Raw genomic sequence first — 110384 nt, forward strand, 5'->3', positions numbered from 1 at the left:
GCATCTGCATCGGCGTCAGCATCCGCATCCGCATCGGCGTCGGCGTCGGCGTCGGCGTCGGCGTCGGCGTCGGCATCACCGTCCGCATCCGCATCAGCGTCCGCATCGGCGTCGGCATCCGCATCGGAGTCGCCCACGCCCGAAAGGAGCAGCGGGACCGCGCTGTCGCTGCCGCCGCCACCGCCGCCGAGCGCGGCGCCGAGTGCGGCGGCGCCCAGGGCACCGAGTGCGAATTCACCCAGCCCGATGCCGCTGCCGGCTGCGAGCTTCTTGGTCACGGCCAGGGCAGCGGCATCCGCATCGCTGTCCGGCGGGGTCACTTGCAGGTCGCCCGAAGCGACGTCCACATTCACTTGTTCGAGGCCGCCCGGCAGCTTGGTCGAGCCGATGGTGGCATCGGTGCCGCCGGTGAACACGCCGGCCAGCGGAGCCTTGTTGGTCGCCGAGCCGGGAAAGAGAACGTTGGCGTGGCCGTCCTGCGGAACGATCACGCGGTCGCCGGCCACCAGTGTCTGATTGCCATCGACCGGAATGCGGACACCGTCGCGCATCACGGCGACACCCGGCGTGGCATTCGATAATGTGCCGATGCTGGACGGGCCAGCTGCAGCGGGCGCCGCCGAACTCGCCATGGCAGGAGCGCCTAGCGGAGTAACGGTGGCCTGGGCAATGACCACGGGAGCACCGCCTGCGGCGGCAAGTCCTTCGGTCGAATTCGTCGATGCTTGTTGAGCGGTCATGGCAGCCTCTGTGACAAAAGATGCCTACTCAGGGGCAACTAGCGTGCCGCTTTTTGCTCGCCCCTTGCCAAACCGCCTTCAGGCACCGCAACTTGTTGATTCGTATGGAAATTTTTCTTTGAACCGGCCTGCCGATGGAGTTCGGAATCAGCCCGCAGGAAGGTCATTCAGCGATTCGTTACGTAACGACGTAACCCCCTGTACCCGGAACGTCCGGCACATCCGAGGTCTTGCTCCGGGCTTGCGTACCGGCTCTTGCGCGGGACCCACTTCCTTCTATTTCTTTCTTCCTCTTCTATAGATATGTTCAATCCCTCCCAGGAAGACGTGCGCCGCTTCTTCTGCGACGTGTACGCCAAGCACCGGCAGGGCTTGCCGATGGAAGCGCTCGAGACCATCGCCGCCGGCTGGATCGACGAGCATCCCGAGTACCACGAGGATCTCGCCGATGCCGACGCGGCGGTGGCACGGGTCTACGACGGATCGAACGGGCGCGAAAACCCGTTCCTTCATCTGTCGATGCATTTGTCGATCAGCGAGCAGTGCTCCATCGACCAGCCGCGCGGCATCCGCCAGGCCGTCGAGCTGCTGGCTGCGCGCCGCGGCTCGCTGCTGCATGCGCATCACGAGGCAATGGACTGCCTGGGCCAGATGATGTGGGAGAGCCAGCGGGCGGGCAGGCCGCCGGACGGCGAGGGCTACGTCGCCTGCGTGCAGCGGCGAGCGACCAAGGACTAACCCCCAGGCTTCGCGCACTTCGTGTCGCTTCGCCCCCCTTGCAGGGGGCAACACCTGCGGCCCGGCAAAGCCGGTTCCGCGGCGTTCCTGGTGAAAGCCGGCTAACCGCCGCGCCTGCGCCGGGCCGCTGGGGGGACCGCCCCCTGCTCCTTGGCTGCCTCGCGCAACAGCGCGGCCATGGCGCCGCGCAGGGCCGAAGGCTCGGCATCGCTGCGCTGCAGCAGCCCGACCGGCTCCTCGGTGCCGGCGGTCTCGATGCGCAGCCGCACGAGGCGCCCGTCCGCCAGCTCGCCGCGCGCGGCACCCAGCGGCGTGATCCACACCGCATCGGACACCGCCACCAGCGCGCGCGCCACCGCCACGTCGAGCGTCTGCAATGCATTGGACGGCAGCACGAGGCCGCGCGCCGACAGAAAGCTCTCGGTGTTGTGGCGCGGGATCGTGCCCTCGCCGTACACCACCAGCGGATAGGCCAGCACCGCCTGCACCGACACCGCCTTCGATGCGAGCGGATGGCCGGCGCGCACGGCGAACACCAGCGGCTCGGTGTGCAGCAACTCGAAGCTCAGGCCGCCCATCAGGCGCGGATCGCTCATGCGGCCGACCACCAGGTCGAGCTCGCCGGCGCGCAGTTCGTCGAGCAGCACGGCGTTGGCGGCGCTCTTCACCACGATCTGCACCGATGGCCGGCTGTCGCGCAGCCGCGCCAGCGCGACTGGCAGCAGCGCCGGCGCCACGCTCGGCAGCGCGCCGATGCGCAGCCGCTCGATGCGCCCGCCCGACGCCGGCGCCACCGCCTGCGCGCTGGCGTCGAGCGCCTCCAGCACACGCAGGGCATGCGCCAGCAGTTGCTCGCCGGCCGCCGTGAGCCCCTGCACGCCGCGCCGGCCGGCCTTGCTGCGCTCGACCAGCCGCGTGCCGACGATCGCCTCCAGCTCCGACAGCGTCTTGGACACCGCCGGCTGGCTCAGCGCCAACCGCTCGGCCGCACGCGCGAGATGGCGCTCCTGCGCCACGGCCACGAGGCAGCGCAGGTGCCGCAGCTGCACGCTGCGCACGAAATCCTGTCGAAGATCGGCGGAGTCTTTCAATTCCTGTTGGTTATTGAGAACGGAGAATTCTTCAATTTACATCATCGGATGGCGCTTCTAAAGTGGCGGCTTCCCGATTCGTCCCACGACAGCAGGAGACAACGCACATGTCGACCAAGACCCAAGGGCCTCAGCCCACCCTCACCCCGCGCGACTGGAAAGCCCATCCCAGCTACGTCTATCCGGGCTACAAGTCCACCGTGAAGCGCGGCCCCCAGAAGCCGTTGATCCCGCTCAAGGCCTCGCTCGGCGAGCTGCAGCAGCCGGTGTACGGCCACGACAGCATCGGCGAGTTCGACCACGACCTCACGCGCAACGCGCGCCGCAACGGCGAGCCGCTGGGCGAACGCATGATCCTCACCGGCCAGGTGCTCGACGAGCGACGCCGCCCGGTGGCCAACACGCTGGTCGAGCTGTGGCAGGCCAACGCCGCCGGCCGCTACGTGCACAAGGTCGACCAGCACGACGCGCCGCTGGACCCCAACTTCCTCGGCGCGGGCCGCTGCCTGACCGACAGCGAAGGCCGCTATCGCTTCCTCACCATCAAGCCCGGCGCCTATCCCTGGGGCAACCACCCGAACGCCTGGCGTCCGCAGCACATCCACATGTCGCTGTTCGGCCAGAGCTTTGCGAGCCGCCTGGTCACGCAGATGTACTTCCCCGGCGACCCGCTGCTGCAGTACGACCCGATGATCACCGGCACGCCCGAGCGCTACCGCAACCGCCTCATTGCCGACTTCAGCCTCGACATCACCGAGGAAGGCTACGCACTGGGCTACCAGTTCGACATCGTGCTGCGCGGCGCCGACGAGACGCCCTTCGAGAACCGCTGAGCCAGGAGACACACACCATGCTGATGACCGCACAGGAAGCCGACTACGGCCAGACCCCCTCGCAAACCGTGGGCCCCTACTTCGCCTACGGCCTCACCGCCACGCAGTACGGCTACGACTTCGACCAGCCCTTTGACGCCGTGCTGGCGCTCGACGCCGCCGCCGGCCAGCGCATTCGCCTCGAGGGCCGCGTGATCGACGGCGACGGCAACCCGATCAACGACGCGCTGGTCGAGATCAGCCAGCCCGACGGCGAAGGCCGCTATCCGCAGACGCCCGAAGAAGCGCGCGCCATGGGCTTTCGCGCTTTCGGCCGTGTCGGCACCGGCACCGCCGAGGGCAACCGCTTCGTGTTCCACACCGTGAAGCCCGGCGCGCAGGCGCCCGGCGAAGCGCCGCACATCAACGTGATCGTGCTGATGCGCGGGCTGCTGCTGCACGCGTTCACGCGCGTGTACTTCAGCGACGAGGCCGAGGCCAACGCGAAGGACGCGGTGCTGCAGAGCGTGCCCGCCGAGCGCCGCCACACGCTGATCGCCGAGCGCGTGGAGCAAGGCGGCGCGGTGACGTACCGCTTCGACATCCGCATGCAGGGCACGGACGAGACGGCGTTCTTCGACGTCTGATCTCAGGGAAATCCCGAACACAAAAAAACCCGCTCGCAGCGGGTTTTTTTATTGCCGGCTTCGAAGCGCTTATTCGGCGCCGTGGTGAATGCGCGACTCGGGCACCGTCTTCAGTTCGCCGGGCAGCGAGCTGATGTAGCTGGCCAGCGTCTTGAGTTCGGCGTTGGTGAACTTCTTGGGTTCGACCTGCTGGCCCATCACTGCGTTGGAGCGGCCGAGGTGCGGGTTGTTCTTCACGCGGTAGGACTTGAGCGCGACGAACAGGTAGTCGGCATGCTGGCCGGCCAGCTTGGGCACGGTACCGTCGTTCGGCGTGTTGAAGTTGGCGCCGTGGCACTTGGTGCAGTTGTTGTCCTTGTCGCGAGAGATCAGCGCCTGGATGTTCTCGGGCGTGGCCTTGGCGAGCGTGGCCGGTGGTGCATCGTCCTGCTTCACGCCCAGCTGGCTGTAGTAGGCGGCGACGTCGGCGATGTCCTGCTCGGTGAGCGTGTCGGCGATGGCGCGCATGGTGGGATGCTTGCGGTCGCCGCCCTTGTACGCGGTGAGCGCTGCCGTGATGTACGTGGCGCTCTGGCCGGCGATCATTGGCACCTTGTGGATTTCAGGGAAGCTGGCCTGGTAGCCGATGATGCCGTGGCAGCCCACGCACATCGCAACCTTCTTTGCGCCGTCCTGGGCCTTGCCAGTGACTTGCTGGGCCTGTGCCGAGAGCGTCACGCAAGCGACAGCAAGGGCAAACATCGTGGTCAACAACTTGTTCATTTTGCGCGCACAATCTCGTGGAGAGTACAGTTTTTCGAATCAACATTCGATTATATGCAGGGGTCCCCCGGAACCCTGTGCAGGCCAACCCTGAGGCTGCACAACGCGTGTCGAGTGTGTTCTTTTCTCCACCCCAGCCTCCGCCTCACTCATCTCACTCATGAAATTCCAGGGCTCAGACAACTACGTCGCCACGCAAGACCTGATGCTCGCGGTCAACGCGGCCATCACCCTGAAGCGTCCGCTGCTCGTCAAGGGCGAGCCCGGCACCGGCAAGACCATGCTGGCCGAGGAAGTGGCCCAGTCGCTCGGCCTGCCGCTGCTGCAATGGCACATCAAGTCGACCACCAAGGCGCAGCAGGGCCTGTATGAATACGACGCCGTGAGCCGCCTGCGCGACTCGCAGCTCAAGGACCTCGACGGCGGCGAGCGCGTGAGCGACATCAACAACTACATCGTCAAGGGCGTGCTCTGGCAGGCCTTCACGGCCGACCAGCCGGTGGCATTGCTGATCGACGAGATCGACAAGGCCGACATCGAATTCCCGAACGACCTGCTGCGCGAAATCGACCGCATGGAGTTCTACTGCTACGAGACGCGCGAACTCATCCGCGCCAAGCACCGGCCGGTGGTGTTCATCACCTCGAACAACGAGAAGGAACTGCCCGACGCCTTCCTGCGCCGCTGCTTCTTCCACTACATCAAGTTCCCCGATGCCGAGACGATGAAACACATCGTCGCCGTGCACTTCCCCGGCCTCAAGCAGGAGCTGCTCACGTCCGCGATGAAGACCTTCTACGACGTGCGCAACCTGCCCGGCCTGAAGAAGAAGCCCTCGACCTCCGAGCTGCTCGACTGGCTCAAGCTGCTGGTGGCCGAGGACATTCCACTCGAAGCGCTGCAGAGCAAGGACGACAAGGTCGCCGTGCCGCCGCTGGTGGGCGCACTGCTCAAGAACGAGCAGGACGTGACGCTTTTCGAGAAGCTCGTCTTCATGCAGCGCAACAACAGATAACTGCACAGGCTTCGCCATGGCGTTCATCGAACCTGCCACGCTGAAGGCCCGCGGCATCGCGCTGGTGCCGTTGTCGCTGGCCCACGAAGAAGGCCTGCGCGCCGCAGCCGCGGACGGCGAGCTGTGGAAGCTGCGCGTCACCTCCGTGCCCGAGCCGCAGGACACGCGCGCCTACATCGAGACCGCGCTCAAGACCGCCGACCGCTTCGCCTTCGCCGTGACCGACGAGGCCACCGGCACCGTGCTCGGCACCACCAGCTTCCATGACATCCTGCCGGGCGTGAAGCGCGTGGAGATCGGCTACACGTGGTACGCCGCGCGCTGCCAACGCACGCACGTCAACACCACCTGCAAGCTGCTGATGCTCACGCATGCCTTCGACGCACTCGGCTGCAACGTGGTGGGCTGGCGCACCGACAATTTCAACTTCGCCTCGCAGCGCGCCATCGAGCGGCTCGGCGCGAAAAAAGACGGCGTGATCCGCGGCCATGCGATGCGCCGCGACGGCACCATCCGCGACACCGTCATGTACAGCCTGCGCGCGGGCGAATGGCCCGAGGTGAAGGCCCAGCTGCTGTACCTGCTCGACAAGCCACGCGGCTGACACACAAGGAGCGCCCCATGCTCATCGACTTCTTCTACACGCTGCGCTCAGCCAAGCTGCCAGTGTCGGTCAAGGAATACCTCACGCTGCTCGAAGCCCTGCAGGCCGACGTGGTGGGGCCCAACTCCGACGGCGCCTACGGCATCGACGACTTCTACTACCTCTCGCGCACCGCGCTCGTGAAGGACGAGAAGCACTACGACAAGTTCGACCGCGCCTTCGCCGCCTATTTCAAGGGCGTGGAGATGCTCACCGACTTCACCAAGGAAGTGCCGCTCGACTGGCTCAAGAAAACGCTCGAGCGCGAATTCACCGCCGAAGAAAAAGCCAAGATCGAGAAGATGGGCTGGGACGAGCTCATGGAAACGCTCAAGAAGCGCTTCGAGGAGCAGAAGGAACGCCACGAGGGCGGCAGCAAGTGGATCGGCACCGGTGGCACCTCGCCCTTCGGCCACGGCGGCTACAACCCGCAGGGCATCCGCATCGGCGGCGCGGGCAAGAACAAGAGCGCCGTGAAGGTGTGGGACCAGCGCGCCTACAAGGACTACGACGACACGCAGGAACTCGGCACGCGCAACATCAAGGTCGCGCTGCGGCGGCTGCGCAAGTTCGCGCGCGAGGGCCACGACGAAGAACTGGACCTCGACGACACCATCCACTCCACCGCGGCCAATGCGGGCTTCCTCGACATCAAGATGCGGCCGGAGCGCCACAACAACGTCAAGGTGCTGCTGCTGATGGACGTGGGCGGCACGATGGACGAGCACATCCAGCGCGTGGAAGAGCTGTTCTCGGCCGTGAAGACCGAGTTCAAGCACCTGGAGTTCTTCTACTTCCACAACTGCGTGTACGACTTCATGTGGAAGAACAACAAGCGCCGCTTCTCCGAGAAGTTCGCCACCTGGGACATCCTGCGCAAGTACAACAAGGACTACAAGCTCATCTTCGTCGGCGACGCGACCATGAGCCCCTACGAGATCCTGCAGCCCGGCGGCAGCGTCGAATACAACAACGAGGAGGCCGGCGCCGAGTGGATCCAGCGCCTCACGCACACCTTCCCGAAGTTCGCGTGGATCAACCCCGAGCCGCAGGGCGTGTGGCAGTACCGCCAGAGCATCGCGGTGATGCAGCAGCTGATGTCCAACCGCATGTACCCCCTGACCCTGCGCGGCCTTGAAGAGGCCATGCGCATGCTCTCGAAGTAGGACGAAACCGCCTGTCGCCGGGGCCCTCGGGAACCGGCAGAGCTTGCTGTCAGAATCCGCCCATGGTCAGGGTGGTTCCAGCTTCCTCGCCGGCGTGGTGGCCGGCTTTGCTTTTTTCCGGCGTCCTGCTTCTGCAAGGCTGCAGCCTGCTGCCGAAAAAGGAAAGCACCGAAAGCAAGCCTGCGGCCGGCCTCGTGCGCAGCGGCAGCGCCACTACACAAGAGGACAAGGAAAAAGACGACAAGGCCAAGGCCGACAAGCGCGACGCCTTCACCGTCGACGTGCGCGGTCCCGAGGCCGTGCGCGACTACCTCAGGCTCCACCTCGAGATCCAGCGCTACCGCGAGCTCGACGACCTCGGCGCGACCGAGATCTCGCGCCTCATGGTGGCCGCCGAGGCCAACGCCCGCGAACTGCTCGGCACCCTCGGCTACTTCACGCCCACGCTGACGCTCGAACTCAACGAGACGCCCGAGAGCACCAAGGCCCCGCGCGAGATCGTCATCACCGTGTCGCCGGGCGAGCCCACCAAGGTGAGCAACGTGCAGATCAGCTACGGCGGCCCGATCGCCGACGACGCGGCCGCCGAGCCGCAGCGCGACTCGATCCGCACCAACTGGGGTCTGCGCGCCGGCCAGCCCTTCACGCAGCAAGCCTGGGACAGCGCCAAGACCACCGCGCTGCGCAGCCTCACGGCCAGCCGCTTTCCCACCGGCAGCATCGAGATCAGCCGTGCCGAAGTGGACGCCGACCGCAGCGAGGCCCGCCTGAGCGTCACTTACCAGTCGGGTCCGGCCTACAAGTTCGGCCCGCTGGTGCTGAACGGCATCCAGCGCTACGACCCCGACGGCGCGCGCCGCATCGCGCGCCTGCCCAGCGGCACCGACTACGACCAGCAGAAGCTGCTCGATGCCCAGCAGCGCCTGGCCAGCAGCGGCTATTACGACTCGGTGTTCCTCACGCTCGACACCGAGAGCGGCAACCCGCTGGCCGCGCCCGTCATCGCGCAACTGCGCGAAGCGCCGCTGCAGAAGGTGGTACTCGGCGTGGGCTTCACCACCGACAACGGCCCGCGCCTGTCGATCGACCACATCCACAACCAGATCCCGCTGCTGGGCTGGCGCGCCGTCTCGCGGCTGTCGGTCGACCGCGACATCAAGTCGCTGGGCACCGAATGGAAGGCGATTCCCGACGACCGCGGCTGGCGCTGGTTCTCGGGCGCCGAGCTCAAGAGCGAGCAGTCGGGCAGCTACGTGGTCGACAGCGGCCGGCTGCGCGGCGGTCGCAGCAAGTCGGGCGACCACATCGACCGCAGCTACTTCCTGCAGTACGACTACGCGCAGAACCGCGGCACCAACGCACCGCCCTCGGCCTCGGCCGTGACGGCCAACTGGGGCTGGACGGGGCGCTACTTCGATGACAACGCAGCGCCTTCGCGCGGCTTCGGCCTCGCGCTCGAAGTGGCCGCGGGCTACACGCTCACCGGCGAGCAGATGCCCTTCACGCGCACCTACGCACGCTGGCTCGGCGTGCTGCCGCTGGGCGCGGCCGAGGACAAGGAAACGCGCGCGCGCCGCAGCCGGCTGCAGCTGCGCGTCGAGGCCGGCGCGGTGTCAGCCAAGGAGAACGCACAGATCCCGTCGACGCTGATGTTCCTGACCGGTGGCGACACCACCGTGCGCGGCTACAGCTACAAGCAGATCGGCACCGTGCGCGCCGACGGCCAGACCGTTGCGGGCCGCTACCTCGGCGTGGCCAGCGTGGAGTGGCAGCGTCCCTTCGTCTACAACGACAAGCTCACCGACTGGGAGAGCGTGGTGTTCGTCGATGCGGGCGCCGTGGCCGACAAGCCCGGCGAGCTCAAGCCCAAGGTGGGCGTGGGCGTGGGTGCGCGCTGGCGCAGCCCGGTCGGGCCGGTGCAGGCCGACCTGGCCTACGGCGTGGACTCGAAGAAGTTCCGCCTGCACTTTCGCCTCGGCTTCACCTTCTGATGCTTCCGATGCAGACCAACACCGAACCTACGCCGACGCCCATGCCTCCCGCCGTGCGGCGCGTGCCCTGGCCTGGACCGTGGCCGGCCTGGTGATGGTCGTGATGCTGCTTGCTGCCGGCACCTGGTGGTACATCGGCTCCGACAAGTCGCTCGCCTTCGCGCTCGCGCAGGCCGCGCAGCGGCTGCCGGCCGGACAGACCCTGGAGAGCCGCGACGTCACCGGTTCGCTGCGCACCGGCGGCCACATCGGCTGGCTCAAGTACCAGAGCGAGAGCATCGCCGTCGAGGTGAATGACGCCACCATCGGCTGGACACTGGCCCCGCTGTTCCAGCGCAAGGTGCACCTCGGCGAGGTGCACGCGAAGCGGGTGCTGATCGAAAAGCGCGGCCCGCCGAGCGAGGAGCCCACCAAGCCGCTCGAGCAGCTCGTGCTGCCGGTCGAGGTCGAACTGCCCTTTCGCATCGACGAAGTGCGCTGGGCCGGCCCACCCGTGCTGCGGGCGCTCAACCTGTCGGGCAGCTACAGCTACAACAAGGCCGCCGAGCACGCGCTGGAGATCAAGGGCGTGGACGTTGCCGACGGCCACTACGGCGCCCGCGTGAAACTGCAGGGCCCCGCGCCCATGGCCATCGACGCGGCGCTCGATGGCCGCGTGAAGGCGCCGCTGGCCGAAGACCGCGGCATCGACGTGCTGGCTGCCGCCACGGTGAAAGGCACGCTCGCCGGCACGGCCGCGCGGCTGCAGGTGGCTGCCGAACTGAAGCCCGCCGAAGAGAACGCCGATGCGCCGATGGAAGCCAAACTGCAGGCACAGATCGCGCCCTGGCTGCCCCAGCCGGTGATCGACGCGAAGGCCGACCTGCGCAACGTCGACACATCGAGCCTGTGGCCCGGTGCGCCCGAGACGCGGCTCACCGGCATGGTCGAACTGCAGCCCGACGCCGACACCGGCCCCGCCGCGTGGAAGGCCTCGGCCGACATCCGCAACGCCGTGCCCGGCCCGTGGGACAAAAAAAAGCTGCCGCTCGAACAGGTGCAGGCGCGCGTCGGCTTCGACGGCAACAACTGGTCCCTGCCCGAAGCCACCGTGCGCGCGGGCGGCGGCCGCATCGACGCGGCCGGCAAATGGAGCCCCGCTCCCTCGCCCTGGCAGGCCCAGGCCACCGTACGCGGCGTGCGGCCGGGCGCGCTGTACAGCGAGCTCTCGGGTGCGCCCGTGAGCGGCACGCTCAAGGCCGAGCAGAAGGAAAGCACCATCACCTTCGACGCAGCCCTGCGCGCCGAAGGCGGCGCGGGCAGCAAGGCCCTGCCCGGCTTCGCGCTCGACCGCGCGCTGGCCCAGGGCCAGTGGAAAGACCAGGTGCTCGACCTGCGCACGCTGCGCATCGAGGCCCAGCGTGCCAGCGTCAATGGCCGCTTGCAGGTGCGCGTGGCCGAGCAGGCCGCGAGCGGCAAGCTGGCCCTCGCGCTGCCCGGCGGCAGCGCGCAGGTCGAAGGCCGCATTGCGCCCGATTCGGGGGGCGGCGAGATCAGGGCCGCCATCGACGACGCCGACGCCGTGCAGCGCTGGGTGCAGAGCCTGCCGGGGCTCTCAGGCGTGTTCGCGAATGCGGGCGCCAAGGGCTCCGCGAAGCTCGATGCGAGCTGGCAGGGCGGCTGGCGAACGTTCCAGCGCCGGCTGCAGAGCCCCAACGCGCCTGCGCCGCGCGGCAGCATCGAACCCAGCATCAAGGCCGTGCTCGGCGTGCCGCGGCTCGACCTGAGCCTGCCCTCCGAGCAACCCGGCGGCGCCACCACCACCGTGCAGCTGCGCGACCTGCACGCCGACCTCGCCGGCAGCCTCGCGCAGGCCACGCTCACGCTGAAGGGCGAAGCCGCCACCGGCACGCAGAAGTTCGCCATCGACACCCGCGCCAGCGGCGGCATCGCAGGCGCCGGCCAATGGCGCGCGGCACTCGCCAGCCTGAAGCTGCAGGCGCAGGACAGCGCCCGCCCCGGTGCCCCCTGGGTGCTGGAACTGAGCCGCGAAGTGACCGCGACCATCCGCAGCAGCACCGGCAATGCATCACCCCGCCTCGACGTCGAAGCCTCCGCCGCCGCGGCCACGCTGCGCGGCCCCGTGCCCGGCACCGTGCGCATCGACTGGCAGCCGCTGCGCTTCAGCCAGAGCGGCGCCGCGCCCAACCGCGTGTTCCGCGTGCAGTCGAAGGGCCAGCTGCAGGGCCTGCCGATGGCCTGGGCCGGCGCGTTCGGCGCGAACGCCACGCTGGGCGAATACGGCATCAGCGGCGACCTGTTGTTCAACGGCGACTGGGACATCGACGCCGGCGACACGCTGCGCGCCAAGGCCCGCCTCGCGCGCCAGAGCGGCGACATCCGCGTGCAGGCCGGCGAGGCTGCGCTCGTCACGCGCATCACCAGCACCGGCACGGGCACCGCAAGCGAGCGCACGATGAACGCGGCTTCCGCGAGCGGCGACGCGCCCAGCACGCCGGCTGGCCTGCGCCAGGCCGAGCTGCGGCTCGATGCCGAAGGCGACGCCGTGCGCGCCGTCCTCGCTTGGGACAGCGAACGCGCCGGCAAGATCGACGCCGCCATCGACACCCGCGTGCAGCAGCGCGCCGGCGGCTGGCAGTGGGCCCCCGACGCACCGCTGGGCGGCACCATCAAGGCCGCGCTGCCCAACCTCGGCGTGTGGTCGATGCTCGCGCCGCCGGGCTGGCGCATCGCGGGCACGCTCGACGCCAGCGCCACGCTGTCGGGCAACCGCGCCGTGCCGCGCTGGAACGGCACGCTGGGCGCCGACAAGCTTGCGCTGCGCGCGCCGGTCGAAGGACTGGACCTGCACGACGGCCGCCTGCGCGCCACGCTCTCGGGCGAGCGCGTCGACATCACCGAATTCACGCTCAAGGGCGGCGCCGGCAGCTCCGTGCGCATCGGCGGCCAGAGCGGCAACCGCAGCACCGCCGCCAGCGAGGCCCGCACCGACGGCGGCACCCTCTCGGCCAGCGGCAACCTCGGCTGGGGCCCGGCGAGCGGCTCGGCCTCGGGCATCCGCATGGCCCTGCAGGGCCAGCTGCGCGCGCTGCGCGTGCTGGTGCGCACCGACCGGCAGGTCACGCTCTCGGGCAACCTGCAGGCGCAGCTCGACAACGGCCAGTTCAGCGTGCGCGGCAAGCTCAAGACCGACCGCGCCGTCATCATCCTGCCCGACGAGACCGCGCCCAGCCTGGGCAGCGACGTCGTCGTACGCTCCGCCGCCAAGGACCGCGAGGCCGCCGAGGCGGCGCAGCGCGAATCCGCCAGCGCCAACGCACAGGCTGCCAAGCCGCAGACCGCCAAGCCGCCGGACATCGCCGTCGACTTCGACCTGGGCGATGACTTCGCCGTGCAGGGCCGCGGCATCACCACGCGGCTCGAAGGCAACCTGGAGATCCGCAGCACCAGGCTCAATGCGCCGCCGCGCATCACGGGCGAGGTCAAGACGGTGAAGGGCCAATACCGCGCCTACGGCCAGCAGCTCGACGTGGAGACCGGCCTCGCGCGCTTCAATGGACCTTTCGACAATCCGGCGCTGGACATCCTGGCGATCCGCCCGAACCTGTCGCAGCGCGCGGGCGTGCAAATCACCGGCACCGCGCAATCGCCGCGCGTGAAGCTCTATTCGGAGCCCGCGCTGTCCGACGCCGAGACGCTGTCGTGGGTGATCCTGGGCCGGGCCTCGGCCACCAGCGGCGGCGAATCGGCGCTGCTGCAGCAGGCCGCGCTTTCGCTCATCGGCAAGATCGGCAGCAGCAGCAGCGGCGGCAGCCTGGCCAGCCGCTTCGGGCTGGACGAGCTCGGCTTCAAGGGACCGGGCAGCGGGGGCGACCTGCGCGAGTCGGCCGTGACGCTGGGCAAGCGGCTGTCGAAGGATTTCTACCTCACCTACGAACGCAGCATCGGCGGGACCTTCGGCACGCTCTTCATCTTCTACGACCTGACGACCCGGCTCACGCTGCGGGGCCAGGCGGGACAGACGAGCGGGCTGGACCTGATCTACACGGTGAAGTACGACTGAGGGCCGAGCCTGCCGCGAGCGGCCGGGCAAGGGACTTCGATCTTGACCCGGCCCCAACCGCGATCAAGAATCGCCGACGCCTTCACCGAGGAGCGACGATGAACAACGATGGAGACAAGGGCGACCACAGCCCGGCAGCGGACCGTCAGACATCCAGCCCGCCGGCGTCTGCGAGGATCACGCTCGTGCGCAGCGCGATGCATGCGGTGATCGCAGCCGTCGCCCTCGCGGCACTGGCCGCGTCGATCCCTCATTGGGGCGGCAACGAGTTCCCCGTGATGAGCCTGGTGATCTACGTCGCGGGCATGGTGTTCGTCGCCATGCCGCTGTGCCTGTGCTACGAGGCGCTGCTCAAGTCGCAGGCAGAACGCGAGGCCGGCCGCAGCTGGGGCGTCTAGGCCTCGCGCTCAACCCGCATCGCCGCCGCCCTGCGGAAACTGCTCCCTCGCCTCGCCGGCCTCTCGCGCCCCACCGGGCAGCAGATTCGCGCGGTGGCTGCGAACCGCGGACGCAACGATCGGCAGCAGTCCCGTGGCGGCGCCCGCTTCGAGCGCGCGGATCAGCTGCACGCGCATGCTCGGCGCCCAGAACGATTTCAGGTGCGCGGCGATCGCGTTCGTGGCCATGGTGGCGTCGCTCGGCGATTGCGCCTGGAAGAAGGTGCCGATCTGGTTGGCCATCTTGACCAGTTGCGCCGTCGGATCGTGATCGTGCATGCACTGCCTTTGATGAAATGAATGGGTGACTGCTTCAGTGCGCGCCGTACCCGGCCGCTGCCAGGCGCCCCGGGTGGCTGTAGACCGCCAGGTCGTCCTTGCGCGCGAAACCGACCAGCGTGAGCCGCGCGCGCTCGGCCGTGGCCACCGCGAACGAAGTCGGCGCGGACACCGCGGCCAGCAGCGGCACGCCTGCCATCGCCGTCTTCTGCACCATCTCGAAGCTGGCGCGGCTGGTCACGGCGATGAAGCCGCCGGATGCGTCGACATCGTTGTTCGCGAGCGCGCCGATCAGCTTGTCGAGTGCGTTGTGGCGGCCCACGTCCTCGCGCAGCCACTGCACCTCGCCATCGGCCGAGCACCAGGCCGCGGCGTGCACCGCTCCGGTGGCCTGCTGCAGCGTCTGCAGCGACTGGACCTGCAGCATCGCGCGCGCGATGGCCTGCCGTTCGAGCGGCCCTGCCGGATCGGCGAGCACCGGCAGCTCTCGCGAGACGTGCGCCAGGCTCTCGGTGCCGCACAGGCCGCAGCCGGTGCGGCCCGCGATCGTGCGGCGCCTCTGCTTCAGGCGCGCGAAGGCGACGCTCGCCACCTGCAGGCGCACCGTGATGCCGAGCTCCGATTCGCCCGTCTCCACCGCATAGAGTTCGTGCGCGTGGTCGAGGATGCCCTCGCTGAGCGAGAAGCCGAGCGCGAAGTCCTCGAGGTCCAGCGGCGTCGCGAGCATCACCGCATGCGAGATGCCGTTGAACTCCAGCGCCACCGGCACTTCCTCGGCCACCCAGTCCTGCACCGCATAGGCCTCGCCGCCGCGCACGCCGTGCACGGGCAGCAGGCGCGCGCCCTCGCAGAAGGTGTCGGCACCGTCCGCGGCCGGCAAGGTGGCGATGTCCATGGCCATTGCGCTACTTGGCGGGGATCGTCTCGTTGCGCGGAGCCTGCGCCGAACCGGCCGTCGCAAGGTCCAGCTGGACCTTGTTGAAGCGGCTGTACTCCTGCTGCCAGGCGGAGGGCTGCATCACCGGCGCCACCTGCACGGCCGTCACCTTGTACTCCGGGCAGTTGGTGGCCCAGTCGGAGTTGTCGGTGGTGATGACGTTGGCGCCCGATTCGGGGAAGTGGAAGGTGGTGTAGACCACGCCGGGCTGCATCCGCCCGGACACCGTGGCGCGCAGCACCGTCTCGCCTGCGCGGCTCTGGATGCCGACCCAGTCGCCGTCCTTCACGCCGCGCTCCTCGGCATCGTGCGGATGGATCTCCAGCCGGTCCTCGCTGTGCCACTGGTTGTTCTCGGTGCGCCGGGTCTGCGCGCCCACGTTGTACTGCGAGAGGATGCGCCCCGTGGTCAGCAGCAGCGGGAACTTGCGCGTGACCTTCTCGTCGGTCGCCACGTACTGCGTGACGATGAACTTGCCCTTGCCGCGCACGAAGCGGTCGATGTGCATGGTGGGCGTGCCCTCGGGCGCGGCGTCGTTGCAGGGCCACTGGATGCTGCCGAGCTCGTCGAGGCGCTGGTAGCTCACGCCGTGGAATGTCGGCGTCAGCGCGGCGATCTCGTCCATGATCTCTTCGGGGCTGCTGTAGTCCATCGGATAGCCGAGGGCCTGCGCAAGCTTCACGGTCACTTCCCAGTCGGCATAGCCGGCCTTCGGCGGCATCACCTTGCGCACGCGCGAGATGCGGCGCTCGGCATTGGTGAAGGTGCCGTCCTTCTCCAGGAACGAGGAGCCCGGCAGGAACACGTGTGCGTACTTGGCGGTTTCGTTGAGGAACATGTCCTGCACCACCACGCACTCCATGCCCATCATCGCGGCCGCCACGTGCTGCGTATTCGGGTCGGACTGAACGATGTCCTCGCCCTCGCAGTAAAGGCCCTTGAAGCTGCCGCCGATCGCGGCCTCGAACATGTTGGGAATGCGCAGGCCCGGCTCGGGGTCGATCTGCACGCCCCAGGCGGCCTCGAACGAGGCGCGCGTGGTGCTGTCGGACACATGCCGATAGCCCGGCAGCTCGTGCGGGAACGAGCCCATGTCGCAGGCGCCCTGCACGTTGTTCTGGCCGCGCAGCGGGTTCACGCCCACGCCTTCGCGGCCGACGTTGCCGGTGACCATCGCGAGGTTGGCGATGCCCATCACGGTGGTCGAACCCTGGCTGTGCTCGGTCACGCCCAGGCCGTAGTAGATGGCGCCGTTACCGGCCGTGGCGAACAGGCGCGCGGCGGCGCGCAGCTCGGCCGCGGGCACGCCCGTGGCCTGTTCGGTGGCTTCGGGCGATTGCTCCGGGCGCTCGACGTACGACTTCCACTCCTTGAACGAGGCCGTGTCGCAGCGCTCGGCCACGAAGTCGTCGGCCATCAGGCCTTCGGTGACGATGACGTGCGCCAGCGCCGTGACCACCGCCACGTTGGTGCCGGGCCGCAGCTGCAGGTGGTGCGCGGCCTTGACGTGCGGCGACTTCACGATGTCGATGCGGCGCGGATCGACCACGATCAGCTTCGCGCCCTGGCGCAGCCGCTTCTTCATGCGCGAGGCGAACACCGGGTGCCCGTCGGTCGGGTTCGCGCCGATCACCATGATGACGTCGGCCTTGTCGACCGAGGCGAAGGTCTGCGTGCCGGCCGATTCGCCCAGCGTCTGCTTCAGGCCGTAGCCCGTGGGCGAATGGCACACGCGCGCGCAGGTGTCGACGTTGTTGTTGCCGAAGGCGGCGCGCACCAGCTTCTGCACGAGGTAAGTCTCTTCGTTGGTGCAGCGCGAGGAGGTGATGCCGCCGATCGAGTCCTTGCCGTACTTGGCCTGCAGGCGCTTGAACTCGCCCGCGGCGTAGTTCAGCGCGGTGTCCCAGCTCACCTCCTGCCATGGGTCGCTGATGTTCTTGCGGATCATCGGCTTGAGCATGCGGTCCTGGTGCGTCGCATAGCCCCAGGCGAAGCGGCCCTTGACGCAGGAGTGGCCTTCGTTGGCCTTGCCGTCCTTCCAGGGCACCATGCGCACGACCTCGTTGCCCTTCATCTCGGCCTTGAAGGCGCAGCCCACGCCGCAGTAGGCGCAGGTGGTGATCACGCTGTGCTCGGGCTGGCCGAGCCAGATCACCGATTTTTCCTGCAGCGTGGCTGTGGGGCAGGCTTCGACGCAGGCGCCGCAGCTCACGCATTCCGAATCCATGAAGGCCTCGTCCTGGCCCGGCGACACGCGCGACTCGAAGCCGCGGCCGCTGATGGTCAGCGCGAAGGTGCCCTGCGTTTCCTCGCAGGCGCGCACGCAGCGGTTGCACACGATGCACTTCGAGGGGTCGTAGCTGAAGTACGGGTTGGACTCGTCCTTCTGGTCCTTCAGGTGGTTGGCGCCATCGAAGCCGTAGCGCACGTTGCGCAGGCCGGTGACGCCCGCCATGTCCTGCAGTTCGCAGTTGCCATTGGCCGAGCAGGTGAGGCAATCGAGCGGATGGTCGGAGATGTAGAGCTCCATCACGCCCTTGCGCAGATCCTGCAGCTTCGGCGTCTGGGTGCGCACCTTCATGCCGGCCTCGGCGGGCGTGGTGCACGAGGCCGGAAAACCCTTGCGGCCCTCGATCTCGACGAGGCACAGGCGGCATGAGCCGAAGGGCTCGAGGCTGTCGGTGGCGCAGAGCTTGGGCACGTTGATGCCGGCATCCACCGCGGCGCGCATCAGCGAGGTGCCGGCGGGCACGGTGACTTCGGTACCGTCGATTTCCAGCGTGACCTCGCGCGTGGATTCGCGCTTGGGGGTGCCGTAGTCGGTTTCTTTCAGATGGTCCAACATGTCTTTTGCTTTCTCTCTGTGCCTCGGTGGGCTTTTATTCAGTGGGCTGGCGTTCGGAGCATTTGCGTTCGGCGCGCGTGCACAGGCCACCGGGTACTCCCCTCCGCGAATGTCCCCCGCCTTCGGCTCCTCCTTTATTTCGCTGCGGGGAGCACCCGGCGCCGTGTGCACGATGAGCGCGGCGCTTGTGCTGGCTGATCAACAAGTGCTCTGATCGATCACGCTGGCGGGGTGCCTTGCGCAGCGAAATAAAGGAGGAGGCCGCAGGCCGGGGGACATTCGCGGAGCAAGGCACCCCGTCGGCGTGAGCGCGCCCCGAATAACCTTCACCGTGAAGAATCAGAAAGCAAGGCGTCATCTCAAGCAGCCTTGCGATCGGGGACCGCAAGACCGAAGTCCTGCGGAAAGTGGTCGAGCGCGGAAAGCACCGGGAACGGCGTCATGCCGCCCATGGCGCACAGCGATCCGTGGACCATGGTGTCGCACAGGTCGCGCAGCAGGATCACCTGCTGTGCGCGGTTCTGGTTCGCGCGGATCTTGTCGATCACCTCGACACCGCGCGTCGATCCGATGCGGCACGGCGTGCACTTGCCGCAGGATTCGAGCGCGCAGAACTCCATGGCATAACGCGCGAGCTTCGACAGGTCGGCCGTGTCGTCGTGCACCACGATGCCGCCGTGGCCCACCGTGCCGCCGACGGCCGCATAGGCCTCGTAGTCGAGCGGCAGGTCCCATTGCGACTCGGGCAGGTAGGCGCCCAGCGGCCCGCCCACCTGCACCGCCTTGATCGGCCGTCCCGACGCCGAGCCGCCACCGTAGTCGTACAGCAACTCGCGCAGCGTGACGCCGAAGGCCTTCTCGACCAGGCCGCCGTACTTGATGTTGCCGGCCAGCTGCATCGGCAGCGTGCCGCGCGAACGGCCCACGCCGTAGTCGCGGTAGAAAGCTGCGCCGCGCGCCAGGATCAGCGGCACGCTGGCCAGCGTGATCACGTTGTTGATCAGCGTGGGCTGGCCGAACAGCCCCTCGATGGCCGGCAGCGGTGGCTTGGCGCGCACGATGCCGCGCTTGCCTTCGAGGCTTTCGAGCAGCGCCGTTTCCTCGCCGCACACATACGAGCCCGCGCCCTTGCGCACCGCGAGCGAGAAGCGCTTGCCCGAACGCAGGATGTTGTCACCGAGGAAGCCCGCCGCCTCGGCGACGCGGATGGCCTCGTTCATGGCCGCGATCGCGTGCGGGTACTCGGAGCGCACGTAGATGTAGCCCTGCGTCGCGCCCGTGGCAAGGCCCGCGATGGTCATGCCCTCGATCAGCATGAAGGGGTCGCCCTCCATCGTCATGCGGTCGGAGTACGTGCCCGAGTCGCCTTCGTCCGCATTGCAGACGATGTACTTCTGCGCGGCGGCCGTGCCCAGCACCGTCTTCCACTTGATGCCGGCCGGAAAGGCTGCACCGCCGCGCCCGCGCAGGCCCGAGTCGAGCACCTGCTGCACGATCTCCTCGGGCGCGAGCGCCAGCGCACGGCGCAGGCCGGCGAAGCCTTCGTAGGCCTGGTAGTCGGTCAGCGACACCGGGTCGGTGATGCCCATGCGCGCGAAGGTCAGGCGCTCCTGCTTCTTGAGATAGGGAATGTCTTCGGTCGGGCCGAGCGCGAGCGGGTGCTTGCCGCCCGTGAGAAAGCCGGCGTCGAACAGGCCGGCCACGTCGTCGTGCGTCACGGGCCCATAGGCGATGCGGCCGGTCGGTGTGTTCACCTCGACCAGCGGTTCGAGCCAGAACATGCCGCGCGAACCGTTGCGCACGAGCTCGAGCATGATGCCGCGCGCCGTGGCTTCCTTCGCGATGCGCTGGGCCACGCGGTCGGCGCCGGCTGCGAGCGCAGCCGAGTCGCGCGGGACGTAGACGGTGATGGTGCTCATGGGTTGTTGTCCTGCGCGATCAGCGCGTCGAATGCCCTGGGTGTCATGCGTGCATGCGGCTGGTCGTCGAACGTCATCGCGGGCGACGAGGCGCACAGGCCGAGGCAGAACGCGGGCTCCAGCGTGAACGCGCCGTCCTTCGAGGTGCCGTGCGCGCTGCATCCGAGACGCAACTCCGCGTGGGCGAGCAGCGCATCGGCACCCATCGACTGGCAGGCCTCGGCGCGGCAGATCTGGATCACGTGGCGGCCAGCGGGCTCGGCACGGAAGTGGTGGTAGTAGGTGACGACGCCATGGACCTCCGCACGCGAGAGGTTCAGTGCGTCGGCAATCGCCGGCACGGTGTGCGCGGGGATGTAGCCCAGCGCGTCCTGCACGTCGTGCAGGATCGGCAGCAGCGCGCCGGGTTCGTCCGCATGCTGCAGCAGGCTGCGCTGCACGGCGGCGAGTTCCTTGTCCTTGTCGATGGGAGCTGAGGCCGGATGCGGTACCTCGTGTCCCTGCTGCACCTGTTGTAGTTTCATGATCCCGTCCGGTCTGGTCCGTTGCCGCCTGCGCCGCCGTTGTCTTGCTGCCGGCGGAGCTGTTTTCATCGTGGTTTCGTCACGGGCCGCCGTCATGAAATCCGACGTGAATCCCGCGCTCATCCGCTTGAGTATCAATGTCGATGAATCGAGCGACAGGGGCCTTGACGCAAGTCAATTTCCGCGGAAACAAGCGCGGTGCCAATGCGCACAAACCCTGCGGCCCCATCGGCAAAAAGCCCTGCCATCTTCATGGCAGGGCCGCGTGTATCGGAAGAGCCGACGGCTTACTCGATGGTGGTGGTGGCGCGGCTCGCCTCGATGTGCCTGCGGCGCATCGGCCGCAACACGAACCACGCCATCAGCGCCGCCAGCGCATTGACCACGCTGGCGGCGATGAAGACGGCCTGCCAGCTGCCGGTGGCGGCGGCGAGCACGCTCGACAGCGGCACCAGCAGCGAGGCGGTGCCCTTCGCGGTGTAGAGCATGCCGGCGTTCGATGCCGCATACCTCGAGCCGAAGGTATCGGCGCAGGTCGAGGGGAACAGGCTGTAGATCTCGCCCCAGGCGAAGAACACGATGCCGGTCAGGACGACGAAGAGGATCGGGTTCTGGCCGTAGTGGTAGAGCAGCAGGATGCCGACCGACTCCATCGCGAAGGCGATGAACATCGTCTGCTCGCGGCCGATCTTGTCGGACACCCAGCCGAAGAAGGGCCGCGTGAGGCCGTTGAGCACGCGATCGATGGCGAGCGCGAAGGTCAGCGCGGGCAGCACCAGGCCCATGATGTTGACCGGCACGTCGATGATCTTGAAGTCCTTGGCGATCGGCGCGAGCTGCGCCGTGGCCATCAGGCCGCCGGCGGCCACCATCACGAACATCGCGTACATCACCCAGAACACGGGCGAGCGCAGCACCTCGGCAGGTGCGTAGTCGCGGCCTGCCTGCTGCACGTTGCGGCTGTTCGACGCCTTGGCATGGTGGGGCGCACGGGTCAGCATCCATGCGAGCAGGAACACGATGAGTCCCTGCCCGATCCCAAAATACAGGAAGGCCGCTTCGTAGCCGCTCGACTTGATCATCGCGGAGATCGGGATGATCGTGAGCGCCGAGCCCGCGCCGAAGCCCGCGGCGGTCATGCCCGCGGCAAGCCCCCGGCGATCAGGGAACCACTTGAGCGCATTGCCCACACAGGTGCCGTAGACCGCGCCCGCGCCGATGCCGCCAACGGCCGCCGCGATGTAGAGCAACGTGAGCGAATCGGCCTCCGAGTTGAGCACCCAGCCGAGGCCGCACAGCAAGCCGCCCACCAGCACCACGGGACGCGGTCCGAAGCGGTCGACGAGGTAGCCTTCGATCGGCACTAGCCATGTCTCGGTGAGCACGAAGATGGTGAACGCTACCTGGATCGCGGCGCGGCTCCAGCCGTGCTTCTCGGCGATCGGATTGACGAAGAGCGTCCAGCCGTATTGCAGGTTGGCGATCATCGCCATGCAGACGATGCCGATCAGCAGCTGGCCCCATCGGTATGCCTCGGATCGGCTCGCGGTGGCGCCATGGGTTTCGGATGGAGGGAACATCGCGGGGGTGGAACCTGCGATCGTTGAGGTGGGCCGATTCATGGTGTTGTCCTTGGTTTTTCGGTGAGGTCCGACAGACTTCGAATGCAGATAAATCAATCGAGCGATCGGTGCAAACAGCGGAAATAAAACGGGGTGCTGCGCCATGCGCCACACACGCCACGCGATCGGTACGCATCGACAGGCAACGAGGCTTCCTTGACATCGATACACCGCATGAAGATCACCTGGTTTTGCGCGTGAATGACTGTCGGTCGGAGCGACTCAAAAACTCTTGACCTCAGTCAAGTTCACACGAATCGCGGACTCGCAAGACCCCCGTGATATCCCTAGCAGGAGGCCTCTTCGCACGCGCGCATTGCGCTGCATCCGACATGCATCTCGCGATGCCGCGGCATGGTGTGAATGGAAGAAAAATTGCCCAGCTGGATCGCAAAGGTCTTCGCGGAACTTCGACGGTTCGTGCAATGACTTTCGCGATGCGCGTTGCGCTGATGCAGGCCCGTTTTGCGAAGCGCTCGTATGGCCACGCTGCACGCTTGTGCAAGAACCCGCCTGTCGTCGAAAAAATTGACCCAGGTCAAGAAACGCGAAAATGGCGTTTGCTCTCGTCTAGGGTAAACCCTAAAATTCAGGGTAATCCCTTCGGTCTTTCAGTTTCAATCCTTTGGAGCCCTCAATGAGCCACACCACCCTGAATTCCAGCGCCCTGCGCACTCCCGCCTCTTCGTCCACCGCCAACGATGCGCTGCGCGACCTGATCGCCGCCATGCCCATCGTGATCTTCTACAAGGCCGCGCGTGCCGCGCTGATGCAGCGTTCGCCGGCTGCACGGCGTTGAGCTTCCACACCGAACCGATCCTCCCCGAAGAGCGCGCGCGAGTTACTCGCCGCGCTCTTTGCCTTTGGGGCTTTCGAATGGAACGATCTGCGCGATCAGCGACGGTCCGTCACTCAGCAGGAAGTCCTTGAAGGCCTGCGCCACCGGCGGCAGGCGCTTGCTGCGACGGTGCACCACGTACCAGTTGAGCATCAGCGGAAAGCCCTCGACATCGAGCACGCAAAGGCTGCCGGCGCGCAGCTCCTGGCTCACCGTGTGCGCCGACACGAAGCTCACGCCCATGCCTGCGATCACGGCCTGCTTGATGGTCTCGGTGCTGCGGATTTCCATCGCGATGTTGATGCCGCTGAGATCGCCGCCGAAGCCGTCTTCCATCGAATGCCAGGTGTCGGAGGCTTTCTCGCGCACCACGAAGGGCTCGCGCATCAGCCGCTGGAGCGGGATCTTCTTCACGCCCACCAGCGGATGGCCCGGCGCCGCGACGATCACGTAGGGGTGCGGAGCGAACGGCTGGTTGACGGTGTCGAGATCGGTCGGCGGACGCACCATGATCGCAAGGTCGGTGAGGTTCTCGGCGATGTGCGTCAGCAGCTGCGCGCGGTTGTGGACCGTGAAGTTCAGCGTCACGCCCTGGTGCCGGCTCGCGAACTCGACCAGCAGGCGCGGAAAGAAGTAGTCGCCCGCGCTGATCACGCCCACGTTGAGCTTGCCGCCGGAGACGCCCTTGAACTGCATCATCGCGTTCTCGGCCGCCTCGAACTGCTGGATGATGGCGCGGCTGATCTGCAGCAGCTCGGTGCCGGCGGGCGTGAGGTAGATCTTCTTGCCGAACTGCTCGAACAGCACGTTGCCGGCGTGTTCCTCGAGCTTGCGCACCTGCGTGGAGACGGCGGGCTGCGTGAGGTGGAGCTCCTCGGCCGCCCGCGAAAAACTCAGCAGCCGCGCCACGGCTTCGAAGACCTTCAACTGGCGCAGGGTCGCATGCTTCATCGGGTGAGAACAGGTGGCTGCGGTCGAGCGGCATCGTACAGCGCGCCTGCGCCGATGGCGCGCGCTCAGCCGGGTATCCGCGCGACGTGCAGCAGGTTCGTCGTGCCCGATTGACCGAAGGGCAGGCCCGCCACCACCACCACGTCGTCGCCCGCCTTCGCAAAACCCTCGGCGCGCGCCGTGCGGCAGGCGCACTCGATCATCTCGGCCACATCGTGCACGTCCTCGACGAGCACCGCATGCACGCCCCAGACCATCGCCATGCGGCGTGCTGCGGCGGTGTCGGGCGTGAGGCTCAGGATGGGCACCGCCGGACGCTCGCGCGCAGCGCGCAGGCTTGTGAAGCCCGAGGAGGTATACGTCACGGTGGCGGCCGGCGCGAGCAGCGCGGCCACCTGGCGCAGCGAGGCGCAGACCGCGTCGGCCGTGGTCGACAGCGCCGCGTCATGCGTGGCGTCGATGCCCGCACGGTACGAGGGATCGGCCTCGACGCGCGCGATGATGCGGTCCATCATCGCGACCGCTTCGAGCGGGTACCTGCCCGAGGCCGATTCGGCCGAGAGCATCACCGCATCGACGCCGTCGTAGATGGCCGTCGCGACGTCGGACACCTCGGCGCGCGTGGGCACCGGCGAGGCGATCATCGATTCGAGCATCTGCGTCGCCACCACCACCGGCTTGCCGCCCTTGCGGCAGGCGCGCACGATCAGGCGCTGCAGCTCGGGCACCTGCTCGGGCGGCAGCTCCACGCCGAGATCGCCGCGCGCCACCATGATGCCGTCGCACAGCGCGACGATGGCGTCGAGATGCTCGATGGCCGCGGGCTTCTCGAGCTTGGCCATGATCCAGGCGCGCGTGCCAATGATGGCGCGCGCCTCCTCGATGTCCTCGGGCCGCTGCACGAACGAGAGCGCAACCCAGTCGACACCGATCGACAGGCCGAAGGCCAGGTCGTCGCGGTCCTTCGGCGTCAGCGGCGAGATCGGCAGCAGCACGCTGGGCACGTTGACGCCCTTGCGGTCCGAGATCGGCCCGCCGACCAGCACCGTGGTCTCGGCAAAGTCGGCGCCGCGACTGTCCACGCGCAGCCGCAGCTTGCCGTCGTCGAGCAGCAGCTCGGTGCCTTCCTGCAGCGCGGCGAAGATTTCCGGATGCGGCAGCGGCGCGCGGCGTGCGCTGCCGCTGGTCTTGCTGTCCATGTCGAGCCGGAAGCGCGCGCCCGCCTCGAGCTGCGCGCGGCCGCCTTCGAAGGTGCCCAGCCGCAGCTTCGGCCCCTGCAGGTCCAGCAGGATGCCGATGGGCCGGCCGAATTCCTTCTCGAGGCGGCGAATGGTTTCGAGCCGCCGCGCATGGTCGTGCTGCGTGCCGTGGCTGAAGTTGAGCCGGAACACGTCCACGCCACGCTCGAACAGCGCACGGATGGCCGGCTCGCCGGTGGTGGCCGGGCCGAGCGTGGCGACGATCTTTGCGCTGCGTGTGCGTCTCATGCTGTCGTCATTTCATGGAGCTTGACGCGGCCGCGCTGGTCTTCCATGGTCCGCGCGAGCAGCTTGACCAGGCTGTAGACCGTGTCGATGTGCGGCGTCGGGGTCTCGGTGAGCCGGGCCAGCTCGACCACGGCACCCACCAGCGCGTCGATCTCCGGCGCGCGCCCGGCTTCCACGTCCTGCAGCATCGAGGTCTTGTGCTTGCCGACCTTCTCTGCGCCCGCGATGCGCTTTTCGAGCGTCACGCGAAACTCGATGCCGAGCTTGTGCGCGACGGCCTGCGCCTCACGCATCATCGCAGCGGCGAGATCGCGCGAGGGCGGGTACTGGCAGATGTCGACCAGCGTCGAGTGCGAGAGGCTGCTGATCGGGTTGAAGGTCAGGTTGCCCCAGAGCTTGAGCCAGATCTCGGCGCGGATGTTGTCGAGCACGGGCGCCTTGAAGCCGGCGCCGGTGAAGCAGGCGGCAACGCGGTTCACGCGTTCGCTCGCCGAGCCGTCGAGCTCGCCGACCGGGAAGCGGTCGCCTTCGATGTGCTTGACCACGCCGGGCGCGATCAGCTCCGAGGCCGGGTAGACCACGCAGCCGATCACGCGCTGCGCGGGGATCTTCGTGGCGACGAGCCCCGAGGGATCGACGCTGCGCACCGGCGTGCCTGCGAGCGCGCCGCCGTGCTGGTGGAAGTACCAATACGGGATGCCGTTCTGCATCGTCACGACCACCGTGTCGGGCCCGAACAGCTTGGGCACGTCGTTCGCCACCGCCTCGACCTGGTGGGCCTTCATGGCGAGCACGACGATGTCCTGCGGACCCGCCTCGTCGTAGCGGTCGGTGGCCTTGACGTTGCGCGCCACCTGTTCTTCGCCCTCGGCCGAGACCAGCTTGATGCCGTTCCTGCCGATGGCTTCGAGGTTGGCGCCGCGCACGATGAACGTCACGTCCTCGCCGGCCAGCGCGAGCTTCGCGCCGACCAGTCCGCCGATGGCGCCCGCGCCGATGATTGCAATCTTCATGTCGATCCCCAAGAGTTGATTTCCTTGCGCGGCCGCTTCGGCATGCGCGTTGTCAGCCGAAGCGGTTGCTGAGTTTTCCGATGCCGCCGATCTCGATCTCGACGAGGCTGCCAGGCTTCATCGAGCCGACGCCGACCGATGTGCCACAGAGGATCACGTCGCCGCGGTGCAGCGTCATGTCCTGCGAGATCAGGCTCACGAGTTGCTGCACCGAGAAGCGCATGTCGCTGATCGGATAGTTCTGGCGCACCTCGCCGTTGAGCAGCGTGGTCACGGTGAGCGTTGCGGCATCGAGGCCGGTGGCCACAACCGGGCCCATCGGGCAGAAGGTGTCGAAGCCCTTGGCGCGCACCCACTGCGCGAACGAGGCGTCGCGGTTCAGGATGTCGGCCACGGTCACGTCGTTGGCGCAGGTGTAGCCGAACACATGGTCGAGCGCATCGGCTTCGGAGACGGCGGCGGCGGTCTTGCCGATCACGATGCCGAGCTCGCCCTCGAACACCACCTTGCCGTCGCACAGCGGCTTGCGGATCGGTGCGCCGGGCGCGAGGTAGGAGTTGGGCGTCTTCAGCAGGTACAGCGGCTCCGCCGGCACCGGCAGGCCCAGCTTGGCGCCGAGCGCATGGAAGTTGTTCCACAGCGCGATCACCTTGGTCGGCTCGGTGGGCGTGAGCAGCTGGAGCCCCGCCAGCGCAAACACGCGGCCCGTGGGCTCGGAACTGCCGAACATGTCGCCCCGGCGCTCGTGCACCGCATCGCCTTCGAGCGTGCCGAAGCCGATGCCGCCGGCGTGTTCGAAGCGGGCCCATTTCGTCTGTTCTTGCTGCATGTTGTCGTCTGCTTTCTGGATGGAGGATTCGGGTCGGCCGTCAGTCAGTCAGTCGAACGGCAGGTAGTCGGGGATCACGAGCGAGGCGAGCAGCTTTCCCATCTCCGCCGGATTGCGCGTGACGTGGATGCCGCATTCCTTCATCACCGCGAGCTTTTCCTCGGCGGTGCCGCGGCCGCCGGAAACGATGGCGCCCGCATGGCCCATGCGCTTGCCGGGCGGCGCACTGGCGCCCGCGATGAAGCCGACGACGGGCTTGCGCATGTGGTCGCGGATCCAGTACGCGCATTGCTCCTCGGCATCGCCGCCGATTTCGCCGACCATGATCACGGCGTCGGTGCGCGGGTCGTCGTTGAACATCCGCAGCACGTCGATGTGCCGCAGCCCGCCGACCGGATCGCCGCCGATACCGACCACGGTCGACTGCCCGATGCCGAAGCTCGCGAGCTGGCTCGCGGCCTCGTAGGTGAGCGTGCCCGAGCGCGAGACCACGCCGATGCGGCCGCGCTGGTGAATGTGGCCCGGCATGATGCCGATCTTGATTTCGCCCGGCGTGATGAGGCCGGGACAGTTAGGGCCGAGCAGCAGCGTCTTGCGGCCCTGCATGCGATGGCGCGTGCGGATCATGTCGCGCACCGGAATGCCTTCGGTGATGCAGATGACGAGGTCGAGCTCGGCATCGACCGCTTCGTCGATGGCCGCTGCGGCGAAAGGTGGTGGCACGTAGATCACGGAGACGGTGGCGCCGGTGCAGGCCTTGGCCTCTTTCACGGTGCCGAAGATCGGAATGCCGGCCAGCGCATCGCCTGCCTTCAGCGGGTTCACGCCCGCGACGAAGCAGTGCCGGCCGTTGCCGTATTCGAGGCACTGGGCCGTGTGGAAGCTGCCGGTCTTGCCGGTGATGCCCTGCGTGATCACGCGGGTGTGCTTGTTGATCAGGATGGACATTTCAGGGGTTCCATCGTGCGTTTGCCTGCGTTCCTGTTTCGGGGTGCGTGCGCAGGCCATCGGGTAACTCCCTCCGCGAATGTCCCCCGGCCTGCGGCCTCCTCCTTTATTTCGCTGCGTGAGTCACCCGACGCCCTGCGCACGAGGACATGCTGCCGGTGCTCGCCGATCAACGACTGCCCTGAACAACGATCACGTCGATGGGGTGCCTTGCGCAGCGAAATAAAGGAGGAGCCCGAAGGGCGGGGGACATTCGCGGAGCAAGGCACCCCGTCGGCGTGATCGCACCCCGAAATGCATCGCATCAAGAGACAGGAGCTCATTTCCTAGCGCTCCCAGTTCCGAGCAGCCCCGATGGCCCGCTGCGCCGCCTCGGCCATGTCGTCGGTGTTGATGATCGACAGGCCCGATTGCGCGAGGATGGTCCGGCCCAGGTCCTCGTTGGTGCCCTTCATGCGCACGATCAGCGGCACGGTGAGCCCGGTTTCGCGCGCTGCGGCAACCACGCCGTGCGCAATGACATCGCATTTCATGATGCCGCCGAAGATGTTGACCAGCACGGCCTTGAGCTTCGGGTTGCGCAACATCAGCTTGAAGGCTTCGGTCACCTTTTCGGCTGTCGCACCACCGCCCACGTCGAGAAAATTGGCGGGCATTCCGCCGTAGAGCTTGATCGCGTCCATCGTCGCCATCGCAAGGCCGGCGCCATTGACGAGGCAGCCGATGTCGCCGTCGAGCGCGATGTACGAGAGGTCGAACTTCGAGGCTTCGACCTCCACCGGGTCTTCCTCGTCGAAGTCGCGCATCGCGGCGATCCCGGGCTGGCGGAACAGGGCGTTGGCGTCGAAGTCGAACTTCGCGTCGAGCGCCATCACGCGGCCGTCGCGGGTCAGCACCAGCGGGTTGATCTCGGCCAGCGACGCGTCGCTGGCATCGAAGGCCTGGTAGAGGTTCTGCATGAACACGCGCGCCTGCACCACCGAACGCTCGTCGATGCCGATGCGGCGCGCGATGCCGTCGGCCTCGGCAATGCGCAGGCCGGCGTCCGGATCTATGAAGAGCTTGTGGATCTTCCCGGGCGTGCGCGCGGCCACCTCCTCGATGTCCATGCCGCCTTCGCTCGAGGCCATCAATGCCACGCGCTGCGAATTGCGGTCGACCACGAAGCCGAGGTACAGCTCCTTGTCGATCTCGACGCTCTCCTCGACCAGCAGCTGCTTCACCACGCGGCCTTCGGGCCCGGTCTGGTGGGTCTTCAGCGTCATGCCGAGCATCTGGTCCGCATGCCGCCGCACTTCGGCGACGGACCATGCGGGCTTCACGCCGCCGCCCTTGCCCCGGCCGCCCGCATGAATCTGCGCCTTGACCACCCAGGCCCGGCCACCGAGCCGGGTAGCCGCATCCGCCGCCTCGTCGGGCGAGCGGCAGACGAATCCGCGGGGCGTTGCCACGCCGTAGTGGCGCAGGACGTCTTTACCCTGGTATTCGTGGATGTTCATGGCCGGGATCGACTGCTGGATTGAATTGATTTATTTCAGGCACCAAGCTCGACGCCGTGGCTTTCAGCCCAATTGAAATAACTCGACGAAGCCATTTCCCGCTTTCTGTGGATTTCCTTCTTCTGCTCGATGGCCACCGCCAAGAATTCGGCGTCGTACGCCCTCAGGAGGTGCGGCTGATGGGTCTTCAGGTAATGGCCGATCCGCTCGCTGGCGTTCTGGCTCAGGTCCATCAGGCGGCCGTAGGTTTCGCCGTCCCAATGCCAGCGCAGTCCCAATTCGAAAAATGCTGCGTTATAGGCATTGCGCTCGATTTCGTCGCGCCAGTCTTGAACGGGCAAATGCTTTTCCATGACCTTCTCCTTGAATTGATGCCGGACTCGGCGGATTCAAATTTAGGACCGGTGATGAATAAATAAAAATTAAACTAATTTATAGAAATCATTCATCAAGAGTTATAGATTGAGGCCAGGAATACACGCGCCCACGGGCCTTCCGCGCCCCCGCAGGCGGCGCTCTCGCAAATCAGGTTGGCGGGCCTGCGCCGCGCCTCAGATCACGCGTTCGGCCCGCAGGGTCGCCAGGTCGTCCGCGCCGTAGCCGAGCTGCCGCAGCACTTCTTCGGTGTGTTCGCCGAGCAGCGGCGAGCGCGTCACCACCGTCGGGCTGTCGGACATCTTGATGGGGTTGCCCACCGTCAGGTACTTGCCGCGCACCGGGTGGTCGACCTCGACGATGGTGCCGGTCTCGCGCAGGGACTCGTCCTCGGCGATTTCCTTCATCGAGAGGATCGGCCCGCAGGGAATGTCGTACTCGTTGAGGATCTCCATGGCCTCGAACTTGTCCTTGGTCATGGTCCACTTCTCGATGCGCGCGAAGATCGGCTTCAGGTGCAGCAGGCGCGCGGCCGGCGTGGCGTAGGCCTCGTCGGTGATCCAGCCCTCCTCGCCGATCACCTTGCACACCGCAGGCCACACGGCCGCCTGCGTGATGAAGTAGATGTATGCGTTGGGGTCGGTCTCCCAGCCCTTGCACTTGAGGATCGAGCCCGGCTGGCCGCCGCCCGAGGCATTGCCCGCGCGCGGCACGGCGTCGCCGAACTTGCCGTCGGGGTACTGCGGATATTCGTGCATGGTGCCGGTGCGCTCCAGCCGCTGCTGGTCGCGCATCTTCACGCGGCACAGGTTGAGCACGGCGTCCTGCATCGGTGCGAGCACCTGCTGGCCGCGGCCGGAAGAGTTGCGCTGGAACAGTGCGGCAAGGATGCCGAGCGCGAGGTGCAGGCCGGTGCCGCTGTCGCCGATCTGCGCGCCGGTCACCAGCGGCGGGCCGTCTTCGAAGCCGGTGGTCGAGGCTGCGCCGCCGGCGCACTGGGCCACGTTCTCATAGACCTTGCAGTGCTCGTACTTGCCGGGCCCGAAGCCCTTGACCGAAGCGACGATCATGCGCGGGTTGATCTTCTGGATGTGGGCCCAGGTGATGCCCATGCGGTCGAGCGCGCCGGGCGCGAAGTTCTCGACCAGCACGTCGCAGGTCTTGATCAGGCTGTCGAGAACCTCCTTGCCCTTGGGGTTCTTGGTGTCCAGCGTGATCGAGCGCTTGTTGTGGTTCAGCATCGTGAAGTACAAGCTGTCCGCGCCGGGAATGTCGCGCAGCTGGCCGCGCGTGGCATCGCCTTCGCCTGCCCGCTCGACCTTGATCACGTCGGCGCCGAACCACGCCAGCAGCTGGGTGCAGGTGGGGCCCGACTGCACGTGGGTGAAGTCGAGGATCCGAACGCCTTCGAGTGCCTTGCTCATTGACTGTCTCCTTCTTTGACCATCGCGGCTTCGACTTCTACCAGACGGGCGCGCAATTTGCGCTCCTCCGCAAAGCGGACGGATTCATCCCGCACGATGGCGACGATCCCCGTGACCTCGTGATCGGCGGAGAACAGCATCGACACCGTGAAGGCGATCGACAGCGTGTGCCCGTCCTTGTGCAGCGCCGGCACGCGCAGCAGGTCGGCACCGTACTTGGTGATGCCGGTGTCCATCGTCTTGTGGTAGCCGTCCCAGTGCCGCTGGCGCTGCCGCTGGGGAATGATCAGGTCGAGCGACTGGCCGAGCGCCTCGGCCTCGGTGAACCCGAAGATGCGCTCGGCAGCACGGTTCCACAGCGTGATCGCGCCCTGTGCGTCGCACACCATGATGGCATCGCCAGCGCCTTCGACGAGCTGCTTGAAATCGATGTTCGCTTGCATGTTTACCCCTGGCGCTTCATTTCGATCAGACCCCAGACCTCTGCGATGCCGCCTCCCTTCCAGAGACACCGCGGAACCGGCTCCGCCGGGCCGCAGGTGTCGCCCCCTCGAAGGGGGTGGGCGCTGCCACACGAAGTGGGCAAGCCTGGGGGTGAGCCAACTACACGGCTTTTGATTCCTTCAGGTTGTCGATCTGCTGCTGGGTGTAGCCCAGCTCCGCCAGCACCTGGTCGGTGTGCTCGCCCAGCAAGGGCGAGGCGGTGACTTCGGGCTTGAGGTCCGAGAACTTGATCGGGCTGCCGATGGTCCAGTAGCTGCCGCGCTCCTTGTGCGGAACTTCGACGATCGAGCCGCTCTTGCGCAGCGATTCGTCATGCAGCAGTTCCTTCATCGACAGCACCGGGGCGCAGGGAATGTCGTACTTGCGGAAGATGTCCACGGCCTCGAACTTGGTCTTGTCCTTGATGAAGTCCTCGATGGTGGCGAAGATCTGCTCGATGTGCGGCTGGCGGGCCTTGGCCGTCATGTAGTCGGGGTCGGTCTTCCATTCGGGCTTGCCCAGCGCCTCGCAGATCGGCTCCCAGGCGTGGCCCTGCACCGTGAAGTAGATGTAGGCGTTGGGGTCGGTCTGCCAGCCCTTGCACTTCAGGATCCAGCCGGGCTGGCCGCCGCCGCCGGCATTGCCGCCGCGCGGCACGACCTTGTCGGCGAATGCGCCCATCTCGTGCGGGTACTGCGGGTATTCCTCGAGGTAGCCCACGCTGTCCAGGCGCTGCTGGTCGCGCATCTTCACGCGGCACAGGTTGAGCACGGCATCCTGCATCGAGCAGGCCACCTTCTGGCCCTTGCCGGTCTGCTGGCGGCCGATGATGGCGGTCAGGATGCCGATGGCCAGGTGCATGCCGGTGTTGGAGTCGCCCAGAGCGGCCGCCGAGATCGTCGGCACCGAGTTCTCGCCCTTCCACCAGCCGGTGGTGGAGGCGGAGCCGCCGGCGCACTGCGCCACGTTCTCGTACACCTTCAGGTCCTCGTAGTGGTGGCCTTCGCTGAAGCCCTTGACCGAGGCGACGATCATCTTCGGGTTCAGCTCCTGGAGGCGTTCCCAGGTGAAGCCCATGCGGTCCAGCGCCCCGGGACCGAAGTTTTCCACCAGCACGTCGGATTCGCGGATCAGCTTTTCCAGCACGATCTTGCCCTCGGGCTTCTTCGTGTCCAGCGTGATCGAGCGCTTGTTGCTGTTGAGCATGGTGAAGTACAGCGCGTCGACGTTCGGAATGTCGCGCAGCTGGCTGCGGGTGACGTCGCCGGCGCCCGGGCGCTCGACCTTGATCACGTCGGCGCCGAACCAGGCCAGCATCTGCGTGCAGGCAGGACCGGCCTGCACGTGCGTGAAGTCGATGATCTTGATGCCGTTGAGGGGTTTGATGCTGCTCATTTGGGGTATCTCCTTGGATGGAATTGAGTTACTTCTTCTTCGCCGTGCTGGGGTTCAGGCTCGTGATGCGCCCGCTTTCCGTGCCCGCGGTTTCGTCGATGACGGCGTTGATCAGGGTCGGCCGGCCGGAGGCGACGGCCTCGGCCAGGGCCTTCTGCAGCTCGTCGGCGGTGGTGGCGTGCACGCCCACGCCGCCAAAGGCTTCCATCAGCTTGTCGTAGCGCGCGTTCTTCACGAACACGGTGGGCGCCACGTCGGGCGTGCCGCTGGGGTTCACGTCGGTGCCGCGGTAGACGCCGTTGTTGTTGAAGACGACGACGCACACCGGCAGGTTGTAGCGGCAGATGGTTTCCACCTCCATGCCGCTGAAGCCGAAGGCGCTGTCGCCCTCGATGGCGATCACCGGCTTGCCGGTGACCACCGCCGCGGCCACGGAGAAGCCCATGCCGATGCCCATGATCCCCCAGGTGCCCACGTCGAGGCGCTTGCGCGGCTCGTACATGTCGACGATGCTGCGCGCGAAGTCCAGCGTGTTGGCGCCCTCGTTGACGACGATGGCATCGGGCCGCGCCTTCACCTGGTCGCGGATCACGCTGAGCGCGCTCTGGAAGTTCATCGGCGAGGGCCGCGCAGCCAGCGTCGCGGCCATCTTCGAGAGGTTCTTGTCCTTGCGCTCGGCGATGGCGCCGGTCCACTCGACCGGGGGCTTGGCCCACTTGGCATCGATGCCGGCCAGCAGCGCGGCCACGCAGGAGCCGATGTCGCCGATCACCGGCGCCTCGATGGCGACGTTGCTGTCGATCTCGGTCGGCGCGATGTCGATCTGGATGAACTTCTTGGCGCCCTTGTCCTGCGCCCAGGTCTTGCCCTTGCCGTGCGAGAGCAGCCAGTTGAGGCGCGCGCCGACCAGCAGCACCACGTCGGCTTCCTGCAGCACGTAGGAGCGCGCTGCCGCGGCCGACTGCACGTGGGTGTCGGGCAGCAGGCCCTTGGCCATCGACATCGGCAGATAGGGAATACCCGTCTTCTCGACCAGCGCACGGATGTCGGCATCGGCCTGCGCGTAGGCGGCGCCCTTACCGAGCAGGATCAGCGGCCGCTTGGCGCCCTTGAGCAGGTCGAGCGCGCGCTTCACGGCGTCGGGCGCGGGGATCTGGCGCGGTGCGGGGTCGACCACCTTGATCAGCGACTTCTTGCCGGCTGCGGCGTCCATCGTCTGCGCGAACAGCTTGGCCGGCAGGTCGAGGTACACGCCGCCAGGGCGGCCCGACAGCGCCGCGCGGATGGCGCGCGCAATGCCCACGCCGATGTCCTCGGCATGCAGCACGCGGAAGGCCGCCTTGCACAGCGGCTTGGCGATGGCCAGCTGGTCCATCTCCTCGTAGTCGCCCTGCTGCAGGTCGACGATCTCGCGCTCGCTGGAGCCGCTGATGAGGATCATCGGGAAGCAGTTGGTGGTGGCGTTGGCCAGCGCGGTCAGGCCGTTGAGGAAGCCGGGGGCCGACACGGTCAGGCAGATGCCGGGCTTCTGCGTGAGGAAGCCGGCGGCGGCGGCGGCATTGCCGGCGTGCTGCTCGTGGCGGAAGGAGATGACGCGCAGGCCTTCGGCCTGTGCCATGCGCGTGAGGTCCGTGATCGGGATGCCGGGCAGGCCGAAGATGGTGTCGATGTCGTTGAGCTTGAGCGCATCGATGACCAGGTGAAAGCCGTCGATGGTCTCGGCCGCCGGCGCGCTGTCTTCGGTCGCGCCACCCTTGAAGGCGCGGACCACCGCTTCGCCGTCAGCATCGCGGCTTTTCGTGGGCTTGAGGGCATCTTCCAGCGTGGTGGCTGCCTCTTTCTCTGTTCTGACTGAAGACATGTCTCTCCTTCTGCATGGGTGAATGGCCAAGGCCCGAGCCGCGACTATGATTCGGGCCCAAGCTTTCGGCCGTTGACCTCGGTCAACTTTCCCGAAAACGGCGACGGCCCCGATGACCGGCGCCGGCAGCGAAATCGAGCAAGACGGTGACCATGACGTTGTTGGAAAACCATCCGGAGAAGAACATCATTCGCGCCCAGCTCCGGCAGAACATCCTGCTCAAGGACCTGAGCGAAGCCGACCGCGCCGAACTGGAAGCCCACCTGGTCATCGTGGACGGCAACAAGGGCGAGTTCCTGCTGCACCAGGGGGTGCGCGAGATGGAGCAGTACTTCATCCTCGACGGCATCCTCAAGCGGGTGGTGAGCAACCCGGAGGGCAAGGAAATGATCCTGCGCTTCGCCGACGAGAACGACATGGAGACGAGCTACGCCGCGCTGCGGCTGGGCACGCCCACGCCCTACGGCATCGTGTGCGTGACGAAGGCGCGGGTCGCGAGCCTGCCGCTGAAGGAATGGATCGCGTTCCTGAACCGGCATGCGGAAACGAAGGAACTGTTCGAGTTCCTCGTGATGCGCGGCATGAGCGAGATCATGGCGCACACGATCACGCTGCATCTTCTGGACGCCGCCGGGCGTGTGCACCGGTTCATGCGCAAGCACCCTGAACTGGAAGACCGGATTCCGAGCAAGGAGCTGGCTTCTTATCTGAATCTCTCGGCGGAAACCCTTAGTCGGCTTCGCAAGCGCGGGAAGATTTAGCTCTCTTGGTTGTCCGGGTGTGTGCGAATGACACCGGGCACTCCCCTGCGCGAATGTCCCCCGGCCTGCGGCCTCCTCCTTTATTTCGCTGCGCAAGGTACCCCATCGGTGTGAGCGCGCCCCGAACAACCCGGGTCAGCGCGATCACAGGCAAGTTGCTGGTCAGTCCACCGGCCGCTCGACCGCAAACTCGTCGGGCTTCTTCGGCTTCCTGATCACGGCCAGCGCCTTCGAGATCAGCGGCCAGAACAGCAGCACCAGCGCCAGCGTCGTGATGCCGCCGACCAGCGGGTTCGAGAACATCACCATCACGTCGCCCTGCGAGACCAGCATGGCCTGGCGGAACGAGTCCTCGGCCTTGTCGCCGAGCACCAGTGCAAGCACCAGCGGCGCCAGCGGAAAGTCGAGCTTCTTGAAGAGGTAGCCCACCACGCCGAAGCCGAGCATGAACCAGATGTCGAGCATCGCGTTGTGCACGGTGTAGGCGCCGATGGCGCAGATCACGATGATCACCGGCGCGATGATCGAGAACGGAATGCGCAGGATCGACGCGAACAGCGGCACGGTGCTCAGCACCACGATCAGGCCGACGATGTTGCCGAGGTACATGCTGGCGATCAGGCCCCAGACGAAGTCCTTCTGCTCCACGAACAGCAGCGGCCCCGGCTGCAGGCCCCAGATCAGCAGGCCGCCCAGCAGCACCGCTGCGGTCGGCGAACCGGGAATGCCGAGTGCCAGCATCGGCAGCAGCGCGCTGGTGCCGGCCGCGTGTGCAGCGGTCTCGGGCGCGACCACGCCTTCCATCTCGCCGGTGCCGAACCTGGCGCCCTTCTTCGACATCTTCTTCGCGAGGCCGTAGCTCATGAACGAGGCCGGCGTCGCGCCGCCAGGCGTGATGCCCATCCAGATGCCGATGAGCGAGCTGCGGATGGAGGTCACCCAGTATTTGGGCAACTGCTTCCACGTCTGCCACACGACCTTCGGATCGATCTTGGCGCTCTTGCCCGAGAACTTCAGGCCCTCTTCCATCGACAGCAGGATCTCGCCGATGCCGAACAGGCCGATCACCGCGATCAAAAAGTCGAAGCCGCGCATCAGCTCGGGCTGGCCGAAGGTCAGGCGCAGCTGGCCGGTGACGGTGTCCATGCCCACGCTGGCGAGCGCGAAGCCCAGCGCCATCGACGCGAGGATCTTGAAGGGCGAGCCCTTGCCCATGCCGACGAAGCTGCAGAAGGTCAGCAGGTACACCGCGAAGAACTCCGGCGAGCCGAACTTGAGCGCGAACTTCGCGACCAGCGGCGCGAGGAAGGTGATCATCACCACCGCGAGAAAGGCGCCCACGAACGACGAGGTGAAGGCCGTCGTCAGCGCGGCGCCGGCCTGCCCGCTCCGCGCCATCGGATAGCCGTCGAAGGTGGTGGCCACCGACCACGGCTCGCCCGGTATGTTGAACAGGATCGAGGTGATGGCACCGCCGAACAGCGCACCCCAGTAGATGCACGACAGCATGATGATCGCCGAGGTCGGCGACATCGTGAAGGTGAGCGGCAGCAGGATCGCCACGCCGTTGGCGCCGCCGAGCCCGGGCAGCACGCCGATCAACACGCCGAGGATGATGCCGACGAACATCAGGCCGATGTTCATCGGCGTGAGGATCACCGAGAAGCCCTGCATCAGGGCGCCGATTTCTTCCATTTCGCTTGTGCTCCTTGAACGGGTTCAGTAGCCGAGGAACCGAAGCGGATCGAGCGCACCCTTGAAGAGCGGCACCTTGAACCAGACCTCGAACATGCAGAAGAACAGCGTGTTGACGGCCAGCGCGGCAAGCACGCTCTTGGTCCATGCGTACTTGCCGAGCACCACCATGAACAGCGCGATATACATCGCCGACGCCACGTAGATGCCGAGAACGGAGATCGCCAGCACGTAGACCGTGGCCGGCACCAGCACCGACAGCACGCGCTTGAGCTGCACCGGGTCGACGAAGACCACGGTGCTGCGGTTCCTGCCGAGCAGCGACTGGTAGAGGATGCCGGCGCCGGAGATCGTGATGATCACGCCGATGAAGAACGGAAAGTAGCCCGCGCCGGGACCGTCGCTGGTCCAGCCCGCGCCGAGCTTGCGCGCCTCGAAGACCACCACCAGGCCGATCGCCAGCAGCAGCAATGCGACCGCCGCTTCGACCAGGTGCGTGGAGATGCCCGGACGCGCCGCGCCCTCGGATGTTTCGTCGTGCTCCATGGAGCCCCCATCGTGATTGTGTGAGAGAAGAAAGCGACGGATGCGGCACGCCCGCGGTCCGCCGGTCAGCCGGCCTCGGTCGGCAGCGCTCGCAGCCGGTGCGGCCTACTTGGCGCTCGCGAGGAAGCCCGCCTCGGACATCAGCGTGCGGTGCGTGGCCTCGGCCTCGGTGAGCCACTTCGCGAAGGCGTCGCCGGTCATGAAGGTCGGGTTGAAGGCGCCCTTCTCCATGTACTCCTTCCAGTCGGGCGTGGCGGCCACCTTGGTCAGCAGGTCCTTGTAGAAGGCGAGCTGGTCGGGCGTGACGCCGGGCGGCATGAAGATGCCGCGCAGCATCGTGTACCTGGTGGGCACGCCCGCCTCCTTGCAGGTGGGGATGTCGTTCCACGACTGCGTGTCGGTGACCTTGGCCTTGAAGGGCATGCGCTCGTCGTCGAACACGCACAGCGCGCGCAGCTTGCCCGCGCGCCATTGCGCCACCGCCTCGATCGGGTTGTTCACCGTCGAGTTCACATGGCCGCCCACCAGCTGCACCGCCACCTCGCCGCCGCCCTTGAACGGCACGTAGATGAACTTGGTGCCGGTGGCCTTCTCGAGAGCGACCGTGATGATCTGGTCTTCCTGCTTCGAGCCGGTACCGGCCATCTTGAACTTGCTCGGCCCCGCGGCCTTCACCGCCGTGACGTACTCGCCGGCGTTCTTGTAGGGCTCGGCCGCGTTGGTCCAGAGCACGAACTGGTCGAGCGCCAGCATCGCGACCGGCGTCATGTCCTTCCAGTTGAAGGGCACGCCGGTGGCCATCGGCGTGGTGAACAGGTTCGACAGCGAGATGACGATCTTGTGCGGATCGCCCTTGGCTTCCTTCACCGCCAGGAAGCCCTCGGCGCCCGCGCCGCCCGACTTGTTGACGACGATCAGCGGCTCCTTCATCAGCTTGTACTTGATGACGATGCCCTGCAGCAGCCGCCCCATCTGATCGGCGCCGCCGCCGGTGCCGGCGGGAATCACGAACTCCACCGGCTTGGTGGGTTCCCATGCGAGGGCAGGCGCGGCGGTTGCCAGCGCCAGGACCGCCGCGGCAGCGGCTGTCGTGCGACCCAGAACGTGCGAAGCGAACTTCTTCATCAGGCTGTCTCCTGTGTAGTGTTTCGCTCTTTTTTGTTCTTGGATCTGAGCAGAGATGCAACGGGCACGATGGTGCGCGCCACCGATTCACGCCGGCTTGATCGCGGTCAACTTTTCTGAGATTTCGTATCGGGGTAAGCCCGCGCTGGCAGGGCCAGCGCATCCCGTCATCGGGAACCCTATAAAATCGCGGCGCGCAGCGGGCTTCCAGCTTCCTGCGCCTCCATCCGTCTTCGTAGTTCAATGGATAGAACGGGGTCCTCCTAAGACTCAGATACAGGTTCGATTCCTGTCGAAGGCACCAGCAAGCCGTTGATTTTCAACGGCTTTTTTGTTTGATGGGACAGACGTGGGACAAACAGCCACTCCGTTGCCTCCAACTGCCTTTTCGAAGGCCCCCCGTTCCCACGCTTCAGCAGTACGTGCCCGCCTTCGGATGCCGCGTCGCGTAACACCATGCTATGGCGATCTTGCATTCCATTCCTCTATGAAGCGAGAGGCACGCGACTTCATGCATTCGAGCGCGGCTTCACGGGTCGGCTGCTGGGTAACCAACAGCACGCAGCACCGCGTGATTTCGTGCCGCAGTTCGGCCCGCGCGGTGTAGGCGCCATCAAGAGAAATCTCGAGCTCTACCGAGCAGCTCCAGCCTTCAGGCAGATCGGAATCCATCAAGACAGCGGGCATGGTCTCTGAAGCATGAGTGGATCGAAGCGTTGCAGTCCGTGAGCGCAAGCAAGACGGCTTTACGCCCAGCTGCTGAGCCGCACAGCCAATAGCAGCAGCAAATAGATAAACACCAAGAGCGCGCCAGCGATGGCGAACTCCGTTGACGATATGCCTGCCTCTTCACACAGCAGGTTCATGAAGAAAGCTCCTGGTGGCAGACTTTGCGATTTCATGCGCTTCTCCAGTGTGTCGACGAACCGGCACCGCTTTCTACCGTCTGAGCACAGAGCGTTTGGCCGTCAAGTCACTGTAGAAGTTGCACCGCATGCGCACATGAGCGGTTCGCCCCTTCTCCACCAAGACAAACGCCCCGCCGCTCCTGCGACCGCTCATGACAAAGCGCCTGCCGCCGGGCATCGTAGGAAAGTCCCTATCAGCCGGAGTCGCTTTTTGAGGATACCGGTCGCCTCGCCAAATGCCATGTTCGGCTCAATCGGCAGCGTGCCGGTCACACCCGGCACATGACCCGCGTGGGCCACATTTCTGCTGCAATCGAGACATGAACAATGACCTCCCAACAGGCGCCGTGGCACTCGTGGCGAAGCCGTTGACTTCCCAAGCCTTCACGCCGTATGGCATCGTGATCGAGGCGCCCGCCGTCGAAGGCCGGCCCATCAACGGCGGCAATGCGCGGCGCTTCGACCTGCTCGACGACCTGCGGCTCGACGCCGAAGGCGGCCGGCCGATGCTGGCGCTGTTCCGCGCGCAGGCGCGGCGCTTTCCGCACGAGGTATCGGAGATGGAGCGCCATGCGCTCGGCAGCCAGACCTTCGTGCCGCTGGGCGACAGGCGCTTCGTGATCGTGGTCGCCCGCGCGGGCGAGGCGCCCACGTCAGCGAAGCAACTCGCGGCCTTCGTCACCGACGGGCGCCAGGGCGTGGTGCTTGCGCCCGGCACCTGGCATCACGCGCTGCTGGCGGTGGATGCGGGCGACTTCGTGGTGATCGAACGCGCGGGGGGCGGCGTCGATTGCGACATCTGCCTTCTTCGGCAGAGCGGCAGCGTGCGGCTCTGAAGCCCCGGCTTCAGCCCACGATGCGCTGTGCCAGCGCAACCAGCGACCGGTCCGACCCGGCCGGCCCGAGCAGCGAAATGCCCAGCGGCGCACCCTCGCGCGTGGCCAGCGGAATCGACAGCTGCGGAAAGCCCGCCAGGCCCGCAATGCACAGCATGCGGATCGCGCGGTTGCGGTAGTCCTCCATCGAAGCCTCGCTGTCGCTGCGCAGCGGCGCGATGTCTGGCATGGTCGGCAGGAGCAGCACGCCGTCGGTGCCGAGCAGGTGGGTCAGGCGCGCGCGAAAGGCCGTGCGGAAAATGCGCGCGGTCGTCACCTGCGCGTCGGTCACTTCGCGCGACCACGCAAAGCGCTCGGCCACGCCCGGGCCGAGCGGCGGCGCGTAGCGCTCGATCAACGGTCCGTCGGTGAGCCAGGCCTCGCGCGACTGCAGGTAGCGAAAGTGCCAGTACATCGCGTCGAAGGATTCCAGCGCCACCGTGGTGCCTTGCGCGGGGCCGAGCAGATCCTGCACGCGGCCGGCCGCGCCCTGGAGCGCATCGGCCGCGGCGGGCACGGCCAGCGCCCAGACGTCATCGGGCCGCAGCAGCCGCACGCGCTCGGGCAAGGTGGCCGCGTCGGCACCCAGCAGCACATCGGCCACGCGCGCAAATGTGCCGACGTCGCGCGCAAACCAGCCACAGGTGTCGAAGCTCGGCGCCAGGTCGAGCGCCCCTTCGAGGCTCACGCGGCCGTGCGTCGGACGCAGGCCGTACAGGCCGCAGTGGTTGGCCGGCGCACGCACCGAGCCGCCGGTGTCGGTACCGAGCGCGAAGTCGCACAGATTCGACGACACCGCCGAGGCCGAGCCCGACGACGAGCCGCCCGTGATGCGCAGCGGCGCGCCGCCATTGACCGGTGCGCCGAAGTGCGCGTTGTTGCCGTTCATCGAGAACGCGAGTTCGTCGGTCACTGTCTTGCCGGCGAAGCGTGCGCCGGCATCGAGCAGTTTCTGCACCGTGGGCGCGGTGCGGGTCTTGATGCCCGACATCGCCAGCACGATGGGGTTGCCGCCGCCCGTGGGGTAGCCGGCCACATCGAACAGGTCTTTTGCTGCAAAGCTCAGGTCGACGAGTGGACCGGTCGCAGCGCGCGGCACTGGCGCATCGGGGTACGGAACGAAGGCGTGGGCGGGGTCGTGCAGGGGCATGGCGATGGATGGGGCGTGTGGGGGTGGTCAGTCAGGCGACGAGCACCGGCGCGATGGCCACCGCCGCATCGGTATGAATGCAGCGCACGCGATGACTGGGTGCAAGCTCGAGCACCGACGGCTGCGCCGCGCGGCAGGCATCGCTCGCGAGCGCGCAGCGTTCGGCAAAGGCGCAGCCGGGCGGCAACGCGGACAGGTCGGGCGGCGCGCCGCCGATGGTTTCCAGCCGCGTGCCGCGTGCCAGCGCACCATGCGCGCGGCTCTTGAGCAGTGCAATCGTGTACGGATGGCGCGGCGAGCGGATCAGCTCGCGCGCAGTGCCTTCCTCGACGATGCGGCCCGCATACATCACGGCGATGCGATCGGCCACCTCGACGGCGGCACCGATGTCGTGCGTGACGAAGATCACCGACAGCCCCAGGTCGCGTTGCAGCTCGCGCAGCAGCAGCAGGATCTGGATCTGCACCGTGGCGTCGAGCGCGGTGGTGGGCTCGTCGGCCAGCAGCAGCTGGGGCTTGCAGGCGAGTGCCAGCGCGATCATGGCGCGCTGGCGCATGCCGCCCGACATCTCGTGCGGATAGGCCTGCAGGCGCCGTTCGGGGCTCGGAATGCGCACACGCTCGAACAGCGCCAGCGCGCGTTGTTGCGCCTCGGCCTGCGTGACCGATTCGTGCCGTCGGATCGACTCGACGATCTGTGCGCCCACCGAATACACCGGATCGAGCGCCAGCAGCGGCTCCTGGAAAATCATCGATGCGACCTTGCCGCGGAAGTCGGCCAGCTCGCGCTGCGACATCGCGAGCACGTCGCGCCCGGCCACCTGCACCGTGCCGCCCATGCGGGTGCGGCGCTCGGGGTGCAGTCGCAGCAGGGTGCGCATGGTCACGCTCTTGCCTGAGCCGGATTCACCGATCAGCGCGACGACCTCGCCGCGCTGCACTTCAAGGCTCACGCCGCTGACGGCGTGCACCGGCTTGCGACCGCCACTGAAGGTGACGCTGAGGTCGCGCAGGCGGACCATCGGTTTATCGTTGTCGCTCATGCTGCTTTCCTCGGGGTTTCGATGGCCATCGGATGCCCGCTGCCCGCCTCGTGGATCAGGCAGCTCACCGCGTGCTGCGAACTGGTGACGATGCGCTCGGGAACGACCTTGGCGCACACCGGCGCGGCCAGCGCACAGCGCGGATGAAAGCGGCAGCCCGAGGGCGGGTTGATGGGGTTCGGCGGATCGCCCGCGAGCGCTGCTTCTTCGGTGCGGTGGTCCGGGTCCATCGACGGCATGGACGAAAGCAGCGCACGCGTGTAGGGGTGAGCGGGTGCGTCGTACAGCGCATCGGCCGGGCCGATCTCGGCCACCTGGCCGAGGTACATCACCATCACGCGGTCGCTCACGTAGCGCACCACGTTGAGGTCGTGGCTGATGAACACGTAGGTCAGCCCGAACTCGGCCTTCAGGTCGAGCAGCAGGTTGATGACCTGCGCCTCCACCGATTTGTCGAGCGCGGAGACGGCCTCGTCGAGAATCACCATGCGCGGCTGCAATGCGAGGGCCCGCGCGATATTCACGCGCTGCCGCTGGCCACCCGAGAGTTCATGCGGGTAGCGCTCGGCAAAGCGTTGCGGCGACAGGCCCACGCGGGCGAGCAGGTCGCGCGCACGTCCAACCGATTCGCGCCGCGACACTCCGTGCACCTGCGGCCCGAAGGCGATCGAATCTTCGATGGTGAGGCGCGGGTTGAGGGAGGCGTAGCTGTCCTGAAACACCATCTGCACCTGGCGGCGGAATTCTTTCAGCGGCAGGTCCCGGCTGCCGACTTCGCGGCCGTCGAACACGACTTCGCCGCGCGTCGGCTCGATCAGCTGCATCAGCAGTCGGGCGGTGGTCGACTTGCCGCAGCCCGACTCGCCGACCACGCCGAGCGTTTCGCCCTTGAGCACCTCGAAGTCCACGCCGTCGACCGCCCGCACGACGCCACCGCCGCGGCCGAGCGGGTCTTTCTTGAGCGGGAAGTGCTTGACCAGGCCCTTGATGGTGAGGAGCGGTTGGGCGGGGCCGCCGATATCCTTCAGTGCGTCCATGGCTTCACCCCTTGTTGTCCATCGCCGAGCGAAGTCCGTCGGACAGGATGTTGAAAGAGATCGAAGTGATGAAGATCATCGCGCCCGGCAACGCAGCGACCCATGGCTGCACGTAGATCGCAGTGCGCAGCGTGTTGAGCATCAGGCCCCATTCGGGTTCCGGCGGTTTCACGCCCAAACCCAGGAACGACAGGCCCGAGGCCAGGATCATCGACACCGCGATCAGGCTGGTGGCGTAGACGAAGATCGGCCCGAGCACATTGCCCAGCACATGCACCCGCACGATGATGAAGGGGCTGGCGCCCGAAGCGCGCGCCGCTTCCACGTAGTCGCGAGTGCGCACCTGCGTGGTGACGCTCTCGGCCACGCGCGCGATCTGCGGAATGAACACGATGGTCAGCGAGATCAACGAATTGACCACCCCCGCACCCAGCGTGCCCGACAGAGCGATGGCCAGCAGCACCGAGGGAAAGGCGTAGAACACGTCGATGGTGCGCATGATCAGCGTGTTGGTCAGCCCGCCCGCATAACCGGCGACGATGCCGATGATCGTGCCCAGCACGAAGGCGCACAGCACCGGCGTGATGCCGATGAACAGCGACAGCCGCGCGCCGACGATAAGGCGCGAGAGCATGTCGCGGCCCAGCTCGTCGCTGCCCAGCGGAAGGCCCTCGGTGCCTATGGGCTTGAGGCGCTTGAGCATCGACGACTGGTACGGGTCGGCCGGCGCGAACCATGGGCCGAAGACAGCGAGCGCGATCAGCAGCAACACGACGATGGCCGCGCCGACGGCGACCGGGTCACGCCGCAGACGCAGCCACACCGAAACCCAGTAGCCGCGAGAGCGCTGGGCCGGCAAGGGTTCGACGGCAACGGCGGAAGAGATAGGAAGCACGGTGGACATTGCTTGGCGGCTTTCTTCTTCAGGCACGCGCGATGCGCGGATCGAGCAAGGTTTGCAGCACGTCGACCAGCAGGTTCAGCAGCACGAAGAACAGCGCCAGCACGAGGATCGTTCCCTGCAGCAGCGGGAGGTCGCGCTGGAAGATGGCCGAGTTGAGCAGGAAGCCGGTGCCCGGCCACGAGAACACGGTCTCGATGAGGATCGAGCCGCCGAGCAGATAGCCCAGCTGCAGGCCCATCACGGCCAGCGCCGTGGGCGCCGCGTTCTTCACCATGTGGCGGAACACGCCGAGGTGAGTGAGCCCCTTGGCGCGCAGGCCCACGATGAACTCCTGGTCGAGGATGTCGGCCACCAGCGCGCGCACCGTGCGCGCGATGATGCCCATGGGAATCACCGACATCGTGAGCGCCGGCAGCAGCAGGAACTGCAGGTGCGCCCAGTCCCACGCCCAGTCGTCCGAGCCGCTGGGGCCCGCGCCGGTGGCCGGCAGCCACATGAGCTGCGACGAGAACACGATCACCATCACCATGCCCAGCCAGTAGTGCGGCACGCTCACGCCCAATACCGAGAACACCGAGGCCAGCCGGTCGACCCACGAGCCGCGAAAGTAGCCCGCCACGAAGCCGAAGAGGCAACCCAGCACGAACCCGATGAAGGTGGCCACCACCGCCAGCCGCAGCGTGTTGCCCACGGCGGTGAACACCTCGCCGGCCACCGCGCGATTGCTCGCGATGGACACGCCCAGGTCGCCGTGCACCGCGCGCCACAGCCACATCGCGAACTGCTCGGGCAGCGAACGGTTGAAGCCGTACAGCTCGCGCAGTTGCGCCTGCAGTTCGGCGGACGCATCGGGCGGCAGGATCGACACCAGCGGATCGCCGGGCGCGATGTGCACGAGCAGGAAGCACACGAGGGCCACGCCGATCATGATCGGCACGGCGTAGATCACGCGGCGCAGGAGGTAGGCGAACATGGCTCGTGGCTGGCTGCGGGAGGGGTCAGTCCATCATCATGGTGGCGATGTCGATGAACCAGCTTTTCGGTTGCACCACGTTCTTGATCTTGGACGAGAGTGCGCGCGGCCCCACGTCGTGGGCGATCCACACGAACGGCGCGTCGTCCACGATGTGTGTGTGCAGCTTTGCGAGCGCGGCGTCGCGCACCTTGTCGTCGAAGCTGGTGCGCGCGTCGGCCACCAGCTTGTCGACCTCGGGGCTGCCGTAGTAGCCCCAGTTGTTCGACACCGGTGGGAAGGCCTTGGTGCTCACGAAGCGCACCATCGCGAAGAACGGGTCCATCGCTGCGAAGCTGATGTTGACCGCATTGGCGCCATTGGCCGAGGGGTCCTTCGCGCCCTTGCGCCAGTTGGTGAAGAGCGTGTTCCATTCGATCACGTCGAACTGCACGTCGAAGTAGCACTGCTTGAGCGACTGCTGCGCGAACTCGTTCATCGGCAGCGGCTGCATCTGGCCCGAGCCCGAGGCCGATATCTGCACCTTCACCTTGATCGGTTTGGCCGCGGAGTAGCCGGCCTGCGTCATGAGGGCCTGCGCGGCCTTCACGTCGTAGCGGATGTCGAAGCTGGGCTTGCCGAACCACGGGTGGCCCGGCGGCACCGTGCCTTTGGGCTCGGCCATCATGCCGCCCAGCAGCTGCTTCATGCCGCCGCGGTCGATGCACAGGTTGGCCGCCTGGCGCACGCGCTTGTCAAGCCAGGGCGAGCCTTCGGCGAACGAGAGTTGCCATGGCCATACGTGCGGCTGCGCGTTCGAATAGATCTTGAAGCCGCGTTGCGTGATCTGCGCCATGGCGTCGGGCGCGGGCGCCTCGATCCAGTCGACCTGACCGCCCAGCAGCGCGGCGGTGCGCGCATTGGCTTCGGGCATCGGCAGCATCACGACCTTGTCGATCTTCGGCACGCGCCTGGCGTCCCAGTAGCCCTTGTTGGCGGCCAGCTCCAGCCGCTCGCGCGCCACGAAGCGCGTGACCTTGAACGGACCCGAGCCGGCGGGGTCGGCGGCGAAGGCGGTCCAGGCGGCCTTGGCCTTGTCTGCAGGCGTGGAACCTGCGGCGGCATCGAACTTCTTCTGCCATTGCGCGGGCGAGGCCATGAACAGGTTCGTGAGGTTGATCGGCAGGAAGGCGTCGGGCTCGCTGGTGGTGAGCTCGACCGTCGTGTCGTCGATCTTGCGCGCCGACTTGAGCGTGGGCATGCGCGAAGCCGTCACGCCGACCTGGCTGGGGTCGAACTGCGGGGCGTCCTTGTCGAGAACCTTCTGCACGTTCCACACCACGGCGTCGGCGGTGAAGGCCGAACCGTCATGGAACTTGACGCCGGGGCGCAGCTTGAAGACCCACTTGGTCTTGTCCTTGGCGTCCACTGCCCACGAGGTGGCGAGGCCGGGAACCAGCACGCTCGGTGCGTCGGCCTTCGACAGATCCCACTGCGTGAGCGAATCGTAGATCGGAATGCCGGTGAAGCGGTTGCCCTCGAAGCCCTGGTCGGGCTGGCCCAGCGTGCGCGGAATGTCGGCTGCCGTCATGGCGATGCGCAGCGTCTTTTCCTGTGCCATCGCATGGGAGGCGGCCAGGGCCAGGGTCGCAATTGCCGCGCAGGCGGCCAGGGGCTTCAGGAACAGGGCGGGGGCAGCACGCTTCACATGGAACTCCGTTGGGTGGAATGGCGAAAAGGACGAAAGGAAACGCTCAAGCACGACATGTGCCAACAAGCGATCAGTCCCTGGATCCATGTCCACGACCAGCGCAGGCGCGCGAGGTGCCAGGTCAGGCCGGTGGTGAGTGCGCCGCGCTGCACGATCTAGTCGAATGCCGGCGCGCCGATGTCATGTCATGCACCGGCCACGGCGCGATCCACACGCTCGGCTCTCTCCCCCTCAAGCCATGACCCACACCTTGCGCACCGTTTCGATGGTGCGCCAGGTGCCGACGTAGCCAGGCTTCATGATGAAGCAGTCGCCGGCTCCGTAAGTCACCGGGCTCTGACCTGCCTCGGTGATCTCGACCAGGCCGGACAGGATCAGGCAGAACTCCCAGGTCTCACCCTTGATGGAATGGTTCACACCGGGTGTCGACTCCCACACGCCAGCGCGCACCTTGCCGTCCTTGGCGCTGTCGACGTCCCAGTTGCGGCACACGATGTCGCCTTCGATGACACGTTCGGCCGGCGGCCGGTATTCGCGCGGTTCGCCGAGCTGGTCGAGGTTGAAGTTGACGAGCAGATTGTTTGACATGAAAGGTCTGGTGAAGTTGAACACGGGATCTTTCATGCTAGGGTCGTGCGCTTCCGCGTGGGTGCCGAAGTCGATGCCGGAATCGGTGGCAAATGCGCGATTGGCGGCCCGCCGCAGCGCGATCTGCCTGCACGCAGCGGCTACGGGCTGACGGCCGCCGCATCGATCGCGACCGGGCTCGTCACATCTGGGAACGTTCTTCACAGCAGCGAAGTGCGCGGTTGCGGGGGCCGGCGCGTTGGACACCCATGAGGGCTTATTTTTTCCGCCCTCCAGGAGTCCCCAATGACTTTTCGCAGAACTGTTCTCAAGCTCGCCGCTGTCGGCGTCGTCGCCGCAGGCACCTTGGGCATGGCCGCATCGGCCAATGCAGAAACGAGCTGGTCCATCGGCATCGGCGTGCCGGGCGTGGTCGTCAGCGAGCCGCCGCCGGTCTACTACGAGCCGGCGCCCGTCTATACGCCGCCGCCCACCTACTACCAGCCCCCTCCGCCGGTGCGCTACCAGCAGCCCGCGTACTCGGTTCCGCCTCCGGCCTACTACGAGCCCGACTCGCGCTGGGAAGAACGCCGCGCCGAGCGCCGTGAATGGCGTCGCCGGCAATGGGAGCGCGAACAGCACCGCCGCTATTACGAGGAACGCTACTGATCCGACCGGGTTGCTCCTCGTGTAGGCACCCGCCCACGCGCATGGTTTGCTTTCTCCCGCACCGGTGAGGCTGCGCCGCGGCCAATCTGCAGGCCTGCCTGTTTCAAGGAGATCGTGAAAAGCATCATCCTCTGGCTGTGCGGCGTACCCCTGATCGTGATCATCGGCCTGAAGATCTTCGGGATTCTTTGACGAAACAAGAAGAAAAGCGAAGTCGAAGAAGAAACGGATCGATTCCTCCTCACGGCGCATCCGTGCGCCGTTAAGCGCCTCCCTTGCGGGGCGCTTTTTTTGTCTCTCTCGTCAGTGCGTCTCGCGGCGCAGCTGCTGCACGTCTTCATGCAGCGACTGGGCCCAGGCACGGCGCTCGCGGCCGTGCGGATGCTGCGGTTCGCCGAAGCGCACGATGGCCAGCAGCGGCGGCGCACGCAGCGTGTTCCACAGCGACGCGGCGAGGCTGTCGTCGTCGATGTAGCGCGGGGCCTGGCTGGTTTCGCCGGTGGCGGCATCGGCAAAACGCAGCGCGGCGGGCAGCACGGGTGCGCCCGAGGAAATGGCCGCCTGCAGCAGGTTGGCATGGAACGGCAGCAGGCCGCGGCCGTCGCTGGTCGTGCCTTCGGGGAACACGCCGATCAGGTCGCCGTTGCACAGCGCCTCGGTCATGTGGTGCACCACGCGCAGCGCGTCGCGGCGGCGTTCGCGCTCGATGTAGAGCGTGCCGGAGCCATTCGACAGCGTGCCGATCAGCGGCCAGTTCTTGACGTCCGACTTCGACACGAAGCGCACATGGCGTGCCGCGTGGATGCAGGTGATGTCGAGCCAGGAGAGGTGGTTGCAGATCAGCAGGACCGGACCTTCGGGCGGCGGCGTGCCCTGCACCTTGAGCGTGATGCCCATGATCTCGAGCATGCGCTTCGACCATGCCTGCACGCGTGCATTGCGCTCGGGCTGCGAGAGGCCGGGGAAGGTGAAACGGATCGTCCACCAGCCGGCCAGCGCATGCGCAATCGCATGCAGGAGGCGCCAGCAGGCTTTCAGCGAATGAAACATCAGACGTGCGCCCTCTCAGCTACTTGCTTCAATGCCAATGCATGGTCGCGGAACACCGCGGAACCGGCTCTGCCGGGCCGCTGGTGTTGCCCCCTGCAAGGGGGTTGGCGTAGCGACACGAAGTGCGCGAAGACTGGGGGCGAGCTTCATTTCTAGCCGTGGACGACGCGGCCTGCCACCAGTGTGTGGCGCACGCGGCCCTGCATGGGGTAGCTGGCGAACGGCGTGTGCTTGCCCTGGCTCTTGAGCGCATCGGGCTGCACCTGCCATTCGAGCGCCGGGTCGAACACGCACAGGTCGGCCACGCCGCCTTCGACGAGGCGGCCGATGCCGGTGCCCGCGTCGGCGGACGCCAGCAGGTGCGCCGGCGCCGAGGTGATGACCTCGATGGCGCGCGCCATGCCTGCGCCGCTGCGCTCGCCCCACTGCAGCGCGAGCGGCAGCAGCAGTTCGAGGCCCGTCGCGCCCGGTTCGCTCTCGGCGAAGGGCAGCGTCTTGGCGTCGGCCTCGACTGGCGTGTGGTCGGACACCAGCGCGTCGATGGTGCCGTCGGCCAGCGCGGCCGAGAGCGCGTCGCGGTCGCCCTGCTGGCGCAGCGGCGGGTTCAGGCGGGCGCGGCTGTCGAAGTAGCCGATGTCGGTGTCGGCCAGGTGCAGCGAGTTGATGCTGACGTCGCAGGTCAGCGGCAGGCCCTGCGCCTTGGCCTCGCGCACCAGTGCCACGCCGCGCGCGCTGGAGATGCGGCACAGGTGCACGCGCGCGCCGGTGGCCTTCATGAGCTCGACGATGGTGAAGATGGCGATCGTCTCGGCCGACACGGGCACGCCCGCGAGGCCGAGCCGCGTGGCGAGCGGGCCGCTGGCCGCGACGCCCTTGCCGAGATCGCGGTCCTGCGGACGCAGCCACACGGTGTAGCCGAAGGTGCTGGCGTAAGACAGCGCGCGCTGCAGCACCTGCGTGTCGGCCAGCGGCACGTCGGCCTGGCTGAAGCCGATGCAGCCGGCTTCGGTGAGTTCGGCCATCTCGGTCAGCACGCCGCCGGCCAGGCCGCGCGTGAGCGCACCGAGCGGGAACAGGCGTGCGCGCTGCAGCTTCTCGGCGCGGAACTTGAGCATCTCGACAAGGCCGGGCTCGTCGAGCACCGGGTCGGTGTCGGGCGGACACACGAGGCTGGTGACGCCGCCGGCGATGGCCGCGGCCATTTCGCTTTCGAGCATGCCTTCGTGTTCGTAGCCGGGCTCGCGCAGGCGCGCGGCGAGATCGACGAGGCCGGGGGCGACGATGCAGCCCGTGGCATCGAGGGTGCGCTCGGCCTTGAAGCCCGCGGGGATGTTGCCGATGCCGGCAATGCGGCCATCACTGATGACGACGTCGGCCTTCTTGTCGACGCCGGAGGCGGGATCGATCACGCGCCCGTTGGAAATAAGAATGTTCATGCGTCTGTTCTTCCGGTGGCAGTCGGGGCCTTTTCGGGAAACACCGTGGAACCGGCTCCGCCGGGCCACCGGTGTTGCCCCCGGCAGGGGGTTGGCGAAGCGACACGAAGTGCGCGAAGACGGGGGGCGAGCAACATCTTTATGCTTCGTTGCCTGCGACGATGCTCATGACGGCCATCCGGACGGCAATGCCGAAGGTGACCTGCGGCAGGATCACGCTTTGCTTGCCGTCGACCACGGCGGAGTCGATTTCCACGCCGCGGTTGATGGGGCCGGGGTGCATCACGATGGCGTCGGGCTTGGCCAGCTGCAGCTTCTCGGGCGTGAGGCCGAAGGTCTTGAAGAACTCCTGCGACGACGGCAGCAGCGCGCCGCTCATGCGCTCGTTCTGCAGGCGCAGCATGATGACCACGTCGCAGTCCTTGATGCCTTCCTCGAGCGTGTGGCACACGCGCACGCCCATGCCGGCCATGTCGCTCGGCACCAGCGTCTTGGGGCCGACCACGCGCACTTCGGCGCAGCCGAGCGTGGTGAGCGCGTGGATGTCGGAGCGCGCCACGCGCGAGTGCAGCACGTCGCCGACGATCGCGACCGTGAGGTTCGCAAAGTCCTTCTTGTAGTGGCGGATCGTGTACATGTCGAGCAGCCCTTGCGTCGGGTGCGCATGGCGGCCGTCGCCGGCATTCACCACGTGTACGTGCGGCGCGACGTGCTGAGCGATCAGGTACGGCGCACCCGATTCGCTGTGGCGCACCACGAACAGGTCGGCGGCCATGGCGCTGAGGTTGGCGATCGTGTCGAGCAGCGACTCGCCCTTGGTGGCCGAAGAGCGCGCGATGTCGAGGTTGATGACGTCCGCGGAGAGGCGCTTGGCCGCGATCTCGAAGGTGGTGCGGGTGCGGGTGCTGTTCTCGAAGAAGAGGTTGAACACGCTCTTGCCGCGCAGCAGCGGCACCTTCTTCACCTCGCGGTCGCTCACGCTGGTGAAGTTGGCGGCCGTGTCGAGGATGTGCGTGACGATGTCCTTGGGCAGGCCCTCGATCGACAGCAGGTGGATCAGCTCGCCGTTCTTGTTGAGCTGGGGGTTTCGCTTGTAGAGCATCAGCGGTTTTCCTCCACCTTGAGGCTGAAGGCGCCATCTTCGGCGCGGGCGAGGGCAAGCAGTTGCGTGTTCGGCAAGGTGAGCGTGGTGGCGGCGAAGTCGGCAGCCACCGGCAGCTCGCGCCCGCCGCGGTCGACCAGTACGGCGAGCCGCACGCTGGCTGGACGGCCGAAGTCGAACAGCTCGTTGAGCACGGCGCGGATGGTGCGGCCGGTGTAGAGCACGTCGTCGAGCAGCAGCACGTCGGCGCCATTCGCGTCGAAGGGCAGCGAGGTCTGCGCGCTGGCCGAGAGCCCGCGGCGCGCGAAGTCGTCGCGGTGCATGGCCGACGAGATGATGCCGGGCGCGCCGCTCAGGCCCAGGTCCTTCTGCAGCCGCTCGACCAGCCAGGCGCCGCCGGAAGTGACGCCCACCAGCTTCGTTTCGGGGCGCATCAGCGGCTTCACGCCGGCGAGCAGCTTCGTGTAGAGCGCTTCGGCGTCGGGGATTGAACTCACGGGAGACTCCTCAAGAATTGCTCCAGGATGATGCAGGCGGAAGCCGCATCGGCATCGCGTGCGCCCGAGGCCAGCGCCTCGGTGGTGCTGTAACGCTCGTCGACCTCGAACACCTGCAGATTGAAACGCCCGCGCAGCTGGCGCGCGAACTTCTGCGCGCGGCGGGTGTTCTCGTGCGGGGCGCCATCGGGGTGGTAGGGCACGCCGACCACCAGCGCGTCGGGCTGCCATTCCTTGATGCGCGCCTCGACCTGCGCGAAGCGGGCATCGGCACCCTCGGCCTTGATGGTGGCCTGCGGGCTGGCGGTGCGCAGCAGCCGGTTGCCGCTGGCCACGCCGGTGCGCTTGGCGCCGAAGTCGAACCCCAGGAAGCTCTGGAAATTGGCGGGGACAACGGCAGGTGCTGGGGGCCGAGCGCTGTCAGACATCGCCGGTCCGCTCACAGGGGGCCGCCGCGCACGGCCGCCCGAAGCGGCCGGCCCGCCCCCGGTAGGGGGTTGGCGAAGCGACACGAAGTGCGCGCAGCCTGGGGGCGAGCCAGGTTCATCATGCGTGACCCGCGTCCGGGGAAAGCTTCCAGGCCTCCAGACCGAGCAGCAGCAAGGCCTTGTCGTAGCGCTGCTCCACGGGCGTGTCGAAGATCACGGCCGGGTCGGCGCCCACGGTGAGCCAGCTGTTTTCGGCCAGTTCCGACTCCAGCTGGCCCTCGCCCCAGGCCGAATAGCCCAGCGAGACCAGCACCTTGCGCGGGCCGGCGCCGGTGGCCAGGGCCTCCAGCACATCCTTGGAGGTGGTCATCTCGAGCCCGCCGGGAATGGTCATGGTCGAGGCGTAGACCGATTCCTCGGGCTTCTCGGCCTGCGTGAAGACCGGCTCGTGCAGCACGAAGCCGCGCTCGGTCTGCACCGGGCCGCCCTGGAAGACGGGGGCCTCGCCCAGTTCGGGGCGGGCCAGGTGGAGCTCGATTTTCTCGAACAGCACCTTGAGGTTGATGTCGCTGGGTTTGTTGATCACGAGGCCGAGCGCTCCGCGCTCGCTGTGTTCGCAGAGGTACACGACGCTGCGGTTGAAAGTTTTGTCTTCCATCCCGGGCATCGCTATCAGAAAGTGATGCGTGAGGTTCATCGGGGCAGAATCGGCGGCCATATGCCCCCGATTTTACTGGCCGTCGACAAGACCTATCCCAAAGGGCTCATGTGGTTCCGCCGGGACCTCCGGGTGGACGACAACGCGGCCCTGTATCGCGCGCTGCGGGCCTGCCGCCAGGTGGTCTGCGCCTTCGTGTTCGACAAGGCCATCCTCGACGCCCTGCCCTCGGTCGACCGCCGGGTGGAATTCATCCGCGAATCGCTGGTGGAGCTCGAAGCCGAGCTGCGCGCACTGGGCGGCGGGCTGGTCGTGCGGCATGCCGCGGCGGTGCAGGAGATTCCGGCGCTGGCGCGCGAGCTCGGCGTGCAGGCGGTGTTCGCCAACCGCGACGACGAGCCCGACGCGCTGGAGCGCGACGCCCGGGTGTTCGGGGCGCTGGCCAACGCGGGCGTGGCCTTCCACACCTACAAGGACTCGACCGTCTTCGACCGCGACGAGATCCTGACCCAGACCGGCCAGCCCTACACCGTGTTCACGCCCTACAAGCGGGCCTGGCTGGCGAAGGTCGATTCGTTCTTCCTGAAGCCGTACCCGGTGCGCAGCCACGCCGACGCGCTGGCGCCCTCGCCCCAGGCCTACGGAGAGCCGGTGCCCGCGCTGCGGGAGATCGGCTTCGAGAAAAGCAACCTCTCGGCGCTGGAGATTCCCACCGGCACGCGCGGCGCGGGCCTGCTGCTCGAGGACTTCTTCGAGCGCATCGACCGCTACGCCGAGGCGCGCGACTTCCCGGCGGTGCGCGGGCCCAGTTACATGGGCGTGCACCTGCGCTTCGGCACGGTGTCGATCCGGCAGCTGGCGAGCCTGGCGCACCAGCTCTCGCTGCAGGGCAATGCCGGGGCGGCGGTCTGGCTGAGCGAGCTGATCTGGCGCGAGTTCTACTTCCAGATCCTGGCGCACTTTCCGCACGTGCACGCGGGCGGCGAGTCGAAGAGCTTCCGGCCCGAGTACGACCGGATCCAGTGGCACCACGGCAAGCACGCCGACCAGCTGTTCGACGCCTGGTGCGAAGGCCGCACCGGCTATCCGCTGGTGGACGCCGCCATGCTGCAGATCAACCAGAGCGGCTACATGCACAACCGCCTGCGCATGGTGGTGGCCAGCTTCCTGTGCAAGGACCTGGGGCTGGACTGGCGGCGCGGCGAGGCCTACTTCGCGCTGCACCTGAACGACTTCGAGCTGGCCTCGAACAACGGCGGCTGGCAGTGGGCCAGCTCCAGCGGCTGCGACGCGCAGCCCTACTTCCGCATCTTCAACCCGGTGACGCAAAGCGAGCGCTTCGACCCCGAGGGCAAGTTCATCCGCCGCTACCTGCCGCAGCTCGCGGGGCTGTCGAACGCGGCGATCCATGCGCCGTGGCTGGCCTCGCCGGTGGAGCTGGAGGCAGCGGGCATCACGCTCGGCGAGACGTACCCGAAGCCGGTGGTGGACCACGCCGAGGCGCGCGAGAAGACGCTGCAGCGCTACGCGGCGGCGCGCGGCACGGACCAGCCGCCGCTCAGCGGCGCGTCAGCACGATCTCCACGCCGGCGTCGGAATGGCCCTTGAGTGTTCCCGCATCGACGCGCTGGAAGGTGATGAGGTTGTCGCGGCACCCGGTGAGCGCCTTGCTGCCCTGGAAGTGCAACTCGTAGGCACCGCTGTCCAGGCGCTGCCATTGCACCGGCGTCGGAATGCCGATGCAGGGGTCGCCAGGGTTCTGCAACTGCACCCGCCAGGTCCCGCCGGCGGCTTGAAGTTGCAGTTGCCCGTCGAACTGGCGGCCGCTCTTGACCGTGAGGCGCGCCTTCCATTCGCCCTCCAGGCCTTCGCCCGCCAGCGCGGCGGAAGGTCCGGTCGCCATTGCGGTCGCCAGCGCGCCGGCGCAGGCTGCGGCACGCCACAAGCTGCGCGTCATGCAGCGCTCCCGATGCCCAGCTGGGACTTCATCGCCTCCCACGCCACGCCATTGAGGCGGCGGGCGGTGTTGACGTTGTATGGGGCGTCGGACTTGGTTCCGCGCACCACGTAGACCGCGCCGCCGTACTCGCCGAAGGTGCGCAGCGAGCCCACGGCGGTCGGCGGACGGCCGCCGTTGAAGACCAGCACGCGCACACCGCCCTCGGTGCGGACCTCCACCGTGCCGGTCTCGGTGGCCGCGCAGGTGTCGTAGGTGCTGGTGGCGGAATAGAAGTTGCAGGCGTAGTACTGCACCGCGCCGGCTCCGGTGAACGCCACGCGCAGGATGCGCGTCTGCTGTTCGTCCAGCACCCCCATGCTGGCGGTGCCCGTGCCGGCGGGCAGGCTGACGCCGGCGGCCGGGAAGGCCGCCATCAACGCCTCCAGCGTGGTGAAACTGGACTTCTCGTTGGGGTTGGCGAGATTGATCGAAAGGGGTTGCGTCAGGTCCACCCCGCGGCGGTGGCGCAGCTGCGACCCGGCCGGGAAGGTGGCGTCAGGGTTGGCGAAAGCCATCGACGGAACAACGCCGAAGATGCTGTTGCCGTCGGCCGCCTGCATCTCGGCCACCACCTCGGCCATCTTGCGGCCGGAGATGTCGGTGACTGCGGTGTGGCCGAAGGTGCGCGTTGTGCCCGCGCAATAGTCGCTGCGGCCCGGCGTGCCGAGGGTGGTAGTGAACACCGCGCTCTCGTCGCAGCGCACCCAGCCGTTGGCGCCCAGCTGCATGAGGCCGTAGAGCGTGTCGTGGGTGGTCGGCGCGCCGTTGGTCAAACCTTCGCGCCGGTCGGTGAGCTTCACTTTGCCGGTGGCCGGATCAGGTACCCCGTCGGTCGGATAGGTCCGCGCGATGTAGTGGTCGGCGCGCGCGAAATCCAGCCGCGCCAGTTGGTCCGAGGCCACCGGCGTGGCGGTGGCCGGATCGACCACGCGCAATGCCACGCCGCTGTGCAGCGCATCGGTCGTGATCAGCGCGGCGGTGAAGGCGTTGTCTTCGAAGCGGGCCGGATCGGTCACGGCCACGCCCCGGTAGTCGTAGAGCTGGGCGGCTTCCGGCAGCCCCAGCTGCTGCAGCACCAGCGCCTCGGCTCGCTCGAGCGGCAGGCCCGCCGCCACGCCGGCCTGCAGCAGCGAGGTCAGCGGATTGACCTGCGCGCGGTGTCCGGCGGGCGCGCTCATGGTGAAGGCCTTGGAGAAGGCCGGCAGCGAGGGATTGCTGCCGTCCACCTGCGCCAGCAACGGCGCGGCGGCGAGCTCGGCCGCCTCGGCTTCGTCGGCCGGCGTGTAGCCGATGCTGTAGGCGCCGTCGTCGCCGGTCCTGGCCGCGGCAGGCTCGCCGTCGTCGCATGCTCCGCTGCGGTTGCGGTCCACGCAGACCAGCGCCCCGCTGACCGGGCCTTGCACCATCACCTTGCCTGACACGGTGACCGGCGACGGCGGATTGGCACCGGGTGCGGCGCCGCCTAGGCCGAACGGCGGCAGACCGCCACCCCCTCCTCCGCCGCCGCCACCGCCACCGCCGCAGGCGGACAGCGCCAACAGAAAACCCGCACAGGCCGACGGGACGGCCGCTCTGGTCCAACGAATATTCATGGCTTTTTCCTCCAGGTTGTGTCGAGTGCCAAGGTCCGGCCGAAAAGCGAACCTTTGTTCTCTGCAGTGTGGGAGGACGTTCTGCACGCCGCATCGTGCAAATGCGCGATGCGCGGCGACCTGCGAAGCCGTAGCAGGTACCCCTTGCGCGTTGACACCCTACGGCGGGGGCGCGCATCATGCAAACAAAAGATAACGCTCGTTTCCGCCAGGGGGAATCGCATGAATCGGAATCTCGCGCTGCAGCGCACGCTCGATGCGATCGCGCATCTGAGTGACCGGGAGCCACCGTGGACCGCGCTGTGCGTCGGGCCACCAGTGCGCTGCGGCAGGGGATCGCACAACGCGATGCGATGGCACGCCAGTGGTTCGACACCGCTGAATCGGCGTTCGACGGTTTCTGTGAAGCCATCTGCCTGGCCACGCCGCTGGGCACCGTGCTGCGCGCTTCGGGCCGAGCCCTGGAGCTCTTCGGCCGGGGGCACTCGCTGCGCCTGCGCGCTGGCCGGCTCTGGCATCCGCGCGTCGAGATACAGCGCGCCTTGCGCTCGGCGCTCGCGCAAGCACCACAGGCCCGTCAGCCGCCTTTCCATCCCCGATGACAAGGGCGGTCTTTGTCGCCTGGAACTCGTGCCCGCCGTGCGCCAGATCAGCCTGGGCAAGGAGTCGCTGGTCTTCATCCGCATGCACCACGACGGCATGCACTTGCTGCCAGCCGTCGACCACCTCTGCAGCGCCTTCGGCATCACGCTCGCCGAGGCACGCGTGCTGAAAGCGCTCATGGCGGGGCAATCGCCCAAGCAGCATGCCGGCGCGCAGGGCGTTTCGGTGCACACGGTGCGCAGCCAGGTCGCGTCGCTGATGGCCAAGATGGAGTGCACACGGCAGGTAGATCTCGTGCGCAAGGGCCTGTTCGCGCAATCGCCGCCGCTGGATACCGGGAGGACCCAGTGAGCCAGGACGTCGCGCTGCGCCGCGCGCTCGATGCGATCGCGCACCTGGACGATCCTCATCCGCCATGGACCGATCTGCTGCAAAGCGTGCAGCAGGTGGTTGGCGGCGACAGCGCCACCTTCATCCTGTTGGAGAACGGCAACGAACTGCTGAGCTTTCAGCAGGTCAACGTCTCGGCCGCCGCCCAGCGCGAATATGCGCAGCATTTCTGCGCACACGACATCCTGATTCCTCCGACCCTCGGCGCACCGCCGGGAAGCTGGTTCGACACGCACGATCTGTTCTCGTCGGCTTTTCTCTCGCGCAATGCCTACTACGCCGACTTCATGTGCCGCCACGACGCGCGCCAGATGCTGGCCTGCATCGTCGACCAGGGTCCCCAGCGCCGCGGCGGCCTGACGGTGCAACGCAACACGGCCGCCTCCGCGCGCCAACTACTGGACAGCACGCGGATCCGACGCGTCACCCACGCGCTGTGGCAAGGATTGGTGCGGCGCGACGCGCGGGCCCGGCAGTGGCTCGGCGACGCTGAATCCGCATTCGCTGCCTTCGGCGAAGCGATCTTTCTTGCGACACCCACGGGCACGGTGCTGCGCGCTTCGGCCGGCGTGCAAGAGGTCTTCGGCACGAACCGCTCACTGCGTCTGCGCGGCCAGCGGCTTTGGCATCCGTCGGCGCAGGCACAGCAGACGCTGGCAACCGGCCTTGCACAGGCCGCGCAATCGCATCAGCTGATCTGCCTTTCCATTCCCGGTGGACCGGCCGGCCGTGAACACCTGGAGTTGGCACGCGCCGCGCCGCAGCTGAGCCTGGGCGAAGAGGTACTGGTGCTGGCACGCATCCGCTCCGGCCGTTCGCAGGAAGCATCCTCGATGAACAGCCTCTGCAGCACCTTTGGCATCACGCCCGCCGAGGCACGCGTACTGGCTGCACTCGTGGCGGGCCAATCACCCAAGCAGCATGCCGGCGCACAGGGCGTGTCGGTGCACACGGTGCGCAGCCAGGTCACCTCGCTGATGGCGAAGATGGAATGCACGCGGCAGGTCGACCTGGTGCGCAAGGCGCTGCTTGCGCCCTAGGCTTCGGAAGACCAGCCGCGGCCGATGCCGGACTCAGGCCGCTGCCAATGCGGCGGGCTCGCTCGTGTACGCACGCACCAGGCGCAGCAGTTCCTCTTCCGAGTACGGCTTGCCGAGGTAGTGGTTCACGCCCAGCGTGCGCGCGTATTCGCGGTGCTTCTCGGCGATGCGCGAAGTGATCATGATGATCGGCAGGCCGGCCATCGAATCGTCGGCGCGGATGTTGCGGGCCAGGTCGAAGCCGTCCATGCGCGGCATCTCGATGTCCGACAGCACCACCGCCGGGCGCTCCTGCTGCAGCCGTTCGAGCGCCTGCAGGCCATCGGCCGCAAGCGACACGCGATAGCCTTCGCGCTGCAGCAGGCGCTGCGTGACGCGGCGCACGGTGATGGAGTCGTCCACCACCAGCACCAGCGGGACCTGTGGTGCCACCGGGGCCAGCGTCGGCAGCGGCTGCTGCGGCGCGCCGTGTTCGTCCGCGGCGCCATGCGCCGGCGCCGCCAGCGCGGCGGCCTGGCGCTCGCGCGCCTGTTCGCCATGCACCGAGGCCAGCGCCACCGGGTTGTAGATCAGCGCCACCGCCCCCGACGCCAGCACCGAGATGCCGGCCAGACCGGGCAGCCGCGCGAGCTGCGGGCCGAGGTTCTTGACCACGACTTCCTGGTTGCCCAGCACTTCGTCCACGTGCAGGGCCACGCGCTGTGCCGCGCTTCGCACGACCACGATCGTGTTGTTCCTGGCCACCGCGTGTTCGCTGCGGGTCGAGGCCTGCAGCAGCGCACCGGCCCAGTAGAACGGCACCTGCTCGCTGCCGAACGGATGGCTGTTGTGCAGGTAGGCCGCCTCGAGGTCGGTGCCGCCCACGCGCTGCACCAGCTCCACCAGGTTCGACGGCACGCCGATCGACACTTCGCCTGCGCGCAGCATCACCACGTGCGTCACGGCGGTGGTCAGCGGCAGCACCAGCTTGAAGGTGGTGCCCTGGCCGGGGTTGCTGTGCGTTTCGATGCGGCCGCCGAGCGCCGCGATCTGCGCGCGCACCACGTCCATGCCGATGCCGCGGCCGGCCAGTTCGGAGACCTGCCCCGCCGTCGAGAAGCCAGGCTTGAAGATCAGCTCGGTGGCTTCCTCGGCCGACAGCTCCTTGTCGTGTTCGAGCAGGCCGAGGGCGCGGGCGCGCTCTGCGATGCGCTTGTTGTCGAGACCGGCGCCGTCGTCGCGGAAGCTCACCGAGACGTCGTTGCCTTCGTGGTGCAGGTCGATGACGATCAGGCCGCTGGCGTCCTTGCCGGCCTTCTCGCGCACCGCCGCACTCTCGATGCCGTGCGCCACGCAGTTGCGCAGCAGGTGCTCGAAGGCGGGCGTCATGCGGTCAAGCACGCCGCGGTCCATTTCGATGGAGCCGCCGACGATGTCCAGGCGCACCTGCTTGCCGGTGTCCTTCGAGGCCTGGCGCACCACGCGGTAGAGGCGGTCGGAGATGCCCTCGAACTCCACCATTCGCGTGCGCAGCAGGCCGCGCTGCAGTTCGCGCGTCTGGCGCGCCTGCACGCTGAGATCGTCTTCCGTGGCCTGCACCGTCTTCTGCAGCGTGCGCTGCACGGTGGCCACGTCGTTCACCGACTCGGCCATCATGCGCGTGAGTTCCTGCACGCGGGTGAAGCGGTCGAACTCGAGCGGGTCGAAGCTCTGCTGCGAGTCCTTGGCCTGCGCCAGTCGGGACTGCATCTGGCTTTCGGCCTGCACCTCGATGTCGCGCAGTTGCTGGCGCAGTCGGTCCAGGTTGCCCGTCAGGTCGGACAGCGAGCCGCGCAGCTGGCCCAGCTCGGCCTCCAGGCGCGAACGCGTGATGATGACCTCGCCGGTCTGCGCGACCAGGCGGTCGAGCAGCTGGGTGCGGATGCGTACGGCCTGGCCCGTTGCGGCGCGCAGCGGCGTGAGCAGCGCGGGCGCGGGGCGCGGCTGCAGCGTCGCGGGGACGCCAGGCTGGTCTTCGAGGCTCGCCACGGGAGCGGCGATTTCGTCGTTCGCGGGCACGCCGGCTTCGGCCGCAACCTGCGGCGGCGGGGCGGCAGGCGCGGTCGCAGTGGCCGCGGCCACGATCTGGGCTAGCTCGACCTGCGTGGCGTCGTCGGCCGCGCGCAATGCGTCGAAGGTGGCCTGCAGGGTGTCGAGGCGCGCCAACAGTTTTTCGATGTCGGCGCGTGCCGCTCCCTGGGAGCCCAGGATTTCGATCTCGGACTCCATGCGGTGCGCGCGCTCGCCCAGGCGCATGGCGCCGGCCAGCCGTGCGCTGCCCTTGAGCGTGTGCAGCGTGCGCAGCACCGAGGCGCGCGGGGCACCATCGTCTGGGTGATGCGCCCACTGGCGCAGCGCCTCGCCGAGCTGCGGCAGCAGTTCGGCCGCCTCTTCCTCGAAGATCGGGAACAGGTCGACGTCGACCGCGTCGGCCAGGTCGATGGCGTCTTCGGAATCGTCCAGCGCCACGTCGGCGACGGATTCGGCAACCACCACCTGATGCAGCGGCCGGGCCTCGGCACGCATGGCGAGTTCGGTCGGCATCGGCGAATTGGCGATGTCGCGCAGCGCCTGCAGCGTGCCTTCGGCCGGGTCGCGCAGGAAGCCGACGGCGAACTGGTGCAGCAGGCGGCGCAGCTCGTCGGCCGCGGCCACCAGCACCATGCCCTGCTCCCGCGTGCCGCTGCCCAGCATCTGCAGGTGCTGCAGCGCGGCTTCGAGCAGGCGGGCCATGCCCGACAGGCTGTGGAAGCCGACCGTGGCCGAGCTGCCGGCCAGCGAGTGGGCCAGCGCAACGGTCGAGTCGGGCAGGCGTTCGTGCGATTCGAGCGCCCATTCGCCGACGTCGGTGGCGAGCTGGCGCGACCATTCATCGGCCTCGTTGAGGTAGACGTTGTAGAGCTGGATGCCGATGCGCAGCGGGCCGATGACCTTGACCTGGTCTTCGGCGCTCGCAGCCGCGGCTGCGATGTCTTCCGCGGCTTCTTCCTGCGGTTCGGCGGACACGACAGGCGTGGCTGCCGCGGCAACGGGCTCGGGCGCTTCGTCGGCGACCAGGATCTGGGCTTCGGCAGGCGCCACCGGCGCCTCGAAGATGGGCGCGATCACCTCGGCAACCGCCGGGGCGGGCAGTTCGGGTTCAGGTTCCGGTTCGGCGACCGATTGCAGCTCGGGCTCGGCGACCGGTTCTTCCTCATGCGGCGGCAGCGCCGCGGCTTCGATGACTTCCGGCTCGGCGGCAGCCCGCACGGGCAGCGGCGCGGGTTCCCAATCGAGATCGGGCAGGCCGGCGGTGGTCGGCACGGTGGCTTCGACCGCTTCGACGACTTCGATCACGGGCTCGGCTTCCGCCAGCTTCGGCTCGGTGGCCACGGGCGTCTTCGCGGGCGAGAGGAAATCGAACTCCTCGCCGCTCGGCAGGGCTGTCAGCGCCGCGGGCTCGGTGGTCTGCTTCGACTCGAAGTCGATGAAATCGGTCGACGCGAAATCGTCGTCGGTCTCGGGCGCGGCGGGCGCGGCGGGCGCAGTGGGCTCCTGCCACGCCACGGTTTCGAGCGGCGCTTCGGGCGCCGCAGCGGGTGCGGGCGCAGGTACTTCCGGGGCCAGCGACAGATCGGGCAGATCCGGCAGCTGCAGCGGCGGCAGTTCCGCCGCCACCGGCGCCGGAACCTCGAGAAGGGGGCGGGCGCGGCCACAGGCTCTTCGGCTGCGATGTGGCGCGCGGCGACCGCCAGGGCCTCGGCGTCGGCCATGCGCACCGGCGGGGGCACGGGCTCGCCAGCCAGCAGCGCGTTGGCCACGCGGCTGAACTGCGTGGACTGCCAGCCGTGCGCGGAACCCGAAGCGATGGCTTCGACCCATTGGCCGAATTCCTTCAGCGTGCGCTCGGTGCCCGACAGCAGTTCCGGCGTGGCGGGGCGCTGGTCGGCCAGCCAGGTGTTGAGCACCTGTTCGAGCGACCAGGCGGCATCGCCGAAGTCGGTGAGGCCGACCATGCGCGAGCTGCCCTTGAGCGTGTGGAAGGCGCGCCGCAGGATCGTGAGTTCTTCGGTGTCGTCCGGGTAGCCGGCGAGTTCTGCGATGGCGGCCAGGCCGTTCTCCACCACTTCGCGGGCTTCGTCGAGGAAGATGTTCTGCAGGTCGTCTTCTTCGAGCTCGGTGACTTCGGTGTCGGGCAGCGCGCTCGGGCCGGTGATCTTGGTCGTCCAGCTGTCGGCCTTGTTGCTGAATTCCTCGATCGGCGAGACCTTGGCCTTGCGGTTGGGCGTGGCCAGTGCGGCGAGCTTCGAGGCGATCTGGGCGTCGACTTCCTCGATGCTGAGCACGGCTACGGCGGCCGGAGCCTGGCTCGGGGCGGCGGCGTCGGCCGTGCTGTCGGTGGCCTGGCGGCCCATCAGCGGCTTGAGTTCGCCGGCATCGGCGTCGAACACGAACAGGCGCTTGGCCAGCGCGGGCTGGTAGCCCAGCATGTCGATCAGGAAGCCGAGCGCGCCGAGGTTGTTGCCCAGCGCGTCGAAGCCGGCCATTTCCTCGGCCGGCGAGGTGCTGACGAGCATCGCCTCGACGTCGTCGCGCATGCGCTGCACGGTGAGCGCGGCCTGGTCGAGGCCGAGCACGGAGAACACGCCGCGCATCTGCAGGAGCTGCGTCGGGACGGTGCGCAGCAGGCCTTTTTCGGCCGGGCGGCGGAAATACTGGTCGAGCGATTTCTCGAGCTCGCTCAGGTGGCTGCGCAGCTCGTCGACCACGGTGCCCATGGTCTGGCGGTCGCTCACACGGCGGTAGAGGTCTTCCATCCACGGCTCGAGCGGCTCGGAATGGCCGCCCGCGCGCACGCGTTCGATGCGCCCCGCCAGCTGCAGCGTGCGGGCCGTGAGCTGCGGATCGCTCGGGTCGAGGTCTTCGAGCGCGGCTTCCAGGTACAGCACCGAGGTGGCGACTTCCATCGCGAGTTCGGTACCGGGCGCCTGGCCTGTGCGCACGGAGGCTTCGACCGCGTGGGTCAGGGCCAGCACCATCGGCAGGCTCGGCGGATGCAGCTTCTGCAGCGATTCGCCGAGCTGCGCGAAGGTGTCGGCCACCTGGCGCGTGCGGGTGATGTCGCCGCCCGAGAGGCCCGACCACATTTCCTTGGCGGTCTCGATGCGCTTGCGGGCTTGTTGCAGCACCAGCGGATCGAAGCGGCCGAACTGCTCGACGGTGTAGTCGACGCGCGGCTCGCTGGCGATGCCCCAGGCGTTGCGCACGGTGCGCAGCGTGGCGGCGTCGTCGCTGCCGGTGGGCACGGCCTGAGCGCAGAAGAACAGCAGGTCCTGGCCGAGGCGATCGGACACGAGGCTGTCGCCGCGCGCGAGGGTGGCGTATTGCAGCAGCACGCGCGAGGCGGCGCGCTTGACGTAGGCGTCGGGCGCGATCAGGCCGGTGGCAAGGGCTTCGAAGAAGCCGGCGGCCAGGGTCCAGAAGCTGGCGACGCGGGGCAGCAGCGCGCCGCGTCCGAGCCCCAGGCACAGCGCATGCAGCCGGCGCGCGGCGTGCACGTCGCCGGTCTTGACCAGCTGCAGCACTTCGCGGTCGAGCCGCGAGCGCACGGCCGGGTCGTAAGCCACGGCGGCCTGCGTGAGGGCAGGCTTGATCTCGACCCAGCGCCACGCGGTGCTCCACAGGTCGGCGGGGTGCACGCGCTCGTTGCCGACCAGTTCCAGCACGTCGCGGTACTGGGGAAACAGCGCCACCGACGACACGGGCTTGCCAGCCAGCAAGGCGTTCAGGAAGTCGACGACGGCGAAGCCGGCACGCTCGATCTTGAGCACTGCGGCGTCGGTGCAGCGCTGCGGTTCGGCAATGAAGCCCTGTACCGCGAACTCGATGGCGCCAAGCACCAGAGCGGGCGAGGAATGCCCCACCATCTGAAGGGCGCCAACGGCCTGGTGCAGTTGCTGGCGGGCCATCTGCAGCGGGCCGCTCTCGGGCTCGGCCGCAGCAGCGTCCACGTCGCGCACGAAGCGCCGCAGCGACTTGCCTACACCGTCAAGGGATTTCTGGATTTCTCCCAGCACCCAGGCCAGCGGCCCGAGGTCTTCGGTGGCCGGCATGTTGCCGGCGGGGGGGGCCGTGGCAGGGGTTTGAATCGACACGTTGGGTGCTCGCCGTTCTTATCTATCGGGGTCAGGCAATCTTGAAACGGGCCACCGAACGGCGCAGTTCTTCGGCCATCTGCGACAGCTCGCGCACCTGCTGGGCGGTGGTGCGCGTGCCTTCGCCGGTCTGTTCCGTCACGGCAAAAATGTGCTGGATGTTCGCGGCCACCACGTTGGCCGAATCGGCTTCGCGGGAGGCGGATTGCGAAATCTGCTCAATGAGGTCGGCAAGACGGCGCGACACGCGGTCGATCTCGGACAGCGCGGTACCCGCGTTGTCGGACAGCTTGGCCCCTTCGACCACACCCTGCGTGGAACGCTCCATGGCGCCCACCGCATCCTGCGTGTCGGTCTGAATCGCCTTCACCAGCGCCGAGATCTGGCGCGTGGCGTCTGCGGAGCGTTCGGCCAGTCGCTGAACTTCTTCCGCCACCACCGAGAAGCCTCGGCCGGCTTCACCGGCGGATGCGGCCTGGATGGCAGCGTTCAGCGCCAGCACGTTCGTCTGTTCGGTAATGTCCGAGATCAGCTCGGTGATTTCGCCAATCTCCTGCGACGACTCGCCCAGGCGTTTGATCCGCTTGGAGGTTTCCTGGATCTGGTCGCGGATGGAATTCATACCGCCGATGGCGTTCTGCACGGCCTGCAGGCCCGAGGATGCGGCTTGCAGCGACTGGCGCGCCACCGTGGCGGACTCTTGCGCCTGCGTGGACACGCCGTTGATTCGCTCGGCCATGGTCAGCACCGACTGGCCGGTTTCGCGAATTTCGCGCAGCTGTTCGGTCGAGGCGGCCAGCAGTTCGGTCGAGGTGCTTTCCACCTGCGACGTCGTCTGCGCCACGCGGGTCGCCGTGTTCTGCACGTTGCCCACCAGCAAGCGCAGTTCTTCCACCGTGTAGTTCACCGAGTCGGCGATGGCGCCGGTGATGTCCTCGGTCACGGTCGCTTCCTGCGTCAGGTCGCCTTCGGCCACTGTCTGCAGTTCGTTCATCAGGCGAAGAATGGCGGCCTGGTTGGCGTTGTTGATGCGGCCCACCTCTTCGGAGGACTGCTCGGCGGCCAGGCGTTCGCGCTCGGCGTTGGCGGCGCGTTCGCGGCCTTCGCGCACCTGCACGAAACCGATGGCACCGGCGAGGGCCAGGGCGGCCAGCGACAGCACGAACAGCAGCACGATCGTTCCGGCGCCGAGGCCGGTGCGTGCGGAGAGCTTGTCCTGCAGGTCGCCGAGCGACTTACGCAGCGGCTCGCTGTCGGTCAGGATCGAAGCCTGCGCTTCGCGTGCCGCCACCAGGCCCTGCAGGTTGCCCAGAATCGCGGAAGCCTGCGTGCGCATCTGCTCGTAGGTCTTCAGGATGGCTTCGAGCTGCTGGCGCGTCTGCGGGTCTTTCGAGCCGGGGAAGCGCTGCTGTGCATTGCCGTCGAGCAGGCCGCGGGTGGTTTCCTGGAAGGTGTTCAGGTCCTTGCCGAGCAGGAACACGGCGTCGGGGTTCACACCCTCGACCGTGAAGAACTCGTTGGTCGACTTGCCGATGCGCTGCGTCAGCATCACCAGCTGGCCGGCGGCCGAGATCTCGGGCAGCGTGGCGTTCTGCTGCATCTTCAGCGACGCGACGGTTTCCGTCATTTCGAGCAGCGTGGACGACTGCTGGTTGATGTCGCGCAAGGCGGCTCCCACCTGCGTCAGGATCTGGCGCTGGGCCAGCACGGCCTTGGCGCTGGCATCGGCACGGGTGACGAGGGGATTGATCTTGTTCATCTCCTCGTCGTACTGGTTGCCCACTCGCTCCAGGTGCAACGAGTCGTCGCCGTTGGTCAGACCCGCGACGCGGCGCGAGAGGTCGTCGGCGCTGTCCTTCACTTCGACGAACGCCGAGGCGCTGCCGACGAGGGCCTGCGAGATCGACTTGGCAAGGCGCTGCGACTGCATCAGCGACTGGCCGGTGGCAGCCACCTGCTGCGCCAGGCGGTCCGCGCGAAGAATGGCGGAGCCGGCCACCAGCAACAGCAACAGCACCGCGACCGCCAGCATGATGGCCAGGATACGCTGCTGCCGCGCCGGATTGGAGCCCGCGCGGCCGCCGGTGGTGTCGGGCACCGCTTCGGCAACCGCAGCGCCCGGCTCGTGGGCGGCGTCGCCGCCGCCGCCCGGCAGGTCGAGGTCGCTGAAGCCGGTGTCCGCGGGCGCGGCCCCCTTCTTGGCGATACGCACGGTTTTCTCGTCCGGGACCTGGACGGTGTCTACGTCGTCGATAGACAACGTGGAACCGGAGCCATCGACGCGGGCCTTGTCGTTCCCGTTGGTCACGGGCAGTAATTTCTTGAACTTGTCGGCGATCGAGCTCACGGTCGGTCCTTCAGATAGTTTCCGGTACGGCGTGCGGGGGCACTACGCACCAATGCTCAAAAACTGGGGTTGCTGGGAAAGCGCCTGCAGGTTGACTTCCTGCCAGCGCTCTCCCGCCGCGTCGGTAAACAGATGCCCATGCCAGGCAGGTGCTTCTGCGCCAGGAGGCTCGGAGGCCGTGAAGGCCTCCGCACCTCGCAACCCCGCCAGTCGATCGACCAGCAAAGCGCAGTTGACTTCGAGCAGCTCGTTGAAAGCAACGAGCCGCGACTGGATGCGGGCCGCCTCGGTGGCGGCCAGCGCGCCCGGAACGCCGGTGGCGAATGCCGACAGCTGAACGACGCCATAGAGGCCGCCGCGCAGGTTGGCAACGCCGAGGAACCACGCCTGCGTGTAGGGCACGGGCTGTGGTGGCGTCCAGGGAAAGATTTCGCCGGCGTGTCCCAGCGGGAAGAGGTATTTGCCCTCGCCCGCCTCGACCGCCAGCCAGGTGGCGGCCACGCCCGTCGTGCGAGCCGCCTGCAGGCGGCTCGCCAGCCGGGACTGGAAGGCTCTCAGAGCGTCGCGATTCGCCATGGGCTCAGCAGACTTCCGCTCAGGCCAGCGCGCTGATCTTGGACATCAGGTCGGTCGCGTTGACCGGCTTCACGATGTAGTCGCGTGCGCCCTGGCGCATGCCCCAGACGCGATCGGTTTCCTGGTTCTTGCTGGTGCACAGGATGATCGGGATGGCTGCGTACTTCGGGTCGCGGGCGATGGCGCGCGTGAGCTGGAAGCCGTTCTGGCCGGGCATCACGACGTCCATGAGGATCAGGTCGGGCTGCTCTTCCTCCAGGCGGCGCATCGCGTCGTCGGCGTTTTCGGCCGTCTTGACGGCAAAGCCGTTCTTCTGGAGGAGGTCGGTCAGGAACATCAGTTCCGTCTTGGAGTCGTCGACGACGAGGATTTTTCGAATGGGCATTACTGCGCTTCCTGTTGAACGATGCCAAACTGCTGCACGGCCTGCAGCAGCTGGTCTTTGGTGAAAGGCTTGGTCAGGTAGTCTTGCGAACCGACCATGCGGCCGCGGGCCTTGTCGAATACACCGTCTTTCGAGGACAGCATGACGACCGGAACGTTGGAGAAATTGGCGTTGCGCTTGATGATGGCGCAGGTCTGGTAGCCGTCGAGCCGCGGCATCAGGATGTCGCAGAAAATCAGATGCGGCTTGTGGTCATTGACCTTCGAGAGCGCGTCGAAGCCGTCCTCCGCGAGAAGAACCTCATGCCCACCCTGCTTCAAAAAAATCTCGGCACTGCGCCGGATGGTGTTGCTGTCGTCGATGACAAGCACCTTGTAACCTGATCCATTCGGGCCCATTGCAAATGCTCCTGCTCATGAGACTTGGAAGCCCGCCGCGCCGAACACCGACGCAGACCGCGTAGCTCTATCTATGCCATGCTTTCAGATTTCAACCATTTCGAAGTCTTCCTTGCGCGCACCGCACTCAGGACAGGTCCAGTTCATCGGCACATCGGCCCAGGCCGTGCCTGCCGCGATGCCGTCTTCCGGTACACCCACTGCTTCGTCATAGATCCACCCACAAATCAGGCACATCCAAGTTTTCGTATTCATCGGAGCTTAAAGTCCTTGTTCATTAAATGCAACGAGTGTATCTATGCGTATCTCACTGACGGACGGTAAACGTCGCGCCTATGCCACCATCCAGGGGATTCCGCCCGGCTTATGACCATCTACTTACATTCCGCAGACAACACCCGCAAACCGGGCGATCTTAACGACCCCTCGCAGGACGACGAATCGGTCGCCGAACACGACCTGAATCCCCCCTGCGTGCTGGTGTTCAATGCCAGCGATCCCAGCGGGGCGGGCGGACTGGGCGCCGACGCCCTCGCCATGGCGTCGGTGGGCGCACACATCCTGCCCGTTGTCACAGGGGCCTACGCCAGGGACACGGCCGAGATTTTCGATCACTTTCCCTTCGATGAAGAGGCCATCGCCGAGCAGGCGCGCGCCATCCTGGAGGACGTGGAAGTCCAGCTGATCAAGGTGGGCTTTGCCGGCACCACCGAGGCCCTGAGCACCATCGCCGAGACCGCCGCCGACTATCCCGAGGTGCCCGTGGTGGCCTACATGCCCAACCTTTCGTGGTGGGACGAGAACCTGATCGAGCCCTATCTGGACGCTTTTCGGGAACTTGTTTTGCCGCAAACCACAGTGTTGGTAGGAAACCACAGTACGCTGTGGCGCTGGCTGCTTCCGGACTGGAACGGGGAGCGTCCGCCCACTGCGCGCGACATTGCCAAGGCCGCCGGCGAGTTCGGCGTGCCCTATACGCTCGTGACCGGCCTGATGCTGCCCGAGCAGTTCATCGACAACGTGCTGGCCTCCCCGCAGTCGGTGCTCGCCAGCGAAAAATACGAGCGGCTCGAGGCCGTCTTCGCCGGCGCCGGCGACACCCTGTCGGCCGCGCTGGCCGCCCTGCTCGCCAGCGGCACCGACCTCGTGGCCGCGACCAGCGAAGCGCTGGCCTACATGGACCGATGCCTCGACGCGGGCTTCCGCCCCGGCATGGGCCATGTGCTGCCCGACCGCCTGTTCTGGGCCGAGCCCGAGGACGACGATGACGATGAAGACCCCGGCGCCGAACCGGACTTCGCCCTCCCACCCCACGACACCCGGCACTGACATGTTGCTCGCCCCCAGGCTGCCCGCACTTCGTGTCGGTTCGCCTACCCCCTACCGGGGCGTGCCGGCCGCTTCGGGCGGCCGTGCGCGGCGGCCCTCCACTGAATAACCACCCATTTGCCTCCGATGCCCAACACTGACCGCAACGACACCCTCTTCGAGCGCGCCCGCGCCGTGATCCCCGGAGGCGTGAACTCGCCCGTGCGCGCCTTCAAGGCCGTGGGCGGCACGCCCCGCTTCATCCAGCGCGCGCATGGCGCCTATTTCTGGGACGCCAACGACAAGCGCTACATCGACTACATCGGCTCCTGGGGTCCGATGATCCTGGGCCACGGCCACCCCGCCGTGGTCGAGGCGGTGCAGAAGGCCGTGCTCGAAGGCTTCTCGTACGGCGCGCCGACCGAGCGCGAGATCGAGCTGGCCGAAGCCATCCTCGCGCTGGTGCCGTCGATGGAAATGGTGCGGCTCGTGAGCTCGGGCACCGAGGCCGCCATGAGCGCGCTGCGCCTCGCGCGCGGCGCCACCGGCCGCAAGAGCATCGTCAAGTTCGAAGGCTGCTACCACGGCCATGCCGATGCACTGCTGGTGAAGGCCGGCTCCGGCCTCGCCACCTTCGGCAACCCGACCTCCGCCGGCGTGCCACCCGAGGTGGTGCAGCACACCATCGTGCTCGAGTACAACAACCTGCAGCAGCTGGAAGAAGCCTTCGCGCTGCACGGCAAGGACATCGCCTGCCTGATGATCGAGGCCATCGCAGGCAACATGAACTTCGTGCGCGCCACGCCCGAGTTCGCTCGGCGCTGCCGTGAGCTTTGCACGCAGCACGGGGCGCTGCTGATATTCGATGAAGTGATGACCGGCTTTCGCGTGGGCCTGCACGGCGCACAGGGCGTGCTCGGCATCAAGCCCGACCTCACGGTGCTCGGCAAGGTCATCGGCGGCGGCATGCCGCTCGCGGCCTTCGGCGGTCCGCGCGCGATCATGGAGCAGCTCGCGCCGCTGGGCCCGGTCTACCAGGCAGGCACGCTGTCGGGCAATCCGGTGGCCACGGCCTGCGGCCTTGCAACGCTGAAGGAGATCGCCAGGCCCGGCTTCTATGAAGCGCTCGGCAAGAAGACACGCTCGCTGGTCGACGGCCTGAAGGCCGCAGCCGCGGCCGAAGGCCAGCCCTTCAATGCCGACAGCGAAGGCGGCATGTTCGGCTTCTTCCTCATGAAAGACCTGCCGCAAAACTATGCCACCGTGATGACCACCGACAACGCCAAATTCAATGCGCTGTTCCACGGCCTGCTCGACCGCGGCGTGTACATCGCGCCGGCACTCTACGAAGCGGGCTTCGTGAGCGCGGCCCACACCGACGACGACATCGCCGCCACCGTCGAGGCCGCGCAGGACATCTTCAGGAAGCGCTGAGGCCGCGCGAATCGCGGCGCGGTGTCACGAATTTCGTGATTGCGCCGGGTATATTGCGCCGGCACTTGGCGAAGGCGGCTTCACGGGTTGCGGCACCAGGGATTCCAAGAAAAGTGCGCCTGCCATCGAAGCGGCCCTGCACGTACAGACACCGAAGACGTTCCGGCCCATGATCCCCTTGCGCACGCTGCCGATGCTGGCGGCCCTTCTTCTTCCGGCGCTCGCGTGCGCACAGGACGCCTTCGAGCCGAAGAACATCTGGGTCAACCCCGGCTTCTACTCGGCACACTTCGACCGCAACAAGGGGCTGGAGAACGTCAACCAGGGCCTCGGCGTCGAGTACCCGCTGAACGACACGTACCGCATCACGGCGGGCACCTTCCACAACAGCGACCGCAGGCAATCGAACTACCTCGGACTGTACGTGCTGCCCTTCGAGTTCTACGGCGTGAAGGTCGGCGCCGTGGTCGGCGGCTTCGACGGCTACCCCAACTACCGCAACAGCAACTGGTTCCCGGCCATCCTTCCGGTGGCCGCCATCGAAGGCAGGCACTGGGGCTTGAACATCGCCTACGTGCCGACGATCAAGAACCGGCTGTACGGCGCGCTCACCTTGCAGCTGAAATACCGGTTCGGGGAATGAGCTCGCCCCCAGGCTGCGCGCACTTCGTGCCGCTTCGCCAACCCCCTACCGGGGGCAACACCAGCGGCCCGGCAAAGCCGGTTCCGCGGTAGCCCTTGGCTCGCCCCCAGGCTGCGCGCACTTCGTGTCGCTTCGCCAACCCCCTACCGGGGGCAACACCAGCGGCCCGGCAAAGCCGGTTCCGCGGTAGCCCTTGGCTCGCCCCCAGGCTGCGCGCACTTCGTGTCGCTTCGCCAACCCCCTACCGGGGGCAACACCAGCGGCCCGGCAAAGCCGGTTCCGCGGTGTTCTGGAAGGGAGCGTCGTCAGTGGCGGAAATGCCGTACGCCCGACAGCACCATCACCACGCCGCGCTCGTCGGCAGCGTCGATCACTTCCTGGTCGCGCATCGAGCCGCCCGGCTGGATGACGCAGCTCGCGCCCGCATCGACCACCACGTCGAGGCCGTCGCGGAACGGAAAGAAGGCGTCGCTCGCCACGGCCGTGTCCTTCAGCGACAGGCCGGCGTGCTCGGCCTTGATGCTTGCGATGCGCGCCGAATCGAGGCGACTCATCTGGCCCGCGCCCACGCCCATGGTCATGCCGTTGGCGCAGAACACGATCGCGTTGCTCTTGACGTACTTCGCGACCTTCCAGGCGAACAGCAGGTCCTGCAGCTGCTGCGGCGTGGGCTGCTTCTTGCTGACCACCTTGAGGTCGCTGGCGGCCAGCTCGTGGTTGTCGGCGGTCTGGATCAGCAGGCCCGAGCCGACGCGCTTCACGTCCATGGCGTTGCGGCCGTTGTCCCAGTCGGTGGCGCCGCCACGGGAGCCAGGCGACCCTGCGGTCGCGGGCAGCGCGATTTCGAGCACGCGCACGTTGAGCTTGGCCTTGGTGGCCTGGAACACTTCGAGCGCCTCGGGCGTGTAGCCCGGCGCCATCAGCACTTCGACGAACTGCTTGGCGATTTCCTGCGCGGTCGCGCCGTCCACTGGGCGGTTGAAGGCGATGATGCCGCCAAAGGCCGAGGTCGGGTCGGTCTTGAAAGCCTTGCCGTAAGCCTCGGCCGCATCCTTGCCGATGGCCACGCCGCACGGGTTGGCGTGCTTCACGATCACGCAGGCGGGCACGTCGAAGCTCTTCACGCATTCCCATGCGGCATCGGCGTCGGCGATGTTGTTGTAGCTGAGCTCCTTGCCCTGCAGCTGCTTGGCCGACACGAGCGAACCGGGCGCCGGGTACAGGTCGCGGTAGAACGCAGCCTGCTGGTGCGGGTTCTCGCCGTAGCGCAGGTCCTGCACCTTCACGAAACGGCCGTTGCTCTGCGCGGGGAACAGCGAGCGCTTGGGCGCGGGCTGGCCGATGCTGGCGTCGAAGTCGATGGCCGAGAGGTAGTCGCTGATGGCACCGTCGTAGTCGGCGATGCGGTTGAACGCGGCGACCGAGAACGCGAACTTGGTCTTGTCGCTGAGCTTGCCGCCGGCCTTCAGTTCGACCAGCGCCACGGCGTACTGCGATGCGTCGGTCAGCACGCCCACGTCCTTCCAGTTCTTGGCCGCGCTGCGCACCATGGCCGGGCCGCCGATGTCGATGTTCTCGATCGCGTCTTCGAGCGTGCAGCCGGGCTTGGCCACCGTGGCTTCGAACGGGTACAGGTTGACCACCAGCAGGTCGATGGTGTCGATGCCATGTTCCTTGATGGCCGCCACGTGCGCGGGCAGGTCGCGGCGCGCGAGCAGGCCGCCGTGGATCTTCGGGTGCAGCGTCTTCACGCGGCCGTCGAGCATTTCGGGGAAGCCGGTGTGGTCGGCGACTTCGGTGACGGGCAGGCCGGCATCGGCCAGCAGCTTGGCGGTGCCGCCGGTGGACAGCAGCCTGATGCCCAGCGCATGCAGCGCCTGGGCGAATTCGAGGATGCCGGTTTTGTCGGAAACGGAGATGAGTGCGGTCTGGGCCATGGGATATGCCGTGGAGTTATTTCAAAAGTTTGTGTTCGACCAGCTTCTTGCGAAGCGTGTTGCGATTCAGGCCCAGCCATTGCGCGGCTTTGGATTGGTTGCCTTCCGCGCGCGTCATGACGACGTCGAGCAGGGGTTTCTCGACCACGCGCACGAGCATTTCGTACATGCCGTCGGGTTCGGTGCCGCGCAGGTCGCGAAAGTAGCTGTCCAGACTGGTGCGTACGCAGTCCTCGATATGTTTCTTGCTCATTGCTTCTTCTCTTTTTCTCAATCGACGGCGCAAGCCGCCTCCTCTTCACCCGACGACGCCTCTTCGTCCGCCAGGTGCTGCACGGGCATGCGGTCCATGCGGTCCGCCAGCCCGTCGAAATAGCCGCCGACCGCGCGCAGCTGCTCGGCACAGTCCTCGATGGTGTTCATGCGTGCGCGGAACGCTTCGCCGTCGGGCAGCGTGCGCACATACCAGCCGATGTGCTTTCGCGCCGTGCGCACACCGCTGTAGTCGCCGTACAGCGCATAGTGCTCCACCAGGTGGTCGAGCAGCAAGCGGCGCACTTCGGCCACCAGCGGCGGCGCGCGGTGCGTACCGGTCTCCAGGAAATGCGCGATCTCGCGGAAGATCCACGGCCGGCCCTGCGCGGCGCGGCCGATCATCACCGCGTCGGCGCCGGTGGCCGCAAGCACGTCGCGCGCCTTCTCCGGCGAACGAATGTCGCCGTTGGCCACCACCGGCACGCGCACCGCGGCCTTTACCGCCGCGATGGTGTCGTACTCGGCAAAGCCCTTGTAGCCCTGCTCGCGCGTGCGGCCGTGCACCGTGAGCATCTGCACGCCGACCGATTCGAAATCGCGCGCGAGCTTCACCGCGTTGCGGTGCTCTTCGCTCCAACCGGTGCGCATCTTGAGCGTGACCGGCACGTTGAAAGGCTGCGCGGCATCGACCACGGCCTGCACGATTTCAAGCGCCAGCGGTTCGTCGCGCATCAGCGCCGACCCGGCCCACTTGTTGCAGACCTTCTTGGCCGGGCAGCCCATGTTGATGTCGATGATCTGCGCGCCGCGCTCGATGTTGTAGACCGTGGCCTCGGCCATCATGGCCGCGTCGGTGCCGGCGATCTGCACCGCGATGGGGCCCGGTTCGCCGTCGTGGTTCGCACGGCGCGATGTCTTGAGCGTGCCCCAGAGTTCCTTGCGCGACGTGACCATCTCGCTGACCGCGTAGCCGGCGCCGAGTTGGCGGCACAGCATGCGGAAGGGCCGGTCCGTCACGCCGGCCATGGGCGCGACGAACAGGCGGTTTTCCAGCGTGTGGGTGCCGATCTGCAAGGTCATTTGGAAGGGGAGCGGTGCGCGTTCGGCTGCTGAAAAATGAGGCACGATTGTAGCCACGCCGCATTTCAGCGACTGAAACGATTTGCGGTCCGGGTACCCGTGTAAACACCGGTGCGATCCGGGGCTTTCTCCCACGGAATTGCGAGGTGAGCACTGCCTATACTTCGCCCACCTTATGCAAGCGTGGCTCGACTCCCTCATGGCGCTGCTGGCGCTGCCGCAATACGGCCTGTCGACCCTGTTCGTCGCGGCCTTCGTCTCGGCCACGCTGCTGCCGGTGGGCTCCGAGCCCTTTCTCTTCGGGCTGCTCAAGCTCAACCCCGACATGTTCTGGCCGGCCATCGCGGTGGCCACCATCGGCAACACGCTGGGGGGCGCGGTCGACTGGTGGATGGGCTACGGCGCGCACAAGGTGGCCGACAAATACTCGCACTCGAAACACCATGTGCGGGTTCTGGGCTGGCTGGAGCGGCTCGGCCCGAAGGCCTGCCTGCTCAGCTGGCTGCCGCTGGTGGGAGATCCGCTGTGCGCGGTGGCGGGCTGGCTCAAGCTGCCGTTCTGGCCTTGCGTGGCCTACATGGCGATCGGGAAATTCCTGCGCTACATCACCATGACGGTGGCGCTGCTGCAGGTCTTCTGATCAGTTCAACAAAGCGTAGGGGCCGCCGCGCTCGAGTGCGCGCTTGTACGCGGGACGCGCGTGGATGCGCTCCAGGTACGACATCAGCTTCGGCCGCTTCGCATCGAGCCCGCCGCGCGCCTGCGAAGCTTCGACCACGAAGCTCATCTGGATGTCGGCGCCTGTGAAGGCATCGCCCGCGAACCACTCGCTCTTGCCGAGTTCGGCCTCCATGTAGTTCAGGTGATTCGCGATGTTCGGGTTGATGAACGCCGACTTCGCCTTTGCGGCGATGGCCTTGGCGATGGGCTTCGCGAAGAAGGGCATCTTGCTCGTCTCGATGCGGTCGAACACCAGCTTCAGCAGCAGCGGCGACATCGCCGTGCCTTCGGCGAAATGCAGCCAGTAGCGATAACGCAGCGCCTCGGGCGAACCCGCCGCGGGCGCGAGGCGGCCGTTGCCATGGCGCTCGATGAGCGTCTCGATGATCGCGCCCGACTCCGCGAGCGTGAGCCCGTCCTGCGTCGTGACGACCGGGGACTTGCCCAGCGGATGGACAGCCCGCAGCGAAGCGGGCGCCAGACTGGTTTGCGGATCGCGCTGGTAGTGGACGATCTCGTAGGGCAGCTCGAGTTCTTCGAGCAGCCAGAGCACGCGCTGCGAGCGGGAGTTGTTGAGGTGGTGGACGGTGAGCATGGAGGCGGGCCTTGTCAGGAGGAATCGAGCGATTCGGGCGCGCGGAGTCTACCCAACAACATGCGAAAACCCACGAGCCGCGTTTTCGCGAGACACCGAGGAACCGGCTCCGCCGGGCCTCAGGTGTCGCCCCCGGTAGGGGGAAGGCGAAGCGACACGAAGTGCGCGCAGCCTGGGGGCGAGCCCTGTTACGAACTGAACAGGAAGTTCATCACGTCGCCATCCTTCACGACGTATTCCTTGCCTTCAGAACGCATCTTCCCCGCGTCCTTCGCGCCCTGCTCGCCCTTGAAGGCGATGTAGTCCTCGAACGCGATGGTCTGGGCGCGGATGTAGCCCTTCTCGAAGTCGCCGTGGATCACGCCGGCCGCCTGCGGGCCGGTGTCGCCGATGTGGATGGTCCAGGCGCGCACTTCCTTCACGCCGGCGGTGAAGTAGGTCTGCAGGCCCAGCAGCTTGAAGGCGGCGCGAATCAGGCGGTTCAGGCCGGGTTCTTCCTGCCCGATCTCGGCGAGAAACATCTTCTTGTCTTCGTCATCCATCTCGGCCAGGTCGGCTTCGATCTTGGCGCAGATGGCGACCACGGGCGCTCCTTGCTTGGCGGCGTACTCGCGCAGGCGATCGAGGTAGGGGTTGTTCTCGAAGCCGTCTTCCGCCACGTTGCCGACGAACATCGCGGGCTTGGCGGTGATCAGCGTGAAGCTCTTCACCAGCGGCTGCTCTTCCTTCGTGAACTCGAGCGCGCGCACCGGCGTGTTCTCGTTCAGCGCGGCCTGGCAGCGCTCGAGCAGGCCGACGAGCTTCTGCGCGTCCTTGTCGCCCGAACGGGCCACCTTGGTGTGGCGGTGCAGCGCCTTCTCGACCGTGGCGAGGTCGGCCAGGCAGAGTTCGGTCTGGATCACTTCGATGTCGGAGATCGGGTCGACCTTGCCGGCCACGTGGATCACGTTCTCGTCGTCGAAGCAGCGCACCACGTTGACGGTGGCGTCGGTCTCGCGGATGTGCGCCAGGAACTTGTTGCCCAGGCCTTCGCCCGTGCTGGCACCGGCCACCAGGCCAGCGATGTCGACGAACTCGACGATGGCGGGCACGATGCGCTCGGGCTTGACGATCTCGCTCAGTTGCGCAAGCCGCGGATCGGGCACTTCCACCACGCCCACGTTGGGCTCGATGGTGCAGAACGGATAGTTCTCGGCCGCGATGCCGGCCTTGGTCAGCGCATTGAAAAGGGTGGATTTACCGACGTTGGGCAGGCCGACGATGCCGCATTGCAAACTCATGGGGGGTCCTCTTGGGTAACCGCCAATTTTAGGCGAGCGGGATTGCAGGCCGGTCCGGGCAGGGCTTCACCCCCTCCTACCCTACCCAAAAACATCAGGGTTAGCCCCGATTAGCAAACGTTTGCGCAAACGTTTCCCTCGGCTAACATCGGAGCCCCCGGCAAAGACCGGCGTACCGCTCTGATCAACCATCCCAGGAGACATTCCCATGAAGTTCACCCGCCGTACCCTGCAAAGCGCTGCCGCCCTCATGCTGCTGGGCGCCATTGCCGGAACCCCCGCCTTCGCACAGGACAAGCCCAAGGTCGCGCTGGTCATGAAGTCGCTGGCCAACGAGTTCTTCCGCACCATGGAAGACGGCGCCAAGGCGCACCAGAAGGCCCATGCCTCCGAATACACGCTGGTGGCCAACGGCATCAAGGACGAGACCGACACCGCCGCCCAGATCAAGATGGTCGAGCAGATGGTGGCGCAGAAGATCAACGCGCTGGTGATCGCCCCGGCCGATTCGAAGGCGCTGGTACCGGTGATCAAGGCCGCCATCGACAAGGGCATCCTGGTGGTCAACATCGATAACCAGCTCGACGCGGCCGCGCTCAAGGAAAAGGGCATCCAGGTGCCGTTCGTCGGCCCCGACAACCGCGCCGGCGCCAAGCTGGTGGGCGATGCGCTCGCCAAGGAGCTGAAGGCCGGCGACAAGGTCGGCATCATCGAAGGCGTGTCGACCACCTTCAATGCACAGCAGCGCACGCTGGGCTATCAAGATGCCATGAAGGCTGCCGGCGCAACGGTGGTGGGCGTGCAGTCGGGCCAGTGGGAAATCGACAAGGGCAACACGGTGGCCGCCGGCATGATGCGCGAGCACCCCGACCTGAAGGCCCTGCTCGCCGGCAACGACAGCATGGCGCTGGGTGCCGTGGCTGCGGTCAAGGCCGCGGGCAAGACCGGCAAGGTGCTGGTGGTGGGCTACGACAACATCGGCGCCATCAAGCCGATGCTCAAGGACGGCCGCGTGCTCGCCACCGCCGACCAGTTCGCCGCCAAGCAGGCCGTGTTCGGCATCGAGACCGCGCTGAAGGCCATCGCCGACAAGAAGAAGCAGTCGGAGATGCCCGCCGAAGTGAAGACCGACGTGGTGCTGGTCACGAAGTAATGCTCGCCCCCAGGCTTCGCGCACTTCGTGTCGCTTCGCCTTCCCCCTACCGGGGGCAACACCTGCGGCCCGGCGGAGCCGGTTCCGCGGTGTTTCTGGAATAAGGTTGCCAATCGATGGCTGATAACAATCGCAGCGCACCCGTGCTCTCGCTGAGCGCCATGGGCAAGGACTATGCGGCGCCGGTGCTGGACGACGTCTCGCTCGTGCTCAATGCCGGCGAAGTGCTGGCCCTCACGGGCGAGAACGGCGCCGGCAAGAGCACCCTGTCGAAGATCGTCTGCGGCCTGGTGCAGCCCACGCGCGGCCAGATGCTGCTCGACGGCAAGCCCTTTGCGCCCACCTCGCGCCGCGACGCCGAGCGGCTGGGCGTGCGCATGGTCATGCAGGAGCTCGGGCTCGTCACCACGCTGTCGGTGGCCGAGAACCTGCTGCTCGACCGCCTGCCCAACAAGACCGGCTGGATCCGCCGCGGCAAGCTGCACGAGCTGGCCGCGCGCCAGCTCGCCAAGATCGGCATGCAGAACATCGACCCGGCCACGCCCGTGGCGCGCCTGGGCATCGGCCAGCAGCAGATGGTGGAGATCGCGCGCAACCTGCAGGACGACACGCGCGTGCTGGTGCTCGACGAGCCCACCGCCATGCTCACGCCGCGCGAAACCGCGCACCTGTTCGAGCAGATCGACCTGCTGAAGGCGCGCGGCGTGGCCATCGTCTACGTGTCGCACCGCCTTGAAGAATTGCAGCGCATCGCCGACCGCGTGGCGGTGCTGCGCGACGGCCGGCTGGTCGACGTGCGCGCCATGGCCGGCGTGCGCGAATCCGAACTGGTGCAGCGCATGGTGGGCCGCGCGGTGCACGAGCATGAAGGCCGCGATCGCCGCGTGGCAGGTCCGGTGCTGCTGAGCGCGCGCGGCATCGGCCGGGCGCAGGCCGTGCGCGACGTCGACATCGACCTGCGCGCGGGCGAAGTCATGGGTCTGGCCGGCCTGGTCGGCTCGGGCCGGACCGAACTGGTGCGCCTGCTGTTCGGCGCCGACCGCGCGGACCGCGGCGAGATCTCCCTCTATGAAAACGGCCAGCCCACGCAGCACGCGCGCAAGGGCTGGCGCTCGCCGATGCAGGCCATCCGCGCCGGCATCGGGCTGGTCACCGAAGACCGCAAGTCGCAAGGATTGCTGCTGCCGCAGTCGATCCGCGTCAATGCCACGCTGAGCGACCTCGGCGCCATCTCCCATGCCGGCTGGCTGCAGCGCGCCAAGGAGCGCGGCATTGCGCAGCGGCTGGTGGAGCTGCTGCGCGTCCGCTCGCGCAGCATCGAACAACCGGTCGCCACGCTCAGCGGCGGTAACCAGCAGAAGGTGGTGTTCGCGCGCTGGCTGCACCGCGAATGCAAGGTGCTGCTGCTCGACGAACCCACGCGCGGCGTGGACGTGGGCGCGCGCGCCGACCTGTACGCCGAACTCGACCGCATGACCGGCGCCGGCAAGGCGCTGCTGATGGTGTCGAGCGACCTGCGCGAACTGATGGCCATGTGCGACCGCATCGGCGTGATGAGCGCCGGCCGGCTGGTCGCGGTGTTCGAGCGCGGCGCGTGGACCGAACAATCGCTGCTGGCCGCAGCATTCAGCGACGCGACAGGACGCGCCGCCAGCCCGCCGACGGTATCTCCCGTTTCCGATTCGACCCCGGTCACCGCCGACACACCATGAACGCCGAAGCCTCCACCAAACAAAACCCGCCGGCCTCGCCCTCCGCACTCAAAGGCCAGCTCGGCACCTACCTCGGCCTGACGGTCGTGCTCGTGGGCATGATCGCGCTGTTCGGAACGCTCAGCGAATACTTCCTGACGCGCGAGACCTTCGTCTCCATCGCGAATGAAATCCCCGCGCTGGCCGTGATGGCCGTCGGCATGACCTTCGTGCTGATCATCGCGGGCATCGACCTGTCCGTCGGCTCCGTGCTGGCGCTGAGCGCCGCGGTCACGGCGGCCGCCATCCTCGAATGGAAGCTCTCGGTGCCGCTGGCCGCCGTGCTCGGCCTCGCGACAGGGCTCGTCTGCGGCACGGTCACCGGCGCGGTGTCGGTCGCCTGGCGGCTGCCGAGCTTCATCGTCTCGCTGGGCATGCTCGAAGCGGTGCGCGGCGGCGCCTACCTCGTGACCGATTCGCGCACGCAGTACGTGGGCGACGCCATCTCGGGCCTGGCCGCGCCGTGGATCGGCGGCATCTCGGCCGCCTTCGTGCTCGCAGTGGTGCTGGTGGTCATCGCGCAGATGGTGCTCACGCGCACGGTGTTCGGACGCCACGTGGTGGGCATCGGCACCAACGAAGAAGCAATGCGCCTGGCGGGCGTGGACCCACGCCCCATCCGCATCATCGTGTTCGCCGCCACCGGCCTGCTGGCCGGGCTCGCGGGCCTGATGCAGTCGGCCCGGCTCGAAGCGGCCGACCCCAACGCCGGCGTCGGCATCGAGCTGCAGGTGATTGCGGCCGTGGTCATCGGCGGCACCAGCCTCATGGGCGGGCGCGGCTCGGTGATCAACACCTTCTTCGGCGTGCTGATCATCGCGGTGCTCGAAGCCGGCTTGGCGCAGGTGGGCGCCAGCGAGCCGAGCAAACGCATCATCACCGGCGCGGTGATCGTGGTGGCCGTCATCATCGACACGCTGCGCCAGCGCCGCGCGGATCGCCGCCTGGCCTGACGGCATCCCGCCCCACGAGGAACACAAAAAGCCATGGCCACCATCAAGGACGTCGCACTGAAGGCGGACGTTTCCGTCACCACCGTGTCGCACGTGGTCAACGACACGCGCCACGTGAGCGCCAAGGTGCGCGAGCGCGTGGAGCTCGCCATCCGCGAACTGGGCTACGTGCCCAACGCGATGGCGCGAAGCCTGAAGAGCAACACCACCTCGACGCTGGGCATGCTGATTCCCAACAGCTCGAATCCCTACTTCGCCGAGATCGTGCGCATCGTGGAAGACCGCTGCTTCGGCGCCGGCTACACGCTGGTGCTGTGCAACACCGATGACGAACCGCACCGCCAGAGCGTCTACCTGAAGGTGCTGGCCGAGCGCCGCATCGACGGGCTGATCGTGGTGTCGACCGGCGCGGGCACCGCCGACGACGATTCGCTGGCGAAGCAGCTGCACGGCCTGCGCGTGCCGACCGTGCTGGTCGACCGCGAGATCGACGACCCGGCCTGCGACCTGGTGGAAACCGCCCACATGCAGGGCGGCCTGCTCGCGGTGCGGCACCTGCTGTCGCTGGGCCACAAGCGCATCGCCTGCATCGGCGGGCCCGCGGGCGTGATGCCGAGCGAGCAGCGCATCGAAGGCTGGCGCATGGCGTTGGCCGAGACCGGCGCGACGCCCGACATCGCGAACGCCAGCGCACTGCTGTGGCGCGGCGGCTTCACCAGCCAGGGCGGCTACGAGGCCATGCACGCCATCCTGCGCACCGAGCGCAAGCCCTCGGCCGTGTTCGTCTGCAACGACCTGATGGCCATCGGCGCACTGCGCGCGGCGCATGAAAGCGGCGTGCGCGTACCCGACGAACTCTCGATCGTCGGCTTCGACGACATCGAACTCTCCGCCTACACCAGCCCCCCGCTCACCACCGTGGCGCAGCCCAAGGAGCGCATCGGCGCGCTGGCGGTCGACATGCTGCTCGAACGCGTAGGCGGCAAGCGGCGCGACGCACGCAAGGTGGTGCTGCAGCCCGAGCTGCGCGTGCGCGCCTCGACCGCGCGGCATGCGAGCTTCCGCGAGCCCGCCGCGCCCCTTGCGACCGAAACGCCTGCAACGCAAACCCGAAAGTCCCGCACCCCGTGAGCCCGAAGCCTTCTTCCAGCAGCCCCTCCCGGGCGCCGCGCATCGTGGTGCTCGGCAGCCTCAACATGGACCTGGTGCTGCGCGTACCGCATGCGCCGGCCGCGGGAGAAACCCTGCTCGGCCATTCGATCGCCACCATTCCCGGCGGCAAGGGCGCCAACCAGGCGGTGAGCTGTGCGCGCGAAGGCGGACAAGTGCAGATGATCGGCTGCGTCGGCGGCGACGCGCATGGCACGGCTCTGCGCAACGCGCTGCAGAACGACGGCATCGACACCGCCGCGTTGCGCACCGTGGCCGACGAGCCCACCGGCACGGCGCTGATCCTCGTGGAAGACAGCGGGCAGAACCGCATCGTGATGATTCCCGGCGCCAACGCCCGGGTAGAGGTGGACGAAGCCGCGCTGAAGCAGCAGGTGCAGGGCGCGGCCTTCCTCGTCACGCAATTCGAGACCCCCATGGACCAGGTCGCGCGCGCCATCGCGGTAGCGCACGGCACGGGCTGCAAGGTGCTGCTCAACCCGTCGCCGGTGCAGGCGATCGCCGAGCCGCTGTGGCCGCTGATCGACACGCTGGTGGTCAACGAGATCGAGGCGCAGACGCTGTGCGGCCAGTCCGCCGACAGCCCGCAGGAAGCCGCGCAGGCTGGCCAGGCGCTGCGCGCCAAGGGCATCGCGCGCGTGGTGGTCACGCTGGGTTCGCGCGGCGCCGTGGCCGTCGATGCCGACGGCGCGCGCCATCATCCCGCGCCTAAGGTGCAGGCGGTCGACACCACGGCCGCCGGCGACACCTTCCTGGGTGCGCTCGCGGTCGCGCTGGGCGAAGGCCAGTCCTTCGACGAGGCCGTGCGCCTGGGCATTCGCGCCGCGGCGCTGTGCATCCAGCAGCCCGGCGCCCAACCTTCCATCCCGCAGCGCGACGCCGTGCTGCGCAGTCCCTTGCCTCCCGACTGGATCACGCTGTGAAACGCACCGCCCTGCTGCACGCCGAACTCTCCCATGTGATCGCCTCGCTGGGCCACGGCGACATGCTCGTGCTCGGCGACGCCGGCCTGCCGATTCCGGATGGCCCGCGCCGCATCGACCTCGCGGTGGCGCGCGGCGTGCCGCAACTCGACGACGTGCTGCAGGCGGTGCTGTCGGAGATGCAGGTGGAAGGCATCGTGATCGCCGACGAGGCGCTCGACGGCGATGGCGACACGAAGAAATTGCCGGGCTGGTATCCGCAGTCGCTGGGCATCGAGCCCCAGACCGTGTCGCACGAGGAATTCAAGCGCCGCACCGCCAAGGCCCGCGCCATGGTGCGCACGGGCGAATGCACGCCCTACGCGAACATCATCCTGATCGCCGGAGTGAAGTTCTGAGGCGCCGCTCGAGCGCCTTCGCTCATTCGAACTTGTAGTTCGCGCCCACGGACTGGCCGACCTTGAGCATGTGCTCCACACCCTGGATCACGATGCAGTTCATGCCGAAGGTGATGCCGCCATCCACGCGCGCGTCGGCGCGATAGGTGCGCAGCGTGTCGCCGACCTCGGGGCTGCTGAGGGCGGTGGCCGGGTCGATGTCCGGGATCGGGCAGCGCGTGCAGGGCTTGACGGGGCGCAGTTCGGCCTCGCCTTCACCGGTCGTGATGTGCAGCGCGTCGATGCGGTCCTCGTCGTGCGACTCGATGCCCGCGAGCACGATGTTGGGGCGGAAGCGCTCGATGCCCACGGCCCCGTGGCCCTGTGCCGCAAGGCGTTCGTTGAGCTCGGCCAGCGAGCCCTCGCTCGCCACCAGCAGCGCGTAGCCGTCGGCGAACTGGGTCTGCGCCTCGACGCCGGCGGTCCACTTCATACTCGACAGGCGCTTGTGCTCGGGGTCGAAGCGCACGAGGCGCAGGGTCTGCGGCCTGCCGGGCTCCGAGAGGAAATCGCTGAACCACTGGGCGGCGATGTCGCCCATGTCGTAGGCGGGCACCTCGTCTTTCCATACGCGCACCCGCACCGGCTTCTCGACCCGGTCGAAGGCCAGGTGCAGCGCCAGCATGCCAGGGGCGCGCAGCACCACTTCCATCTGCTTCATCTGCGGCTTGATCAGCGCCATGCGCGGCAGCTGCCGCTGGGTGACGAACTCGCCCTGCGCGTCGACCACCATCCAGGCCCGGTCGAACTCCAGCCCGGTCTCGGTCAGCAGCATTTCGGGAAGCTCGACCCCGGCGCAGGACTTGACCGGGTAGATGAACAGGCGCGCGATGGTGGCTTCGAGGTCGAAAGCAGGCTGGGACACGGTGGGGGTTCCTTGGAATTCGGCGGCAATTGTCCGGCATCGAGGCGCCCCGAAAACTCCCCGCCGCAGGAAAAGGCCCACGCCCCGCCCTGGACGGGCAACTCCTACAATCGTTCGATGGCTCTCCCCCCAGAAGTTTGCATTCGTGGCGCCGGCATCGTCGGCCGCACGCTGGCCCTGCTGCTCGCGCGCGAACGTGTGCGCGTCGCGCTGGTGGTGCCGCCGGCCACGCAGGGCAAGGAAGACATCCGCGCGTATGCGCTCAACACTGCCTCGCGCGCGCTGCTCGAATCGCTGCGCGCCTGGCCCGACGCCGTCCACGCCACCGCTGTGCGCGAAATGCTGGTGCACGGCGACGAAGGCGGACGGGTGCAGTTCAGCGCCGCACGCCAGAAAGTCGATGCGCTGGCCTGGATCGTCGACGTGCCCGCGCTCGAGCAGCAGCTGGCCGATGCGGTGCGCTTCCAGCCCCAGATCGAGGTCGTGGCCGAGCCCGTCGTCGCCCCGCTCACCGTGGTGTGCGAAGGCAAGGCCAGTACCACGCGCGAAGCGCTTGGCGTGAGCTACGAGGTCACGCGCTATCCGCAGCACGCGATCGCGGCGCGCATGGAGGCCGAGCAGTCGCACGACGGCATCGCGCGCCAATGGTTCAACGACAGGGGCGAAGTGCTCGCGCTGCTGCCGCTCGGCGGCACGCACGGCAAGACGGTCGCACTGGTGTGGTCGGTCGACCAGCTGCGCGCGCCCGACCTGCTCGCACAGGGCAACGACGAATTCAACGCCGCCGTCACCGAGGCCAGCCACAACGCGCTCGGCGCGCTCAAGCTCACGAGCGAGCGCGGCGCATGGCCGCTGGCGCGCGCCATCGCCGACCGCTGGACCGGCGCCATGCCCGGCCAGCCGACCCGCTCCTGGGCCCTGGCTGGCGACGCCGCCCACACGGTGCACCCGCTGGCCGGCCAGGGCCTGAACCTGGGCCTGGCCGATGCGGCCGAGCTGGCCGAGGTGATCAGGAACCGCGATTACTGGCGCAGCGTGGGCGATGCCCGCCTGCTGCGCCGTTACGAGCGCGCCCGCCGTGCCGACGTGCTGCAGATGAGCCTCGCAACCGATGGACTGCAGCAGCTTTTCTCGCACAACCTCGGCCCGCTTCCTGCATTGCGCAACTGGGGCATGCGCGGTTTCGACCGCACGCGCCTCGTCAAGCACTGGATCACGGCGCAAGCCATGGGCCTGAAGGCCTGACGCGCCCACTTATTCTCGAATCGAACCAACGGATCTCCCGATGACACTCGTACGCAACCTCCTATTCGCCGCCTGCACGCTGGGCGCGGTCGTGGCCGCCACCGCCGGCGAAGCCGAGATCCGCAAGAACCTGCCGGCGCGCATTCCGCAGTTCCCGGCGATCGACGAAGTCTCGAAGTCGCCGATCCCGGGCGTCTACGAAGTGCGCGTGAACGGCGCGCAGATCTTCTACACCGACGAGCAGGGCAACTACCTGATCCAGGGCAACCTGATCGACGTGAAATCGCGCAAGAACCTGACCGAAGAGCGCGTGGAAAAGCTCAGCGCCGTCGCCTTCGACCAGCTGCCGCTGAAGGACTCGATCAAGATCGTGCGCGGCAACGGCAAGCGCAAGCTCGCGGTGTTCGAAGACCCGAACTGCGGCTACTGCAAGCGCTTCGAGAAGGACATGAAGACGGTCGACAACGTCACCGTGTACCTGTTCCTGTACCCGGTGCTGGGCCCCGACTCGAACGTCAAGTCGCGCGACATCTGGTGCAGCAAGGACAAGGGCAAGGCCTGGGGCGACTGGATGGAAGCCAGCACCAAACCCGCCACCGCGGCCAGCAGCTGCGACGTGACCGCGCTGCAGCGCAACGTCGAGTTCGGCCGCAAGTACAACATCACCGGCACGCCCACGCTGATCTTCAGCGACGGCACCCGCACGCCCGGCGCCATTCCCGCAGAGCAGGTCGAGAAGCAGCTCGCCGCTTCGTCCAGCTGATGGCGGCGAAGGCTCTCGCGCAGCGCGCCGCAGGCGTGCGCTATCGCGTCGAATGTGCGGATCTTCACGCACACCTCTTCGACATCACGCTCACCATCGACGCGCCCACGGCGCAGCAGCGCGTGTCGCTGCCGGTGTGGATTCCGGGCAGCTACCTGGTGCGCGAGTTCGCCAAGAACCTGCAGGGCCTGCGCGCCACGCAGGGCCGACGCAAGCCGGCGCTCACGCAGCTCGACAAATGCAGCTGGCTCGTCGAGTGCACGCCCGGGCAGCCGCTGGTACTGCACTACCGGGTCTGCGCCTACGACAACTCGGTGCGCACCGCCTGGCTCGATGCCGAGCGCGGCTTCTTCAACGGCACCAGCGTGTGCCTGCGCGTCGAAGGCCAGACCGAGGCGCCGCATGCGCTGGAGATCGTCGCGCCCGTGTTGGCCGATGACGCTGCGCGCTGGTCGTGCGCCACTGCCTTGGTGCCGCTGAAGGCCGACAAGCACGGCTTCGGCAGCTACCAGGCCTCGGGCTACGATGAATTGGCCGACAGCCCCGTCGAGCTGGGCGCCTTCTGGAGCGCCGAGTTCGAAGCCTGCGGCGTACCGCACCGCTTCGTGATCGCGGGTGCCGCGGCCTCGTTCGATGGCGACAAGCTGATCGCCGACACCAAGGCCATCTGCGAAGCAGAGATGCGCTTCTGGCACGGCGAAAAGGTCGGCAAGCGCGGCGGGCCGAAGCCGCCGATCGACCGCTACGTGTTCATGCTCAACGCGGTCGACGACGGCTACGGCGGGCTCGAACACCGCCATTCGACCGCGCTGATCTGCAACCGCCGCGACCTGCCGCAGCGCGGCGAGAAGAAGAAGCAGCCCGACGGCTACACCACGCTGATGGGACTCATCAGCCACGAGTACTTCCACACCTGGAACGTCAAGCGCATGCGGCCGGCAGAGTTCGCGCGCTACGACTACAGCCAGGAAAACTACACGCAGCTGCTGTGGTTCTTCGAAGGCTTCACCAGCTACTACGACGACCTGCTGCTGCGCCGCGCCGGGCGCATCGACGATGCGGCCTACCTGCGCCTGCTCAACAAGACCATCAACCAGGTCATGCAGACGCCGGGCCGGCTGGTGCAGCCGGTGGCCGACGCGAGCTTCGACGCCTGGGTCAAGTACTACCGCCAGGACGAGCAGACGCCCAACAGCACGGTGAGCTACTACACCAAGGGCGCGCTGGTGGCGCTGTGCTTCGACCTCACCTTGCGCCATGAAGGCAAGGGCACGCTCGACGACGTGATGCGCCACCTGTGGACGCACAGCGGCGGCGGCCCGATCAGCGAGGCCGACATTGCTGCCGCGCTCGAGGCCGTGAGCGGCCGCTCGTATGCGGCGGAGCTCGCGCGCTGGGTGCATTCGACCGAGGAGCTCCCGCTCGCGCAGTTGCTGCGCGCGCACGGCGTGGCCACGCTCGAAGACCCCTCGCAGCAGGCGCAGGCGCTGGGCCTGCGCGTGGCCGAGGCCAATGGCGGCGTGCAGGTGAAGGTGGTGTTGCGTGGTGGCGCGGCCGAGAAGGCCGGTTTTTCCGCGCACGACGAGTGGATCGGCATCGAGCTGCCCGCTGTCGGCAGGAAGGGCCAGCAGCGGCCGGCGCAGGCCTGGCGCATCGCCAAGCTCGACGACCTCGCGCTGTACCTGGGTGATGCGGCGAAGTGCACGGCCATCGTGGCGCGCGACCGCAAACTGGTCAGGCTGCCGCTGGTGCTGCCCGTCGGGGCGACCACCTGGCGCCTGTTCTCGCACGACGCCGCCAAGGTGGCGAACTGGCTGGGCAGTTAACTCGCCTCTTTGTCCTCCCCCCGCGATGGGTCGGCGTTCTCGCATCGGGAACTCCGGGCCATGCTGGGTATAGTGAAGCGCGTTTTTTCCCTTCCCCCGGAGACACCATGAGCTACGAAAACATCGAAGTGCGGACCGAAGCTGGCAAGGTCGGCATCATCACCCTCAACCGCCCGAAGGCCCTGAATGCGCTGAACGACGCGCTCATGACCGAACTGGGCCAGGCGCTCAAGGCCTTCGATGCGGACGACGCCATCGGCTGCATCATCCTCACGGGCAGCGAGCGCGCCTTCGCCGCCGGCGCCGACATCGCGGCGATGGCCAAGTACAGCTTCATCGACACCTACAAAGGCGACTACATCACGCGCAACTGGGAAACCATCCGCTCGATCCGCAAGCCGGTGATCGGCGCGGTGGCCGGCTTTGCCCTGGGTGGCGGCTGCGAGCTGGCGATGATGTGCGACTTCATCATCGCGGCCGACAACGCCAAGTTCGGCCAGCCCGAGATCAAGATCGGCGTGATCCCCGGCGCCGGGGGCACGCAGCGCCTGCCGCGCGCGGTGGGCAAGAGCAAGGCCATGGACATGGTGCTCACCGCCCGCATGATGGACGCCGCGGAAGCCGAGCGCGCCGGTCTCGTAAGCCGCGTGGTGCCGTTCGAGAAGCTCGCCGACGAGGCGCTGGGCGCGGCGCTGATCATCTGCGGCTTCTCGCAGGTCTCGGTGATGGCGGCCAAGGAATCGGTCAACCGCGCCTTCGAGAGCGGCCTGAGCGACGGCGTGATGTTCGAGCGGCGCCTGTTCCACGCGCTGTTCGCCACGGCCGACCAGAAGGAAGGCATGGACGCCTTCCTGAACAAGCGCGCACCGGACTTCAAGAACGCCTGATCGCCCGATCGGGCCTCCGGTTCAACGCGCCAGCAGCGCGCGCAGCGCATCGAGCGCCTGCGCCGGCGGCGTGCCGACCAGCGCGGTGCCGCCGGGGTGCGGCGTCCAGCGCACCTGGTCGCCCGCAATCTCGAGCACGGCGATGAGCGTGTCGCCGCGATAGAGCGACAGTCGCGCCTCCACCGGGGCACCGAAGGGCGCATCGGGTGTGGTGGCCGAGCGCGCCACCGTGCCCACCAGGGCAGGCAAGCCTTCGACGTCGCCCCGCGCGCGCCGCGCGCCGGCGTCCGAACTGAACGATGTCCAGCGCTCCAGCGCGGAGAAGGACGGCGGCCCGTCGGCTCGAGACGCCGCTGCCTTCGCCGCGTGCGGCGAAGCGTCCTGCAACGCACCGGAGGCTTGCCCGCTGGCACCGCTCTGGCTGGCAAGCGCCGAGGCGTCCTGCGACTGGCGGGAGAGCGGGGCGGCGGCCGGCGGCGATGCAACGGATGGAGCGGGCGCGGCCGGTGCGGGGGCGTAGGCGCGCCGGCGTTCGCTTTCCATGCGCTCTTCGCGACGCTCGTCCTGCGCGGGGGCTTGGGCGGCCTGCTCGGCGACGATGGCGGGAGGCGCCGGCGCCACGGGCGTGGGCGCGGGCACCGCCTCCCTGCGCGATGGCTGGGCGCGTGCCGCTTCCTTGATAGGCGCCGTGTCGCGCGGCACCTTGGCGCGCTGTTCGGCAGCAGGCGCGGCCGGTGTCGGCGGGGCTTGCTTCGCCGCGGCCGGCGGCGCCGTCGCGGGTTCAGGGACGGCAGCCGTCGCGGGTGCAGGCGCTGCAGGAGCCGCGGGGGCTTCGGCCGCGGGCGCGGCGGCGCCGCCGACACGCGCCTCCCCGTCAAGCCGCGCATCGGGCACCGGTTCGCTGCGCCACAGCACGGTAATGAACGCGGCCACCAGTACCGTTGCGAAGGCCGCATTCCACGGCATGCGCGGATGCGGCTCTGCGCCACCGCCGAACAGGCGGCGCCACCACGGCCGAGCACTCGCGCTGTTGGCGGCCGTGCCCGCAGTCGACGCCGGCGCCGCAGCCAGGTTGTGCGCCATCTTCAGGATCGCGTCGCGCGTGCGCGGATCGGGCGTGGCCTCGCCGTCGGGCGCGTGGTCCAGCGCACGGCGCAGCGCCGGGTCGCGCAGGTCGTCGTCGCGGCCGTCTTCGAAACCGGTGGTGTTGCCGCTCATGCCCGTTGCTCCAGCACCGACAGGTAGCGCTCCATGCAGGCGCGCAGCTTCTGCAGGCCGTAGCGCAGGCGGCTGCGCACGGTCTCGAATCCGATCTCCAGGCTCGCGGCCAGCGCTTCAACGGTCAGGCCGTCTTCATGGTGCAGCAGGAACGCGGCGCGCTGCTCGGGCGGCAGTTCGTCGAGGCAGGCCAGCAGGCGGCGGCCCGCGGCGCGCCAGAACGCGAGCTCTTCGGCCGACGGATGCGCGGCCGCATCGACAGCGCCGCGCACACCGCGGTCGAGCGTGGGGACGGGATCGCTGTCGTCGTCCGCATGCGCATCGAGCGCCACTTCGCGCCCGCTCACGCGCAGCCGGTCCATCGCGAGGTTGTGCGCGATGGTGAAGGCCCAGGTGCGCCAGGTCGCGCCCTGCGGCGAGAAGCTCTCGCGCGCCGAGATGATCCGCACCCAGGTGTCCTGGAAAACCTCGTCGGCCTGCGCCGCCAGCCGCGCGCCCAGCAGCCGCTTGACGAAGCGGAACAGCCCGCCTTCGTGGCGCGCGTAGAGCACGTCGAACGCGGCGGCGTCGCCCTGCGCATAGGCCAGCATCAACTGGTCGTCGGGCATGGCCTGGCGCTCGGGGGCGTTCTTGGCGGAAGGGGCGCGGGGAAGCGCGGACATCGGCGGATTTTCACCCGAGCTTGTACGGGCGGCGGAAGGCATCGGGGTTCAGGGCGGCAAAAAAAGCGGCGGGGCTCAACCCCGTTGGCGGCGGCCCGCCGTATCAGCCTGCACCCAACCACCCGGAGTCCCTCCATGATCCACGCCTTCGCTCCCCGCTTCCGCCGGCCGCTCGTCGTGCTGCTGTGCGCCCAACTGCTCCTGACGGCCTGCGGCGCCACCAAGCCCTCGGCCACGGCCGACGGCCCTGTCAGATGGCCGACGCCCGCGCCCGACAGCCGCACGCAGGCAACGCTTGCCGTGCCGAATTTCGAGGCGCCATCGGCCACCGGCTGCGCCCGGCCGATCCAGACGCACGAGACGCCGGGCCTGCAGCGCAACGCCCAGTTCGAAGGGCACGCCCTGCGGGAAAGACGCGCGCTCGCCGACGCGGCCACGCCGCCGGATGCGCTGCGCAAGCCGTCGCACGCAGAAGCCGCGGGCGCATTGGCCGCCTCTCCCGCGCCGATCGCCGAGGCCCCGCCCGCGGCGATGGCGATGCCCTCTCCCGCCGCATCCGCCGCTCCCCGCATCGCCGTCCAGCCGCCGGCGCAAGCACCACGCCCGGCCAGCGAGCCCGTCACCGCCGGCATGGTCGACGACAACGCCGACTTCGGCGAATACCTCGCCTTCCGCGGCCGCACCCAGGTCGCCCACCGTGAACGCGACATCAGCGCGCGCTACCTGCTCCAGGTGCGCGATGCGCGCGGCGCCGTCGTGCCCGATGCCGAAGTGGCCGTGCAGGCCGCGAACGGCGCCGCCATGTGGGCGCGCACCGACGCGGGCGGGCGCGCGTGGCTGCACCCGAACGCCTTCGACAAGGCCCGCAGCGAGTTGTACGAAGTGACCGTGCGCAAGAACGGCCGCCAGAGCACCGCCTTCTTGCAGCGCGGCCAGAAGAATGCCGTCGACGTCGTGCTCCCAGGCAAGCCGGGCGCCGCACCCGCGCGCGCCCGGCTCGACCTGGTCTTCCTGATCGACGCCACTGGTTCGATGGACGACGAGATCGCCAAGCTGAAGACCACCCTGCGCACCATCGCCGACCAGGTGGCCAGGCTGCCGAGCCGCCCCGACACCTGCTTCGGCCTGGTGGCGTACCGCGACCGCACCGACGACTTCCTGGTGCGCCGCCATGACTTCACCAATGACCTGAACGCCTTCCAGGGCGTGCTCGACGCCCTGCGCGCCGCGGGCGGCGGCGATTACCCCGAGGCGATGAACGAGGCCCTGAACGAAACGGTCCACAAGCTGAGTTGGCGCGGCAACGGCACCACCCGCCTCGTGGTGCTGCTGGCCGATGCGCCGCCGCACCTCGACTACGGCGGCCCTCAGTACGACGACGACATGGTCGCCGCGCTGGGCAAGGGCATCAAGGTGTTCAGCGTGGGCGCCTCGGGGCTCGACCAGCAGGGCGAATACATCCAGCGCCAGATCGCGCAGTACACCGGCGGGCGCTTCGTGTTCCTCACCTACAAGGAGGCGGCGGACCCGGCCAGCGGCCCCGGAACGCAGACCGTGCACGACGTCGGCAACTACTCGGTGCAGACGCTGGACAAGCTGATCGTGAGGCTCGTTTCCGAAGAATTGGGCAAGTTGCCCGCGGGTGGTTGAACTGGGCCCTCAGCCTGGGCTATAATTTTGGGCTCGGTGCAAAACTGCACTGACGGCTCTTTAGCTCAGTCGGTTAGAGCGATGGAATCATAATCCACAGGTCCGCGGTTCGAGTCCGTGAAGAGCCACCAACAAAACGAAAAGCCTTGCAAGTCAACGACTTGCAAGGCTTTTTTCCTTGTGGGGCACGCCTGATTCTCCAGCCCGGCAGCGCCGGCGCGGGCCCTCCCCGGGTACGCCCGCCATCTGGCCAACGGGCATACCCAGTTTCGGTGATGGCGCCCGCCCGGGCGGTCCACAAGAATCGCCGGAAAGAATAAATATTCACAATCACACCCTTCTCGGCCACCTCCCTTCCGGAGGGGGTGGTGTGTTCGGGGGCGCCTGAGTTGTCCAGGAATCAGGGGAAGTTCTTGCGGTCCCTGTTCGGCTGGGCGGCATGACGCGGCATCGATAGCAGAGGGGACGTAGACAGGGGGTCTTCGGTGCCACTCAGTTACCTTCTCCAGCTGGAGCATGCTCGCCTGCCGATGCATGTGACCGACGCGCAGGACGTGCGACGCGTTTCCGTCCTGAAAGCGACCGGCCTCATCGAGGCCTCCATCGACCCGGCTTTCGACACCGGGGGCAGCTACAGGCTGGCGCAGGCGGCGCTGGTGGTCTGCATCACCGACGAGGGGCATGCCGAGATCGGCAACCTGCGCGGCCGCGGCAGGGTCGGGGCCGCACCGAAGTCCGCAAGAACAGGCCCGGAGCCCCTGGACTACCTGCGCACGATCGAACGATCGACATTCCCGCTTCGCGTGCAGGACCCGCAGGAGATCAACTGCATCGAGGCCCTGAAGCAGGCCGGGTTCGTCGATGCGGCGATCAGCCCCGCGCTGGCGTGGAAGAGCAGCAGCGAGCCGCAGGAGCTGGCGGTGATCCGGCGCATCACGCCGTTCGGGCGGGCGCAGCTTGCGCGGGGCACCAAGTAATTTCGCGGCATCGGGAATACGCAGGGCCGCATCAGCCTTCGATGCCGGCGCGCAGCATCCCAAGCGAAGCGCTCAGGAGCCGCCGAAGCGATGTCCGGTGAGTGGCATCCGCTGTCAATCGAAGGCGGTGGCGCGAGCCCTCCTCGTCGAATCAGTACGAAATGCCTAACGCCGCGCGCATCGCCCCTCGCATGCCCGTCTCTCTTTGCATACATCCACGCCCTTTCCCCTTCCCCGCCAGCGCGATGCCTATTCAACAGGCAACGTGATGGGAACCCACGCCAGCTCTCGCTTCGCCTCTTCGCCTCCACCCACAACTCACAGAGTTGTCCACAGAAAACCCGAACAAGTCATCGAACTGTCAAAGAGATGCCGTCGCGACGTAGCCCTTGAATTGTTCGCGCAGCCTGGTCTTCAGCAGCTTGCCGGTGGCTGTATGCGGCAGGCTGTCGACGAAAGCCACGTCATCCGGTAGCCACCACTTCACGACGCGCTCCGCGAGGAAAGTAAGCAGTTCCTCGCGAGTGACTTCGACACCCGCGCGCCTGACCACGATGAGCAGCGGTCGCTCCTGCCACTTCGGGTGCGCGATGCCGATCACCGCCGCCTCGGCCACGGCCGGGTGTGTGCTCGCGGCGTTCTCGAGCTCGATGGAAGAGATCCATTCGCCGCCCGACTTGATGACGTCCTTCGCGCGATCGACCAGCTGCACGTAGCCGTCCTCGTCGATGTTGGCGACGTCGCCGGTCGGGAAGAAACCTTCGGCATCGAGCACCGGGCCGCCCTCGCCCTTGAAGTAACCGCTCGCGATCCACGGGCCGCGCACGTGCAGGTGGCCGAAGGCCTTGCCGTCGTACGGCAGACGCTGGCCGTCCTCGCCGACGATCTTCAGCTCCACGCCCCACACGCCTCGGCCCTGGCGCATTTTCACGCGCGTCTGCTCTTCCTTCGGCATCGACAGGTGCTTGGGCAGCAGGTTGCCGATCACGCCGATGGGGCTGGTCTCGGTCATGCCCCAGCCCTGCACGAAGTCGGCGCCGAAGTCGCGCTCGAAGCGCTCGATCATGCTGCGCGGCGTGGCCGCGCCACCCACGCCGATGCGCTTCAGGCCGATGGCGCGGGTGTCGATTTCAGGGTGGGCGTCGAAGTACTGGAACAGCATGAGCCAGATGGTGGGCACGGCCTGCGAGAAGCCGACCTTCTCGTCGCGCATCAGTTCGTAGAGGCTCTGGCCGTCCATGTGCGGGCCGGGCATGACCAGCTTCATGCCGGTCATCGCCGCCGCATACGGCATGCCCCATGCGTTGGCATGGAACATCGGCACCGCGAGCAGCAGCGTCATCTGCGAGTTGACGCCGAAGGTGTCGGGGCCGCACTCCATCAGCGAGTGCAGCACGGTGGAGCGATGCGAATACAGCACGCCCTTCGGATTGCCCGTGGTGCCCGAGGTGTAGCAGAGCGACGAGGCGGTGCGCTCGTCGAATTCGGGCCACTCGTACTGCTCGCTCTGCGAGCCCACGAGCTCGTCGTAGCACAGCAGGTTGGGTACGTCGATGGCGGGCATGTGCGCGCGGTCGGTCATCGCGATGAAGGCGCGCACCGACTTCAGCGCCGGCGCGAGCTTTTCGACCAGCGGCGCGAAGGTGGTGTCGAAGAACAGCACCTTGTCTTCGGCATGGTTGACGATGTAGTCGACCTGCTCCGGAAAGAGCCGCGGGTTCACGGTGTGCAGCACCGCGCCCGTGCCCGACACACCGAAATACAGCGCGAGGTGGCGCCATGTGTTCCACGCGAGCGTGCCGACGCGGTTGCCCGGTTCGATGCCCAGCACCTTCATCGCATTGGCCACCTGCTTGGCACGGCGCTGTATCTCCGCGTAGTTGGTGCGGTGCACCGGCCCCTCCACGGTGCGGCCGACGACTTCGGCTTTTGGATGAAAGGTGGCTGCGTAGTCGATGAGCGACGAGATCAGCAGCGGGCGGTCTTGCATCAATCCGAACATGGGTCTTGTCTCCTGTACGCTGGGACGATGCTAGGCAGGCGCCATGCCGCGACGCATCGTCGAAACGGACGATTGAGGACCCGCGAAGGTTGCCCCTAGCATCTCCCTCAAGAGGACCATTGCATGAACGTTCAGGACGCTATCGCCACCCGCCGCTCGGTGCGCGATTTTCTCGACACGCCGGTGCCCGGCGACGTCATCCGCCGCGTTGTCGAGCAGGCGCTGCGCGCGCCCTCGGGCGGCAACCTGCAACCCTGGCACCTGCACGTGGTGGGCGGCGAGAGGCTTGCCGAACTCAAGGCGATCATGCGCACGCGCGTGCAGGAGGCACCTGCCGGCGAAGGCAGCGAGTACGACATCTACCCGCGCGAACTCGTCGCGCCCTACCGCGACCGCCGCTTCGCCGTGGGCGAGGCGATGTATGCGCGCCTGGGCATTCCGCGCGAGGACAAGGCCGCGCGCCGCGAATGGTTTGCGCGCAACTACCAGTTGTTCGGCGCGCCGCTCGCGCTGTTCTGCAGCGTCGACCGCCGCATGGGCCCGCCGCAGTGGTCGGACCTGGGAATGATGCTGCAGAACGTGATGCTGCTGCTGCGCGGCGAAGGGCTCGACAGCTGCCCGCAGGAATGCTGGGCGATCTACCCGCAGACCGTGGGCCGCTTCATCGCGCTGCCGCCTGAACGCATGCTGTTCACGGGCATGGCCATCGGCTACGCGGACCGCAGCCGGCCGCTCGATGCGCTGGTGACCGAACGCGCGCCGCTGGCCGACGTGGCGGAGTTCGTCGGTATCTGAATCCGCGGGGGGAGCGGATCGTGCTTGATGATGTGGCATCCGCAAGCAAGGCGCCGCATGCTCATCGCACAGATCTCCGACCCCCACGTCCGCCCCGCCGGCCAGCTCTACCAGGGCGTGGCCGATTCGAACCGCATGTTCGAGGAAGCCATCGACCACCTGCACGCGCTCGATCGCCGGCCCGACCTGATGCTGCTGACAGGCGATCTCGTCGACGAAGGCCGGCCCGAGGAATACGCGCAGGTGCGGCGCCTGCTCGCGAAGCTGTCGATTCCGTATCTCGTGATCCCCGGCAACCACGACCACCACGAGAACTTTCGTGCAGCCTTCGCGGACCATGCCTACCTGCCGGCCGAAGGCGCGCTGCACTACTGCATTGACGACTATCTCGTGCGCATCGTGGCGCTGGATTCATGCATTCCCGGGCTTCACCATGGCAATGTCGATGCGCAGGGCCTGGCGTGGCTGCGCCGCACGCTCGAAGCCGACCGCATCAAGCCGACGCTGCTGATGCTCCATCACCCGCCTTTCGTGAGCGGCATTCCCTACATGGACGCATACCGCTGCATGGACACGGCGCCGCTCGAAGCCATCGTGCGCAGCGTCGACAACATCGAGCTGGTGCTGTGCGGCCACGTGCACCGCACCATGCTGCGGCGCTGGGCGGGTACGGTCGTGTGTTCGTGCCCGAGCAGCACGACGGAGATCGCGCTGCAGCTGGACGCCAGCGCGGCGCCTGCCTCGTACATGGGCCGACCGGGCTGCATGCTGCATCTGTGGAGTGAAGCGCACGGCATGGTGAGCCATGTGAGCCACATCGGGACGATGGACGGACCGTTTCCGTTTGCGTGATGGCTCGGCGCGCAAAATCCCGCCATGCCCCAGGAACGCACCCTTCTTTACACCGGACACGAATTCACGGTCGAGCACGTGCGTTCCCATGCGCAGCAGGGACCTGACTGGAGCGCGCTCTACACCCTGGAATCGCGACGCATCATTTTCCCGGCAGGCCGCACCGTGCTCGACGTACGCTCGGGCGACGGCACATGGCTGGCCGACGGACTCACCGCCATGCACTTCGACGACGCGATGGTCTATCAGCTGCGGCTCGCGGCACGCGCGGCCAGGCACAGCATGGTGGTCAGCCAGCACCGCTTGCCTCGCGCGGATGCAGCGCCGGCGTTCTTCCTGTTGTCACCTCGGTCGCTGTACCGCGTTCATTCGGCGCAGCGGCAGCTTCGCGCGGGCGACGCGGCTGCAGATGCCATCTTTTCGCTGGTCGATGAACTCGGCATGTCACGCCGGCAGGCGCCGTTGACGGGTGCGGTCGCACGCGTCAAGCGGCTGCTCGCGGAAACCGCCGACTGCGAGGCGAAGCTTTCGATGCGCGACGTGGCCGATGCGGTCTCGCGCTCGCCGTTTCACCTGGCGCGCAGCTTCCGGCAGCAGACTGGCTTGAGCCTTCATCAGTACCGGCAACATCTGCGCCTCGCTGCCGCCATGGAGCGGCTGGCCGATGGCGACCGCGACCTCGCGGGCATCGCGCACGACCTCGGCTATTGCAGCCAGAGCCACCTGGGCGCGGTGTTCCGGCGCGATGTGGGCGTCACGATGGGCGAAGCCCGCCGCATGCTGGCCAGCGCACGAATTTGATAGCCGCCGCGCGGCGCGGTCGCGAGACTCGCCACGATGGATCGCAATCTTTTCGCCGGCCTGCTCGCCGCGCTGGCCGCAGCCGTCATCGGCAGCGCCTGGCAACTCGTCTCGCGCCACGGCGTGACCACCACGCTCGGGCCGATGGAGCTGGCGCTGATGCGCTATGGCATTCCTGCCCTGCTGCTGGCGCCGCTGTGGTTCGGCAAGAAGAGACGCATAGCACCGAAGGCCTCGCGCGTTGCGCTCGTGCTGCTCGTCGCCGGCGGCGGCCTGCCCTTCGGGCTGCTGGTGCTGGCCGGTGCCCAATGGGCCCCCGCGAGCCACATGGGCATCTTCATGGCGGGCAGCCTGCCGCTTTTCACCGCCATCGGCGCGTGGCTGCACAAGGGGCAGAAGGTCGAAGGCATCAGGCTTGCCGGGCTGGCGTGCATTGCCATCGGCATGGCGCTGTTTGCTGCGGGGAGTTTTCGCGGCGGCTCGCTCGACTGGCGCGGTGACCTGCTCTTTCTGACCGCGGCCATGCTGTGGGCGGTGCACTCGCTCGCGTTCGCGCACTGCGGGCTCACGCCGTGGCAGGGCGCGGCGTTCGTGAACGGATGGTCGGCGCTGCTGCTGTTGCCTGTGCTGTCGACCGTCGGCGCGCCGCGGCTGCTCAGTGCGCCATGGCCCGATGTCGCGCTGCAAGCCGCGACGCAAGGCGTGGTCGCGGGACTGCTCGGGCTGGTTGTCTACATGGCGGCCGTCGTGCGGCTGGGTGCACCACGCGCCTCGCTATCGGCGGCGCTGGTGCCGGTGCTGACCACACTGGGCGCGGCGGCCTGCATGAACGAGCCGGTCACCGGTGCGGTGCTGCTGGCTTTGGCGTTGGTGGTGCCGGGGATCGTGCTGGCGAGCGGTGTGGCTCGATGGGGCGCGAAGGAGGCGGCGCGGCCATCGGCATAGAGGCTTCAGGCGGCACGGGCAGAATGCGGCGAAACACCAGGGACGTGCACGCCAATGAAAAAGCTCATTCTCCTTGCCGCCTCGCTCGCCTTCGCCGCGGCATCCTGCTGGGCACAGGAGCGCAGCACCGTTCGCGTGCCCACGCCCTTCATTGAAGGCGGTGCGCCCGTCACGCTGGAGATGGTGATCTACAAGCCCGAAGGCGCAGGGCCCTTTCCTACGGTGGTGTTCAACCACGGCTCCACGGGCATGGGCAACAAGCCGGCGCTGTTCAAGGACACCTGGGCGCCCGAGCGCCTCGCCAAGTGGTTCACGCAGCGAGGCTGGCTTGTGGCGTTTCCACAGCGGCGCGGACGTGGCCAGTCGGACGGGCTGTATGACGAAGGCTTCACCCCCAAGCGCGAGCACTACAGTTGCGACCCGGCCCTGTCGCTGGCCGGCTTCGACCACGCGCTTGCCGATGTCGACGCCGCCGTCTCATCGCTGCAGAAGAACCCCGACGTGGACACGAAGCGCATGGAGATCGCCGGCCACTCGCGCGGCGGCATCCTCGCGATCGCCTATGCCGGCACCCGACCCGGCGTGTTCCAGGGCGCCATCAATTTCGTCGGCGGCTGGATGAGCGACCAGTGCCCCGATGGCACCGCGGATGTGATCAACCCCGTGAGCTTCACGCGCGGCGCCGCCTTTCCCCGTCCCACGCTCTGGCTGTACGGCGAGAAAGACAGCTTCTATGCGATGGCGCACAGCCGGAAGAATTTCGAAGCCTTCACGGCAGCTGGCGGCAAGGGCACCTTCGAGACCTATGCGCTGGAGCCCGGCACGAACGGGCACATGCTGATCGTGCAGCAAGGGCTGTGGGGTCCGGCGGTCGAGGCGTATCTTGCGAAGTGATCGCAGCACCCGGATCACCGCGGAACCCGGTCATGACGATCGGGTGCTGGCCAAAGCTGTCAATGCCATCTAATCAGAGCCGCATGCGGCATGCGAACGGAACCGCGAATGAATTCCATCACTTCGACAACACTCGAAGGCCGGCTGCAGCCCCTAATGGAAACCGCAGGCATCCCGGGCGTGTCGATGGCCGTGCTGCGCCACGGAAAAGTAGACGCGCTGGCCGCCCTCGGGGTCAGGAACACGCTCGACAACGCACCCGTCAACATTCAGACCGTGTTCCAGGCCGCGCCGCTCACCAAGCCGATCGTGGCCTACGCCGCACTGCAGCTGGTGGACGCCGGCGAACTGACGCTAGACGGATCGCTGGCGCACTTCGTTCCGACGGTGCTGCCTGGCGATGCTGCATTCGCGGCCATTACCGCGCGTCATCTGCTTACGCACACCTGCGGCCTGCCCAACCTGAGAGCGAAGAACCAGCCACTGCAAGTCCACTTCCGGCCCGGCGAGTGGTTCAGCTATTCCAGCGTCGGCTTCAACTACCTTCAATCCGTCATGACGGCGATCACTGGTGAGCCGCTCGAGGCAACGATGCGGCAACTGGTGTTCGATCCGCTGGGCATGCAGTCGTCGAGCCTCGAACAGTCGGCCAGCTTCCAGGACAACCTCGCCGCCCCGCACGAAGGCGAAGCACCCGTGGACGTGCCGCGCTACCCGGCCAGCGCCTCTTTTTCGCTGCATACGACGGCGGCAGACTACGGCGCCTTTCTCGGCGCAGTGCTGCGCGGCGAACGGCTGAAGGAAGCCACCCACCGCGCATGGCTGACCTGCCATGCGCATGTACCCAAGGAGAGCGCGGAGCGCCTGCGCGGCCAGCCCACGGAAACCGAACTGGATCCCGAGGTAGGCTGGGGCCTCGGCTGGGGGCTGGAGCCGAACTACGGCACCTTCTTCCAATGGGGGAAGATGGATGGCACCCGTGCGTTCGCCATGGGCAGCATGGCAGAGCAGTCGGCCGTCGTACTGCTCGCCAACAGCAACAAGGGGCTGCGGTTGATGCGCGAGGCCGCGGCGTGCGCCCTGCCCGGCGCGCATCCCGCCATTCGATGGCTCGACGCATGCGTGTCCGAATGAATGGCTGCAGGGCGATGCGCTCGCCCCAGGTTCACAACCGCTCGACGATGGTCACATTGGCCATCCCCCCGCCTTCGCACATGGTCTGCAAGCCATAGCGCTTGCCGCGCTGGCCCAGCGCATGGACCAGCGTGGTCATCAGCTTGGTGCCCGACGCGCCGAGCGGATGGCCCAGCGCGATCGCGCCGCCGTTCACGTTCAGCCGGGCCGGGTCGGCGTCCAGCACCTGCAGCCAGGCCAGCGGTACCGGCGCGAAGGCCTCGTTCACCTCGTAGAGATCGATGTCGTCGATCTTCATGCCCGCCTTCTTCAGCGCGCGCTGCGTGGCGGGCAGCGGCGCCTCCAGCATGATGACCGGGTCGTGGCCCATCACGCTCATGTGGTGCACGCGCGCCAGCGGCTCCACGCCCAGCGTCTTCAGGCCGCGCTCGTTCACCACCATCAGGCCGCTCGCACCATCGCAGATCTGGCTGGCGGTGGCCGCCGTGCAGCGCCCGCCTTCGGCGATGAGCTTGACGGCCGCGATGCTCTCCAGCGTTGCGTCGTAGCGGATGCCTTCGTCGGTGGTGTGCTGCTCGCCGTTTTCGGAACCGTCGGCCATGCGCACCGCCACGGGCACGATCTCGCGCTCGAAGTGGCCGGCCCGGGTGGCGGCGATGGCGCGCCGGTGGCTTTCAAGAGCATAGCGGTCGAGCTCGTCTTTCTCGATGCCGTAGTTCCTGGCGATCATCTCGGCGCCGGTGAACTGGCTGAACTGGACGTCGGGGTAGCGCTTCTGCATCGAAGGGCTCACGTAGAAGCCCAGGCCGTTCTTCAGCGGCAGCGTGGTGGGCAGGCCCATCGGCACGCGCGTCATGCTTTCCACGCCGGCGGCGATGACGATGTCCATGCTGCCCGACATCACGGCCTGCGCCGCGAAATGCAGCGCCTGCTGCGACGAGCCGCACTGCCGGTCGACCGAGGTGGCCGGCACCGACTCGGGCAGGCGCGAGGCCAGCACCGCGTTGCGCGCGACGTTCGATGCCTGCTCGCCGGCCTGGCCGACGCAGCCCATGATGACGTCCTCGACCAGCGCGGGGTCGGCACCGGTGCGCGCCACCAGGGCGTCGAGCACCTGCGCGGCGAGGTCGGCCGGGTGCCAGCCGGCAAGGCGGCCGTTGCGCCGGCCTCCGGCGGTGCGCGCGGCGGCGACGATGAATGCTTCGGGCATGGGGTTCTCCTGTGTTCGCAAGGTGGTTCGGTTCAGCGCGGCGCCATGCGAATGGCCCCATCGAGCCGCACGCTCTCGCCGTTGAAATAGCCGTTGGTGATCATCAGCTCCGCCAGCGTGGCGTACTCCGCCGGCTTGCCCAGCCGCTGGGGGAACGGCACCGATGCCGCCAGCGCGGCCTTCACGTTGTCGGGTGCGCCCTGCAGCAGCGGCGTGTCGAAGATGCCCGGCAGGATGGTGTTCACGCGGATGCCCTCGCCCATCAAGTCGCGCGCGATGGGCAGCGTCATGCCGACGATGCCGGCCTTCGATGCGGTGTAGGCGGCCTGTCCCATCTGCCCGTCCTGCGCAGCCACCGAGGCGGTGTTGACGATGGCACCGCGCTCGCCGTCTTCCAGCATGCCGAGCGTGAGCATGCCGGCCGCCGACTTGGCGATGCAGCGAAAGGTGCCGACGAGGTTGATCTGGATGATGCGGTCGAAGTTCGCGAGCGGAAAGTGCTTGATCTCGCCCGTCGTCTTGTCGCGGCTCGCGGTCTTCACCGCATTGCCGGTGCCGGCGCAGTTGACGAGCACGCGCTCCTGGCCGTGCGCCGCGCGCGCCCTGGCGAACGCCGCATCGACCTGCTCTTCGGAGGTGACGTCGACCTTGCAGAACACGCCGCCCAGTTCCTTCGCCAGGGCCTCGCCCTGTTCGGCGTTGAGGTCGAACAACGCGACCTTCACGCCATGGCCGGCAAGGCGGCGCGCGGTGGCGGCGCCGAGGCCCGATGCACCGCCGGTGACAACGGCGCCAATGCTGGAATCGAGTTGCATCTCTGGGTGTCCTTGAGGTGTCTTTGCGGGTTTGTCCCCCGCCAGTTTAGGAAGCAGAATCGACCGCACACATCGTCGGAAACGACGGGATTTCGCCTCCGCATGCAGTCCCCCACACCCCGGATTCTCGAAACCAAGCTCAACCCACCGGCCTTCGTCGCCACGCAGGTGCCGCGCACGGCCATCGGCGAGGAGATCGCCGCGGCGGCCGTGAAGCTGGTGCTCGTGCGGGCGCCGGCCGGCTTCGGCAAGACGACGGCCATGGCGCAGATCCGCGAGCGCAGGGAGGCGCAGGGCGTGGCCACGGCATGGCTCACGCTGGACCGCGCCGACAACGACGTCTCGCGCTTTCTCCACTGCCTGGCCGAAGCCGTGCAGCGCATGGGCGTGGAAGAGCCGCGCGCCAACGCGCCCTTCGATGCGGTGGCCGCACTGGCCGCGCACGACTCGCCTTTCACGCTGTTCCTCGACGACTTCGAAAGGGTGCAGGAGCCGGCGGTGCTGGGCGTGGTGCGCGAGATCGTCGAGCACCTGCCGCGCGGCGGGCAGATCGTGATCGGCTCGCGCAGCCTGCCCGACCTGGGCCTGGGGCGGCTGCGCGCGCGCGGCCAGCTGATGGAGATCGACACCGACCGCCTGCGCTTCAGCCTCGAGGAGACCAGCGCCTTCTTCGGGCTGCGCCAGTTGCATGCGGCCCAGGTGCTGCCGGCCGAGATGCTGTCGCAGCTGCACCGCAAGACCGAAGGCTGGGTGGCCGCGATCTGGCTCGCGTCGATGGCGCTGCAGCGGCATGGCACCGGGACCGGTTTTGTCGAACGCTTCTCGGGCTCGGACCGCGCCGTGGCCGACTACCTGGCCGAAGACGTGCTCGCGCACCAGCCGAAGGACATCCGCGACTTCTTGCTGCGCACCAGCATCCTGCGGCAGCTCGATGCATCGGTGTGCCAGGCGCTGTGCCCGCGCGTGGACTGCGCGGCCATCCTCGAACGGCTGGCCGCGTCGAACCTGTTCCTCACGCCCGTGAGCGGCGACGGCGGTGCATGGCGCTATCACAGCCTGTTTGCCGACTTCCTGCGCGCGCAGCTGGCGCGCGAACTGCCCGGCGAGCTGGAGCGCCTGCACCTCGCGGCTTCGGGCTGGTACGAGTCGCACGACCGCCCCGTGCCCGCCATCGACCACGCGATCGAAGGCGGTGACCATCCGTATGCGCTGACCCTGCTCGACAGCTACGCGACGCAGTTCCTGGAGCAGGGCCGCATGCGCATGCTGGCACGCTGGTTCTCTGCCATTCCCGAACACCAGCTGCGCGAGCATCCGTTCCTGCAGCCCATCTCGCTGTGGGCCACCTGCTTCACGCACGGCCCGTGGGACGCGATGCGCCAGCTCGAAAAGTCAGGCTGCCTCGACAGCCCCATCGCCGAGGTGCGTGCAAGCGCCCACACGCTGGTGCCCTTGCTGCTGGCGATGCAGGACCGCCACGACGAGGCCTACGAGGCCGGCCGCCAGAGCCTGGCGCGCCTGCCCACCGGCCTGGCCTTCGCCGACAGCGTGCTGCTCAACGCCATGGCCCACATCCTGGCCGTGCGCGGCGACCCGCACGAGGCGCGGCGCCTGCTCGACGCGGCGCGGCGCGAGCAGGGCAACAGCACCTTCAACCGCATGTACACCGAGTCGCTTGCCGGGCTGTTCGACCTGCAGGAAGGCCGCTTGCGGCAGGCCACCGCGCGGCTGCGCATGGCGGTCGATTCGACGCATGCGGTGTCGTACAACCACAGCCACGGCAATGCGTGGGCGGGCGTGCTCTACGCGGGCGCCGTGTACGAGACCAACCAGCTGGTGCAGGCCGAGCATTTGCTGAACGTGTACCTGCCGCTGGCGCGCGACGTGGGCCTGCCGGACCACATGATCCTGAGCCACGTGATGCGCTCGCGGCTCGCGTTCCATGCGGGCGACATCGACGCCGCGTTCCAGGCGCTGACCGAGCTCGAATACCTGGGCCACCACCGGCAGCTGCCGCGCGTGGTGGCGGGCGCGAAGCTGGAGCGATCGCGCATGCTGCTTCTGCAGGGCAACGGTCCCGCATCACGCGACGAACTGCTGCGCGCCGACGACCCCGCGCTGTGGGACAGCGAGCGGCGGCAGCGCCTGCCTGCGCACGACCTCGACTACCTCGCGCTGGCAAAGGCCCGCTGGGAAATCGCCTTCGGCGATGCGCGCGCGGCACTGGGCGCGCTCGACGCCGAGCTGCATGCGGCGCTGGCCTCGGCCCGCAACCGGCGCGCGCTGAAGCTCAGGGTGCTGCGCGCGCTGGCGCTGCAACGCATCGGCGACGCGGCCGCCGCGATCGAGCAGATCGGCGAGGTGCTGCAGGCGGCGAGCCAGGAAGGATTCATGCGGCTGATCCTCGATGAAGGCCCGGTGGTGGGCACGCTGTTGCACCGTTATGCGGCGGCCATGCAGGAGGGCACGCGCGGCAGCAGCGATCCGATACTCGCCGATCACCTGCAGCGGCTGCTGCAAGCGGCCGGGCCGGCCGGCAGTGGCGAGGTGGAAACACCCGCGGCCGATGCGATGAAGGAGCCGCTGACCCGCAAGGAGATCCGCGTGCTGCAGTTGCTGGCCGAGGGGTACTCGAACAACGCGATGGCGGAAAAGCTGTTCGTGTCGGACAGCACGGTGCGCACGCACCTGCGCAACATCAACATGAAGCTGGATGCGAAGAGCCGAACGCAGGCGGTGGCGATTGCGCGCAAGCTCGGGGTGATCCGCTAGGCGGACTCTGCCCGTGCGTCGCGGCCGTTTTGCAGGGCCGGCAACCTTGTCCAGGATGACTCACTCCGGCGCCCCTCGATTACTACTGATTCCGGTGATTCCCCGGCCATTGGCCAATCCCTAGGATTCCTCCAGAGGTCAGAGTCTTCCAACTGCCGCGACAGCAGGCAACAGATAGCGAGTAAGGGAGCGGCGAAAGCCGGAGCCACCATGCCCAAAGGAACCCCGAATCCTGCCGCCATGTACGGCATCTATCGCCGTGCCTGGGGCTTCGAGGTGTCGATCGTGCGCAACGGCACGCGCTACTTCAAGCAGTTCGGCCGCGCCAGCTACGGCAGCGAGGAGCAGGCGCTGCTGCAGGCGCAGGACTGGCGCGACGGCATCGTGCGCAGCGTGCCGCCGGTGCCGCGGCGCACCCGGGCCGAGAAGCTGCGGATCAACAACAACACCGGCGTGTCCGGCGTCTTCTGCCAGATCGCCCCGGACGGCAGGGTGCGGGCCTGGGTCGCCAAGACCTACATCGGGCACGACGAGATCCTGCGCACCGACTTTCCGGTGAACGCGGTGGGTGAGGCCGCGCAGGAGTTGGCCGTCGAGGAGCGGACACGGCAGCTGGAACGCATGGCCGGGCTGGCCAGGCTGCATCCGGCCGAGGAAACGATCCGCAAGAGCCCGCCGGCCTTTCCCGCCGGGCTGCTGTCGCCCAAGCGCTCGAAGTCCGAGATCAAGCGCAGCACCAATTCCAGCGGCGTGAGCGGCGTGCACTTCAAGGCGCCCAACCCCGGCCACCCGGGCTACTGGCTCGCCATCACCTACACCATGGGCAAGGGCAGCGTGAGCAAGGCTTTCTCCATCAAGGAGCACGGCCCCGAGAAGGCCAAGCTGCTGGCCATCGAGGAGCGCGAGCGCCAACTCGAGCAGAAGCTGATGCCTGACACCGGCACGCTCGCCCCTTCCTTTCGGCGGGGGGCCAGCCGGCACGGCCAGGCCGCCGTCGAGGCGAGGCCGCAGCAGTGAGGCCCTTTTTCTGCATTTTCCGGTGCATGACTGCCTCCGCGGAGTTGTCATTGCGCTTCGGCCAAAATAGCTGCGAAATGCGTGCGCCAACGAGCGGCAGGCAACTCGGGGAGTCCATCGGAATCAGCACCGCTGAGAGCAGCATCACGTCGAGAATGCCCAAAGGAATCCCCAATCCGGCAGCCATGTATGGCATTTACTCCAGGCCCTGGGGTTTCGAAGTTTCCATCGTACGCAACGGTGTTCGCCACCACCGCCTGTTCGGCAAGGCCAGCTATGGCGGCGCGGAGCAGGCGCTGCTCCATGCGCAGGATTGGCGCGACTTCATCGTGCGCAACGTGCCGCCACAGGCGCGCCGCGTGCGGGCCGAGAAGCGCCGCGCCAACAACAGCACCGGCGTGCCAGGCGTGTTCCACCACCTGGCACCGGGCGGCCGGGTGCGGGCGTGGATGGCCAAGACCTACATCGCACCGGACGAAATCCTTCGCACCGACTTCCCCGTCGCGGAGTTGGGCGACGCCGCGCAGGCGCTGGCGGTCCAGGAGCGCGCGCAGCAGCTCAAGCGCATGACGGGGCTGGCGCGCATACACCCGGCCGAGGAGGCGATCCGCATGGGGCTGTCGGCCCATGCGCCCGGGCCGCGCACGGCCAAGCGCTCGAAGTCGGAGATCACCCGGCGCAACAACACCAGCGGCGTGAGCGGTGTCCACTTCAAGACGCCCAAGCCGAACCATCCCGGCTACTGGCTGGCCATCACCTACACCACGGGCAAGGGCAGCGTGAGCAAGGCGTTCTCGGTGAAGGTGCACGGCACCGACGTGGCCAAGAGCCTGGCCATCGCCGAGCGGGAGCGCCAGCTCGCCGACAAGCAGCGCACCGAGGAAGCCGCGGCGACTGCGGCCTCGCAGCGCACGGCCTCCGGCGCGAAACGGGCCGGCGGATGAGAGTGCTGCAAGAAAACGGCTTCGCGGAAGCGGCGAAAACCAGTGGCAGCCGCATGCACGGAGCGGCCCGCCCATGAAATACAAGCAGCTTCACCGCTTGCTGCGCGTGGCCTCGCACCTGCTGGACCAGGCCGCGGCGGATGTGCGGGCGACCGATCTCGGTCCCGTGGACGAGAACATCCAGCGCATCGGCCGCGCGCTGATCGAGGTGATCGAGGTACAGCGGAAGATCTACACCGCGCAGCCCGAGCTGCAGCCCGGGTCGCTGGCCGCTTCGCCGCGCGAGAACGATGCCAACCGGCTCTTCACCCAGTTCACGCTGGAAGCGCTGGAGCTGGAAGACGCGGGCCATCCCGATGCGGCGCGCGAGAAGTACACGCAGTTCATCGGCCTCTCGCCGTCGTACCACCACCGCGAAATTGCGCGGGCGGAGATCCGACGGCTCTCCTGAACGCGCTGCTCACAACGCCCTCGAAATCACCTCCTTCATGATCTCGTTGGTGCCGCCGTAGATGCGCTGCACCCGCGCGTCGGCGTACATG

The 110384-nt window shown here is 67.6% G+C and carries 102 protein-coding genes, 2 tRNA genes and 1 pseudogene (2 of these 105 running past the window's edge); 46 read left to right on the forward strand and 59 right to left on the reverse strand.

Annotation, left to right across the window (positions count from 1 at the left end):
- Together ACEN9N_RS20360 and ACEN9N_RS20365 are read right to left on the reverse strand one after the other, a co-directional pair.
- On the reverse strand, nt 1-740 hold the 5' portion of the coding sequence (locus ACEN9N_RS20360; RefSeq protein WP_495654402.1) for a hypothetical protein. Its footprint begins 2476 nt before the window's first position; the window shows 740 of its 3216 coding nt (coding positions 1-740); it begins with the start codon at nt 738-740; the stop codon falls past the left edge of the window.
- 38 nt (nt 741-778) lie between these two features.
- Nucleotides 779-907 carry a hypothetical protein gene (locus ACEN9N_RS20365; RefSeq protein WP_413314332.1) on the reverse strand — a complete coding sequence of 43 codons (129 nt, stop codon included), beginning with the start codon at nt 905-907 and terminating at the stop codon, nt 779-781.
- A gap of 136 nt (nt 908-1043) precedes the next feature.
- On the opposite strand from ACEN9N_RS20365, the gene ACEN9N_RS20370 reads away from it, so the two are divergent.
- Complete coding sequence (locus ACEN9N_RS20370) at nt 1044-1478, forward strand: DUF1841 family protein (protein ID WP_007838777.1); 435 nt, start codon at nt 1044-1046, stop codon at nt 1476-1478.
- Between the two features lie 101 nt (nt 1479-1579).
- On the opposite strand, the gene ACEN9N_RS20375 is transcribed toward ACEN9N_RS20370, so the two are convergent.
- The gene (locus tag ACEN9N_RS20375; protein ID WP_042673628.1) at nt 1580-2569 is read right to left on the reverse strand and encodes a LysR substrate-binding domain-containing protein; all 990 of its coding nucleotides are present in this window, start codon (nt 2567-2569) and stop codon (nt 1580-1582) included.
- Nucleotides 2570-2676: 107 nt separating this feature from the next.
- On the opposite strand from ACEN9N_RS20375, the gene pcaH reads away from it, so the two are divergent.
- Together pcaH and pcaG are read left to right on the forward strand one after the other, a co-directional pair.
- Entirely contained in the window at nt 2677-3402 is a 726-nt protein-coding gene (gene pcaH, locus ACEN9N_RS20380) for a protocatechuate 3,4-dioxygenase subunit beta (protein WP_413314333.1), read from the forward strand.
- A 17-nt stretch (nt 3403-3419) separates the two neighbouring features.
- Entirely contained in the window at nt 3420-4028 is a 609-nt protein-coding gene (gene pcaG / locus ACEN9N_RS20385) for a protocatechuate 3,4-dioxygenase subunit alpha (protein ID WP_007835003.1), read from the forward strand.
- A gap of 69 nt (nt 4029-4097) precedes the next feature.
- On the opposite strand, the gene ACEN9N_RS20390 is transcribed toward pcaG, so the two are convergent.
- Complete coding sequence (locus tag ACEN9N_RS20390) at nt 4098-4790, reverse strand: c-type cytochrome (protein WP_007835005.1); 693 nt, start codon at nt 4788-4790, stop codon at nt 4098-4100.
- Nucleotides 4791-4950: 160 nt separating this feature from the next.
- On the opposite strand from ACEN9N_RS20390, the gene ACEN9N_RS20395 reads away from it, so the two are divergent.
- The 6 genes from ACEN9N_RS20395 to ACEN9N_RS20420 all read left to right on the forward strand — a co-directional run bounded on the left by ACEN9N_RS20395 (nt 4951) and on the right by ACEN9N_RS20420 (nt 14066).
- The gene (locus tag ACEN9N_RS20395; RefSeq protein ID WP_007835007.1) at nt 4951-5805 is read left to right on the forward strand and encodes an AAA family ATPase; all 855 of its coding nucleotides are present in this window, start codon (nt 4951-4953) and stop codon (nt 5803-5805) included.
- A 16-nt stretch (nt 5806-5821) separates the two neighbouring features.
- Nucleotides 5822-6409: a GNAT family N-acetyltransferase gene (locus ACEN9N_RS20400; RefSeq protein ID WP_007835010.1), complete on the forward strand. Its 588-nt coding sequence runs from the start codon at nt 5822-5824 to the stop codon at nt 6407-6409.
- A gap of 17 nt (nt 6410-6426) precedes the next feature.
- Nucleotides 6427-7614 carry a vWA domain-containing protein gene (locus ACEN9N_RS20405; protein WP_007835011.1) on the forward strand — a complete coding sequence of 396 codons (1188 nt, stop codon included), beginning with the start codon at nt 6427-6429 and terminating at the stop codon, nt 7612-7614.
- 62 nt (nt 7615-7676) lie between these two features.
- A complete protein-coding gene (locus ACEN9N_RS20410) occupies nt 7677-9605 on the forward strand; it encodes an autotransporter assembly complex protein TamA (RefSeq protein WP_495654403.1) in 1929 nt (642 codons plus the stop codon).
- A gap of 94 nt (nt 9606-9699) precedes the next feature.
- Complete coding sequence (locus ACEN9N_RS20415) at nt 9700-13668, forward strand: translocation/assembly module TamB domain-containing protein (protein ID WP_495656408.1); 3969 nt, start codon at nt 9700-9702, stop codon at nt 13666-13668.
- Between the two features lie 98 nt (nt 13669-13766).
- Nucleotides 13767-14066, forward strand: coding sequence for a hypothetical protein (locus tag ACEN9N_RS20420; RefSeq protein ID WP_413334405.1), 300 nt, complete (start codon nt 13767-13769; stop codon nt 14064-14066).
- A gap of 9 nt (nt 14067-14075) precedes the next feature.
- Here ACEN9N_RS20420 and ACEN9N_RS20425 read toward each other — a convergent pair whose 3' ends face one another.
- The 6 genes from ACEN9N_RS20425 to oxlT all read right to left on the reverse strand — a co-directional run bounded on the left by ACEN9N_RS20425 (nt 14076) and on the right by oxlT (nt 22189).
- Entirely contained in the window at nt 14076-14384 is a 309-nt protein-coding gene (locus ACEN9N_RS20425) for a formate dehydrogenase subunit delta (protein ID WP_007835015.1), read from the reverse strand.
- A gap of 34 nt (nt 14385-14418) precedes the next feature.
- A complete protein-coding gene (fdhD, locus tag ACEN9N_RS20430; protein WP_495654404.1) occupies nt 14419-15279 on the reverse strand; it encodes a formate dehydrogenase accessory sulfurtransferase FdhD in 861 nt (286 codons plus the stop codon).
- A 10-nt stretch (nt 15280-15289) separates the two neighbouring features.
- Nucleotides 15290-18166 carry a formate dehydrogenase subunit alpha gene (gene fdhF, locus ACEN9N_RS20435; protein ID WP_007835018.1) on the reverse strand — a complete coding sequence of 959 codons (2877 nt, stop codon included), beginning with the start codon at nt 18164-18166 and terminating at the stop codon, nt 15290-15292.
- A 359-nt stretch (nt 18167-18525) separates the two neighbouring features.
- A complete protein-coding gene (locus tag ACEN9N_RS20440) occupies nt 18526-20085 on the reverse strand; it encodes a formate dehydrogenase beta subunit (RefSeq protein ID WP_495654405.1) in 1560 nt (519 codons plus the stop codon).
- Nucleotides 20082-20609 (reverse strand): formate dehydrogenase subunit gamma, encoded by a 528-nt coding sequence (locus ACEN9N_RS20445; protein WP_413334400.1) that lies wholly within the window; start codon nt 20607-20609, stop codon nt 20082-20084. Before ACEN9N_RS20445 ends, ACEN9N_RS20440 begins: the two co-directional genes overlap by 4 nt.
- Before the next feature lie 287 nt (nt 20610-20896).
- A complete protein-coding gene (oxlT, locus tag ACEN9N_RS20450; protein WP_495656409.1) occupies nt 20897-22189 on the reverse strand; it encodes an oxalate/formate MFS antiporter in 1293 nt (430 codons plus the stop codon).
- A gap of 374 nt (nt 22190-22563) precedes the next feature.
- On the opposite strand from oxlT, the gene ACEN9N_RS20455 reads away from it, so the two are divergent.
- Both ACEN9N_RS20455 and ACEN9N_RS20460 read left to right on the forward strand, forming a co-directional pair.
- Entirely contained in the window at nt 22564-22872 is a 309-nt protein-coding gene (locus ACEN9N_RS20455) for a hypothetical protein (protein ID WP_413314345.1), read from the forward strand.
- Nucleotides 22869-23030, forward strand: a complete 162-nt coding sequence (locus tag ACEN9N_RS20460) for a hypothetical protein (protein ID WP_007834182.1) — start codon at nt 22869-22871, stop codon at nt 23028-23030. Before ACEN9N_RS20455 ends, ACEN9N_RS20460 begins: the two co-directional genes overlap by 4 nt.
- Before the next feature lie 42 nt (nt 23031-23072).
- On the opposite strand, the gene ACEN9N_RS20465 is transcribed toward ACEN9N_RS20460, so the two are convergent.
- The 11 genes from ACEN9N_RS20465 to oxc form a co-directional block, all read right to left on the reverse strand.
- Nucleotides 23073-24020, reverse strand: coding sequence for a LysR family transcriptional regulator (locus ACEN9N_RS20465; RefSeq protein WP_007834180.1), 948 nt, complete (start codon nt 24018-24020; stop codon nt 23073-23075).
- A gap of 65 nt (nt 24021-24085) precedes the next feature.
- On the reverse strand, nt 24086-25507 hold the full coding sequence (gene pyk / locus ACEN9N_RS20470) for a pyruvate kinase (RefSeq protein WP_413314346.1): 1422 nt from the start codon (nt 25505-25507) through the stop codon (nt 24086-24088).
- Nucleotides 25504-26520, reverse strand: coding sequence for a 2-dehydropantoate 2-reductase (locus tag ACEN9N_RS20475; RefSeq protein WP_007834176.1), 1017 nt, complete (start codon nt 26518-26520; stop codon nt 25504-25506). The genes pyk and ACEN9N_RS20475 overlap by 4 nt, the downstream gene beginning before the upstream one ends.
- 52 nt (nt 26521-26572) lie before the next feature.
- On the reverse strand, nt 26573-27349 hold the full coding sequence (locus tag ACEN9N_RS20480; RefSeq protein ID WP_413314347.1) for a fumarylacetoacetate hydrolase family protein: 777 nt from the start codon (nt 27347-27349) through the stop codon (nt 26573-26575).
- A gap of 48 nt (nt 27350-27397) precedes the next feature.
- Nucleotides 27398-28297: a succinate--CoA ligase subunit alpha gene (sucD, locus tag ACEN9N_RS20485; RefSeq protein WP_495654406.1), complete on the reverse strand. Its 900-nt coding sequence runs from the start codon at nt 28295-28297 to the stop codon at nt 27398-27400.
- A 326-nt stretch (nt 28298-28623) separates the two neighbouring features.
- Entirely contained in the window at nt 28624-29796 is a 1173-nt protein-coding gene (sucC, locus tag ACEN9N_RS20490) for an ADP-forming succinate--CoA ligase subunit beta (RefSeq protein ID WP_007834170.1), read from the reverse strand.
- 35 nt (nt 29797-29831) lie between these two features.
- A complete protein-coding gene (locus ACEN9N_RS20495) occupies nt 29832-30149 on the reverse strand; it encodes an HAD family hydrolase (protein WP_495654407.1) in 318 nt (105 codons plus the stop codon).
- 198 nt (nt 30150-30347) lie between these two features.
- Nucleotides 30348-31595: a formyl-CoA transferase gene (frc, locus tag ACEN9N_RS20500; RefSeq protein ID WP_007834167.1), complete on the reverse strand. Its 1248-nt coding sequence runs from the start codon at nt 31593-31595 to the stop codon at nt 30348-30350.
- Complete coding sequence (locus tag ACEN9N_RS20505) at nt 31592-32038, reverse strand: PAS domain-containing protein (RefSeq protein WP_413314350.1); 447 nt, start codon at nt 32036-32038, stop codon at nt 31592-31594. Before ACEN9N_RS20505 ends, frc (ACEN9N_RS20500) begins: the two co-directional genes overlap by 4 nt.
- A 160-nt stretch (nt 32039-32198) precedes the next feature.
- Nucleotides 32199-33473 carry a formyl-CoA transferase gene (gene frc / locus ACEN9N_RS20510; protein WP_495654408.1) on the reverse strand — a complete coding sequence of 425 codons (1275 nt, stop codon included), beginning with the start codon at nt 33471-33473 and terminating at the stop codon, nt 32199-32201.
- 28 nt (nt 33474-33501) lie between these two features.
- Nucleotides 33502-35334, reverse strand: coding sequence for an oxalyl-CoA decarboxylase (gene oxc / locus ACEN9N_RS20515; protein ID WP_413314351.1), 1833 nt, complete (start codon nt 35332-35334; stop codon nt 33502-33504).
- Nucleotides 35335-35486: 152 nt separating this feature from the next.
- On the opposite strand from oxc, the gene ACEN9N_RS20520 reads away from it, so the two are divergent.
- Complete coding sequence (locus tag ACEN9N_RS20520; protein WP_007831044.1) at nt 35487-36095, forward strand: Crp/Fnr family transcriptional regulator; 609 nt, start codon at nt 35487-35489, stop codon at nt 36093-36095.
- Between the two features lie 162 nt (nt 36096-36257).
- Here ACEN9N_RS20520 and ACEN9N_RS20525 read toward each other — a convergent pair whose 3' ends face one another.
- The 3 genes from ACEN9N_RS20525 to ACEN9N_RS20535 form a co-directional block, all read right to left on the reverse strand.
- On the reverse strand, nt 36258-37790 hold the full coding sequence (locus tag ACEN9N_RS20525) for a tripartite tricarboxylate transporter permease (RefSeq protein ID WP_495654409.1): 1533 nt from the start codon (nt 37788-37790) through the stop codon (nt 36258-36260).
- 24 nt (nt 37791-37814) lie between these two features.
- Complete coding sequence (locus ACEN9N_RS20530; protein ID WP_413314353.1) at nt 37815-38336, reverse strand: tripartite tricarboxylate transporter TctB family protein; 522 nt, start codon at nt 38334-38336, stop codon at nt 37815-37817.
- A gap of 105 nt (nt 38337-38441) precedes the next feature.
- Nucleotides 38442-39461: a Bug family tripartite tricarboxylate transporter substrate binding protein gene (locus ACEN9N_RS20535; RefSeq protein ID WP_413314354.1), complete on the reverse strand. Its 1020-nt coding sequence runs from the start codon at nt 39459-39461 to the stop codon at nt 38442-38444.
- 229 nt (nt 39462-39690) lie between these two features.
- On the opposite strand from ACEN9N_RS20535, the gene ACEN9N_RS20540 reads away from it, so the two are divergent.
- Nucleotides 39691-39765: transfer RNA gene (locus tag ACEN9N_RS20540), tRNA-Arg, on the forward strand.
- A 155-nt stretch (nt 39766-39920) separates the two neighbouring features.
- Here the strand turns inward: ACEN9N_RS20540 and ACEN9N_RS20545 are convergent.
- Together ACEN9N_RS20545 and ACEN9N_RS20550 are read right to left on the reverse strand one after the other, a co-directional pair.
- On the reverse strand, nt 39921-40148 hold the full coding sequence (locus ACEN9N_RS20545; protein WP_495654410.1) for a hypothetical protein: 228 nt from the start codon (nt 40146-40148) through the stop codon (nt 39921-39923).
- Between the two features lie 59 nt (nt 40149-40207).
- Entirely contained in the window at nt 40208-40363 is a 156-nt protein-coding gene (locus ACEN9N_RS20550) for a hypothetical protein (RefSeq protein ID WP_413314356.1), read from the reverse strand.
- Between the two features lie 326 nt (nt 40364-40689).
- Here ACEN9N_RS20550 and ACEN9N_RS20555 point away from each other — a divergent pair, with 326 nt between their 5' ends.
- On the forward strand, nt 40690-41205 hold the full coding sequence (locus ACEN9N_RS20555) for an ureidoglycolate lyase (protein ID WP_413314357.1): 516 nt from the start codon (nt 40690-40692) through the stop codon (nt 41203-41205).
- Between the two features lie 10 nt (nt 41206-41215).
- On the opposite strand, the gene ACEN9N_RS20560 is transcribed toward ACEN9N_RS20555, so the two are convergent.
- The 7 genes from ACEN9N_RS20560 to ACEN9N_RS20590 form a co-directional block, all read right to left on the reverse strand.
- Nucleotides 41216-42394 carry an amidase gene (locus tag ACEN9N_RS20560; RefSeq protein WP_495654411.1) on the reverse strand — a complete coding sequence of 393 codons (1179 nt, stop codon included), beginning with the start codon at nt 42392-42394 and terminating at the stop codon, nt 41216-41218.
- A 31-nt stretch (nt 42395-42425) separates the two neighbouring features.
- Nucleotides 42426-43436 (reverse strand): ABC transporter ATP-binding protein, encoded by a 1011-nt coding sequence (locus ACEN9N_RS20565; RefSeq protein WP_495654412.1) that lies wholly within the window; start codon nt 43434-43436, stop codon nt 42426-42428.
- Nucleotides 43433-44473: an ABC transporter ATP-binding protein gene (locus ACEN9N_RS20570; protein WP_495654413.1), complete on the reverse strand. Its 1041-nt coding sequence runs from the start codon at nt 44471-44473 to the stop codon at nt 43433-43435. Before ACEN9N_RS20570 ends, ACEN9N_RS20565 begins: the two co-directional genes overlap by 4 nt.
- Nucleotides 44474-44477: 4 nt before the next feature.
- Complete coding sequence (locus ACEN9N_RS20575; RefSeq protein WP_007830986.1) at nt 44478-45377, reverse strand: ABC transporter permease; 900 nt, start codon at nt 45375-45377, stop codon at nt 44478-44480.
- A 19-nt stretch (nt 45378-45396) separates the two neighbouring features.
- Nucleotides 45397-46350 (reverse strand): ABC transporter permease, encoded by a 954-nt coding sequence (locus tag ACEN9N_RS20580; RefSeq protein ID WP_413334451.1) that lies wholly within the window; start codon nt 46348-46350, stop codon nt 45397-45399.
- Nucleotides 46351-46375: 25 nt separating this feature from the next.
- Nucleotides 46376-48037: an ABC transporter substrate-binding protein gene (locus tag ACEN9N_RS20585; protein WP_495654414.1), complete on the reverse strand. Its 1662-nt coding sequence runs from the start codon at nt 48035-48037 to the stop codon at nt 46376-46378.
- Nucleotides 48038-48271: 234 nt separating this feature from the next.
- Nucleotides 48272-48628 (reverse strand): cupin domain-containing protein, encoded by a 357-nt coding sequence (locus ACEN9N_RS20590; protein WP_042673053.1) that lies wholly within the window; start codon nt 48626-48628, stop codon nt 48272-48274.
- A 285-nt stretch (nt 48629-48913) separates the two neighbouring features.
- Here ACEN9N_RS20590 and ACEN9N_RS20595 point away from each other — a divergent pair, with 285 nt between their 5' ends.
- Nucleotides 48914-49276 carry a hypothetical protein gene (locus ACEN9N_RS20595; protein WP_478179410.1) on the forward strand — a complete coding sequence of 121 codons (363 nt, stop codon included), beginning with the start codon at nt 48914-48916 and terminating at the stop codon, nt 49274-49276.
- A gap of 303 nt (nt 49277-49579) precedes the next feature.
- On the opposite strand, the gene ACEN9N_RS20600 is transcribed toward ACEN9N_RS20595, so the two are convergent.
- From ACEN9N_RS20600 to ACEN9N_RS20625, 6 genes are all read right to left on the reverse strand, one after another.
- Nucleotides 49580-50326, reverse strand: a complete 747-nt coding sequence (locus ACEN9N_RS20600) for a lysophospholipid acyltransferase family protein (RefSeq protein WP_007830981.1) — start codon at nt 50324-50326, stop codon at nt 49580-49582.
- 152 nt (nt 50327-50478) lie between these two features.
- Complete coding sequence (locus tag ACEN9N_RS20605) at nt 50479-51762, reverse strand: dihydroorotase (RefSeq protein WP_007830979.1); 1284 nt, start codon at nt 51760-51762, stop codon at nt 50479-50481.
- Between the two features lie 139 nt (nt 51763-51901).
- Nucleotides 51902-52864, reverse strand: a complete 963-nt coding sequence (locus ACEN9N_RS20610; RefSeq protein ID WP_007830977.1) for an aspartate carbamoyltransferase catalytic subunit — start codon at nt 52862-52864, stop codon at nt 51902-51904.
- Nucleotides 52864-53361, reverse strand: coding sequence for a bifunctional pyr operon transcriptional regulator/uracil phosphoribosyltransferase PyrR (gene pyrR, locus ACEN9N_RS20615; protein WP_007830976.1), 498 nt, complete (start codon nt 53359-53361; stop codon nt 52864-52866). The genes ACEN9N_RS20610 and pyrR overlap by 1 nt, the downstream gene beginning before the upstream one ends.
- On the reverse strand, nt 53358-53789 hold the full coding sequence (gene ruvX / locus ACEN9N_RS20620) for a Holliday junction resolvase RuvX (RefSeq protein WP_478179407.1): 432 nt from the start codon (nt 53787-53789) through the stop codon (nt 53358-53360). The genes pyrR and ruvX overlap by 4 nt, the downstream gene beginning before the upstream one ends.
- A gap of 118 nt (nt 53790-53907) precedes the next feature.
- The gene (locus ACEN9N_RS20625; protein ID WP_007838420.1) at nt 53908-54507 is read right to left on the reverse strand and encodes a YqgE/AlgH family protein; all 600 of its coding nucleotides are present in this window, start codon (nt 54505-54507) and stop codon (nt 53908-53910) included.
- Here ACEN9N_RS20625 and ACEN9N_RS20630 point away from each other — a divergent pair, their 5' ends adjacent.
- Nucleotides 54508-56055, forward strand: a complete 1548-nt coding sequence (locus tag ACEN9N_RS20630; protein ID WP_495654415.1) for a cryptochrome/photolyase family protein — start codon at nt 54508-54510, stop codon at nt 56053-56055.
- Here the strand turns inward: ACEN9N_RS20630 and ACEN9N_RS20635 are convergent.
- Together ACEN9N_RS20635 and ACEN9N_RS20640 are read right to left on the reverse strand one after the other, a co-directional pair.
- Complete coding sequence (locus ACEN9N_RS20635; protein ID WP_495654416.1) at nt 56006-56404, reverse strand: hypothetical protein; 399 nt, start codon at nt 56402-56404, stop codon at nt 56006-56008. The two genes, ACEN9N_RS20630 and ACEN9N_RS20635, sit on opposite strands and share 50 nt — an antisense overlap.
- The gene (locus ACEN9N_RS20640; protein ID WP_495654417.1) at nt 56401-58038 is read right to left on the reverse strand and encodes a hypothetical protein; all 1638 of its coding nucleotides are present in this window, start codon (nt 58036-58038) and stop codon (nt 56401-56403) included. The genes ACEN9N_RS20635 and ACEN9N_RS20640 overlap by 4 nt, the downstream gene beginning before the upstream one ends.
- A gap of 290 nt (nt 58039-58328) precedes the next feature.
- On the opposite strand from ACEN9N_RS20640, the gene ACEN9N_RS20645 reads away from it, so the two are divergent.
- Genes ACEN9N_RS20645 through ACEN9N_RS20655 form a run of 3 tightly spaced genes read left to right on the forward strand, consistent with a single transcriptional unit; the run spans nt 58329 to nt 60071 of the window.
- Nucleotides 58329-58640, forward strand: coding sequence for a hypothetical protein (locus ACEN9N_RS20645; protein WP_495654418.1), 312 nt, complete (start codon nt 58329-58331; stop codon nt 58638-58640).
- 37 nt (nt 58641-58677) lie between these two features.
- Nucleotides 58678-58992, forward strand: a complete 315-nt coding sequence (locus ACEN9N_RS20650; protein ID WP_495654419.1) for a helix-turn-helix transcriptional regulator — start codon at nt 58678-58680, stop codon at nt 58990-58992.
- Nucleotides 58989-60071 carry a helix-turn-helix transcriptional regulator gene (locus tag ACEN9N_RS20655; RefSeq protein ID WP_495654420.1) on the forward strand — a complete coding sequence of 361 codons (1083 nt, stop codon included), beginning with the start codon at nt 58989-58991 and terminating at the stop codon, nt 60069-60071. Before ACEN9N_RS20650 ends, ACEN9N_RS20655 begins: the two co-directional genes overlap by 4 nt.
- A 33-nt stretch (nt 60072-60104) precedes the next feature.
- Here the strand turns inward: ACEN9N_RS20655 and ACEN9N_RS20660 are convergent.
- The 6 genes and pseudogenes from ACEN9N_RS20660 to ACEN9N_RS20685 all read right to left on the reverse strand — a co-directional run bounded on the left by ACEN9N_RS20660 (nt 60105) and on the right by ACEN9N_RS20685 (nt 70184).
- Nucleotides 60105-66223: pseudogene (locus tag ACEN9N_RS20660) on the reverse strand (hybrid sensor histidine kinase/response regulator).
- A gap of 31 nt (nt 66224-66254) precedes the next feature.
- Complete coding sequence (locus tag ACEN9N_RS20665) at nt 66255-68570, reverse strand: methyl-accepting chemotaxis protein (protein WP_495654421.1); 2316 nt, start codon at nt 68568-68570, stop codon at nt 66255-66257.
- Between the two features lie 42 nt (nt 68571-68612).
- Nucleotides 68613-69146, reverse strand: a complete 534-nt coding sequence (locus ACEN9N_RS20670) for a chemotaxis protein CheW (protein WP_007838404.1) — start codon at nt 69144-69146, stop codon at nt 68613-68615.
- Nucleotides 69147-69165: 19 nt separating this feature from the next.
- Nucleotides 69166-69531 carry a response regulator gene (locus tag ACEN9N_RS20675; RefSeq protein ID WP_007838401.1) on the reverse strand — a complete coding sequence of 122 codons (366 nt, stop codon included), beginning with the start codon at nt 69529-69531 and terminating at the stop codon, nt 69166-69168.
- Nucleotides 69531-69929, reverse strand: a complete 399-nt coding sequence (locus ACEN9N_RS20680) for a response regulator (RefSeq protein WP_007838399.1) — start codon at nt 69927-69929, stop codon at nt 69531-69533. The genes ACEN9N_RS20675 and ACEN9N_RS20680 overlap by 1 nt, the downstream gene beginning before the upstream one ends.
- 84 nt (nt 69930-70013) lie before the next feature.
- Entirely contained in the window at nt 70014-70184 is a 171-nt protein-coding gene (locus ACEN9N_RS20685) for a rubredoxin (protein ID WP_007838397.1), read from the reverse strand.
- Nucleotides 70185-70295: 111 nt separating this feature from the next.
- Here ACEN9N_RS20685 and thiD point away from each other — a divergent pair, with 111 nt between their 5' ends.
- From thiD to ACEN9N_RS20700, 3 genes are all read left to right on the forward strand, one after another.
- Nucleotides 70296-71258: a bifunctional hydroxymethylpyrimidine kinase/phosphomethylpyrimidine kinase gene (thiD, locus tag ACEN9N_RS20690; protein ID WP_007838396.1), complete on the forward strand. Its 963-nt coding sequence runs from the start codon at nt 70296-70298 to the stop codon at nt 71256-71258.
- 126 nt (nt 71259-71384) lie between these two features.
- The gene (gene hemL, locus ACEN9N_RS20695; protein WP_413314812.1) at nt 71385-72671 is read left to right on the forward strand and encodes a glutamate-1-semialdehyde 2,1-aminomutase; all 1287 of its coding nucleotides are present in this window, start codon (nt 71385-71387) and stop codon (nt 72669-72671) included.
- A 169-nt stretch (nt 72672-72840) separates the two neighbouring features.
- A complete protein-coding gene (locus tag ACEN9N_RS20700) occupies nt 72841-73314 on the forward strand; it encodes a hypothetical protein (protein ID WP_413314813.1) in 474 nt (157 codons plus the stop codon).
- A gap of 305 nt (nt 73315-73619) precedes the next feature.
- Here ACEN9N_RS20700 and purH read toward each other — a convergent pair whose 3' ends face one another.
- From purH to dusB, 3 genes are read right to left on the reverse strand one after another with little or no spacing between them, the layout of a single operon-like run.
- Nucleotides 73620-75251: a bifunctional phosphoribosylaminoimidazolecarboxamide formyltransferase/IMP cyclohydrolase gene (purH, locus tag ACEN9N_RS20705; RefSeq protein ID WP_495654422.1), complete on the reverse strand. Its 1632-nt coding sequence runs from the start codon at nt 75249-75251 to the stop codon at nt 73620-73622.
- 16 nt (nt 75252-75267) lie between these two features.
- Nucleotides 75268-75504 (reverse strand): Fis family transcriptional regulator, encoded by a 237-nt coding sequence (locus ACEN9N_RS20710; RefSeq protein ID WP_007838304.1) that lies wholly within the window; start codon nt 75502-75504, stop codon nt 75268-75270.
- A 17-nt stretch (nt 75505-75521) separates the two neighbouring features.
- Nucleotides 75522-76586 (reverse strand): tRNA dihydrouridine synthase DusB, encoded by a 1065-nt coding sequence (dusB, locus tag ACEN9N_RS20715; protein ID WP_007838305.1) that lies wholly within the window; start codon nt 76584-76586, stop codon nt 75522-75524.
- Between the two features lie 175 nt (nt 76587-76761).
- Here dusB and ACEN9N_RS20720 point away from each other — a divergent pair, with 175 nt between their 5' ends.
- Nucleotides 76762-77226, forward strand: a complete 465-nt coding sequence (locus ACEN9N_RS20720) for a YqaA family protein (protein ID WP_007838306.1) — start codon at nt 76762-76764, stop codon at nt 77224-77226.
- On the opposite strand, the gene ACEN9N_RS20725 is transcribed toward ACEN9N_RS20720, so the two are convergent.
- Complete coding sequence (locus ACEN9N_RS20725) at nt 77227-77901, reverse strand: glutathione S-transferase (RefSeq protein WP_495654423.1); 675 nt, start codon at nt 77899-77901, stop codon at nt 77227-77229.
- Nucleotides 77902-78089: 188 nt separating this feature from the next.
- Nucleotides 78090-79181, reverse strand: a complete 1092-nt coding sequence (gene ychF, locus ACEN9N_RS20730; RefSeq protein WP_007838310.1) for a redox-regulated ATPase YchF — start codon at nt 79179-79181, stop codon at nt 78090-78092.
- Between the two features lie 208 nt (nt 79182-79389).
- Between ychF and ACEN9N_RS20735 the strand changes: the two genes are divergently transcribed.
- From ACEN9N_RS20735 to rbsD, 6 genes are all read left to right on the forward strand, one after another.
- Nucleotides 79390-80334, forward strand: coding sequence for a sugar ABC transporter substrate-binding protein (locus tag ACEN9N_RS20735; RefSeq protein WP_007838312.1), 945 nt, complete (start codon nt 79390-79392; stop codon nt 80332-80334).
- Between the two features lie 116 nt (nt 80335-80450).
- Nucleotides 80451-82046: a sugar ABC transporter ATP-binding protein gene (locus tag ACEN9N_RS20740; protein WP_495654424.1), complete on the forward strand. Its 1596-nt coding sequence runs from the start codon at nt 80451-80453 to the stop codon at nt 82044-82046.
- Nucleotides 82043-83038 (forward strand): ABC transporter permease, encoded by a 996-nt coding sequence (locus ACEN9N_RS20745; protein ID WP_007828919.1) that lies wholly within the window; start codon nt 82043-82045, stop codon nt 83036-83038. Before ACEN9N_RS20740 ends, ACEN9N_RS20745 begins: the two co-directional genes overlap by 4 nt.
- 33 nt (nt 83039-83071) lie before the next feature.
- Entirely contained in the window at nt 83072-84169 is a 1098-nt protein-coding gene (locus ACEN9N_RS20750) for a LacI family DNA-binding transcriptional regulator (RefSeq protein ID WP_007828917.1), read from the forward strand.
- Nucleotides 84166-85131, forward strand: a complete 966-nt coding sequence (gene rbsK, locus ACEN9N_RS20755) for a ribokinase (protein WP_495654425.1) — start codon at nt 84166-84168, stop codon at nt 85129-85131. The genes ACEN9N_RS20750 and rbsK overlap by 4 nt, the downstream gene beginning before the upstream one ends.
- Entirely contained in the window at nt 85128-85529 is a 402-nt protein-coding gene (rbsD, locus tag ACEN9N_RS20760) for a D-ribose pyranase (RefSeq protein WP_007828915.1), read from the forward strand. Before rbsK ends, rbsD begins: the two co-directional genes overlap by 4 nt.
- Before the next feature lie 22 nt (nt 85530-85551).
- On the opposite strand, the gene ACEN9N_RS20765 is transcribed toward rbsD, so the two are convergent.
- A complete protein-coding gene (locus ACEN9N_RS20765) occupies nt 85552-86433 on the reverse strand; it encodes an MOSC domain-containing protein (protein ID WP_007828914.1) in 882 nt (293 codons plus the stop codon).
- Between the two features lie 117 nt (nt 86434-86550).
- Here ACEN9N_RS20765 and ACEN9N_RS20770 point away from each other — a divergent pair, with 117 nt between their 5' ends.
- The 4 genes from ACEN9N_RS20770 to ACEN9N_RS20785 all read left to right on the forward strand — a co-directional run bounded on the left by ACEN9N_RS20770 (nt 86551) and on the right by ACEN9N_RS20785 (nt 91154).
- Nucleotides 86551-87678, forward strand: coding sequence for an FAD-dependent monooxygenase (locus tag ACEN9N_RS20770; RefSeq protein WP_007828912.1), 1128 nt, complete (start codon nt 86551-86553; stop codon nt 87676-87678).
- 40 nt (nt 87679-87718) lie between these two features.
- Complete coding sequence (locus tag ACEN9N_RS20775) at nt 87719-88441, forward strand: DsbC family protein (protein WP_007828910.1); 723 nt, start codon at nt 87719-87721, stop codon at nt 88439-88441.
- Nucleotides 88441-90267: a M61 family metallopeptidase gene (locus tag ACEN9N_RS20780; protein ID WP_413314823.1), complete on the forward strand. Its 1827-nt coding sequence runs from the start codon at nt 88441-88443 to the stop codon at nt 90265-90267. Before ACEN9N_RS20775 ends, ACEN9N_RS20780 begins: the two co-directional genes overlap by 1 nt.
- 107 nt (nt 90268-90374) lie before the next feature.
- On the forward strand, nt 90375-91154 hold the full coding sequence (locus tag ACEN9N_RS20785; protein ID WP_056595470.1) for an enoyl-CoA hydratase: 780 nt from the start codon (nt 90375-90377) through the stop codon (nt 91152-91154).
- Nucleotides 91155-91175: 21 nt separating this feature from the next.
- Here ACEN9N_RS20785 and ACEN9N_RS20790 read toward each other — a convergent pair whose 3' ends face one another.
- Nucleotides 91176-92372, reverse strand: coding sequence for a hypothetical protein (locus ACEN9N_RS20790; protein ID WP_495654426.1), 1197 nt, complete (start codon nt 92370-92372; stop codon nt 91176-91178).
- Complete coding sequence (locus tag ACEN9N_RS20795; protein WP_007828902.1) at nt 92369-93034, reverse strand: sigma-70 family RNA polymerase sigma factor; 666 nt, start codon at nt 93032-93034, stop codon at nt 92369-92371. The genes ACEN9N_RS20790 and ACEN9N_RS20795 overlap by 4 nt, the downstream gene beginning before the upstream one ends.
- A gap of 135 nt (nt 93035-93169) precedes the next feature.
- Between ACEN9N_RS20795 and ACEN9N_RS20800 the strand changes: the two genes are divergently transcribed.
- The 3 genes from ACEN9N_RS20800 (at nt 93170) to ACEN9N_RS20810 (ending at nt 95661) form a co-directional block, all read left to right on the forward strand.
- Nucleotides 93170-94684, forward strand: coding sequence for a vWA domain-containing protein (locus ACEN9N_RS20800; RefSeq protein WP_495654427.1), 1515 nt, complete (start codon nt 93170-93172; stop codon nt 94682-94684).
- Nucleotides 94685-94738: 54 nt separating this feature from the next.
- Nucleotides 94739-94815 (forward strand) — tRNA-Met (locus ACEN9N_RS20805).
- Between the two features lie 399 nt (nt 94816-95214).
- Nucleotides 95215-95661, forward strand: a complete 447-nt coding sequence (locus ACEN9N_RS20810; RefSeq protein ID WP_413332473.1) for a hypothetical protein — start codon at nt 95215-95217, stop codon at nt 95659-95661.
- Nucleotides 95662-96022: 361 nt separating this feature from the next.
- Here ACEN9N_RS20810 and ACEN9N_RS20815 read toward each other — a convergent pair whose 3' ends face one another.
- Complete coding sequence (locus tag ACEN9N_RS20815) at nt 96023-97663, reverse strand: 3-(methylthio)propionyl-CoA ligase (RefSeq protein ID WP_495654428.1); 1641 nt, start codon at nt 97661-97663, stop codon at nt 96023-96025.
- Nucleotides 97664-97786: 123 nt separating this feature from the next.
- Here ACEN9N_RS20815 and ACEN9N_RS20820 point away from each other — a divergent pair, with 123 nt between their 5' ends.
- From ACEN9N_RS20820 to ACEN9N_RS20845, 6 genes are all read left to right on the forward strand, one after another.
- Nucleotides 97787-98458 carry a nitroreductase gene (locus ACEN9N_RS20820; protein WP_007828897.1) on the forward strand — a complete coding sequence of 224 codons (672 nt, stop codon included), beginning with the start codon at nt 97787-97789 and terminating at the stop codon, nt 98456-98458.
- Between the two features lie 57 nt (nt 98459-98515).
- Complete coding sequence (locus tag ACEN9N_RS20825) at nt 98516-99310, forward strand: phosphodiesterase (protein WP_495654429.1); 795 nt, start codon at nt 98516-98518, stop codon at nt 99308-99310.
- Nucleotides 99311-99334: 24 nt separating this feature from the next.
- Entirely contained in the window at nt 99335-100111 is a 777-nt protein-coding gene (locus ACEN9N_RS20830; protein WP_413314830.1) for a helix-turn-helix domain-containing protein, read from the forward strand.
- Nucleotides 100112-100147: 36 nt separating this feature from the next.
- On the forward strand, nt 100148-101056 hold the full coding sequence (locus ACEN9N_RS20835; RefSeq protein ID WP_007828894.1) for a DMT family transporter: 909 nt from the start codon (nt 100148-100150) through the stop codon (nt 101054-101056).
- A 54-nt stretch (nt 101057-101110) separates the two neighbouring features.
- Nucleotides 101111-101950 carry a dienelactone hydrolase family protein gene (locus tag ACEN9N_RS20840; protein WP_495654430.1) on the forward strand — a complete coding sequence of 280 codons (840 nt, stop codon included), beginning with the start codon at nt 101111-101113 and terminating at the stop codon, nt 101948-101950.
- Between the two features lie 108 nt (nt 101951-102058).
- Complete coding sequence (locus tag ACEN9N_RS20845) at nt 102059-103084, forward strand: serine hydrolase domain-containing protein (protein WP_495654431.1); 1026 nt, start codon at nt 102059-102061, stop codon at nt 103082-103084.
- A 31-nt stretch (nt 103085-103115) separates the two neighbouring features.
- Here the strand turns inward: ACEN9N_RS20845 and ACEN9N_RS20850 are convergent, their stop codons facing one another.
- Together ACEN9N_RS20850 and ACEN9N_RS20855 are read right to left on the reverse strand one after the other, a co-directional pair.
- Nucleotides 103116-104294: an acetyl-CoA C-acetyltransferase gene (locus ACEN9N_RS20850; RefSeq protein WP_413314833.1), complete on the reverse strand. Its 1179-nt coding sequence runs from the start codon at nt 104292-104294 to the stop codon at nt 103116-103118.
- 32 nt (nt 104295-104326) lie between these two features.
- Nucleotides 104327-105109 (reverse strand): SDR family NAD(P)-dependent oxidoreductase, encoded by a 783-nt coding sequence (locus tag ACEN9N_RS20855; RefSeq protein ID WP_413314834.1) that lies wholly within the window; start codon nt 105107-105109, stop codon nt 104327-104329.
- A gap of 102 nt (nt 105110-105211) precedes the next feature.
- Between ACEN9N_RS20855 and ACEN9N_RS20860 the strand changes: the two genes are divergently transcribed.
- The 4 genes from ACEN9N_RS20860 (at nt 105212) to ACEN9N_RS20875 (ending at nt 110293) form a co-directional block, all read left to right on the forward strand.
- Complete coding sequence (locus tag ACEN9N_RS20860; protein ID WP_413314835.1) at nt 105212-107881, forward strand: winged helix-turn-helix domain-containing protein; 2670 nt, start codon at nt 105212-105214, stop codon at nt 107879-107881.
- Between the two features lie 210 nt (nt 107882-108091).
- On the forward strand, nt 108092-108898 hold the full coding sequence (locus ACEN9N_RS20865; RefSeq protein WP_495654432.1) for an AP2 domain-containing protein: 807 nt from the start codon (nt 108092-108094) through the stop codon (nt 108896-108898).
- Nucleotides 108899-109053: 155 nt separating this feature from the next.
- Complete coding sequence (locus tag ACEN9N_RS20870; protein WP_413314837.1) at nt 109054-109842, forward strand: AP2 domain-containing protein; 789 nt, start codon at nt 109054-109056, stop codon at nt 109840-109842.
- Between the two features lie 73 nt (nt 109843-109915).
- Nucleotides 109916-110293, forward strand: coding sequence for a hypothetical protein (locus tag ACEN9N_RS20875; protein ID WP_007828879.1), 378 nt, complete (start codon nt 109916-109918; stop codon nt 110291-110293).
- Between the two features lie 9 nt (nt 110294-110302).
- On the opposite strand, the gene ACEN9N_RS20880 is transcribed toward ACEN9N_RS20875, so the two are convergent.
- Nucleotides 110303-110384: the final stretch of an acyl-CoA dehydrogenase family protein gene (locus ACEN9N_RS20880; protein WP_495654433.1), read on the reverse strand. It continues 1067 nt past the right edge of the window; 82 of the gene's 1149 nt are visible here — the last part of the coding sequence; the start codon falls outside the window, past its right edge; the stop codon is at nt 110303-110305.

It is taken from the genome of Variovorax sp. Varisp46 (assembly GCF_059491885.1).

What these genes read in the sequence shown, in the direction of transcription:
- ACEN9N_RS20365 (WP_413314332.1), bottom strand. Translation starts at nt 907, where the DNA reads ATGACCTTCCTGCGGGCTGATTCCGAACTCCATCGGCAGGCCGGTTCA.
- ACEN9N_RS20370 (WP_007838777.1), top strand. Translation starts at nt 1,044, where the DNA reads ATGTTCAATCCCTCCCAGGAAGACGTGCGCCGCTTCTTCTGCGACGTG.
- pcaH (WP_413314333.1), top strand. Translation starts at nt 2,677, where the DNA reads ATGTCGACCAAGACCCAAGGGCCTCAGCCCACCCTCACCCCGCGCGAC.
- pcaG (WP_007835003.1), top strand. Translation starts at nt 3,420, where the DNA reads ATGCTGATGACCGCACAGGAAGCCGACTACGGCCAGACCCCCTCGCAA.
- ACEN9N_RS20390 (WP_007835005.1), bottom strand. Translation starts at nt 4,790, where the DNA reads ATGAACAAGTTGTTGACCACGATGTTTGCCCTTGCTGTCGCTTGCGTG.
- ACEN9N_RS20395 (WP_007835007.1), top strand. Translation starts at nt 4,951, where the DNA reads ATGAAATTCCAGGGCTCAGACAACTACGTCGCCACGCAAGACCTGATG.
- ACEN9N_RS20400 (WP_007835010.1), top strand. Translation starts at nt 5,822, where the DNA reads ATGGCGTTCATCGAACCTGCCACGCTGAAGGCCCGCGGCATCGCGCTG.
- ACEN9N_RS20405 (WP_007835011.1), top strand. Translation starts at nt 6,427, where the DNA reads ATGCTCATCGACTTCTTCTACACGCTGCGCTCAGCCAAGCTGCCAGTG.
- ACEN9N_RS20410 (WP_495654403.1), top strand. Translation starts at nt 7,677, where the DNA reads ATGGTCAGGGTGGTTCCAGCTTCCTCGCCGGCGTGGTGGCCGGCTTTG.
- ACEN9N_RS20415 (WP_495656408.1), top strand. Translation starts at nt 9,700, where the DNA reads ATGGTCGTGATGCTGCTTGCTGCCGGCACCTGGTGGTACATCGGCTCC.
- ACEN9N_RS20420 (WP_413334405.1), top strand. Translation starts at nt 13,767, where the DNA reads ATGAACAACGATGGAGACAAGGGCGACCACAGCCCGGCAGCGGACCGT.
- ACEN9N_RS20425 (WP_007835015.1), bottom strand. Translation starts at nt 14,384, where the DNA reads ATGCACGATCACGATCCGACGGCGCAACTGGTCAAGATGGCCAACCAG.
- fdhD (WP_495654404.1), bottom strand. Translation starts at nt 15,279, where the DNA reads ATGGACATCGCCACCTTGCCGGCCGCGGACGGTGCCGACACCTTCTGC.
- fdhF (WP_007835018.1), bottom strand. Translation starts at nt 18,166, where the DNA reads ATGTTGGACCATCTGAAAGAAACCGACTACGGCACCCCCAAGCGCGAA.
- ACEN9N_RS20440 (WP_495654405.1), bottom strand. Translation starts at nt 20,085, where the DNA reads ATGAGCACCATCACCGTCTACGTCCCGCGCGACTCGGCTGCGCTCGCA.
- ACEN9N_RS20445 (WP_413334400.1), bottom strand. Translation starts at nt 20,609, where the DNA reads ATGAAACTACAACAGGTGCAGCAGGGACACGAGGTACCGCATCCGGCC.
- oxlT (WP_495656409.1), bottom strand. Translation starts at nt 22,189, where the DNA reads ATGTTCCCTCCATCCGAAACCCATGGCGCCACCGCGAGCCGATCCGAG.
- ACEN9N_RS20455 (WP_413314345.1), top strand. Translation starts at nt 22,564, where the DNA reads ATGCATCTCGCGATGCCGCGGCATGGTGTGAATGGAAGAAAAATTGCC.
- ACEN9N_RS20460 (WP_007834182.1), top strand. Translation starts at nt 22,869, where the DNA reads ATGAGCCACACCACCCTGAATTCCAGCGCCCTGCGCACTCCCGCCTCT.
- ACEN9N_RS20465 (WP_007834180.1), bottom strand. Translation starts at nt 24,020, where the DNA reads ATGAAGCATGCGACCCTGCGCCAGTTGAAGGTCTTCGAAGCCGTGGCG.
- pyk (WP_413314346.1), bottom strand. Translation starts at nt 25,507, where the DNA reads ATGAGACGCACACGCAGCGCAAAGATCGTCGCCACGCTCGGCCCGGCC.
- ACEN9N_RS20475 (WP_007834176.1), bottom strand. Translation starts at nt 26,520, where the DNA reads ATGAAGATTGCAATCATCGGCGCGGGCGCCATCGGCGGACTGGTCGGC.
- ACEN9N_RS20480 (WP_413314347.1), bottom strand. Translation starts at nt 27,349, where the DNA reads ATGCAGCAAGAACAGACGAAATGGGCCCGCTTCGAACACGCCGGCGGC.
- sucD (WP_495654406.1), bottom strand. Translation starts at nt 28,297, where the DNA reads ATGTCCATCCTGATCAACAAGCACACCCGCGTGATCACGCAGGGCATC.
- sucC (WP_007834170.1), bottom strand. Translation starts at nt 29,796, where the DNA reads ATGAACATCCACGAATACCAGGGTAAAGACGTCCTGCGCCACTACGGC.
- ACEN9N_RS20495 (WP_495654407.1), bottom strand. Translation starts at nt 30,149, where the DNA reads ATGGAAAAGCATTTGCCCGTTCAAGACTGGCGCGACGAAATCGAGCGC.
- frc (WP_007834167.1), bottom strand. Translation starts at nt 31,595, where the DNA reads ATGAGCAAGGCACTCGAAGGCGTTCGGATCCTCGACTTCACCCACGTG.
- ACEN9N_RS20505 (WP_413314350.1), bottom strand. Translation starts at nt 32,038, where the DNA reads ATGCAAGCGAACATCGATTTCAAGCAGCTCGTCGAAGGCGCTGGCGAT.
- frc (WP_495654408.1), bottom strand. Translation starts at nt 33,473, where the DNA reads ATGAGCAGCATCAAACCCCTCAACGGCATCAAGATCATCGACTTCACG.
- oxc (WP_413314351.1), bottom strand. Translation starts at nt 35,334, where the DNA reads ATGTCTTCAGTCAGAACAGAGAAAGAGGCAGCCACCACGCTGGAAGAT.
- ACEN9N_RS20520 (WP_007831044.1), top strand. Translation starts at nt 35,487, where the DNA reads ATGACGTTGTTGGAAAACCATCCGGAGAAGAACATCATTCGCGCCCAG.
- ACEN9N_RS20525 (WP_495654409.1), bottom strand. Translation starts at nt 37,790, where the DNA reads ATGGAAGAAATCGGCGCCCTGATGCAGGGCTTCTCGGTGATCCTCACG.
- ACEN9N_RS20530 (WP_413314353.1), bottom strand. Translation starts at nt 38,336, where the DNA reads ATGGAGCACGACGAAACATCCGAGGGCGCGGCGCGTCCGGGCATCTCC.
- ACEN9N_RS20535 (WP_413314354.1), bottom strand. Translation starts at nt 39,461, where the DNA reads ATGAAGAAGTTCGCTTCGCACGTTCTGGGTCGCACGACAGCCGCTGCC.
- ACEN9N_RS20545 (WP_495654410.1), bottom strand. Translation starts at nt 40,148, where the DNA reads ATGCCCGCTGTCTTGATGGATTCCGATCTGCCTGAAGGCTGGAGCTGC.
- ACEN9N_RS20550 (WP_413314356.1), bottom strand. Translation starts at nt 40,363, where the DNA reads ATGAAATCGCAAAGTCTGCCACCAGGAGCTTTCTTCATGAACCTGCTG.
- ACEN9N_RS20555 (WP_413314357.1), top strand. Translation starts at nt 40,690, where the DNA reads ATGAACAATGACCTCCCAACAGGCGCCGTGGCACTCGTGGCGAAGCCG.
- ACEN9N_RS20560 (WP_495654411.1), bottom strand. Translation starts at nt 42,394, where the DNA reads ATGCCCCTGCACGACCCCGCCCACGCCTTCGTTCCGTACCCCGATGCG.
- ACEN9N_RS20565 (WP_495654412.1), bottom strand. Translation starts at nt 43,436, where the DNA reads ATGAGCGACAACGATAAACCGATGGTCCGCCTGCGCGACCTCAGCGTC.
- ACEN9N_RS20570 (WP_495654413.1), bottom strand. Translation starts at nt 44,473, where the DNA reads ATGGACGCACTGAAGGATATCGGCGGCCCCGCCCAACCGCTCCTCACC.
- ACEN9N_RS20575 (WP_007830986.1), bottom strand. Translation starts at nt 45,377, where the DNA reads ATGTCCACCGTGCTTCCTATCTCTTCCGCCGTTGCCGTCGAACCCTTG.
- ACEN9N_RS20580 (WP_413334451.1), bottom strand. Translation starts at nt 46,350, where the DNA reads ATGTTCGCCTACCTCCTGCGCCGCGTGATCTACGCCGTGCCGATCATG.
- ACEN9N_RS20590 (WP_042673053.1), bottom strand. Translation starts at nt 48,628, where the DNA reads ATGTCAAACAATCTGCTCGTCAACTTCAACCTCGACCAGCTCGGCGAA.
- ACEN9N_RS20595 (WP_478179410.1), top strand. Translation starts at nt 48,914, where the DNA reads ATGACTTTTCGCAGAACTGTTCTCAAGCTCGCCGCTGTCGGCGTCGTC.
- ACEN9N_RS20600 (WP_007830981.1), bottom strand. Translation starts at nt 50,326, where the DNA reads ATGTTTCATTCGCTGAAAGCCTGCTGGCGCCTCCTGCATGCGATTGCG.
- ACEN9N_RS20605 (WP_007830979.1), bottom strand. Translation starts at nt 51,762, where the DNA reads ATGAACATTCTTATTTCCAACGGGCGCGTGATCGATCCCGCCTCCGGC.
- ACEN9N_RS20610 (WP_007830977.1), bottom strand. Translation starts at nt 52,864, where the DNA reads ATGCTCTACAAGCGAAACCCCCAGCTCAACAAGAACGGCGAGCTGATC.
- ruvX (WP_478179407.1), bottom strand. Translation starts at nt 53,789, where the DNA reads ATGTCTGACAGCGCTCGGCCCCCAGCACCTGCCGTTGTCCCCGCCAAT.
- ACEN9N_RS20625 (WP_007838420.1), bottom strand. Translation starts at nt 54,507, where the DNA reads ATGGCCGCCGATTCTGCCCCGATGAACCTCACGCATCACTTTCTGATA.
- ACEN9N_RS20630 (WP_495654415.1), top strand. Translation starts at nt 54,508, where the DNA reads ATGCCCCCGATTTTACTGGCCGTCGACAAGACCTATCCCAAAGGGCTC.
- ACEN9N_RS20635 (WP_495654416.1), bottom strand. Translation starts at nt 56,404, where the DNA reads ATGACGCGCAGCTTGTGGCGTGCCGCAGCCTGCGCCGGCGCGCTGGCG.
- ACEN9N_RS20640 (WP_495654417.1), bottom strand. Translation starts at nt 58,038, where the DNA reads ATGAATATTCGTTGGACCAGAGCGGCCGTCCCGTCGGCCTGTGCGGGT.
- ACEN9N_RS20670 (WP_007838404.1), bottom strand. Translation starts at nt 69,146, where the DNA reads ATGGCGAATCGCGACGCTCTGAGAGCCTTCCAGTCCCGGCTGGCGAGC.
- ACEN9N_RS20675 (WP_007838401.1), bottom strand. Translation starts at nt 69,531, where the DNA reads ATGCCCATTCGAAAAATCCTCGTCGTCGACGACTCCAAGACGGAACTG.
- ACEN9N_RS20680 (WP_007838399.1), bottom strand. Translation starts at nt 69,929, where the DNA reads ATGGGCCCGAATGGATCAGGTTACAAGGTGCTTGTCATCGACGACAGC.
- ACEN9N_RS20685 (WP_007838397.1), bottom strand. Translation starts at nt 70,184, where the DNA reads ATGAATACGAAAACTTGGATGTGCCTGATTTGTGGGTGGATCTATGAC.
- thiD (WP_007838396.1), top strand. Translation starts at nt 70,296, where the DNA reads ATGACCATCTACTTACATTCCGCAGACAACACCCGCAAACCGGGCGAT.
- hemL (WP_413314812.1), top strand. Translation starts at nt 71,385, where the DNA reads ATGCCCAACACTGACCGCAACGACACCCTCTTCGAGCGCGCCCGCGCC.
- ACEN9N_RS20700 (WP_413314813.1), top strand. Translation starts at nt 72,841, where the DNA reads ATGATCCCCTTGCGCACGCTGCCGATGCTGGCGGCCCTTCTTCTTCCG.
- purH (WP_495654422.1), bottom strand. Translation starts at nt 75,251, where the DNA reads ATGGCCCAGACCGCACTCATCTCCGTTTCCGACAAAACCGGCATCCTC.
- ACEN9N_RS20710 (WP_007838304.1), bottom strand. Translation starts at nt 75,504, where the DNA reads ATGAGCAAGAAACATATCGAGGACTGCGTACGCACCAGTCTGGACAGC.
- dusB (WP_007838305.1), bottom strand. Translation starts at nt 76,586, where the DNA reads ATGACCTTGCAGATCGGCACCCACACGCTGGAAAACCGCCTGTTCGTC.
- ACEN9N_RS20720 (WP_007838306.1), top strand. Translation starts at nt 76,762, where the DNA reads ATGCAAGCGTGGCTCGACTCCCTCATGGCGCTGCTGGCGCTGCCGCAA.
- ACEN9N_RS20725 (WP_495654423.1), bottom strand. Translation starts at nt 77,901, where the DNA reads ATGCTCACCGTCCACCACCTCAACAACTCCCGCTCGCAGCGCGTGCTC.
- ychF (WP_007838310.1), bottom strand. Translation starts at nt 79,181, where the DNA reads ATGAGTTTGCAATGCGGCATCGTCGGCCTGCCCAACGTCGGTAAATCC.
- ACEN9N_RS20735 (WP_007838312.1), top strand. Translation starts at nt 79,390, where the DNA reads ATGAAGTTCACCCGCCGTACCCTGCAAAGCGCTGCCGCCCTCATGCTG.
- ACEN9N_RS20740 (WP_495654424.1), top strand. Translation starts at nt 80,451, where the DNA reads ATGGCTGATAACAATCGCAGCGCACCCGTGCTCTCGCTGAGCGCCATG.
- ACEN9N_RS20745 (WP_007828919.1), top strand. Translation starts at nt 82,043, where the DNA reads ATGAACGCCGAAGCCTCCACCAAACAAAACCCGCCGGCCTCGCCCTCC.
- ACEN9N_RS20750 (WP_007828917.1), top strand. Translation starts at nt 83,072, where the DNA reads ATGGCCACCATCAAGGACGTCGCACTGAAGGCGGACGTTTCCGTCACC.
- ACEN9N_RS20770 (WP_007828912.1), top strand. Translation starts at nt 86,551, where the DNA reads ATGGCTCTCCCCCCAGAAGTTTGCATTCGTGGCGCCGGCATCGTCGGC.
- ACEN9N_RS20775 (WP_007828910.1), top strand. Translation starts at nt 87,719, where the DNA reads ATGACACTCGTACGCAACCTCCTATTCGCCGCCTGCACGCTGGGCGCG.
- ACEN9N_RS20780 (WP_413314823.1), top strand. Translation starts at nt 88,441, where the DNA reads ATGGCGGCGAAGGCTCTCGCGCAGCGCGCCGCAGGCGTGCGCTATCGC.
- ACEN9N_RS20785 (WP_056595470.1), top strand. Translation starts at nt 90,375, where the DNA reads ATGAGCTACGAAAACATCGAAGTGCGGACCGAAGCTGGCAAGGTCGGC.
- ACEN9N_RS20790 (WP_495654426.1), bottom strand. Translation starts at nt 92,372, where the DNA reads ATGAGCGGCAACACCACCGGTTTCGAAGACGGCCGCGACGACGACCTG.
- ACEN9N_RS20795 (WP_007828902.1), bottom strand. Translation starts at nt 93,034, where the DNA reads ATGTCCGCGCTTCCCCGCGCCCCTTCCGCCAAGAACGCCCCCGAGCGC.
- ACEN9N_RS20800 (WP_495654427.1), top strand. Translation starts at nt 93,170, where the DNA reads ATGATCCACGCCTTCGCTCCCCGCTTCCGCCGGCCGCTCGTCGTGCTG.
- ACEN9N_RS20810 (WP_413332473.1), top strand. Translation starts at nt 95,215, where the DNA reads ATGCATGTGACCGACGCGCAGGACGTGCGACGCGTTTCCGTCCTGAAA.
- ACEN9N_RS20815 (WP_495654428.1), bottom strand. Translation starts at nt 97,663, where the DNA reads ATGTTCGGATTGATGCAAGACCGCCCGCTGCTGATCTCGTCGCTCATC.
- ACEN9N_RS20820 (WP_007828897.1), top strand. Translation starts at nt 97,787, where the DNA reads ATGAACGTTCAGGACGCTATCGCCACCCGCCGCTCGGTGCGCGATTTT.
- ACEN9N_RS20825 (WP_495654429.1), top strand. Translation starts at nt 98,516, where the DNA reads ATGCTCATCGCACAGATCTCCGACCCCCACGTCCGCCCCGCCGGCCAG.
- ACEN9N_RS20830 (WP_413314830.1), top strand. Translation starts at nt 99,335, where the DNA reads ATGCCCCAGGAACGCACCCTTCTTTACACCGGACACGAATTCACGGTC.
- ACEN9N_RS20835 (WP_007828894.1), top strand. Translation starts at nt 100,148, where the DNA reads ATGGATCGCAATCTTTTCGCCGGCCTGCTCGCCGCGCTGGCCGCAGCC.
- ACEN9N_RS20840 (WP_495654430.1), top strand. Translation starts at nt 101,111, where the DNA reads ATGAAAAAGCTCATTCTCCTTGCCGCCTCGCTCGCCTTCGCCGCGGCA.
- ACEN9N_RS20845 (WP_495654431.1), top strand. Translation starts at nt 102,059, where the DNA reads ATGAATTCCATCACTTCGACAACACTCGAAGGCCGGCTGCAGCCCCTA.
- ACEN9N_RS20850 (WP_413314833.1), bottom strand. Translation starts at nt 104,294, where the DNA reads ATGCCCGAAGCATTCATCGTCGCCGCCGCGCGCACCGCCGGAGGCCGG.
- ACEN9N_RS20855 (WP_413314834.1), bottom strand. Translation starts at nt 105,109, where the DNA reads ATGCAACTCGATTCCAGCATTGGCGCCGTTGTCACCGGCGGTGCATCG.
- ACEN9N_RS20860 (WP_413314835.1), top strand. Translation starts at nt 105,212, where the DNA reads ATGCAGTCCCCCACACCCCGGATTCTCGAAACCAAGCTCAACCCACCG.
- ACEN9N_RS20865 (WP_495654432.1), top strand. Translation starts at nt 108,092, where the DNA reads ATGCCCAAAGGAACCCCGAATCCTGCCGCCATGTACGGCATCTATCGC.
- ACEN9N_RS20870 (WP_413314837.1), top strand. Translation starts at nt 109,054, where the DNA reads ATGCCCAAAGGAATCCCCAATCCGGCAGCCATGTATGGCATTTACTCC.
- ACEN9N_RS20875 (WP_007828879.1), top strand. Translation starts at nt 109,916, where the DNA reads ATGAAATACAAGCAGCTTCACCGCTTGCTGCGCGTGGCCTCGCACCTG.